Below are 111,431 nucleotides of genomic sequence, written 5' to 3'. Positions count from 1 at the left end.
ACGACTACGCCCCAGGATGGGGCTGGATCGGACGAGCGCTCGATCCGCTCATCACCCGACGCTTCGTCTGGTGGCTGACCGCGAGGAGCTTCGACCGTCTCCGGCTGTGGGCAGAGGCGGGGATCCCGCCCGAGCAGACGAGTGGATGGAGGTCGTTGCGCCGAGGCCGACGTCCCCGTGCCCGCAATTGCCTCTCGCGCCCGCCCCGACATGGCGGACGCACCATCATGCAGGACGCGCCCGAGTCGCTCGAGGCCATCGGATGAGCGCGGGGCGGGGGATCTTCGAGCGTGCGCTGGGAGACGATTTCGCCCGGCTCCACCCCCAGCTGCAGCGACGATTCGGGGTCGGGGTGGATGCGGGATACGGCTGCATCGGACGCGGCGTGATGTCAGAGGTGCGTCGCGGACCGTGGTGGACGTTGCCTTTCCTGCTGGTCGGCACCTTCCGCAACATCCTGTTCCCCGAGCGCGGGAGCGAGGTGCCCTTCCGTATCGACAACCACGCGTATATCGACGACTTCGGGCGCGAGACCGTGACCTTCGTGCGGACCATGGATGTGCGGCCGGGGCGACGCCGCCGGTTCGACGCGACCATGATCTACAGCGACGCCCGCCGGAGGGTCGTCGACTACCTGGGCACCCATCAGCACCTCGCCGTCGACCTCGACCTGGAGGTGACCGACGACGGCGCACTCCTGCTCACCTCGGGCGCACAGCGCTTCTACGAGGGGCGGTTCGCCTTCCGGTTCCCGATGCTGTTCAGCGGTCGCGCCAGACTCCTCGAGCGCTACGACGATGAGCAGAAGCGGTACCTCATCGACCTGGAGATCCACAACGACGTCTTCGGGTTCCTGTTCGGCTACCGAGGCACCTTCACGTGCGAGTTCGTCGAGGGGCCGGCACCGGCGACCGTGAAGCCCTACCGCGAGGAGGTGAGGGAGTGACCGCTCGCGGTGCGGCCTTCCTGGAGGCGCTGGGCGAGGAAGCCGAGCGGCTCCACCCCGAGATCCTCGCGCAGATGCGTGTCCACGCGGATCCGGGTCGACCGGACCTCGACAGCGCCGACGGCGTGTTCACCGTCGCCGGCAGCAGGTTCGGCCGGCTCTCCGTTCTCGCTCGCCCCGTCGTCGGGCCCGGTCTGCTCGTCACCCGGCTCGCGAGGCATGTGCCGTTCCGGATCGAGACCGCATCGGCACGCACATCCTCGGGCCGGGGCGTGCTCGCCACCGTCCGCGAGTTCCGCTTCCCCGGTGCGACGCAGTATGTCAGGGATCGGCTCTTCGCGACGGGGCATCCTGGGCTGGTCCAGAACGCACTGGGCGATCGAGGCCGGGTCGAGATGCTCGAGCATTGTTCGGTGACGTCGGACGGCGCGCTGCGGATGCGCACTCGTGCCGTCCGCCTGCGGTTCGGGCGGTTGCGCATCCCGCTGCGTGGACCTCTTCGCATCGACGTCGATCTCGTCGACGGCTGGGATGAGGTCCACGGTCGTCGCACGATCGACATGCAGGCAGTGAGCCCCCTGGTGGGAACAGTGCTGGAGTATCGCGGCTGGTACCGCTACGCGCCCGGCAACGGCCACGCCGTCACGGATGGCGACGGCGTGGCCGGCTCCGATCAGTAGCGGTAGTCGACGACCACCGGCGCGTGGTCGCTCCAGCGCTGGTCGTAGGCGGCGGCGCGCGCGACGTGATAGGTCTCCACGCGCTCCGCAAGAGCGGGCGTCGCCAAGTGGTAGTCGATGCGCCACCCGGAATCGTTGTCGAACGCCTGCCCACGCATCGACCACCAGGTGTAGGGGCCGTCGACCTCCCCGTGGAATGCCCGGCCGACGTCGATCCAGCCGAGGCCGGTGCCGACGGTGCCGTCGACACCCGAGACCTCCGTACCCGCCTCTCCGAGGAACCGGTCGAAGTAGGCGCGCTCGCGGGGCAGGAAGCCCGCCTTCTTGCGATTGCCGCGCCAGTTCTTGATGTCGAGCTCACGGTGGCCGACGTTGAGGTCACCGGTGACGAGCGCCAGCGCACCTTCGGTGTTGAGCTCGCCGAGACGGGTGCCGAAGGCGTCGAGGAACTTCCACTTCTCATCCTGCTTGGGCGTGTCGGCCTCTCCGGAGTGCACGTACGCGCTCACGACGGTGAGGGGGCGGTCGCCGATCAGGTAGTCGGCCTCGATCCAGCGGCCCTTGGAGTCGAAGTCGTCGGGGCCGAAATCGGTGCGCGAGGCGAGCGCGGGCGTGCGGCTGGCGATGGCGACGCCTGCCCGTCCCTTCGCGGTGGCCTCGTCGTGCACGAACGACCACCCGGGAAGCGCGGCCTCCAGATGCTCGTCCTGCCCGCGGACCTCCTGGAGTGTGAGGATGTCGACGCCCGCCTCGTCCAACCAGGAGCTCATCCCGTTGCGAGCCGCCGCTCGGATTCCGTTGACATTGACCGAGGCGATACGCAGATGAGGCATGGTCCCCAGCCTAACGAGGGTCGCCGACATCCCGTCCGGAGCGGTGGTTCAACTCGGCCAGCAGGCGTCGAGCGAGCGGTGTGCTCATGTCCGCCGGCGGGGGAGGGGAGGCCTCGAGGTCGTGAAGTTCATCCTCCGCATCGCGCAATGCCCGTCCCGCGGCCCACGCCCGATACCAGGGCGCGTCGAGTCGGGCCGCACGGGCGTCACGTACGCGGATGCGGGCGGCGGTCAGGAGGGTCTGGTACTCGGCCACGCGGCGTTCCGCTTCGGTCTGCTCCAGGAGGGGTTGATCGCGATCCTGTGCGGCGACCGCGATCCAGGACGAGGCGACCAGCATGACCACGCCGTTGATGCGGAACCAGAGCAGGAGACCGATGAAGATGGCGAACGTGGCGAGCAGCGGGTTGGAGGGCGTGTAGCTGAGGAGGAAGCCGGCACCGAACTGCAGGATCGTCATCGCTCCACCGCCCAGGAGAGCGCCGGGCCAGATCGTCCCCCAGTGCAGGGAGGTGCCGGTGAGGAAGCGGACCATCGCCGCCAGCGCGCCCGACATCAGCGCGAATGACACGATGACCGCGCCGACGCGGATCAGGATGACGCCGTTGGAACCGGAGTCCCAGCCCAGGAGGCCGAGGAGCCAGCTCAGGACGGCGGCGCTCGCGGAGCTGAGGATCGATCCGGCCACCAGCGAGGCACCGAAGATCACGGCGGCGAGGAGATCGCGCGCCTTCAGGATCACGTAGCTGCGGCGATCGGGCGGCAGGCCGAAGATGTCTCTGGTCGCGCGCCGGGAGAAGGTGACCCAGCCGATCGCCGTCCAGATCACGGTGCCCAGGGCGATCAGACCGGTGATGCTCAGCACACCGGTCGTGCTCGAGGCGATCTCCTGCACCTGCTCCGGTGTGATCACCCCGCCCTCGGGCTGGATGAGGTTCGGTATGTAGCTGTTGATCATCGCGATCAGACCGTTCACCGCGTCTTCACTGCCACCGAGCCAGAGACCGGCGATCGCGAAGGCGAGGTAGATGGCCGCGAAGATCGCGAACAGCGCCTGGTAGCTAACGCCCGCGGCGAGGAGGAACCCGTTGTGCTGGAGGAAGTGCCGCCACACGCGAACGGGGAACAGCCCGAGAGTGCGCTGAGTGAGCGCTGAGGCGCGTTCGACAGCGGCATCGAGACGACCGGACTCGGTCGTGGAGCCATCGGGATCAGCCACGGTCCCACCTTATCCAAGCGTCGTGTTCATCCCCGCCTCCGCCATCTCCACATGCGCCGTCTCAGGCAGAAACGCGAGGACAGGCGGCTCCGGAACGGAACCGCCTGTCCTCGCGTGATCGCCTGATACGGCTCGTGCGGGCGAAGCCCGGTCAGGGGCGGCCGCGCAGGACAGCCTGCTTGACCTCGGCGATGGCCTTGGTGACCTCGATGCCGCGGGGGCACGCCTCGGAGCAGTTGAAGGTCGTGCGGCAGCGCCAGACGCCTTCCTTGTCGTTGAGGATGTCGAGACGCACGGCGGCGTTGTCGTCGCGCGAGTCGAAGATGAAGCGGTGTGCGTTGACGATCGCCGCCGGGCCGAAGTACTGCCCGTCGGTCCAGAACACGGGGCACGACGAGGTGCACGCGGCGCACAGGATGCACTTGGTGGTGTCGTCGAAGATCTCGCGGTCGGCGATGGACTGCGTGCGCTCCTTGCCCTTCTCCGGAACGGAGTTCGCGACGAGGAACGGCTGCACCTCGCGGTACGAGGCGAAGAACGGCTCCATGTCGACGACGAGGTCCTTCTCCAGCGGCAGACCCTTGATGGCCTCGACGTAGATCGGCTTCGAGATGTCGAGGTCCTTGATCAGCGTCTTGCAGGCCAGACGGTTGCGTCCGTTGATGCGCATGGCGTCGGAGCCGCAGATGCCGTGGGCACAGGAGCGGCGGAAGGTCAGCGAGCCGTCGACCTCCCACTTGATCTTGTGCAGGGCGTCCAGCACGCGGTCGGTGGAGTAGAGCTCCACGTCGTAGTCGACCCAGTGCGGCTCGGAGTCGACCTCGGGGTTGAACCGGCGGATGTTGAAGGTGACGATGAAGGACTGGATGCCGGTCTCTTCGGTGGTGTCGGCAGGTGCCTCTGCGATGGCGGTCGACATGCTCAGTACTTCCTCTCCATCGGCGGGTAGTTGAACTCGCCCTGCTCGTTCTTCGTGAAGACGACGGGCTTCCAGTCGAGCTTGATGTGATCGCTCGGCGTGGACGAGTGCGGGTCGCCGGTCAGGTAGGCCATGGTGTGCTTCATGTACTTCTCGTCGTCGCGCGTCGGGAAGTCGTCGCGCATGTGTCCGCCGCGGCTCTCCTGGCGGTTCTGCGCGGCGTAGACCACGACCTCGGCGATGTCGAGCAGGAAGCCCAGCTCGACGGCCTCGAGCAGATCGGTGTTGAACCGCTTGCCCTTGTCGTCGACGTGGACGTTGAGGTAGCGATCGCGCAGTTCCTTGATGACGCCGAGCACGTGCTCGAGCGACTCGTGCGTGCGGAACACCTGCGCGCCCTTGTCCATCTCGTCCTGCAGCGTCTTGCGCAGCACCGCGATGCGTTCGGTGCCCTGGTTGTTGCGCAGACCCTCGATCATGCCGGACACGAAACCGGCCGGGTCCTCCGGCAGCGGCACGAACTCGGCGGTCTTCACATACTCGACGGCCTTGCGACCCGCGCGCTTGCCGAACACATTGATGTCGAGCAGCGAGTTGGTGCCGAGGCGGTTGGCGCCGTGCACCGAGACGCAGGCACATTCGCCGGCGGCGTACAGGCCGGGCACGACGGTGTCGTTGTCGGCGAGTACTTCGGCGTCGTTGTTCGTCGGGATGCCGCCCATCGCGTAGTGCGCGGTCGGCATCACGGGGACCGGCTCGACGACGGGGTCGACGCCCAGGTAGGTGCGGGCGAACTCGGTGATGTCCGGCAGCTTGGTCTCGAGCACCTCGGCACCGAGGTGCGTGCAGTCCAGCAGCACGTAGTCCTTGTGGGGACCGGCGCCGCGGCCCTCCGCGACCTCCTGGACCATGCAGCGCGCGACGATGTCACGTGGGGCGAGGTCCTTGATCGTCGGGGCGTAGCGCTCCATGAAGCGCTCGCCCGAGGCGTTGCGGAGGATGGCGCCTTCTCCTCGCGCTCCCTCGGTGAGGAGGATGCCGAGTCCGGCGAGGCCGGTCGGATGGAACTGGAAGAACTCCAGGTCCTCGAGCGGGAGGCCCTTGCGCCATACGATGCCGACGCCGTCGCCCGTGAGGGTGTGCGCGTTCGAGGTGGTCTTGAAGATCTTGCCGAAGCCGCCGGTCGCGAAGATCACGGCCTTGGCCTGGAAGACGTGCAGCTCGCCCGTGGCGAGGTCGTAGGCGACGACACCGGAGACCTGCGTCTTGCCGTCGGCGTCCTTCACCGTGAGGAGGTCGAGCACGTAGAACTCGTTGAAGAAGTTGATGCCGAGCTTCACGCAGTTCTGGAACAGCGTCTGCAGGATCATGTGGCCGGTGCGGTCGGCGGCGTAGCACGCGCGGCGGACCGGGGTCTTGCCGTGCTCGGCCGTGTGACCGCCGAAACGGCGCTGGTCGATCTTGCCCTCGGGGGTGCGGTTGAAGGGGAGGCCCATGTTCTCGAGGTCGATGACCGCGTCGATGGCCTCCTTCGCGAGGATCTCGGCTGCGTCCTGGTCGACGAGGTAGTCGCCGCCCTTGACGGTGTCGAAGGTGTGCCACTCCCAGGAGTCCTCCTCGACGTTCGCGAGGGCCGCCGCCATGCCGCCCTGCGCCGCACCGGTGTGCGATCGCGTCGGGTAGAGCTTGGAGATCACGGCGGTCTTCGCGCCGGGGCCGGCCTCGATGGCGGCGCGCATGCCCGCCCCACCGGCTCCCACGATCACGATGTCGAACTGGTGGTAGTGCACGCCGTCTCGGACGACGGAATCCTGCGTCTCGGTAGTCACTTCTCGTATGCCTTCTTCTAGTACCCGACGATCGCGGCGCATTCGGACCAGAGGACGCTGTCCTCGGTCACACCCAGGCACGGGTCGAACGTGAAGACCACGAGCGTGCCGAGGATGATGAGCAGGCCGGCGGCCAGCCCGAGCGCCCAGACCAGCGACTTGCGCGCCGTGCTGTTCGTCACGTAGTCGTTGACGATCGTGCGCATGCCGTTGGCGCCGTGGATGAGGGCGAGCCACAGCATGAGCACGTCCCACCACTGCCAGAACGGCGTGGCGAACTTGCCCGCGATGAACGCGAAGTCCAGTGCGTGGATGCCTTCGCCGACCATGAGGTTGACGAACAGGTGGCCGAAGATCAGCACGACGAGCACGACGCCCGAGACGCGCATGAAGATCCAGCCCCACTTCTCGAGGTTGACCCCGCGGCGGCGGCGGGCCGGAGCGGCGGCGACGGTCTGTGCGGACATCAGTGTCCCCCTCCGAATCCGGCGAACGCGAGCATCAGATGGCGGGGCACGAAGCCGGCCATGATGATGCCCCACACCAGCAGGACGCCCCAGAACAGCTGACGCTGGTACTTGGCGCCCTTCGACCAGAAGTCGACGGCGATGATGCGCAGACCGTTCATCGCGTGGAACACGATGCCGGCCACGAGCACGACCTCGCCGAGGGCCATGATGGGGTTCTTGTACGTGCCGATGACGGCGTTGTACGCCTCCGGCGACACCCTGATCAGCGCCGTGTCGAGCACGTGCACCAACAGGAAGAAGAAGATGGCGACTCCGGTGATGCGGTGAAGCACCCACGACCACATGCCTTCGCGACCCCGATAGAGGGTGCCGCGGGGGGTCTTTGACGTGGTTTCCGAAATCGACGGTGTCAAGCGGGCGCTTGTGGACACGGTCGTCCTCCCTGGATCGATGTGAACCGGTCGCGTGCGCTCAGGCACGCCCGATCGGTGTCCATCCTATTCCTGTCAGATCACTGGGAGCGACGAAGGGGAGCCTAAGTGTCTCGATGTCGAGATGTTCCGTGGGGCTACCCTGGGCAGGGTGAGCGCACCAATCAAGGATTTCTACGCAGTGATTCCCGCCGGCGGCATCGGCAGCAGGCTCTGGCCGTTGTCCCGAGCCGACGCTCCGAAGTTCCTGCACGATCTGACCGGCTCGGGGCATTCGCTGCTGCGCGACACCTGGGATCGGCTCATTCCGCTCGCGGGGGAGGATCGGATCGCGGTGGTCACCGGGCGTGCGCACCGTGCCGCCGTCGAGGCCGAATTGCCCGGCATCCCGGATCTGAACGTCTTTCTGGAGTCGGAGCCGCGAGAGTCCGCGGCTGCGATCGGACTCGCCGCGGCGATCCTGCACCGCCGGAATCCCGACGTGGTGATCGGCTCGTTCAGTGCGGACCATGTGATCCGGGGAACGCGCGTGTTCGAGTTCGCCGTCCGCGACGCCGTCGAGGTCGCGCGGGAGGGGTACATCTGCACGATCGGCATCACCCCGACGGAGCCGGCGATCGGGTTCGGATACATCAAGATGGGCCCGGAGCTCGTGGTCGACGGTGCACGGGAGGCCGCTCTGGTGGCGAGCTTCGTCGAGAAGCCCGACCTCGAGACGGCGAAGGAGTACATCGCCGATCGCGGCTACCTCTGGAACGCCGGCATGTTCATCGCCAAGGCCAGCGTGCTGCTGGACGAGCTCGCTGCGAACGAACCGGAGCTGCACGCCGGTCTGCTCGAGCTCGCCGAGGCCTGGGACGATCGCGAACGTCGAGGGCCGGCTGTCGATCGGATCTGGCCGCGCCTGAAGAAGATCGCCATCGACTACGCGGTCGCCGAGCCCGCCGCGCGACGTGGACGCCTCGCCGTCGTCCCCGGTCACTTCGACTGGGACGATGTGGGTGACTTCGCCTCGCTCACCAAGCTCATCACCAACGGCCGCAAGAACGACCTCGCGGTGCTCGGGCCCAAGGCGCGCGTGCTCGCAGACGGCGCGAGCGGGATTCTGGTCAGCCAGACGACACGCGTCATCAGCCTGGTCGGGGTGCAGGACATCGTCGTGGTCGACACCCCTGACGCCCTGCTCGTCACCACGGTGCAGCACGCGCAGCGGGTCAAGGGCGTCGTCGAATCGCTCAAGCTCACGGGACGCGGTGACGTGCTCTGACACGTGCTCCGATGAGCAGGTGCTCACGCTCATCGGCTGTCTTGATTTCAGCTTGGTAACCATTGGCCAGCACGTGCGGCGCCGGTGTGCACAAAAACCGAAACACTAGGTAACTTTGATCGATCCGCGATGGCCGCGGTTTCGTTGAGGGAGGCATCAGTTGACCATCTCCACCACCAAGAAGCTGCTCGGCGTCACCGTCGCCGCTGGCGTCGTCTTCGCACTCGCCGGTTGCGGCCAGGCACCGACCGACAAGCCCGCCGGCTCCGGCGAGCCGGTTGCCTCGGACTTCCTGCCCTGCCTCGTCTCCGACGCCGGCGGCTGGAACGACAAGTCGTTCAACCAGTCCGCCAAGGAGGGCATGGACAGCGCCGCCGAGGAGCTGGACATCAAGCCGCTCGAATTCGAGTCGGCCAATGACAACGACTACGCGCCGAACCTGGAGACCGCCGTCTCCGAGGGCTGCTCGCTGATCGTCTCCGTCGGCTTCAAGCTGTCGGCCGCCACGGTCGAGTCCGCGCTCGCGAACCCCGAGATCGACTACGCGATCATCGACGACTGGGCCGACAACGACTTCGACGGCAACGTCGACGCTCCGAACATCAAGCCGCTGGTCTTCGACACGGCTCAGGCCGCCTACCTCGGTGGCTACGCCGCCGCGGCATGGTCCGCGCAGAGCGGTGTGAACAAGGTCGGCACCTTCGGCGGAATGCAGATCCCGTCGGTCGCCGTGTTCATGGACGGCTACCAGCTCGGCGTCGAGAAGTACAACGAGGACAAGTCGGCCGCTGTCGAGGTCTTCGGTTGGGACGAGGCCACGCAGAAGGGCTCCTTCACCGGTGGCTTCGACGCGAACGACACCGCCAAGCAGACCGCGCAGGGCGTGCTCGACCAGGGCGTCGACGTGATCCTCCCCGTCGGCGGTCCCGTGTACCAGAGCGCCGCGGCCGCGATCGCGGACAGCGGCAAGGACACCCTGATGCTCGGTGTCGACAGCGACCTCGCCGTCGCCGACCCGCAGGTCGCCGACATCACGCTCGTCTCGATCATGAAGGCGATCGACGTGGCTGTGAAGGACGCGACCCTCGCCGCTGCGAAGGGCGAGTTCGACCCGGCTCCCTACGTGGGCACGCTCGAGAACGAGGGCGTGAAGCTCTCCGGCTTCGGCGACTTCGAGTCGCAGCTTCCCGACGGCCTGATGGACGAGCTCAAGACCCTGCAGGAGCAGATCGTCTCGGGTGACATCAAGGTGGAGTCCCCGAACTCCCCGACGGCCAAGTAGATCCGTCGCAGTTCCCGCACGGGGCGAGTGGTGAGCAGTACGCCACTCGCCCCGTGCCGTGGGCGGACGACGAATCCGTCCACGACTCCTCTGGATAATCTTCTGGATACTCTTCTGGATAAGGTGCAGATATGAAGCTCGAACTTCGCGGCATCACCAAGCGCTTCGGCACCCTCGTCGCCAACGATCACATCGATCTCGTTGTCGAACCGGGGGAGATCCATGCGCTGCTCGGTGAGAACGGCGCAGGCAAGTCCACCCTCATGAATGTGCTCTACGGCCTGTACCAGGCCGACGAGGGCGAGATCCTCCTCAACGATGAGGTGCAGCGCTTCCGCGGTCCCGGAGACGCGATGGCTGCGGGGATCGGCATGGTCCACCAGCACTTCATGCTCGTCCCCGTGTTCACGGTGGCGGAGAACGTGATGCTCGGTCACGAGCAGACCAAGGCCCTCGGCAGGCTCGACATCGCGAAGGCGCGAGAGCACGTGCGCTCGGTCGCCGCCCGCTTCGGCTTCGACATCGACCCGGACGCCCTCGTCGGCGACCTCCCCGTGGGCGTGCAGCAGCGTGTCGAGATCATCAAGGCGCTCTCCCGCGATGCCAAGGTGCTGGTGTTCGACGAGCCGACGGCCGTGCTCACCCCACAGGAGACCGACGAGCTGATGGGCATCATGCGTCAGCTGCGTGACGAGGGCACGGCGATCGTCTTCATCACCCACAAGCTTCGTGAGGTCCGCGAGGTCGCGGACAAGATCACCATCGTCCGCCTCGGCCGCGTCGTCGGCGAGGCTTCGCCGACGGCGACCAACGCCGAGCTCGCCTCTCTCATGGTGGGACGAGCCGTCGAGCTCACCGTGCACAAGGAACCGCCCCGCCTGGGCGAGGGCGGTTTCGAGGTCAAGAACCTCCGCGTGCTGACTCCCGCGGGCGCGATCGTCGTCGACGGTGTCGACTTCGCCGTCCGCCCAGGGGAGGTGCTCGCGATCGCCGGCGTCCAGGGCAACGGGCAGACCGAGCTCGTCGAGGCGATCGTCGGTCTCGCCGCCCGCGTCGAGGGCAGCATCGAACTGGATGGCAACGAGCTGGTCGGCAAGAGCGTGCGGGCGATCCTCGATGCCGGTGTCGGCTTCGTGCCGGAGGACCGCACCGAGGACGGCCTGGTCGCCGGGTTCTCGGTCGCGGAGAACCTGATCCTCGATCGTTCGGACGACCCCGCGTTCAGCCGGGCCGGGACCCTGCGCCGCGGGGTGCTCGACGAGTTCGCCCGCGCGCGCATCAAGGAGTACGACATCCGTACCCAGGGGCCGGAGACGCCGGCGGGCACGCTGTCCGGCGGAAACCAGCAGAAGGTCGTGATCGCCAGGGAGATGAGCCGAGAGCTTCGTCTTCTCGTCGCGGCACAGCCCACCCGTGGTGTCGACGTCGGCTCGATCGAGTTCATCCACAAGCGCATCATCGAGACGCGAGACGCCGGTGTGCCGGTGATCGTCGTCTCCACGGAGCTCGACGAGGTCGCAGCTCTCGCCGACCGGATCGCGGTCATGTACCGCGGCACGATCGTCGGCATCGTCCCCGGCGACACGCCTCGGGAGACGCTCGGACTCATGATGGCCGGAGCGGCCGAAGGGGAGGTGGCCGCGTGAGCGGAGCGACACCCGGCGCAGGAGACGTGACCAAGGGGATCCCGCCGCAGGAGCTCGCCACGAGCACCGGCACGGTTCCGCGCGACCCCAGCGATGTCCCCCCGCCTCCGCGCGGAAACGTGATCCTCAAGGAGATCCTCCGGGGGAGTGCCGTCACGACGATCCTCGCGATCGTCCTGGCCCTCATCGTCGGCGGCATCCTGATCGCCCTGACGAACGAAGACGTGCAGGCGGCCTCCGTCTACTTCTTCGCGCAGCCCGGCGACACCTTCGTCGCCGCCTGGAACGCGGTGTACAACGGGTACGAGGCGCTGTTCCGCGGGGCGATCTTCAACGCCCGCGGAGCCGACTTCGCCGCGCAGATCCGTCCCCTGACGAACACGCTCGGCTTCGCGGCACCGCTCATCGCGGCCGGTCTCGGCGTCGCACTCGCGTTCCGCGTCGGTCTGTTCAACATCGGTGCCCGCGGCCAGATGCTCATCGGTGTCGCCGTCGCGGCCCTGCTGACGTTCTCGCTCGACCTGCCGATCTGGCTGCACATCCCGGTCACGCTCATCGCGGGAATCGCGGGCGGTGCACTCTGGGGTGCGATCGCGGGGCTCATCAAGGCGCGCACCGGTGCGCACGAGGTGATCCTCACCATCATGCTCAACTACATCGCCTACTACCTCCTGCTGTGGATGATCCGCACCCCCGGACTCCTCCAGAAGCCGGGGACCAACCAGGCCCTGGGTTCCGCGACTCCGGAGAGCGCGCAGTTCCCGACCCTGCTCGGTCCGCAGTTCCCGCTGCTCGACCTCGGTTTCGTGATCGTGATCGTCGCCACGCTGTTCGTGTGGTGGCTCATCGAGCGCTCGTCCCTCGGCATGCGCATGCGCGCAGTGGGTGAGAACCCGCATGCGGCTCGTGCGGCGGGCATCAGCGTGCAGCGCATCTACGTCTACGCGATGCTCTTCGCCGGCGGTCTGGCCGGCCTCGCCGGCATGAACCAGATCCAGGGCGCCGTCACCACGGGTGTGACGGAGACCATCGACGCCGGCATCGGCTTCGACGCGATCACGGTCGCGCTCCTCGGACGCAGCCGCGCCTGGGGCACGTTCGCGGCCGGCATCCTGTTCGGTGCGCTCAAGGCGGGTTCGTTCTCGATGCAGGCGCAGAACATCCCGGTCGACATCGTGCTCGTCGTGCAGTCGCTCGTGGTGCTCTTCATCGCCGCACCGCCGCTGCTGCGCACGGTGTTCTTCCTCCCGAAGACCGACATCGAGAAGGCGGCGAGGCTCAGAGCCAAGGCCGCGAAGAAGGCGGTGGCGGCATGATGTCCCTCGTGCAGACCCAGGCCGCGGACGGCACAGTGCAGCTCGCGACCGTCAAGGAACGGCACCTCAAGGCGCCGATCGTGCTCGCCGGAGCCGCCGTGCTCCTGGCGCTGCTGTTCCTGCTCGTGCCGCGCGACGGCATCAGCACGTTCCGGCTCTCCGACCAGTCGTCGGCACTCGCCCTGCCCGACGTCGCCCTGCCGACCGCCTCGACCTTCTGGGTCGTCTTCGGCATCCTGGTGGTCCTGACCGTCGGAGCGTTCCTCCGCGCCTGGACCTATCGCAAGCCGTCGCTGTGGCTCGTGGTGGCCTACGGCGTGCTCGCCGTGTTCGCCTTCCTGGTCTGGGCTGCGGCAGGCGGGCTCGTCCCCGTCACCAGCCTGCTGTTCGGCGCGGTGTCGCTCTCGGTGCCGCTGGTGTTCGGCGCGCTGGGTGGTGTCATCGGCGAGCGTGCCGGTGTGGTCAACGTCGCGATCGAGGGCCAGCTGCTGCTGGGCGCCTTCTCCGCCGCGCTGCTCTCCAGCATCACCGGCAACCCGTTCGTCGGCCTTGTCGGCGCGATGATCGGCGGCGTCCTCGTGGCGAGCGTCCTCGCCGCGTTCGCGATCAAGTACCTCGTCGAGCAGGTCATCGTCGGTGTCGTGCTCAACGTGCTCGTCACCGGCCTCACCGGGTTCCTCTACGGCGCCCTGCTGGCCCCGAACGAGGCGACGCTGAACGCCCCGGTGCGGTTCCCGCGCTTCGAGATCCCGCTGCTCAGCGACATCCCCATCATCGGCCCCGTGCTCTTCAACCAGACGTTCATCGGGTACCTGATGTTCATCACCGTCGCGGTGGTGGCATGGGGCCTGTACCGCACGCGCTGGGGTCTGCGGCTGCGTGCCGTCGGCGAGCACCCGCAGGCGGCCGACACGGTGGGCATCAAGGTCAACCCGACGCGATTCTGGAACGTGCTGCTGGCCGGCGCGATCGCGGGCATGGGTGGCGCGTACTTCACACTCGTCTCGGTACCGCAGTTCGGCAAGGACATGACGGCGGGACTCGGCTTCATCGCCCTCGCCGCGGTGATCTTCGGTCGCTGGGATCCGATCCGTGCGACCCTCGCCGCCCTGCTGTTCGGCTTCGCCACCAACCTGCAGAACCTGCTGTCGATCCTGAAGACGCCGATCCCCGGCGAGTTCATGCTGATGCTGCCGTACGTCGTGACGCTGCTCGCGGTCGCCGGGTTCGCCGGCCAGATCAAGGCGCCTGCCGCCGACGGCAAGCCCTACATCAAGTCGTAGCCCTGCCGGGAAGAGAGAAGCATCGCAATGACGGACATCGACTGGGATGAACTGCGCCAGGTCGCGACCGACGCCATGACCAAGGCCTACGCGCCCTACTCGCGCTATCGCGTTGGGGCTGCGGCCCTCGTGGGCGACGGTCGGATCGTGGCCGGCTGCAACGTCGAGAACGCCTCCTACGGTGTGACGCTGTGCGCGGAGTGCGCTCTGGTGGGCGACCTGCACATGTCGGGCGGCGGTCAGCTCGTCGCCTTCGTGTGCGTGAACAACGAGGGGCAGACGATCATGCCGTGCGGGCGCTGCCGCCAGCTGCTGTTCGAGCATGCGATGCCCGGGATGCTGCTGGAGACCGTCTCCGGCATCCGCACGATCGACGAGGTGCTGCCCGATGCGTTCGGGCCGCGCGACCTGGAGGAAGCACGATGACCGCTGGACAGGCTCAGGGAGCCATCGAACCGTTCGATGCGATCGATGTGATCCGCGCCAAGCGCGACGGCGGTGCGGTACCCGAGCCCGCGCTGCGCTGGATGGTCGACGCCTACACGCGGGGCTACGTGTCGGACGCGCAGATGGCATCGTTCGCGATGGCGATCTTCCAGCGCGGCATGGAGCGCGTCGAGATCCGGGTGCTGACGGATGCGATGATCGCGTCGGGGGAGCGGATGAGCTTCGCCTCGCTCGGCAAGCGCACCGTCGACAAGCACTCCACCGGTGGTGTGGGTGACAAGATCACGCTGCCGCTCGCGCCTCTGGTGGCATCCTTCGGTGTGGCGGTGCCGCAGCTGAGCGGTCGCGGTCTCGGACACACCGGCGGCACGCTCGACAAGCTCGAGTCGATCCCCGGCTGGCGCGCGGCTCTCAGCAACGAGGAGATGTTCGCGCAGATGCAGGGCGACGTGGGCGCTGTCATCTGCGCCGCCGGCTCCGGGCTCGCTCCCGCCGACAAGAAGCTCTACGCGCTCCGCGACGTCACCGGCACCGTGGAGGCGATCCCGCTGATCGCCTCCAGCATCATGTCGAAGAAGATCGCGGAGGGGACGGATGCCCTCGTGCTCGACGTGAAGTTCGGATCCGGTGCGTTCATGCAGGACATCGACCGCGCTCGCGAGCTGGCGCGCACGATGGTCGCCCTCGGCACCGACTCCGGCGTCGCGACGACCGCCCTGCTGACCGACATGAACGTCCCGCTCGGCCTCGCGATCGGAAACGCGAACGAGGTGCGGGAGTCGGTGGAGATCCTCGCCGGTGGCGGACCCTCCGACGTGCGGGAGCTGACCATCGCCCTGGCGCGCGAGATGCTGGCCCTCGCCGGACAGCCGGACGCCGACGTGGAGGCCGCGCTCGACGACGGGCGTGCCATGGACACCTGGAAGGCGATGATCCGCGCGCAGGACGGCGATCCGGATGCCGCGCTGCCGACGGCACGGGAGACCCACCAGGTGCTGGCACCGGCCGACGGCATCGTCACGCGCATGGACGCCCTTCCGTTCGGCGTCGCCGCCTGGCGTCTCGGTGCGGGTCGCGCCAGGGCGCAGGATCCCGTGATCTTCGAAGCGGGAATCGATCTGCACGCGAAGCCCGGCGATCGCGTCGTCGCCGGTCAGCCGCTGTTCACCCTCTCCGCCGCAGACGATGCTCGTTTCGGCCGGGCGCTCGACGCGCTCGATGGCTCGTGGGAGATCGGGGACGAGGCGCCGGTCACCGGTCCCATCGTCCGCGAGCGCATCACCTCGTGACGTCGGACCGCTAGCCTGATCTGAGCACATCCGCGACCGAGAGGATCACCATGTCGATCGATGCGAACGGCGACGTCACGCTTCAGGGCGTCTCCCTGCGGAGCCTGCCCAAGGTGTCGCTGCACGACCACCTCGACGGTGCGGTACGGCCCGCCACGATCATCGAGCTCGCGGATGAGATCGGACTGGACGTTCCCGAGTCGAAGCCTGCTGCTCTGGGTTCGTGGTTCGCGAAGCAGAGCGACTCGGGTTCTCTGGTCGAGTACCTCAAGACGTTCGACCTCACCACCGCCGTGATGCAGACCCAGGAGGGACTCACCCGCGTCGCGCGCGAGTTCGTGCAGGATCTCGCCGCCGACGGAGTGATCTACGGCGAGGTGCGCTGGGCACCAGAGCAGCATCTGGCTCGCGGTCTCACGCTCGAGCAGACCGTGGAAGCCGTGCAGCAGGGCATCGAAGAGGGAGAAGACCTCGCCGACCGCTCCGGACGCAGCATCCGGGTCGGGCAGCTCATCACCGCGATGCGCCACACCGACCGCGCCCTCGAGATCGCCGAGCTCGCGGTCGACTTCCGCGGTCGCGGTGCGGTGGGCTTCGACATCGCGGGACCGGAGGACGGATTCCCGCCGTCGAACCACCGCAAGGCGTTCGACTACCTCGCCGAGAACTTCTTCCCCGTCACCGTGCATGCGGGCGAGGCGGCCGGCCTGGCCTCGATCCGCTCGGCGCTGCTGGACGGGCGCGCCCTGCGCCTCGGCCACGGCGTGCGCATCGCGGAGGACCTCCAGGTCATCACGCAGGAGGGCGACGAGGTGCAGGTGCAGTTCGGCGACCTCGCTCGCTGGGTGCGCGACCGTGAGATCCCGCTCGAGCTCTCGCCGTCGTCGAACCTGCAGACCGGGGCGATCGCCGCGTGGGGCGACACGATGGTGGATCACCCGTTCGACCTGCTCTACCAGCTCGGGTTCGCGGTGACCGTGAACGTCGACAACCGCACCATGAGCGCCACGTCTCTCACACGGGAACTCGCCCGGCTGGTCGAGACGTTCGAGTACGACCTCGACGACCTCGAGACGTTCCAGTTCAATGCGGCTGCTGCGGCGTTCCTGCCCGTCGAGGAGCGCGAGGAGCTCGTGGAGATGATCGCCGAAGGCTTCGACGCCTGATCATGGCTTCCGGGGGGAAGAAACGGGCCGCACGAACCGCCGTCATCGTCGGCACCATCGCGGCGGCCGTCGTGGTCGGAGGAGGCATCGCCGCCTTCGCCTGGATGAACCGCACGCCGGAGAACACCGTCCCGAAGGCGCAGTCCACGACGATCGAGCATCCGCTGACTCCCGCGGAGCAGATCGTCGCCGATGCGGACGACCCGCGCGCCTGCGCTGTCACGTTCTCGGGCGAGGGTGCGCCCACCGATCCGATGCTGCAGTTCCAGGACGACCTCTACCAGGGACTGCCGATCCCGCAGCTCGACGGCAGGGTGTTCGCCGGCTGGTACTCGAGCGCTGCGGACGCCGGGGCGCTCACCGTCGCCGCGCGTGTGAACGGCGCAGACCCCGTGGTGTGCGCCGATCAACAGGTCGAGCTCTTCGCGGCCTGGAGGACGCCGGAGGACAACGCGGCGGAGAACGTGCGAGTGCCCATCCTGATGTACCACCAGTTCACGGCGAATCCGGAGGGGGAGAAGGGCTGGTTGCGGGGCAACTACGCCTACATCGGCGACTTCGACGCGCAGATGAACCACATCGCGACGACGGGGTTCTACCTGCCGACGTGGGACGAGCTCAGCGCCTTCATCGACGGTCGGCTCTCGCTTCCCGCCAAGAGCGTGATCATCACCGATGACGACGCCGACCAGTCGTGGTTCGATCTTGCGGTGCCGGTCGTCGACAGGTACAAGCTGCTCAGCACGTCGTTCATGATCACGGCCTACCGGCAGGATCCGGCGCCCTCGATCTACGTGCAGCGTCGCTCGCACACGCACGACATGCACCAGGCCGGAGACAACGGCAAGGGCCGGATGGTCAACTGGACGGCCGATCAGATCGCGGCCGACCTCACCACGTCGGCCGGCGTGCTCGGCGTGGGGCAGGTCGTCGCGTATCCGTTCGGGCACTACAACGACACCACCAAGCAGGGAGTCGCCCAGGCCGGATTCGAGATGGGGCGCACCATCGAACCCGGATACGTGACGATCGGCACCGACAAGCTCGCTCTCCCCGTCGTGCGCATCGACTACGGCATGGGGCTCGACGCGCTGGTCTCGCGCATCGGCTGAGGGCGGAGCACGCGGCAGGATGGTGCCATGCCCTCCTCCTCAGAGTCCGCCTCCGTCGTCATCGTCGGGCCGGCGTCGTGGAACACGATCGTCGTGCTCGACCGGCTGCCGGAGCCGGTACCGCACATGCAGTTCGCCGAGAGCGCCTGGGAGACGGTCGGAGGCACGAGCGCGGGCAAGGCGCTCAGCCTGACCGCGCTGGGCAGGTCTGTCCGGCTCCACGCCACCGCCGGGGTGGACAGGGAGGGCGTACACGTCCGAGAGGCCCTACGTGCCGCGGGGGTGCCGGTGGACTGGCATGACGGTGTCACGGAGCGGCATCTCAATCTGATGACGCGCGCGGGTGAGCGGGTCTCGCTCTACCTGGCCACGCCGGGGGAGACGACGGGTGAACACGACCGGCTCGCGCACGGGGAGATGGCGGCAGCCGACGCCGTCGTGCTCGACCTTGCGGCCGAACCCCTGCGCCTGCTGCCCCTGGCCCGGTCGACCGGTACGCCGATCTGGGTCGACGTGCACGACTACGACGGGTCGGCGGACTACCATCGGCCTTTCCTCGACGCCGCCGACGCGGTGTTCTGCAACGCCGACAGACTCGACGACCCGATCGGGTTCCTCCGATCACTCATCGCGGAGAGAACCCGTCTGGCCGTCTGCACTCTGGGCGCGGACGGTGCCGTCGCGGTCGACGAAGACGGCACCGTCCACCGGGTTCCTGCAGAATCCGTCGATGTCGTCGACACGAACGGGGCGGGAGATGCCTTCCTGGCTGGGGTGCTCGATGCGCGGCTCGATGGAGCCGACGTCCCTACCGCCCTCCGGGCGGGAGCACGGTCAGCGGCGACGGCGCTGCGAACGCGACACCTGCATCCGTTGCTCGACCCCGTGCTCGACCCCGTGCTCGACCTCGGGTTCGACCCTGTGGGGGAGTGAGGCTCAGGGGGCGAGCGGGGCGAGGAAGTCTCCGGCGAGACGCGTGACCTCCGCATGCATGTCGTCGCTCGAGATGGTCGGGGTGCCGTCGCCGTCCTGTGGACCGTAGTCGCCGAAGGAGGCGTGAGATGCGCCCTCGATCTCGACCAGGTCGGCATCGCCGGGCAGCTCGGGCCGGGCATCCGCGATCTTCTGGGGCGTGGACAGCCCGTCCTCGCTCCCCGCGAGGCTCAGAACGGGCAGGTCGCTTCCGGAGAGGTCGTTCGCGCAGTAGGACGCGAACAGCACCAGCGCGTCGGCATCGGACGCGAGCTGACAGGCACGCACCCCGCCCAGTGAGTGGCCGCCGACGCTCCACACGTCGATTCCGGGGGCCGCGGAGGTGAACGCGTCGAGACCGCGCGGGTCGAAGAATGCCAGGTTGAGCCATGGGCGCGTGATCACGACGGTGACCCCGTCCTCGGCCAGGCCCTGCAGGATGGCCGCGTATGCCCACGGGTCGACCTTGGCTCCGGGGATGAACACGAGGCCGAGGTCCGAGTCTCCGTCCGCGGGAGCGAGCACGATGCCCTGGTCGGCGTCGGTCACCGTGATCGCCGGGTTCTCGCGCACGGCCGCGAGCGGTTCCGGCTCCGCGGACATGACGCCGATCTGGCTCCAGGCGAGTACACCGCCGACGGCGAGCACGAGCACGATGGCGATGCTCCACAGCACGCGCCTCAGGATCCGGTGGGACTTCTTCTTCACGGGACAACGCTACTCCGCGCGGTGACCCGGTGATGCACGACGGCGCTCTCGCGACGGCGACCCGCGACGGCCGCTGCGCTCAGGCCGGCACCTCGAGTGCGCCCTTCTCCCGTCGCACGGCCGTGCGGTAGGCGTCCTTGTTCACGTAGTAGGCCATCCGGTCGAGGCCCAGGTAGTGGTAGCCGCCGGTGACATCCGGCCACGGGGTCTCGGTCACGCGTCGGCGGAAGCGTGCGGCGCGCGTCGGCTCCTCCTCGGCGGCGCTCAGATAGGCCGCCAGCAGCTCGGCCTGCTCGTAGCGGCCCTGCCAGCCGATGCCGGAGGCTTCGATCATGCCCATCACGTAGAGACCGTTGAACGACGACGGGAACACGTTCAGGAACAGTCGCGGCGAAGCGCCTCGCCAGTGCAGGTGCTCCCTGTCGACGAACGGATAGTCGAGCGTGTACCCGGTGGCCAGCAGCACGAGGTCGTAGTCGTCGGCGCCGCCGTCGCGGAAGTGCACGGTCGGCCCGTCGAACCGGTCGACGTCGGCGCGGATCCGCAGATCGCCCTGCCCGAGGTGGTTCAGGATCAGGGTGTTCACGATCGGGTGCGACTCGTAGATGCGGTAGTCGGGCTTCGGGAATCCGAAGCGCACGGGGTCGCCCGTGAAGGCGCGCAGCACGCGGCTGTCGAGCGCCTGCTTGATCCTGGCGGGCAGTGGGCGGCCCTGGTTCAGGGTGTCGCTGGGTCTTCCGAACAGGTAGCGCGGCACGAAGTAGTAGCCGCGCCGCACGCTCATGTCGACGGACACCGCATGATGCACGGCGTCCACCGCGATGTCGCAGCCGGAGTTGCCCGCGCCGATCAGCAGCACCCGTCTGGACTTCAGCTGCTCCGGCGACTTGTAAGCGCTCGTGTGCAGCAGTTCGCCCGTGAACTCGCCGGAGAAGGAGGGAACGTTCGGCCGGGCGAGCGTTCCGTTCGCCAGCACGACACCCGTGTACCACCGGGTCTCGACGCCGTCGGGGCCGGTGCTCGTGAGATCCCATCCGCCATCGCGCGGTTCGAGCCGCGTCACGCGCGTGTCGAACCGGAACAGAGCGGTGAGGTCGAAGTGGGCGGCGTAGTCCTCGAAGTACTCCTTGAGAACGCGGTGACCCGGGTAGTCGACCGAGGAGCGCATGGGGAACTCGGTGAACTCCGTCGTGGTCCGCGAGGAGATGAGGTGAGCCGACTCGTACATCGTGCTGCGGGGATTGTCGATGTCCCACAGGCCGCCGACGCCGTGCGAGGCCTCATACCCGTCCACGCCGATCCCGCGCTTCTGCAGCGCTCGTGCGGCGGCGAGGCCCGATGGTCCCGCACCGATCACGGCATATCCGTTCATGTGGCTCCCGCACCTCGCTGTCCTCCCGCACGCCGTCGTGTCGAGAAACGCCCCCGCCCACCGATGGTATCGGCAGACGGGGGCGTCTCTGAGCGAGGGGTCAGACAGCTCCCAGACGCTGTTGCCTGGCCGCGACGGCGTCCCGGATCAGCGGGAACAGCGGGTGCTCCGGGTCGAGGCCTGTCGTGGTGGTGGTGAACGCGGCAGGGTCCTCGGCACGGAGCAGCTGCTGCAGTTCGACAGACTGCTCGTCGGCGGGATCGTCGAACTCGAGCGCTGCGGACACGGCGGCGACCAAGGCGTCGGTGGGCAACCCCCGCTCTGCGGCCATGGCCGCCGGGCCAACGAAGCGCTCATGCCGTGAGATCTTCCGCAGCGGCTGACGTCCGACGCGCTGCACGGTGTCGACGAGCGCGGGGTTGCGGAAGCGCTCCAGGATCGTCGCGCGGTAGTCGGCGAGGTCTGCCGGGTCGAGCCCGTGCTCGGCGACCAGGACGGCCGACGTCTCCTCGAGCGCCGCCGAGACGCTCGAGGAGATGTCCGAGTCGGCGAGGGCGTCCGAGATGCGCTCGATGCCCGCACGCGCCCCGAAGTACGCGGTCGTCGCATGGCCGGTGTTCACCGTGAACAGCTTGCGTTCGATGTACGGCGCCAGGTCGTCGACGAAGTGCGCGCCGGGGATGTTCGGCAGCGCGCCCTCGAAGGGTCCCGACTCGATGGCCCACTCGAAGTAGGGCTCGACCGTCACGTCGACCCCCGATCCCTCCGGCTGCGCCGGGACGATGCGGTCGACGGCCGTGTTGGCGAAGACCGCGCGCGCGAGCAGCGTCTCTGCATCCGCGCCCGCTGCGGCGACGATCTCCCGCCGCAGCAGCTCCGTTGCCCCGATCGCGTTCTCGCACGCCATCACCTGGAGCGGCGCGGAGTCCGGACTGCGCAGGGCGAGTCCGGCGACGATCGACGGAGCCACGAACCGCAGCACCGTCGGGCCCACCGCGGTCGTGACGACATCCGCGGTGGCGACCTCCTCGGCCACCGCGGCCGGATGCGTCCTGCTGTTGACCGCGCGGAACCCGGTCACGACGTGATCGGTCCCTCCGGGGCCGGCCTCGTGCACCGTGTACGAGTCGACCTCGTTGATCGCGTCGACGAGCGCATCGGCGACGTCCGAGAAGACCACCTCGTACCCGCCGTCGCTCAGCAGCAGACCGACGAACCCGCGCCCGATGTTGCCCGCCCCGAAGTGGACCGCCTTCATCCTTCGTTCACCTCCGAGAGGAGGGCGTAGAGCTCCTCGGCGGTCTGTGCCGCCGACAGCCTGGCGACATCGTCCTCCTCGGAGAACAGGATGGCGATGCGGGAGAGGATCTCCAGGTGCTCGTCCCCGACGCCGGCGATGCCGATCACGAAGGTCGCGGGCTCGCCGGACCAGTCGACGCCCCCGTCATAGCGGACGACCGACAATGCGGAGGCGAGGATCGTGTCCTTCGCCTCGTTCGTGCCATGCGGTATGGCGAGGCCGTTGCCCATGAAGGTCGACACCGTCTCCTCACGCTGCCGCATCGCGTCGACGTAGGCCGGGGTGACCGCACCGGCGGCGACGAGGATGTCCGTCGCCTCCTGCAGAGCCTCGTCTCGTGTCGCACCACCGGGGTGGATGCGGACCTGATCCTGGGTGAGGACGCTCATTCTGTTTCCTTTCGCTGCTCGCGCACCATCTCGACGACTTCTTCGTAGCGGGGCGAGTTCATGAAGTTGTCCACGGAGACGTGGACGGAGTTCGGCGACTTCGCCTCGGCGCGCTCGGTGAGCTGCTGCTGGGTGATGACGACGTCAGCCGTTCCGTCGAGGTTCGCGATCGCCTGGTTGGTGACCGTGATGTCCTCGATGCCGGCCTTCTTGAGCTTGTTGCGCAGCACGCTCGCGCCCATGGCGGACGAGCCCATCCCGGCGTCGCAGGCGAACACGATCCGCTCGATCGGTGCGGAGATCACGGTCGCGCTCGTGGCGGTCGCGGCTTCCGGAGCCGCGGATGCCGTCGACGTGCGCAGCGCGTCCATCGCGGCGGACGACTTGCCCTTGTTGGCCTCGGTCTGTGCGATCGCGGCGCCGAAGGTGTCGCCCTCGGCCTCGAGGTCGCGCTTGCGGGAGGCCCGCAGGATCACGCCGGTGATGAGGAAGGTCACGGTCGCTGCGACGATGACCGAGAGGTAGACGACCAGGAGGTTGCCGACTCCCGGGCCGATGGCCGCAGCCGTCACGGCGATGATGCTTCCCGGTGCTGCAGGGAAGGCGAGACCCCCGCCGAGGACCATGTTCGTGGTGACCCCGGCTGCACCACCCGCGATGAGGGCGAGGATCGTGGTCGGCTTGCTGAGGGCGTAGGGGAAGTAGATCTCGTGGATGCCACCGAAGAACTGGATGATCGCCGCGCCGGGAGCGGATGCCTTCGCCGCACCGACCCCGAAGAAGGTGAAGGCGAGGAGCAGACCGAGGCCGGGCCCGGGGTTCGCCTCGATGAGGAACAGGATCGACTTGCCGGTCTCGGTCGCCTGCTCGATGCCGAGCGGGGTGAACACGCCGTGGTTGATGGCGTTGTTCAGGAACAGCACCTTCGCGGGCTCGACGATGATCGATACGAGCGGAAGCAGCTGCAGCGAGACCAGCCAGTCGACGGCCGTGCCGAGCGCGGCGCTGATGCCGAGCATCACGGGGCCGAAGGCGAAGAAGCCGAAGATCGCGAGCAGCATGCCGAGGATACCGGCGGAGAAGTTGTTGACCAGCATCTCGAAGCCGGGCTTGATCTTGCCGTCCCACAGCCGGTCGACCTGCTTCATGACCCAGGCGGCGAGGGGGCCCATGATCATGGCACCGAGGAACATCGGGATGTTCGTGCCGACGATCACGCCGACGGTGGCGATCGAGGCGACGACGCCCCCGCGCTCGCCGTAGACCATGCGGCCGGCGGTGTTCGCGATCAGCAACGGCAGCAGGTACGTCACCATCGGGCCGACCAGTCCGACGTAGGCGAGGATGTTGCCGTCCGCGCCTTCGGCCACGGCGGTCATCGCGCCCTGCCAGCCGATGATGACGGAGTCGCCGCCACCGCCGAGGATCTCGGACACGCCTGCCCAGTGCCAGCCGAACGGGCTCTCCGCGCCGAAGAACCCCTTCGGGATGAACAGCATCGTGATGAAGCCCCAGGCGATGAAGGCGGCGATGTTGGGCATGATCATGCCTGAGAGGAATGTGCCGAAGCGCTGCACTCCTACGCGCAGGCCGCCGGGTCTGGTGGCGGCAGGTGACGTCGTCGTCATGATGTCGTCTCTTTCTTGTGGAGGGGGAGTTCCGCGGCGAGGGCTGCCACGGCGTTTCGGGCGGAGGAGGCATCGTCGGCGGCCAGGGCGGCCTTGGCGAGACTCCGCGCCTCGGACGGGGTGCGCTCGGACAGCGCATGACGGACATCGGCCAGGGCGGCAGGCGCCATCGACAGGCTCGTCGCGCCGAGACCGACCAGCACCACGGCGAGCAGCGGATCGGCGGCGGCTTCGCCGCAGATCCCGACGGGTTTGCCGAGTCGGGCACCTGCATCGCCGACCTCGCGGACGAGGCGGAGGACGGCAGGGTGCCAGGGGTCCTGGAACCCTGCGACCGAGCCGAGCATCCGGTCGGCAGCCATCGTGTACTGCGTGAGGTCGTTGGTGCCGATCGAGGCGAAGTCGGCGTGCGCGAGCACGCGATCGGCGAGCAGAGCGCTCGCCGGGATCTCGACCATCACTCCCGCGGTCTTCAGCCCGTACTCGCGTGCGAGTCCCGTGAAGTAGACGGTCTCCTCGACCGTTGCGACCATGGGAGCCATCACCCAGAGATCGGCCTCGGTCACGGCGGCGGCCTCGGCGAGTGCGGTGAGCTGCTCCCGCAGGATGTCCTCGCTGGCGCGCAGCGCCCGCAGACCCCTGAGCCCGAGCGCCGGGTTCTCCTCGTGTGCATCGTTGAGGAAGGCCAGAGGCTTGTCAGCGCCGGCATCGAGCATCCGCACCACGACCTTCCGGCCGGGGAAGGCCGCGAGCAGCTCGCGGTACGACTCGCGCTGCTGAGCGATGGTGGGCGCCTGGGCGGAGGAGAGGAACAGGAACTCGGTACGGAACAGCCCGACGCCCTCGGCCCCCCGAGCGACCGCGTCGGCCGCATCTGCAGGCTTCCCCAGATTCGCGAGCAGCGCGACAGGCGTGCCGTCGGCGAGAGCGCCGGGAGTGGTTGGGGCCGCGTCGGCCGACCGCCGAGCGGCAGCGCGCTCGGTGGCGCGAGCCTTCTCGTCCTCCGTCGGTTCGCGCGTGACCACGCCGCTGGCCGCATCGACGATCACGGTCTCGCCGGTGGTCAGCATCTCGCCGTCGGCGACGCCCACGATCGCGACGATGCCCTTCTCCCTGGCGAGGATCGCCGTGTGCGAGGTCGGGCCGCCGTCGGTGGTGATCAGTGCCAGGACCTGATCCAGGTCGAGGAGTGCGGTGTCCGCCGGCGCGAGGTCGCGGGCGACCAGCACGAACGGGTGTCCCGGGTTCGGGACACCCGGGGCGTCGACGCCGCGAAGATGCGCGAGCACTCGCTGCGCGATGTCGTCCAGGTCCGCGGCGCGCTCGCCCAGGTAGCCGCCGACCGCCTCGAGCGTGGCGCGGAACCCGGCGAATGCGTCGTGCACGGCCCACTCGGCCGTCGCCCCCGCGTCGATCCGTGTGTCGACCTCGTCCTGGAGCGTCGGGTCCTCGGCGATCATGGCCTGCGCCTCGAGGACCTCCTGCGCGGATCCTCCGGCTGCCTCGCCGCGCTCGTTCAGTTCCTTCGCCACGACCGAGACGGCGTCGCGGACCCTGGCTCGTTCGGCGTCAGCCCCCGCGGTGCTCGGCGTGTTCTCCGGGGCCGGCATCGCCTCGGCCATGCGGACGATCGGCCCCTGGGCGACCCCGAGACCGATGCCCACTCCGCGCAGCTCGCTCATCCGGCGGCGTCCTGGTCGTGGTCGGTGGTGAGGAGCTCGGTGAGGGTGTCGAGCACGTTCTCCGCGCCGTCGCCGTCCGCCGTGAGCGTGACGTAGTCGCCGTGCTCGATCGCGAGGGCGATGACGCCGAGGATGCTCGCCGCGTTGACGGGTTTTCCGGAATCCTTGGCGATCGTCACGGCGATGCCGGAGTCCTTCGCCGCCTGCGCGAACAGCTTGGCTGGACGGGCATGGAGTCCATGGGAGGAGCCGATCCGGACGGTGCGGGTGGCGGTCATGATGTTCCTTTCGGGGTTTCGCCGGCGGCGAGGAGCGAACGGGCGAGGACGAGCGTGCGCGAGCCGTCGAGATCGGAGAAGACGTCGTCCGGGAGGATGGCGACCGGCGCGTTCGAGCTCTCGCGGATGGCGTCGAGGCGGTCGGCCAGGTGCGGGCCGACCAGGATCAGGTCGTGGTCGGAATCCGAGGCGGAGCCCTCGGTCCCGGCGGATGCGTCCCAGGCCAGACCGGCCGTCTCCGCGGCACGGCGGAGCCGTTGTGCGACGAACGTGCTCGATGCTCCCGCACCGCACACCACGAGGATCCTCATCGATGCCCACCTACTTCCTGAGAACAGTCTGGGAACCAGGAAGGGGTGCGCGCCAACAGGATCCTTTCCGCCCCCGCGGAACGGCGCCTTCCGCCCCGAGGCGCCGGCCACCTGACATCATGGAGAGCACGTCGAGACGGTGCAGTCAGCACGCGGGAGGGGAGGATCATGTCGCGCCAGCGTCAGGACCAGCTCCTCGCCGCGCTGCTGCGTCAGGAGGGCTGGGCTACGGCCGCGAGCCTCGCCGACCTCATGGGGGTCACCCCGCGCAGCATCCGTTCCTACGTCGCGGCGCTGAACGCTCGCACGCCCGGAGCCGCCGTGATCGAGTCTGGTCCCGCGGGGTATCGCGCCGGATCCGGTGCACGAGGTGCGATGCGCATGCGTCAGGGCGGGGAATCGGCCCCTCGCGATCGCCTGCACACCCTGGTGCGACTCCTGCTCGATGAGCCGGCCGGCATCGATGTCTTCGACACCGCGGAGGATCTGCACGTCAGCGAGGCGACGCTCGAAGCGGATCTGGTGCGCGTGCGCGGCCTGCTCGACGACACCGACCTGACGCTCGAGCGCGAGCGCGAGATCGTGCGTCTGCGCGGCAATGAGACAGCGCAGCGCCGTCTGCTCAGCAGGCTCGCCCACGACGAGATGGATGATGCCTCCTTCCATCCCGAGACGTTCCGGCGCGCGCTGTCCGGATCGGCGGTGGACGCCGGCGCGGTCGGTCCCTTCAAATCGGCCCTGGTGCGCGAGTTGGGTGAGCTCGGCTACTACGTGAACGAGCTCGCGATCTCCGACGTGCTGCTGCACATCGCGATCGCCGCGGAGCGGGTCGCTGCGGGACACACGCTCGAATCTGCACCGGCGGGCACGCGCGAGGAGATCCCGCGCGTGGGGGCGGTCATCGCCCGCCTGGCCTTCGAGCACTTCTCGGTGGTCCTCGGCGATGGCGACAGCGGCCACCTCGCCTCCCTCGTGCTGACGCGCATCGTCGCGCCGGGGGAGGCGACGACACGCGAGGTCGCCCGCAGCGGCGTCGACCCGATGGTCGAGGCCGCCGTCCGTGCGGAGATCACGCGTGCGGCCGAGGACTTCGAGGTCGACCTCGTCGATGAGACCTTCGTCCTGCGTCTCGCCCTGCACGTGCAGAATCTGCTGCGGCGGGCGGAGGAGAGCGCCCTCACGCGGAACCCGCTCACCCGGTCGTTGAAGGCGACGTACCCGATGATCTTCGAGGTGGCCGTGTCGATCGCGAGCGGCCTGCACGACCGCGTGGGCACGCCGATCCACGACGACGAGATCGCCTACATCGCCATGCACGTGGGCGGCCGTCTCGAACGCAGCCGCAAGGCGGAATCCATACTCACCGCCACGATCGTGTGCCCGGGGTATCACGAGCTGCACGAACTGCTCCGCTCCAGCGTCGACCGTTCCCTCGGGACGGCCATCGAGGTCACCACCGTCGTCACCAATGTCGATCCGGACTGGTCGTCGTTCGATACCGATCTGGTCCTCAGCACCATCGAACCGGGATCCTCCGGCGACCGCTTCGTACGCATCCAGCCGTTCCTGACCGATGCCGACGTCGACCGCATCCAGCAGGCGGCGGCGCGGGTGCGGCGGGGACGGCGTCTCACCCGCCTCCGCGGTGAGCTCGCCCGCTACTTCCTCGCGGACGCCTACGTGTTCCCCCTGCCGGATGAGGGGGAGGAGGCGATCATCCGGCGTCTGGGCGGTCTTCTGGTGCAGGCAGGCCTGATCGGCGAGGACTACATCGAGAACACCATCGTGCGGGAGCGGATGTCGTCGACCGCCTTCACGGATGCGCTCGCCGTGCCGCACGCGCTCCAGATGACCGCCACTCGCACGGCCATCGCCATCGGCGTCGCGGACGGCTCAGCGGCCTGGGGCGGAGGGCGAGTGCAGGTCGTAGCCCTCGCGGCGTTCAGCGAGAGCGACCGTGCGGCTTTCCAGACCGTGTTCGAGCAGCTCGTCGAGGTGTTCAGCGAGCGCGAGAGCGTGCAGCGGATCGTCCGGAAGGGGACGACTTTCGAGGCGTTCCTCGACGAGCTCGTCGCCGTGATCGACGGGTGAGGGTCGCGGTCAGCCGCGGGGAGCGAGAACCTCCGCGAGCTGATCGAGGACGGCCTCGGACGTCGGAGACGGTGCGGTCTCGATCTCGACCGGATCTCCTGTCGCGATCCCGAGGTCCATCACGGCCAGCACGCTGCTCAGGTCGACGGTGGTGCCGTCGGCCGTGCGGAGGGTGACCGGAGACCCGTGCGACTGCGCGAGTCGCACGAGCTCGGCCACCGGACGAGCGTGCACGCCGTTGTGCGCGCTGACGATGATGCGTCGGATCGGCATGCTCAGGAGCGTTCGTCGAGCAGGGTGCGCACCCCGGCTTCGAGTTCGGCGACGGCCTCTCGCGCGCGCTCGGCGGAGTCCGCCTTCGCGTCGATGTAGACCTTCAGCTTCGGCTCGGTGCCGCTGGGACGCACGATCACGCGGGATCCGTCCGTCAGCCGGTAGCGGAGCACGTCACCGGACGGCTGCCCCTGGCCCGCCTGCAGCAGATCCTCGGCCGAGGCGATCGACCGACCGGCGATGTGTGTCGGCGGAAGCGTGCGCAGGGCGAGCATCACGGTACCGATGATCGAGAGGTCTTCGACGCGCACCGACACCTGACCGCTGGCGAAGTGCCCGTAGGTCTCGCCGAGTTCGTCCAGCAGGTCGCTGAGCGTCGCTCCACGGTCGCGCGCCTCTGCCGCGAGGCCGAGGACCGCGACGGCGGCCGACACGCCGTCCTTGTCGCGCACGGTCTCCGGGTTCACGAGGTAACCCAGAGCCTCTTCGAAACCGAAGACGATGCCAGGGGCGCGTGAGATCCATTTGAAGCCCGTGAGCGTCTCGTGGAAGTCGAGTCCGTGGTGGGTCGCGACGGCGCCGAGGCCGGGGGAGGAGACGAGTGAGCAGGCGAGTGATGCCCCTGGCGTGCCCGCCGCAGCACGTGCCGCCCTCGCGCCGAGCAGGAGTCCGACCTCGTTGCCGGTGAGGCGACGCCAGCCGTCCGCTGCCGAGTCGTCGGGGATCGCGACGGCCAGGCGGTCGGCGTCGGGGTCGTTGGCGAGGATGAAGTCCGCCTTGACGCGCCGAGCCCTCGCGAAAGCGAGATCCATGGCACCGGGCTCCTCCGGGTTCGGGAAGGACACGGTGCGGAAGGTGGCGTCGGGCGTGAGCTGCTCGTCGACGACGAGCGGCTGCGGGTATCCGGCGTCCTTGACGATGCGGGACAGCGTCTCCCAGCCCACGCCGTGCATCGCCGTGTACACCCAGCGCATCCCGGTGGTGCCGGCGGGGGCGGGGGCGACGGCGGCGGTCGCTGCGATGTAGGCCTCGACGACGTCCTCGCCTGCGACCTCGTATTCCGTGGAGCGCGGCAGTGCCGTCACCGGTCCGGCGTCCGCCATCCGCTGGATGTGCGCGGCGATCTCCGCATCGGCCGGAGCGACGATCTGCGACCCCTGATCCGCGCCGCCCAGGTACACCTTGTACCCGTTGTCGTTCGGCGGGTTGTGGCTCGCGGTCACCATCACGCCGGCATCGGCTCCCAGGTGGCGCACGGCGAACGCGAGGACGGGGGTGGGGAGCAGACGGGGGAGCAGGACCGCCCGCAGTCCGGCTCCGGCGAACAGCTCGGCGGAGTCGGTCGCGAACACGCGGGAGTTGCGACGCCCGTCGTATCCGATCACCACCGTCGGCGTCTGGCCGTTCGACTTCTGACCGTTCGACTTCTCGCGCAGGTAGGCGGCGAATCCCGCCGCGGCCTGCGCGACCAGCACCCGGTTCATCCGGTTGCTCCCGGCGCCGAGCTCGCCGCGCAGACCGGCGGTGCCGAAGGCGAGACGCGTGCGGAAACGGTCGTCGAGGTCGGCGATCGCGTCCGCATCCCCGGCGGCGGCCCGGGTGATCACACCGGCCAGTTCGTCGCGGGTCTCGTGGTCGGGGTCCTGGCGCAACCAGGCGCGGGCCTGCGCGAGCCGCTCCTCGCTCACAGGGCCTCGACCACCCTGGCCAGAAGCGCGGAGATCACGGGCTCCGCCTCCCGTCCGGCCTCGATCACCTCGGCATGGCTGAGCGGGGTCTGCTGGATTCCCGCGGCGAGGTTGGTGATCAGGGAGAACCCGAGGATCTCCATGCCGGCCTCGCGCGCGGCGATCGCCTCGAGCGCAGTCGACATGCCGACGATGTGGCCGCCGATGTGCTTGGCCATCTGCACCTCTGCCGGGGTCTCATAGTGCGGGCCGCGGAACTGCGTGTAGACGCCTTCGTCGAGTGAGGGGTCGATCGAGCGGGCGACGTCCCGAAGACGTTTCGAGTACAGATCGGTGAGGTCGACGAACGTGGCCCCCTCGAGCGGCGAATCGGCCGTGAGGTTGATGTGATCGCTGATCAGCACGGGCTGGCCAGGGGTCCAGGTCTCGCGGATGCCGCCGGCTCCGTTGGTCAGCACCATGATCTTGGCGCCCGTCGCGGCTGCCGTGCGGACGCTGTGCACGACGCGGCGTACGCCGTGGGCCTCGTAGTAGTGGGTGCGCGCGCCGATGACGAGGACGTTCTTGCCGCCGGGGGTGCGGATGCTGCGCAGTGTGCCGACGTGGCCTTCGAGCGCGGGCTTCGAGAAGCCGGTGACCTCGGTCGCGGGGATCGTGGCGACGGTCTCGCCGATGATGTCGGCCGCCTTGCCCCAGCCGCTGCCGAGGGTGAGGGCGATGTCGTGGTTCTCGACGCCGGTCAGACGGGCGATGTCGGCTGCGGCCTGCGCGGCCACCTCGAACGGGTTCGCGGTCGGGTCGTCGAGGGGGTTGCTGTGCGTTTCGGGCATGGATCCACTCTAGGAAGGTGCAGGCTCGGGTGCCAGGATTGCGCGAGAATGGATTCCATGTCTTCCACCACTTTCGAGCGCACTCAGCGCGTCGCCGTGCTCGGCGGCGGTCCCGGCGGCTACGAGGCGGCCCTCGCGGCCGCCCAGTTGGGTGCCGAGGTCACCCTGGTCGAACGGGTGGGAGTCGGCGGATCAGCCGTGCTCACCGACGTCGTGCCTTCGAAGAGCCTGATCGCCACCGCCGATGCGGCCGTCGCCATCTCCGAGGCCAGCGACCTCGGCGTGAACTTCTATGCCAAGGGCGACCACTCCCGCCCCCTCAAGCCCGAGATCGCGATCAACCTCGCCGCCGTGAACAAGCGCCTCCTCGCGCTCGCCGGCCAGCAGTCCGAGGACATGCGCGCGACGCTCCTCGAGGCCGGTGTGCGCATCCTGTCCGGCCACGGACGCCTCGAAGGGCCCACGGCGATCATCGTCTCGACCGGCCAGGGCGGCACCGACTTCGACCGGGTCGAGGCCGACACCATCGTCGTGGCCGTCGGCGCCTCGCCGCGCGAGCTGGACTCCGCGAAGCCCGACGGCAAGCGCATCCTGACGTGGACGCAGCTGTACGACATGAAGGCGCTCCCCGAGCACCTCATCGTGGTCGGATCCGGTGTCACCGGAGCGGAGTTCGCCTCCGCGTACATGAACCTGGGCGCCAAGGTGACCCTGATCTCGAGCCGTGAGCAGGTGCTCCCCGGCGAGGACAAGGACGCGGCTGCGGTGCTGGAGAAGGTCTTCAAGCGCGGGGGAATGCAGGTGCTCTCCAAGTCGCGCGCCGACAAGGTGGAGGTCACGGACGACGGCGTCACCGTCACGCTGTCCGATGGGCGCACGGTCGAGGGCAGCCACTGCCTCATGGCCGTCGGGTCCATCCCGAACACCGCAGGCATCGGTCTCGAGGAAGCCGGCGTCGAGCTCGACGAATCCGGGCACGTCCGGGTGAACAAGGTCGCTCGTACCTCGGTCCCCAACGTGTACGCCGTCGGCGACTGCACGAACTTCTTCCCGTTGGCCTCCGTCGCGTCGATGCAGGGGCGCACCGCGGTGTTCCACGCCCTCGGCGACATCGTGATCCCGTTGGAGCTGATCAAGATCACCTCCAACATCTTCACCGCGCCAGAGATCGCCACGGTCGGCTACGGCGTCAAAGACGTCGAGGATGGCGTCGCGGACGGCATGGTCTACAAGCTGCCTCTCGCGGCGAACCCGCGCGCGAAGATGATGGGCATCAAGGACGGCTTCGTGAAGCTCATCGCGCGGAAGGGCTCCGGTACGGTGATCGGCGGTGTGATCGTCGCTCCGAAGGCCTCGGAGCTGATCTACCCGATCGCGGTCGCCGTCGAGCGCCGCCTCACGGTCGATCAGGTCTCGCGGGTCTTCGCCGCCTACCCCTCGCTGTCCAGCAGCATCACCGACGCGAGCAGGGCGATGCACCTCGTGAACATCTCCTGACGCCCGTAGGCACAGCAAAGGCGCCCCACTTCGGTGGGGCGCCTTTCGCGTGTCAGCGGGAGGATCAGCTGATGGTGAGCAGCTGGTGTCCCGCGGAGACCGTGGCGCCGGCATCGGCGTTGATGTTGCCGACGACGCCGTCCTTGTGCGCCTGCAGCGGCTGCTCCATCTTCATGGCCTCGAGCACGACGACCAGATCGCCCTTGACGACCTGCTGTCCGTCGGCGACCGCGATCTTCACGACCGTGGCCTGCATGGGGGACTTGACGGCATCCCCCGAGGCTCCGGCGTTGGCCGTTGTGGCATGGCTGCGGCGCGACGGGGGAACCGCGGCGGGGCGCCCAGCGGTGCCTGCGGCGACGGCGACGCGGTCCGGCAGGCTCACCTCGAGGCGCTTGCCGGAGACCTCGACGACGACCGTGTGCCGGGCTTCGGAGGCAGCCGGCGCCTCGAGCTCTCCGTCCCAGGCCGGGATGTCGTTGACGAACTCGGTCTCGATCCAGCGCGTGAAGATGCCGAACTCGCCGCTCTCCGCTGTGAACGCAGGATCGCGCACGACCTTGCGGTGGAACGGGATGACGGTGGGAAGGCCGGCGACCTCGAACTCGTCGAGGGCACGGCGCGAGCGCTCGAGGGCCTCTGCCCTGTCCTTGCCGGTCACGATGATCTTGGCGAGCAGCGAGTCGAAGGCACCGGAGACCGAGTCGCCCGCAGTGACACCGGAATCCAGACGGATGCCGGGGCCTCCGAAGGTCTTGAAGACGTGGATCGGGCCCGGCTGGGGCAGGAATCCGCGACCGGGGTCCTCGCCGTTGATGCGGAACTCGATCGAGTGGCCCTGCGGCTTCGGGTCGTCGTAGTCGATGGTGCCGCCGGCCGCGATACGGAACTGCTCTCGTACCAGGTCGATGCCGGTGACCTCCTCGGAGACCGGGTGCTCGACCTGCAGACGTGTGTTCACCTCGAGGAAGGAGACGGTTCCGTCGGCTCCGATGAGGAACTCGCAGGTACCGGCGCCGACGTAGCCGACCTCCTTGAGGATGGCCTTGGAGGCGGCGTAGAGGAGGTCGTTCTGCTCCTGCGTGAGGAATGGAGCCGGCGCCTCCTCGACGAGCTTCTGATGGCGGCGCTGCAGCGAGCAGTCACGCGTCGAGATCACGACGACGTTGCCTTCGGCATCGGCCAGGCACTGGGTCTCGACGTGACGCGGCTTGTCGAGGTACTTCTCGACGAAGCACTCGCCGCGGCCGAAGGCGGCGACGGCCTCGCGCGTGGCGGACTCGAAGAGCTCGGCCACCTCGTCGAGCTCACGCGCGACCTTGAGGCCGCGTCCGCCGCCGCCGTAGGCGGCCTTGATGGCGATCGGGAGGCCGAACTCCTTCGCGAAGGCGATGACCTCGTCTGCGCCCTCGACCGGTCCCGGCGTTCCGGGGGCGAGGGGCGCGCCGACCTTCTCGGCCACGTGACGCGCGGTCACCTTGTCGCCGAGGGCCTCGATGGCTTCGGGGGAGGGGCCGATCCAGGTCATCCCCGCGTCGATGATGGCGCGGGCGAACTCGGCGTTCTCGGCGAGGAAGCCGTAGCCGGGGTGCACGGCGTCGGCGCCGGCACGGCGGGCGATCGAGAGGATCTTCTCGATCTGGAGGTAGGTCTCGGCGCTCGTCGAGCCGCCGAGCGCGTAGGCCTCGTCTGCGAGGCGGGTGTGCAGGGCATCACGATCCTGGTCGGCGTAGACGGCGACGGAGGCGATCCCGGAGTCACGGGCGGCGCGGATGATGCGGACGGCGATCTCGCCGCGGTTGGCGATGAGCACCTTGGCGATAGCAGGCATGCTTGCCAGCCTAGCGAGAACGACCGCGATCCCTTTGACGACTCCCCACAAGAAAGTCGGGAAAACGTGGATGGGAGTCTACGACCAGAGGTCGGTCCAGCGAACGCCGAGCTCCGCGGCGAGACGGCGGACGGTGGAAAGGGACATGCCGACGACCGTGGACGGGTCGCCCTCCACGCGGGTGATGAAGGCTCCCCCCAGGCTGTCCACGGTGAAGGCCCCCGCCACGAGCAGCGGTTCGCCTGAGGCGACGTACGCGGCGATCTCGGCGTCGGTCACGTCGGAGGCGAACGTCACAGCGGCTTCGGCGACGGCGGTGGCTTCCGTGGGCTCGGCACCGGGGGCGACCCGGAAGACGGAGTGGCCGGAGTGCAGGATGCCCGTGGCTCCGCGCATCTCTCGCCAGCGCCTGGTCGCTTCCTCCGGAGTGTACGGCTTGCCGTAGACGCGCCCGTCCAGCGCGAACATCGAGTCACCGCCGATGACCAGGCCGTCGAACCCGCCGTGCTCGACGAGGCTGTGTGCCACGGCGGAGGCCTTCGCGCGGGCGAGCAGCAGCACCAACTCCTCGGGCGCCAGGGGCTCGCCCCTTTCCGCCTCCGCAGCGGCGGCGACGGCGTCCTCGTCGACGTCCGGTGACACCGTGAGCGGCTCGATGCCCGCCTGACGCAGCAGCATGAGTCGGGCGGGAGAGGTCGAGGCGAGGCAGACGCGCATGTCCACCACCGTATCCTCGAAGGATGACTTCCTCCCCAGCCGACGTGCTCGAACTCGACATCACCGGCATCGCTCACGGGGGCACGTTCATCGCGCGGCACGAGGGACGAGTGGTGTTCGTGTCCGACGCGATCCCCGGTGAGCGCGTCCGTGCCCGACTGATCGCTCCGCAGGAGGGGGCCGATGCCGACACCCGCAGTTTCTGGCGGGCCGAGACGATCGAGGTGTTGGAAGCGTCGGAGCACCGCCGTCCCCACATCTGGGCGGAGGCCGACGTGTCGCGCGATCCCGCTGATCGTCCAGGAGGAGCTGATCTCGGGCACATCGATCTCGATCACCAGCGTGAGCTCAAGAGGCGCGTGCTGACCGAGGCCCTCGACCGCTTCGCGGGGAAGGGTCTCGTCGCGCCCGAGATCGAGGCCGTGGAGTCCGGAGACGGTCGAGGATGGCGCACGAGGGTGACGCTGCACGTCGACGACGCGGGAGTGGTGGGGCCGTATGCCTCACGCAGTCACCGTGTCGTGCCGGTGACGTCGTACCCGCTGGCGCGGCCGGCGATCGCCGCGGCAGCGCTCGCGCTGCAGGGGGAGGCTCCCGGTCGCATCGAGCTCGTGGAGCCCGCCGACGGCACCGTGCGCGTGATCCGTCGTGAGGAGACCGAGCGCGCCCCGCGCGTGCAGAGGGGCTTCCGCAAGCGCCCGGCGCCCGAGGTGATCCAGGAGATGGTCAACGACCGCCGCTTCGACGTCGACTCCACGGGCTTCTGGCAGGTGCATCCGCGCGCCGCCTCGGTGCTCGATGCCGCGGTCTACGGCATCCTCGACGGTCACGTCGACGAGGAGAAGACCCATTTCGACCTGTACGGCGGGGTCGGGCTGTTCGCGGCGACCCTGGCCGACCTCGGGGGCACGGACATCGTGACGGTCGAGTCGAGTGCACGTGCCACTCAGCATGCTGCGGCGAACCTCGCCCCTCTCGAGATCGACGCGGTGACAGCCCGAGTCGATCGGTTCCTCGCCACGCGCAAGGGCGGCGGTCGGGCCGGGGCCGTCGTGCTCGATCCGCCGCGGGCCGGAGCGGGGCGTCAGGTGGTCGAGGCGATCCACGGGCTCGCCCCCGACGCCATCGCCTACGTCGCCTGCGACCCGGTGGCGCTCGCACGCGATCTCGGCACGTTCCGCACGCTCGGGTGGAATGTCGACCGTCTCCGCGGCTTCGATCTGTTCCCGCACTCCCACCACTTCGAGGTCGTGGCACTGCTCACACGATGAGCGATCCACGGCCTTCCGAGGGGACTCAGTAGGCTGAGGGGATGAGCACGGTCGCACTCATCGACGATCACGAGTCCGTTCGCCTCGGTCTCGAGGCCGCGTGCGAGCGGGATTCGCAGACCGTGGTCTTCTCCGGGAGCACCGTGGTGTCGTACATCGACTGGCGGAAGGCGACGGGGGCCGCGCCGGCCGATGTGGTCGTGCTCGACCTCACGCTGGGAGACGGCACGACCGTTACTGAGAACGTGACCGCCCTCGTGAACGACGGCGCCAGCGTGGTGATCCACAGTGTGGCGGATCGTCCTGCAGCCGTGCGGGAAGCCCTCTCCGCCGGTGCGGCGGGAGTGGTGAGCAAGTCGTCAGCACTCGACGACGTGCTGGACGCGATCCGCACGGTCGCACAGGGCGAGGCCCTCAACAACGTGGAGTGGGCGAGCGCTGTCGACGGAGACCGCGCGTTCGCCGACGCGCAGCTCGCCACCCGCGAACGGGAGGTCCTCCGCCTGTACGCGACGGGTCTGCCGTTGAAGGCCGTGGCCGAGAAGCTGGGCGTCGCGTACTCGACCGCCAAGGAGAACATCACCCGCATCCGCGTGAAGTACGTCGAGGTCGGGCGCCCGGCGCCCACGAAGGTCGACCTGCTCCGGCGAGCGATGGAAGACGGGATCGTCACAGCCGACGAGGCACTCGGTGGCCGCTGAGCCGCTGAGCATCCGCGACGCCTGGAGCAAGATTCCGTCTCCGGGCAGCACGGAGACAGCATACGAGCGCTTCACCGGCAAGCGCATGGAGCGGATCCTCGCCATCGTGGTCGCGATCGGCTCGGCTGTGCTCGGCGCCCAGGCGCTGGTCTCCGCGATGGCATCCCTGTCGGACGCGGACCCCGCGCATGTGGTCGCGTTGTGTGTGGTGTTCGTGCCCCTGCTCGCGATGCTGGTGGCGTGCCTGATCGGACGCGGGGTGCGCACCGTCTCCGGCATCTTCGCCGTGGTGTACGTGCTGGTGCTCGCCGCGTGGCCGACGATCGTCGACCCCTCCGACAAGGGGGCCGGAGAGCAGCCGTGGATCTTCTTCCTCGTCAACGTCGGTGTCGTCGCGGCCATGCTCGCCTTCCCCCTGGCGCTGCAGTTCGTCTGGGCGGCGGGAGTGCCGTTCGTGTACGGCTATGTCCGTCTCGTCCAGGGCGAGTTCTCGCGCGATTTCTGGGTGACGACCGCCTTCGACGTCTCGTTCACCCTCATCCTCGGCGTGGTGATCGTCTCACTCGGCTGGATGTTCCGCTCGGTCGCCGCCGGGGTGGACGAGGCCAGGGGGCAGGCGGTCGCGTCGTACTCCACTGCTGCGGCAGCGGCGGCGGCCGAGGAGGAGAGGGCGGCGATGTCCGCCCTGATGCACGACAGTGTGCTGGCCGCTCTGATCGCCGCGGAGCGTGCCGAGGGCGAACGCGCCAGGGAGCTGGCCGTGGCGATGGCGCGAGAGGCTCTCACGCGCCTCGCGAACACCGAGGCCGCCGTCGCACAGGAGGGGAGCGACGAACCGGTCGGAACGGTGCAGATCGTTGTCGAGCTGCGTCGGGCGCTGTCCGAGCTCGGCGCCGATGCGATCGTGGAGGAGCGCGGAGGCATCGGACTCATCCCCGGACGTGCTGCCCGCGCGCTGGTGCTCGCGGCAAGACAGGCAATCGGCAACGCGGTCTCGCATGCCGGCGGGCGCGGACTCCACATCATCGTCGAAGGGCACGGGGACGAGGGCATCGGCGTGACCATCTCCGACACTGGACCCGGATTCGACGTCGAGTCGATCGGCGTCGACCGACTCGGGATCCGTGCGTCGATCTTCGCGCGCATGGCGGGGGTGGCCGGCACCGCCGACATCCTCTCCGACGGGCACGGGACCACTGTCGTCCTGGGGTGGGAGCGCTCGTGAACCGCACCGTCCGGAGTGTCGCCACCTCCCTCGCCGTCGGCTTCGCCCTGTACTTCGTCGCCAGGGGGATCTGGTGGATCGAGCAGCCGACCGCACCGCTGGTGATGGTGCTCGCGATCGGGTTGTACCTCGTGGTCGTGAACGTCGCGATCCTCGGACACGGCGCCGTCGTCAGGATGCCGATGTGGTCGGCGATCCTGGCGCTGGTGGCGAGTGCGCTCATCCCCATCCTCGTCACCTCGTCGCTCGACCCGGCGGATCGGACGGCTCCCTTCGCCACGTGGTACATCGGGGCGCTCGGACTGCTCGGCGTCGTCTGCGTCGTCCGGAGGCGCGCTCTGATCGGTGTTCTCGTTCTCGGGGTGCTCGTCGTCACCGCGTCGGCCTATCTGGGATTCGTCGTCGCCCTCAACCTCGGACTCGTCGGCTCCATCATGTGGGTGGTGGTCGCTGGGCTCCTGGTGATGTTCTGGGACCGCGCCGTGCGTGACACGGAGCGCCTCGCCGAGATCCAGCAGGCCGTGTCCGCGTGGCATGCGACGCAGCGGGTGCGTCAGCGGGAGCGGCGCCTGCGCACGCAGTTCGCGCTGGCCGTCGCCGGTCCCGTCCTCAGCAGAGTGGTGGCCGCGCGGGGTGTGCTGGACGAGCAGGAGCGGATGGACGCCCGCCTCGCCGAGGGCAGGCTGCGCGACGAGTTGCGCGGAGCCGATCTCCTCAACGACGCCGTGCGCAACGCGATCGAGGCGGCACGACGCAGGGGGGTGGTCGTCACGGTCTTCGATGAGGGCGGTTTCGACGGGATCGACGAGACACGGCGAGAACTGATCAGGGACGAGCTGGCCGTCGTGCTCAGTCGCGCGCAGACCGCTCGTCTGATCATCCGCTCGGCGCGTGATCCCCGTGTCGCCGTCACGGTGGTCGGCCGCGCCGGCTCACGGGCGTCCGGCGACGATGACGCCGTCGACCTCTGGCACGAGATTCCGCGCTGACAGGCGGGCACAGGGCTGACGGGCGGGGTCAGGGCTGGCAGGCGGGGACAGCGGACGAGCGCATGCGTCCTCGGCTCCGGCCTGGGGAGATGACCGGAGTCGAGGATGGTGAGAGTGGGAGAGGGGCGGCGAATCCGCCTGCCCCTCTCCGTGCGGACAGTTACCCGAAAACCGTCCGCTGGTGGCCGATCAGCGTCTGTCTACCCTGGGACAGAGAGACCAGCCGAACGCGAAGCGTCCCCCTCAGTCTGATGGTTCGCGCGAGCATTGTCTGTAGGTATTTTGGGGGACACGATTTCACCCCCGATAGGCCATCATTGGACGATGGCAACGCGTCGTGGCACCAACCTTCCGCGCATGGGCGACTTCAATCAGTCCGTGATCCTGGAGGCCATCCGGCAGTCCGGCGAAGGGCTCAGCAGGATCGAGCTGTCGACGGCGACGCGCCTCTCGGCGCAGACGGTCACGAACATCACCCGCAGACTCCTCGATGACGGCTTCATCAGGGAAGCGGGTCGAACGATCAACGGACCAGGCAAGCCGCGGGTCACCCTGCGGCTCGTCGCGGACAGCCGCTTCGCCGTGGGGGTCCATCTGGATCCCGCGCTGATGACTTTCGTGCTGTTGGATCTGGCCGGCGCGGTCGTCCGTCGTCTGAGCGTGCGAACCCCTGCCGAGGATCCCCACCGCATCGTCGAGGCCATGGCGTCGACGATCGATGCGTTGATCGTCGGTTCGGGCGTCGACCGCTCCCGGATCGCCGGGGTGGGGGTCGCGGCTCCCGGCCCGCTCGACGCGGAGCTGGGGACGGTGATCGACCCGCCTAAGCTCGCAGGCTGGCACCGTGTGCCGTTGCGGGCAGTGCTCGCGGAGGCGACGGGGTTGCCCGTGGTCGTGGAGAAGGACACGACCTCGGCTGCGGTGGGCGAGCTCTGGACGAGGCGGGAATCGGCGGACGACTCCTTCGTCTTCGTCTATCTGGGGATCGGTATCGGCGCGGCCATCGCACGTGATGGAGAGGCGGTCCGGGGGAGCACACGCAACATCGGCGAGATCGGCCACATCATCGTCGACCCCGACGGACCGTCCTGCGCGTGCGGGGCCCGCGGATGCGTCGAGGTGGTGTGCACCCCGCAGGCGATCATCGAGCAGGCGGAGAGGGCAGGGGTATTCGACGACGAGCATCAGACGAGCGACGCCGCGGCAGTCGACCAGCGATTCGGGCAGCTGTGCGAGCGAGCGGCTGCCGGGGACGAAGCCGCGGGGGAGGTGCTTCGGCGCTCCGCCGCGCACATCACGGTGCTGACGGCGGTGCTCACGAACATGCTCGACGTCGACCGCGTCGTCTTCGGTGGGCCGTTCTGGTCGCGGCTCGCTGATGTGTACCTGGCAGAGATCCCCGACCTGCTCGATCGGGCCAGCGCCACCAGGGCGATACGCACCCTCCCCGTCGACGGCACGGTGGTGGGCGACGATGTCGGTGCGGTGGGAGCGGCGTGCGTCGTCCTCGACTCGGTCCTGAGCCCGCGTGCCTCCGACCTCCTGCTCGACAGCTGAGTGCTCGACAGCTGAGTGCTCGGGGGTCACCTTTGCGAGCATAAGTCGAATCGATATAGTATTTGAGTTTCGTCCTTCGGACAGATCAGCGGAGTCCGCCTTCTGCTGTGCGCACGGCACCGTCGCACGCCGCGGAGCACGCAGGTCTTCACGAGGGGGGATCCGTCCGGCTCTCGAAGAGGGGCGGACGAGGCGGCGACGGGGACGCGGCCGCGCAGGGCGCTGGGGGTCCTGCGACGATCGTCGACGTGGTTCGTGAAGCGGAGGGTTCGCGGACCACGCCGACGGCGTTCTTTCCGTGTTCCGAGCGGCGTCAGCCGGAGAAACGGCCCCACGGTATGTCGCGACGGAGCGGGCGACGCAACGGACGCTGCGTCCTGGCCCAGGCGGAGACGGCGGGCTCGTCGGCCACGGCTGCGGCCTCCTCGGTCGCGTACGCCTCGCTGATCACCGCGATGAGAGCGGCGAGCTCCTCCTCGGTGGCCGCGCCCCGGGTGATGTCGAGCAGCGGCGCGTCCGAGGAGGGGCCGCCCTGCGGGTTGTGCTCGGTCACAGGGGGATGTTCCCGTGCTTCTTCGGGGGCAGCTCCGCGCGCTTTCCGCGCAGGGCGCGCAGGGCCTTCGCGATCGAGACGCGGGTGTTGGCCGGTTCGATGATGCCGTCGAGCTCCCCGCGCTCAGCTGCCAGGAAAGGAGACGCCACGTTGTAGGTGTACTCGTTCGCGAGCCGGGTACGCACGGCGGCGACGTCCTCGCCGGCCTCCTCCGCCTTCTTGATCTCACCGCGGTACAGGATGTTGACCGCCCCCTGACCGCCCATGACCGCGATCTCGGCGGTCGGCCACGCGAGGTTCACATCCGCGCCGAGCTGCTTCGAGCCCATCACGATGTACGCACCCCCGTAGGCCTTGCGCAGGATGACGGTGACGAGGGGCACGGTGGCCTCCGCGTAGGCGTAGAGCAGCTTCGCACCGCGGCGGATGACGCCGGTCCACTCCTGGTCCGTGCCGGGAAGGTAGCCGGGCACGTCGACCAGCGTGACGATCGGGATCGAGAAGGCATCGCAGAATCGCACGAAGCGACTGGCCTTCTCGCCTGCCTCGATGTTCAGGGTGCCGGCCATCTGCGACGGCTGGTTGGCGATGATGCCGACCGAGCGACCTTCGACACGACCGAAGCCGATCACGATGTTGGGCGCGAACAGCGGCTGCACCTCGAGGAAATCGCCCTCGTCGACGACGTGCTCGATCACCGTGTGGATGTCGTAGGGCTGGTTGGTCGAGTCGGGGACGATCGTGTTGAGCACGCGATCGGCGTCTGTCGTCTCGAACTCGAACGCGCTCTCGTACGACGGGAGTTCCGCCATGTTGTTGTCCGGGAGGAAGCTCAGGAGCGTGCGCGCGTAATCGATGGCGTCGTCCTCGTCTTCCGCGAGGTAGTGCGCGACACCGGATCGGGTGTTGTGGGTGTAGGCGCCGCCCAACTCCTCCATCCCCACGTCTTCGCCGGTCACGGTCTTGATCACATCGGGACCCGTGACGAACATCTGGCTGGTCTTGTCGACCATGATGACGAAGTCGGTCAGAGCGGGGGAGTACACCGCACCACCCGCGGCCGGGCCCATGATGATGGAGATCTGCGGGATGACACCGGAAGCGCGGGTGTTCAGGCGGAAGATCTCACCGTACTTGCCGAGCGCGACGACGCCCTCCTGGATGCGCGCGCCGCCGGAGTCGAGGATGCCGATGCAGGGCATCCCTCCGGCGAGGGCGAACTCCATGATCTTCACGATCTTCTCGCCGGCGACCTCGCCGAGCGAGCCGCCGAAGGTGGAGAAGTCCTGCGAGTACACCGCGACGGTGCGCCCGTTGATGGTGCCGACGCCGGTGACGACGGAGTCGCCGTAGGGGCGGGAGCGATCCATGCCGAAGGCCGTGGTGCGGTGGCGTACATACTCGTCGAACTCGACGAAGCTTCCCGGATCCACGAGCAGCTCGACGCGCTCGCGGGCGGTCATCTTGCCCTTCGCGTGCTGCTTCTCCTTCGCCTTCGCTTCCGCGTCGACGACGGCTTCCGTGTAGCGAGCGCGCAGGTCCGCGATCTTGCCGGCGGTGGTAAAGAGGTCGGGCTTGTCCGTCACGGATTCCACCCTATCGTCGGCTCGCCCCCCGCTGTTGGATGCTCGCCACAACGGCTCAGCGGATCCTTTGGCGACCTGCGCTCAGCGCTCTTCGCGCTCGTCGCCGGGGTTCGAGGGCAGGGAGTGGTCGCCGGTGCCGGCCTCGAGCTCTTCGGACGGGCTCTCTCGTCGGCGACCTGCACGTCCGCCGACACGGTGCCCGACCCACTCCGCGCCTCGTGCCACGGTGCCGGCGGCACCCACCACCGCGTTCCCGGCGTAGCGGGCGCCCCGGAGCATCCGCAGCTCGAGCTTCTCGGCCCCGGGGACAGGCTCCAGCTCGAGCGGCAGGTCGATCGGCGCAGAGCCGAAGGCCTTGTGCGAAGTGGTCAGCACGCGGCGGCCGAGGATGTTGTTCCCCGCGCCTCCGATCGCGGCGCCGATGCCGAACGGGAGAGCCTTGCCGATGACCGACGCGCCTCCCTTCGCCGCGAACTGCTTCACGAACATGCTCTTGAGCTGGTCGACGAGGGGGCCGACTGCGGCACGGGGGAGGGATTTCGTGACGAGCTCACCCCAGTACGAGGACCTGCTGCCGCCGCGCCCAGCGACCTGGCCGGCGAGCTGTCCGACGAGGTCGACGCCCTCCTTGCCGAGCATCAGCGTCATCACCAGGGCGCGGGCGCGATCCGGGTTCGCCACGGCGATCCCGTGCACCTCGGCGACCGACTGGGCGAACAGGGCGGTGGACTCCACGAAACCTACAGTCTCGACCCCGGAGAGGGCGAGGGTGACACCGGTGCCGATGCCCGGCACGACGGCGGTCGCTCCCACCGCCGCACCTCCGGTCGTCACGGCCGCGAGGTAGCGCCGCTCGAGGATGCGGATGAGTTCCGCGGGTGAAGCCTGGGGATTGCGCAGCCGGATGCTGCGGATGTGCGCGAGGACGAGTGGGCGCTGGATCGCCAGCACGCGATCGAGACCACGCACCATCATCGGGTGCTCCGCCGAGCCGGCGGGGGGAACGCCCTTGTCCCACGGAGCGTCGTCCGGGAGCGAATGGATCTTGTGCACCTTGGGGGCCATGCAGAGATCCTATGGAGACAGCCCGCGAAAACGCCGAAAGCCCGGTCCCGCGAGGGGAACCGGGCTTTCGTGTCGTTCGATCAGACGAAGAGGTTCGCGCGCTCCAGGTCTTCGGCGAAGTCGACCTCGACCGCGTACAGGTCGGAGACGTCCATCGGCTCGAGCAGCAGGCCGTCCTCGGCGATCGCGAGTTCGAGGCCGCGCTCGAAGTAGTCCTGGTCCTCCACCCGCTGCAGCTGGCGCATGAAGGCCTTCTTCTGCGCGGAGGAGATGTAGTTGATGCCCACAGCCTCGCCCAGTCCGCCCTTGACGGTCTTGGACAGTTCGTTGATGAAGCCCTCGGCGGTGACCGTGTACTTCACCTCTTCGTCGCTGACCTTGGAGGTGTTCACCGTGACGAAGGACTGGTCGCGCTCGATGTATTCGAGAGCCCGGCCGAGGATCATCGGGTCGAAGACGACATCGCCGTTCATCCACAGCACACCGCCGCGACCGGTGGCACCGAGGGCGCGCAGCAGGCTCTTGGAGGTGTTGGTCTCGTCGTAGCGCTCGTTGTGGACGTAGTTCACGTGCGGGAAGGCATCGATGATGGTCTCGGCGCGGTAGCCCACCACGGTCGTGATTCGGGCGTCGGAGCCGAATGCGGCCCGGATGTTGTCGTGCTGCTGGCCCATGATCGTGCGGCCGTCGCTCAGTTCGGTGAGCGGCTTCGGCAGCGCGCGGCCGAGGCGCGAGCCCATTCCGGCGGCGAGGATGACGGTCTGAAGAGTCACGAGTGCTCCTAAAGGAAGTTGTGTTCACGGTCGATTAACCGACCAGACACTTCGTCGTGCCGCGTTCATGGTATCGATTCCGCCTGGGAACCTCAGGGCCAGGAGGGCCCCGTTGTCATTTCGTGATCGACTACACACGTGATGCACAGGCTTGCGACCATCCTGCAATCGCTGTGAAGTCACAGGATCCGAGGGCAGTTTATTGCGCGGCGGCCTTGGCGCACAGCCGCCCGTTGATACCGTAGGACGGTGACTGCCTCCCCTGACGACCGCACCGCCCAGGTGGACCTGACCGAGACCGCGCAAGAGAAGACGTCGGCGAAGCGCCCGCCGGTGAAGAAATCGAGTTCCGACGAGGCATCGGCGGCCGGGACGACGGCGAAGCGACCTGCAGTGAAGAAGCCGGCCGTGAAGAAGCCCGCCGTGAAGAAGCCCGCCGCGAAGCGTCCGGCCACGAGCGGAACCACGACTGCCGCGAAGACATCGACCGCGAAGACATCGACCGCGAAGGCTGCGGCGGAGAAAGCCGCACCGACTGCCGACATCGTCGTGGAGCCTTTGGTCAAGGCGTTGCCCGACCAGAACGGAACGCCCGCCGCTGCCGCGCGCAGCGGCGCAGCCAGTCGCAGCACCGCAGCGAAGACCACCGCAGCGAAGAACACGGCACCGAAGTCGACGACGAAGACGGCTGCCAAGACGACGACGGCCAAGGCGACGGCGGCGAAGACCACGGCGGCGAAGACCACGGCCGCGAAGACAGCTGCCGCGAAGACAGCTGCCGCGAAGGCGACGGCTGCGAAGTCGACGGCTGCGAAGTCCACGGCCGCGAAAGCTTCGGCGGCGAAAACGGTCGCGGCGAAAGCGGCCGCCTCCAAGGCTGCAGCGACGAAGTCCACTGCTCGCGCGGCCGCAGCCAAGTCCACGGCCGCGAAGACAACGGCGGCGAAGGCCGCGGCAGCGAAGAATGCTGCAGCGAAGAAGGCCGCCGATGAGGCGGAGAAGGCGGCGGCGGACGCGGCGAAGAACGCCCCGGAGTCTCCGAGCCCCGAAGCGGCTCCGCTGGACCCGATGCGTGCCACCGAGACAGCCGCAGTATCGGTGCTGCCGGTCGAAGTCACCTCGGCGCCGGAGCCCGTGGCTGAGCCTGCTCCGGAGCATGATGCGATCGCCGAACCCGAACCCGAACCCGAGCCGGTTGCCGAGCCCGTCGTTGCACCCGCCCTTGCGGCGGAGGTCGCCGGCGCCGAACCGGTCGAGGCCGAGCCGATCGTCGAGGAGCCGATCGAGTCGGGAACGTCCCCGTCGGTCGAGGTCGTCGAGGCTGAAGGGGGTTCGGACGACGCGGCTTCCGAGGTCGTGGATCCCGTGGACGGACTCTCCGGGGGCGAAGCGATCACCATCCGCGGCCTCGTCAAGCAGTTCGGAGACAACCGCGCCGTCGACGGCATTGACCTGACCGTGCCGGCTGGATCCTTCTACGGGGTGGTCGGCCCCAACGGGGCGGGAAAGACCACGACTCTCTCGATCGTCGCCGGGCTCCTGCGCGCAGACGAGGGCAGCGTCGTGATCTGTGGCATCGACCAGGCGAAGCAGCCGCTGGCCGCGAAGAAGCTGATGGGCGTGCTGCCGGACAGGTTGCGCACGTTCGACCGCCTCACCGGTCGTCAGCTGCTGTACTACTACGGGCTGCTGCGCGGCCTTGCGGCTGATGTGATCGAGAAGCGCGCGGCAGATCTCGCTCGGGCGTTCGACCTCGGCGATGCGCTCAGCCGCGTCGTCTCGGACTACTCGGCGGGCATGACGAAGAAGATCATGCTGGCAGGGGCGATGATCCATTCCCCGCGCGTGCTCGTGCTCGATGAGCCGTTCGAATCGGTCGATCCCGTCTCCTCGGCGGTGATCCTCGACATCCTCCGTGCGTATGTGTCGCACGGTGGCACGGTGATCCTCTCCAGTCACGGCATGGATCTGGTGGAGCGCGTCTGCTCCCGCGTGGCCATCATCGTCGGAGGGGAAGTGCTGGCCGAGGGGACCGTCGACGACGTGCGCGCAGGGCAGACGCTCGAGGCGCGCTTCGTCGAGCTCGCCGGCTCCAGCGGAGAGGTGGAGGGGCTCGAGTGGCTGCACACGTTCTCCGACTGAGGCTCGCGCTTCTGATCGGAACTCTGCGCGGCGACCGTCGGGTCCGTTCGATCATCTCGTTCGTCGCTGTCATCGCGATCACGTCCGTGGTGTGCATCGCGGTCTTCAGCCTGTCGTCCGCTCCGGTGCCGGTCGCCCGTGCGGTCACCGTCCTCGGTGGCGCTGCCCTTCTCGTCGGTTTCCTCGTCGGACCGCTCCTCGTCGGGGCAGTCGACCAACTCGATCCTCGCCGCTTCGCGGTCTTCGGCGTCGATGAGCGGCAGATGCCGTGGGTACTCACGCTGGCCGCGTTCGTGAGCGTGCCCAGCCTCGCGCTCCTCGCCGTCTACATCAGCGTCTGCATCGTCGCGATCGATGCCGGGACGCCATGGCCTCTCGCGATCCTGATGACGGTCGTCGGCGTCGTCACGACGATGCTGGTCTCGCGGATCGGAATGGCGCTCAACGCCCTGCTCCTTCCCGAGCGTCGATCACGAGAGCTCACCGCGCTGTTCGCGCTCGCCCTGATCGTGATCGCGTTCCCCGTGGCTGTGTTCTTCGGATCCCTTCGCTGGGACGGCCTGGTGCCCCCCTCGCTGGCGACCCTTTCCAGCGTCTTCGGCTTCAGTCCGTTCGCGGCAGCGCCGGCATTCCTCTTCGACTCCGCGGCAGGGGCGACTGCTTCGGCGTGGGTCACCGGGATCATCGCGGTCCTCACCGTCGTGCTCCTCGGGATCGCGTGGGCATGGCTCGTCCGGCGACTCCTCACGACGACCGAGCGCCCGGTCGCCTCGCGGGAGCGCACCGGGCTCGGCTGGTTCGGGCTGCTGCCGTCGAACGCCTTCGGGGCGATCGCCTCGCGAAGCCTCGTGTACTGGCTCCGCGACCGTCGCTACATCATGAACATCATCGTGGTCCCGGTCGCCGGTGTGCTCACGGTGCTGCCGCTCATCGTCGCCGGTGTCCCGGTGGAGATCGCCGCGCTGGTCCCCGTTCCGGTGATGGCACTGTTCTTCGGGTGGTTGCCGCACAACGACGTCGCCTACGATTCGACGGCCCTGTGGACGCACGTGGCGAGTGGCGTCCGGGGGCTGCCCGATCGTCTCGGTCGCCTCGTGCCCGTGCTGCTCGTCGCCATTCCGGTGCTCGCGATCGCTGTGCCGCTGAGCCTCCTCCTGGTGGGGAACTGGAGTCTCCTGCTGCCCATGGGCGGTGTGGCCGCCAGCCTCCTCTTCAGTGCACTCGGCATCTCGAGCATCGTCTCCGTCGTTGCGCCCTACGCGGTCTCACGGCCCGGAGACAGCCCGTTCCAGCAGCCGCAACGGCCGACATCCCGCGGGATCTACGGACCGGCCGCGACGTTCCTCGGGGCGATCGTGCTGAGCGCGCCCACCATCTGGCTGTTCGCTGCCACGATCCTCGAGGGGTCGGCGTATGCACCGGCCACCTTCTGGGTCGGGCTCCTCGTCGGCCTCGGGGTGCTGGTGCTGGGCGCCGTCATCGGCGGCCGCATCTTCGAGCGCAGCGGAGAGCGTCTCATGGAGTTCGTCGAGACGGCATGACGACCACCCGCGAGGCTTTCGACGCGGCTAGACTCTCGGGATGAGTACTCCGCTGGACAGCCCCGATCAGGGCGGCGTGGCAACGCTTGATCGCGAACTGGAAGAGCTCCTCCGCGAGGAGAACCTCGAACCGGGCGACCATGAGCGCTTCTCGCATTATGTGAAGAAGGACAAGATCCTCGAATCCGCGATCACCGGCAAGCCGGTGCGCGCGCTGTGCGGCAAGAAGTGGACCCCGGGGCGCGACCCGGAGAAGTTCCCGATCTGCCCCACGTGCAAGGAGATCTACGAGTCGATGATCGGCTGACCTCAGTCGGCTTCGACGTATACGGTGGGGATCGCAGGGTCGGATTTGCTCAGCGCGAGAGCCCGCACCGGCAGTTCTTCGCGCACCCGAAGGTGATGAGCGCGAGCGGCCGCGGTACCCGCGACCCCCTCGTACGACGTATCGATGTCGCCGGCCTCGACGAAGGTGACCTGCAGCGGTCGGCCGTCGGGGTGGTCGGCTGCCGTGTCGAGCTGCTCGAAGCCGTCCGAGACGACGACCGTCTCCGCCGTGGCGACTCCGTCCGCAAGGGTGCGGAACGCCGACTTGCGTCCGCCGTGTGACGCCTTGTCCGCCGATGCCTTGGCGACGCCGACCCACGACCCGGCGGCATCCTGGCGCGCCACGAGCTTGTAGACCATGCTCGCTGTCGGGTATCCGGAGCCGGTCACGACCGATGTGCCCACCCCGTACGCATCGACCGGCGAAGCGGCGAGAGCGGCGATCGCGTACTCGTCGAGATCGCTGGTCACCGTGATGCGCGTCGATGTGGCACCGAGCTCGTCCAGCTGCGCCCGGACATCGGCGGCGACGATCGGGAGGTCGCCCGAGTCGATCCGCACACCACCGAGTTCCGTTCCGGCGACGCGGATGGCGGTCTCGACGCCGGTGCGGATGTCATACGTGTCGACGAGCAGGGTCGTGCCGGAGCCCAGACTCTCGACCTGGGACCGGAACGCCTCCTCCTCGGTGTCGTGCAGCAGCGTCCAGGAGTGCGCGGCCGTGCCCATGGTGGGGATGCCCCAGCTTCGTCCCGCCTCGAGATTGCTCGTGGCGCCGAAGCCCGCGATGTACGCAGCGCGCGCCGCCGCGACCGCGGAACGCTCGGCGGCCCGACGGGAGCCCATCTCGGCCAGTGGACGCTCGCCGGCGGCGATGCTCATGCGCGACGCGGCAGTGGCGACGGCGGAGTCGTGGTTGAGCACGCTCAGCGCGAGCGTCTCGAGCACGACCGCATCCGCGAACGTTCCCTCCACGGTGAGGATGGGGGAGCCGGGGAAGTACAGCTCGCCTTCGCGATAGCCCCGGATCGAGCCCGTGAACCGGTAATCCTCGAGGTGCTTCAGCGACGCCGGGTCGACGACCGCCTCGTCGCGCAGGAAGCGCAGCTCGTCCTCGCCGAAGCGGAAGTCGCGGAGGAGGCCGAGAAGCCGGCCAGTGCCGGCGACCACACCGAAACGGCGGCCACCGGAGAGGCGTCGGGAGAACAGCTCGAACACGCTGGGGCGGAAAGCAGTGCCGTCCCGAAGGGAGGCGGCGAGCATCGTCAGCTCATAGCGGTCGGTGAGCAGCGCCGTCGACGTGGTCATGCGCTCAGTTTAGTGAGCGCCCCGATGCGCGCGGCGGGCCACGCGCAGGTAGGCTGGGGAGTCATGAACGACGCGCCGATCGGGATCTTCGACTCCGGTGTCGGCGGGCTCACGGTGGCGCGGGCCATCCGCGCCCAGCTGCCCCGAGAGTCGTTCGTCTACATCGGCGACACCGCGCACTCGCCGTACGGGCCGAAGCCCATAGCCGATGTGCGCCGCTACTCGCTCGAAGTGCTCGACACGCTCGTCGACCAGGGCGTGAAGATGCTGGTGATCGCGTGCAACACCGCCTCCGCGGCCATGCTGCGCGATGCTCGGGAGCGCTACGACATCCCCGTGGTCGAAGTGATCGGTCCCGCGGTGCGCCGTGCCGTGTCGACGACCCGCAACGGTCGCGTCGGCGTGATCGGCACGGTCGGCACGATCGGCTCGCGCGCCTACCAGGACATGCTCGAGGTGAACGAGCGGCTGCAGGTCTTCACCGCCGCATGCCCGCGCTTCGTCGAGTTCGTCGAAGCCGGTATCACCGGCACGCCCGAGGTGCTCGCGGTGGCCGAGGAGTACCTCGCCCCCCTCCGCGATGCAGACGTCGACACTCTCGTGCTGGGCTGCACGCACTATCCCTTCCTCCGTGGTGCCATCAGCTACGTCATGGGTGAGGGCGTCACGCTCGTCTCCAGCGACGATGAGACCGCCGGCGACGTCTATCGCCAGCTCGTCCGCGGTGACCTGCTCGCCTCACCGGATGCGACCGCAAGCTACGTGTACGAGGCCACGGGGGCCGCGACCGACGACTTCACCGCGCTGGCCAACCGACTGATGGGGCACGAGGTGCGCGATGTGCAGCTCGTGCAGACCGGCGTCATCACCCTCCCCGACACCGCCTTCGACTAATCCCGATCGTCTCGCTCCGACGCGATCAGCCATCCCGACCTGAGAGAAGCACATGTCCGAAATCGTCCGCGTCGACGGCCGCTCCACCGATCAGCTGCGCGAGATCACCATCGAGCGCGGCTGGAGTGCTCACGCCGAGGGATCGGCATTGATCAGCTTCGGCGGCACCAAGGTGCTGTGCACCGCGTCCTTCACCAACGGCGTGCCGCGGTGGCTGACCGGCAAGGGCAAGGGATGGGTCACCGCCGAGTACTCCATGCTGCCGCGCGCCACGAACAGCAGGAACGACCGCGAGAGCGTCAAGGGTCGCATCGGCGGACGCACACACGAGATCTCCCGGCTGATCGGCCGCGCGCTCCGTGCGGTCGTCGACACGAAGGCCCTCGGCGAGAACACCATCGTCATCGACTGCGATGTGCTCCAGGCGGATGGCGGCACCCGTACGGCAGCCATCACCGGTGCCTACGTGGCGCTCGCGGACGCGATCGAATGGGGCCGGGAGAAGAAGTTCATCGGCAAGAACTCCACCCCGCTGCTCGATTCGGTCGCCGCGGTGTCCGTGGGCATCATCGACGGCGAGCCCATGCTCGATCTGGCATATGTCGAGGATGTGCGCGCGGAGACCGACATGAACGTCGTGGTCACCGGCCGTGGACTCTTCGTGGAGGTGCAGGGGACTGCGGAGGGAGCGCCGTTCGACAAGCGCGAACTCGACGCGCTCCTCGAGTTGGGGCTGGGCGGATGCGCCGATCTGAAGGACGCGCAGCTGGCCGCACTGGCGGGGGAGTGACGATGCAGGTCGTGCTCGCGACGCACAATCCGCACAAGGTCGCGGAGTTCCAGCAGATTGTGGAGCGGACACGTCCTGATCTCGAGATCATCGGTTACGACGGCCCTGAACCCGTCGAAGACGGCGTGACATTCGCCGAGAATGCGCTGATCAAGGCGCGGGCGGCCGCAGCGCACACGGGGCTTGCGGCCCTCGCCGACGACTCCGGCATCTGCGTCGACGTCCTCGGCGGCTCTCCGGGGGTCTTCTCCGCGTACTGGGCCGGGCAGAAGAAGGATGCGACCGCGAACCTCGAACTGCTGCTGGACCAGCTGCGCGACATCGCCGACCCGCACCGCGCCGCGCACTTCACCTCCACCATCGCCCTCGTGCTGCCGGACGGCCGCGAGCAGGTCGTGGAGGGGCGGTGGCCGGGTCGCCTGGCGCACGCGGCGTCGGGAACGGGCGGCTTCGGCTACGACCCGATCTTCGTGCCGGATGGCCAGCCTGCAGGGGAGGAGCGCTCGGTGGGCGACTTCTCCTCCGCGGAGAAGCAGGAGCAGTCGCATCGTGCACGCGCCTTCGCCGAGCTCGTTCCGCTCCTCGCAGCACTCTGACGCGTCGGCCGCGGAAAAGTGCTGCTGAAGCTGAGAATCGTTACCCTTCCCGACTAGCCGCAAGACGCCTTCCCAGGCTGTTTCCCGGTCTAGCCTGGTGGCATGCACGATCACGCACCCGCGCCCGGCGGCATCCGTTCGGCCAGCAGCAGACGCCTGCTCGCGATCTCTCTTTCCCTCACGGCGACGGTGATGGTCGTGCAGGTCGTGGGCGCGCTGCTCTCCGGGTCGCTCGCGCTGCTCGCAGACGCCGCGCACATGTTCACGGATGCATCCGGCCTCGTCATCGCCTTGATCGCCGCGACAGTGGCAGCGCGCCCGGCGGATGACCGTCGCACCTTCGGGTATCAGCGTGCCGAGGTCTTCGGTGCGCTGATCAACGCGATCATCCTCATCGCCCTGGCGACGTGGGTCGCGATCGAGGGCGTAGGGCGTCTGATGAATCCGGGGGAGGTCGAGGTCGCCGGCGGACTCATGCTGGTCGTCGCGGTCGTCGGTCTCCTGGCGAACGCCGTCTCGATGTGGCTGCTGAGCCGCGCGCAGCGCACCAGCATCAACGTGCGAGGGGCCTACCTGGAGGTGATGGGCGATCTGATCGGGTCGGCTGCCGTGATCGTGGCCGCTGTCGTCATCCTCCTCACCGGCTGGATGCCCGCGGATGCGATCGCGTCCCTCTTCATCGCGGCGATGATCATCCCCCGGGCCATAGCGCTGCTTCGGGAGGTGTTCTCCGTGCTCGCAGAGTCGGCCCCGAAGGGCACGGCGGTGAGCGAGATCCGTACGCACCTGCTCGGATACGACGGCGTCGTCGGTGTGCACGATGTGCACGTGTGGCAGCTGACTCGCGGAGCGCCCGTGTTCACCGCCCACGTCAGCGTGGAGCCGGCGCTCTTCGCCGACGGACGCTCGTCGCAACTGCTGACCGAGATGCAGGCGTGTCTCGCCGACCACTTCGACGTCGAGCATTCGACCTTCCAGATCGAGCCCGCCGAGCAGTCCGACTGCGAACCGCACCACGCCTGATCCGGCGCCGTGATCTCGGGTCAGATTTCAGGAATCGACGGGACCTCGACGGGGCTCTCGACAGTGATCTCCAGAGGACTCTTGTCCGGGCGGAGGCCTCGCCAACGGGCATGGCGGAGCACTCCGTCGGGCGTCCAGTTCGCGAACTCGACCTCGCCGACGACTTCGGGGCGCACCCAGAGCGCGTCGGAGGCATCAGGGGCGGGGACGCCGTCGAGGGGGGCATCGTCCACGCGAAGAGGGGTGAGCCGTGCGAGGAGGTCGCGCAGGATCCGATCGGTGAATCCGGTGCCCACACGGCCGACGTAGCGGAGCCGTCGCCGGCCCGATGAGGTGTCCGGAACGGCGAGAAGCAGCGATCCGAGCGTGCTCTCCCTGTCGCCTTTGCCCGGTCGGATACCCACGATCACGGCTTCCTGCATCCGGGTGTGCTTGAGCTTCAACCACGAGGGTGAGCGCTGCCCCGGACGGTAGCGCGATCGCGGGTCCTTGACGACGACGCCCTCGAGACCGAACTCCCGGCTCGCGATGAGTGCCGCGTCGACGTCGTCGAACACGGGAGGGACCTGCACGGGAGCGTCGAGGCCGGCGATCACATCCTCGAGAAGTGTCCGTCTCTCCCGGAGCGGCAGGCCCGTGAGGTCGTGCCCATCGAGGCGGAGCAGGTCGAACAGCATGTAGACGATGGGAGTGCGGATCACCTCGCGCTCGATCTCGCGGGGGCGGGTGAGGTGCATCCGGTTCTGGAGGAGCGAGAAGCTCGGTCGGCTGTTGGCGTCGAACGCCACGATCTCCCCATCGACCACCGCGTCCTTCACCGGGAGGAAGGGGGCGCCGTCGGCGGTGAGCTCGGGGTAGCGGGCGGTGATGTCGGTGCCTCGACGCGCGTGCAGGAGCATCCGTCCGTCCACCCACGTGCCCACCGCGCGGATGCCGTCCCACTTGACCTCGACCCAGGAGGGATCGCTCAGCGCGCGCGCGGTTCCGGGGGTGCCGTTCTCGGCGAGCATCGGCGCCACCGATGCCACGGATGCCACCGATGCCACGGATGCCACCGATGCCACGGATGCCACGGATGCCGCGGGTGGCGGGGCGGCGGGTGCGGCTGAGCTCCGGGGATATCGGTGGGAGCTCCGCGTCTTCGCGGGTTGCGGCAGCGGAGCCGTCATGGACGGGCGGAGCGTGGCGAGCGGATCGACTCCCGCGGCGGCGCGCTCGAGCACCTCGTCGAGGTCGAGCTGGGCGAGATGCGGATCGGCGAGCTCGTCCCAGGTGCGAGGAGCGGCGACCCACGGCCGCGCACGGCCGCGGAGCGAGTAGGGGGAGATGGTGGTCTTCTTGCCGTTGTTCTGACTCCAGTCGAGGAAGACCTTGCCACCCCTGACCGCCTTCGCCATGACGCTGGTCGCAAGATCGGGGTGGTCGTTCTCGATCATGCGGGCGAGTTCTTTCACGACAGCGGAGACCTCGTCGCTCGTCTGCTCGCCGGGGAGTGAGGCATAGAGGTGGATGCCCTTGCTGCCACTGGTGACCGGCAGTGGATCGAGACCCATGTCCGACAGGATTCCACGGGCGATGCGGGCGACCTCGGCGCACTGCGGCAGTCCGACTCCCTCACCGGGGTCGAGGTCGAGGACGAGCCGATCAGGGTTTCCGGGAAGGCCTTCGGAGGAGAACCGCCACTGCGGCACATGCAGCTCGATCGCGGCGACCTGCGCGAGCCAGACGAGGGTGGGGACGTCTTCGACGAGCGGATACTCCTTGGGCCCGTCCGAGTGCTGGATCGCCTGCCGCGGGACCCACGACGGTGCCCCCGGTTCGAGCTGCTTCGTGAAGAACGCGTCAGCCGGCGCCTGCGCTGTTCCGACACCTTCCACCCATCGCTTGCGGGTGACGGGGCGGCCGTCGAGGAGGGGGAGCAGCAGAGGTGCGATGGCCGTGTAGTACGCGATGACCTCGCCCTTGGTGGTGCCGGTCTCGGGGTAGACGACCTTGTCGAGGTTCGTCACGCGCAGGCGGCGGCCGTCGACCTGGACGATCTGCGCATCTCCCACCATGGAGCCAGCGTAGTCAAGGGCTGGTCGTGACGGCTGTGGCTGGTGTCTACTGGTGTGATGAGGACGATCTGGAAGGGCGCACTGACGTTCGGGCTCGTGAACGTCCCGGTCAAGGTGTACTCCGCGACCGAGGACCACGACGTGCCGCTGCATCAGGTGCATGAGAAAGACGGCGGTCGCATCCGCTACCAGCGCACCTGCGAGGTCTGCGGAGAGACCGTCGCCTACGCCGACATCGACCGCGCGTACGTCGAGGAGGGCCAGACCGTCGTCCTCACGAAGGACGACCTCGCCGCGCTCCCCGCCGAGAAGAGCAGGGAGATCGACGTCGTGGAGTTCGTGCCTTCCGATCAGGTCGATCTGCTCACGCTCGACAAGCCGTACTACCTCGAACCCGATTCCAAGTCACCGAAGGCGTACGTCCTCCTGCGCAAGACGCTCGAGCAGACCGACCGCACGGCGATCGTGCGGTTCACCCTGCGGCAGAAGACGAGGCTCGCCGCGCTGCGCGTGCGGGGGAAGGTGCTCGTGCTGCAGACGCTGCTCTGGGCCGACGAGGTGCGCGAAGCCGCGTTCCCCGCGCTGGACGAGGATGTGCGGATCTCGAAGAAGGAGTTGGAGCTCTCGGCGTCGCTCGTGGACAGCTACTCGGCGGACTTCGATCCCGAGGAGTTCGTCGACGAGTACCAGAAGGAGCTCCGCACGCTGATCGACGCGAAGATCGAGGCAGGCGAGACGTTCGACGTCGCGGAGACCTTCGGCGAAGCCGAGAAGGCGGCCGAGGGCGGCGAGGTCATCGATCTCATGGAGGCTCTGCGTGCGAGTGTCGCCCGCTCGAAGGAGGAGCGCGCCAAGAACGCGGGCTGACCGACCGCGGTCAGTGCTTGCCGTCGCCGTCCAGGTCGGGAGCGCGGTCGAACACGTCGGCGTCGAGCACGAGCTCCTGCGCCTCCTCAGCGTCGGTGACGACGTCTTCCCCTGCCGCGGCAGCCTTCCTCGCCTTGTGGCGCTCCGACAGGTAGTGCCACAGCGTCACCAGCGCCGTGCCGCCGACGGCCGCGAGCAGGATGAGGTCGATGTAGTTCTCCACGAACGTCGCGACCGGCGGGATGAACCCGATGAGGTAGCCGAACATGGTGAGCCCGAAGCCCCACAGGATCGCACCGATCAGGTTGTAGAGCGTGTACTTGCGCCACGGCATGTGACCGACACCGGCGGCGACCGGGGCGAACGTGCGCACGATCGGCACGAAGCGCGCGAGGATCACGGTGATGCCTCCGAAGCGCTCGAAGAACGCGTTCGTGCGCTCGACGTTCTTCTTGCTGAAGAGTCCCGACTCCTTGCGCTCGAACACGGCCGGTCCGCCCTTGTGCCCGATCACATAGCCGACCTCGCCGCCGACGAAGGCCGCGAGGCCGATGAGCAGGGCGACCCACCAGACGTTGATGCCGAAGACACCGTGCTCGGAACCCGCGATCGGGTGCGAGAGAAGGCCCGCGATCACGAGCAGCGTGTCGCCGGGAAGCAGGAAACCGACGAGCAGACCGGTCTCCGCGAAGACGATGAAGCACACCACGAGGAGCGCCCACGGCCCGGCGGTCCCGATGATCGTGGCGGGGTCCAGCCAGGGGATGAGAGCGGTCGGTGCGTGCAGCATGGTTTCGAGCACTGGGAGAGTCCCGTCGGTCGCGATTGGTCGGCGGTGTAACAGAGCGATGTCATGGCGACCTGAGAAGGCTGCCGTCGTCTCTCGTGCGGAAGGTGGGACTTGAACCCACACGCCCTGGGGCACAGGAACCTAAATCCTGCGTGTCTGCCAATTCCACCACTCCCGCGCGGTGGGATAAGTCTACTGATCGCCGAAACCGGGTATCTGGGGATCCGCCCGCAGTCCGCGCCGGGCCGGGACTCTGCGGAGGGGATGGGACTCCACGTCGGCTTGTGGATAACTTCGGAGGCCGCGCGTCGAATGTTGCGAGGATGCCTGAGTGATTCGTCCGTCCGCCCTCGTCGCCGAGCGTGTGCGTTCGCGTCTGCGCGCCGAGGGCATCGACCCGTCGATCGATCCGGACGGGGCCTGGCGCATCGCCCACGCCGAGGTCCGCCGACACGACGATCTCGCCCTCGCCCGCGGCGAGGCGTTGATCGACGATGAGGCCGCATGCGTGCGGGAGGTCCTGGCGACCTTGAGCGGATTCGGCGCGCTGCAGCCGCTGCTCGACGATCCACAGGTCGAGGAGATCTGGCTGAACGGCGCAGGGCACGTGCACGTCGCGCGCGAGGGCACGGCCGAGCGGACCGACGTCGTGCTCGATGAGGTGTCGGTGCGCGACCTCGTCGAGAGGATGCTCCAGTCAACGGGGCGGCGCGTCGACATCAGCCAGCCGTTCGTCGACGCTTCGCTGCCGGACGGGTCCCGTCTGCACGTGGCCATCGCCGATGTAGTGCGCGGTTCGTGGGCTGTCAACATCCGCAAGTTCCTCCCGAAGTACCGATCCCTCGCATCGCTGACGGATCAGGGCATGATGCCTCGCGGTGTCGCGGATCAGCTGCGCGTGGCGATGGACGCCGGCCGCAGCGTGATCGTCTCCGGAGCGACGCACGCAGGCAAGACGACGATGCTCGCCGCGCTGCTGGCTTCCTGCGCCGACACCCAGCGCATCGTGACAGTCGAGGAGACGTTCGAGCTGGCCGTTCACGGACCCGATCTCGTCTCACTCCAGGGACGCCAGGCGAGCCTGGAGGGTACGGGGGAGATCACGTTGCGGCGACTGGTGAAGGAGGCGCTGCGTATGCGACCGGACCGTCTCGTCGTCGGCGAGGTCCGGGACGCGGAAGCCCTGGACCTCGTGCTCGCCCTCAACACGGGGGTTCCCGGCGCCTGCACCGTGCATGCGAACTCCGCGGCGGAGGCGATCGAGAAGCTGACGATCCTCCCGCTCCTGGCCGGGCGCAACATCGACCGCGCGTTCATCGCGCCCGCGCTCGCCGCGTCGATCGACCTGGTCGTGCACTGCGTTCGAGACCGGGCAGGTCGGCGATACGTCCAAGAGGTCATCGCACCGACCGGCGACGTCGACGAAGGCAGAGTCCGGACCGAGCAGGTGTACCGGGTGGCAGACCGCAGGGATGTCGTCGTGGAGCGCATCGCCGCTCGCCGGGTCGGAGCCTCATCGTGACGGTCTTCGTCGGTGCCCTCCTCGCGGCGGGGGTGCTGCTGTGCGTCTCCCCGTGGATGTGGCCGCCTTCCGACGATGCCGTGATGACGATGAGGCAGGGGCGACTCGCCCGTCTGATCGAGGAAGCGGGCATGGAGGGGCTGTCGCAACGTGGACTCCTCGCCATCGTCGTCGCAACCGGACTGATGACGGCATCGGGTGCATGGCTGCTGACGGGGATCCCCGTGCTCTCCGTGCTGGCCGGTCTTGCAGGCGCGACTGCGCCGATCGTGTTCCTGCGAGGGCGACGGATGCGCCTGCGACGGTTGCGTCGCCAGCTCTGGCCGGACGTGTGCGATCTGCTGATCGCGTCGATCCGCGTTGGCTTGTCGCTTCCCGACGCGGTGGCCGGTCTGGCGGAGTCCGCGCCGAAGATGCTGCGGCCGGCGTTCATCGTGTTCGCGCGGGACCTGCGGGCGAGCGGCAGGTTCGAGACCAGCCTCGATCGACTCAAGACGACGCTGTCCGACCCCATCGGCGACCGCATCGCCGAGACGCTGCGGATGGCGCGTCAGGTGGGCGGCACCGAGCTCATCAGCGTATTGCGGGCACTCTCCAGCTCGGTGCGGGCGGACGCGGCTCTCCGTGGGGAGGTCGAGGCGCGGCAATCCTGGATCCGCGGTGCCGCCGTCCTCGGTGCCGTCGCCCCGTGGGTGATCCTCGGCCTGCTCGTGCTCCGACCGGAAGGGGCGGCGGCGTACGGCACTCCCGAAGGCGTGCTCGTGATCTGTCTGGGCGCGGCCGTCTCTGTGGTCGCCTTCCACATCATGGTCCGCATCGGTCGACTCCCCGAGCCTCGGCGGTGGTTCGGATGAGCGGGATGACGGCTCTCGCGAGCGCCGTCCTGATCGGGTGCGGCTTCGCCGCCGGGGTGCTGAGCGCGCTTTCCGCGCTTCCACGGTGGAGGGCGGCATCGCTGGCCGTAAGGATCGGTCCGTACGTGCGCGACGTCGTCGCCGATGATCGTCTGCCACGAGGTGTCCTCCCGGCCGCGGGCGCGCTGCCCGCGAGTTCGCGGACGCTGTGGGAACGCGCACGAAATGCGTTCGAGAGTCTGCTCGGCGGGGGAGAGCCCCTCCGCCGGCGTCTGGCACAAGCCGGCGTGCGGACCGACCCTGCGGCGTTCCGCGGCAGGCAGCTCGGGTGGGGCCTCGCCGGGATAGGGGTGGGGGCGATCGGGGTGACCGTGCTCGCACTCACGGGCCGCCTCTCCGTGCCGACAGGCGTGATGCCTCTGCTGTGCGGGGCGGCGGCGGCCGCCGCCTACGACCTGCAGCTCTCCGCGCGGGCCAAGGCGCGACGGGTGCGGCTCACGGATGAACTGCCGACGACACTCGAGTTCCTGGCCCTCTGTCTTTCCGCGGGAGAGGGGTCCCTCGATTCGCTGCGCCGGGTGTCCGAGGTGGGCTCCGGTGAACTGACCGTCGAACTGCGTCACGTGGTGCTCGCCGTGGGCACCGGGTCGCCGCTGGCCGACGCGCTGAACGAGATGGCGCGACGTCTGCAGCTTCCCGGCCTGTCACGTGTCGTGGATCAGGTGATCGCCGCACTCGAGCACGGTGCACCGCTCGCCGCAGTGCTGCATGCCCAGGCGTCGGATGCACGGGAAGACGCGAAGCGTGTGCTGATCGAGCAGGCGGGGCGCAAGGAGATCCTGATGCTACTCCCGCTCGTCTTCCTGATACTTCCGCTCTCCGTGCTCTTCGCCGTCTATCCCGGGCTCTTCATCCTCCGTCTCGGCATCGGCTGACCCCTCAACGAAAGGATCCACCATGACGACACCCACCTGTGACCCCGGGCGACTCCCATCGACGGGAACCACTGCTCGGCTCCGCGCATTCTTCGCGGATGAAACCGGGGACGTCCCCGGCTGGGTCCTCGTCACGTTGATGACCGCCGGGTTGGTGGTGCTCATCTGGGCCGTCGCGGGCCCCGCGCTCACGTCGCTGTTCGAGCAGGCGATCCAGCGGGTGTCGGGACTCTGAGATGGACGACCGGCGTGTGTGCGCGGATGATCGCGGGTCGGCTCCGGTGGAGTTCGTGCTCGTGGGCACCCTCCTGACCGCGCTCACGCTCGCGGTGCTGCAGCTCGCATTCGCGGTGTACGTGCGCAACGTGGTCCACGATGCCGCCGTCGAGGGGGCCTACCACGCTGCACTCGCCGACACGACGCCGCGAGAGGGCGTGGATGTCACCCGGGAGGTCATCTCGCGCGCGGTCGGGTCGGAGTACGCCGATGACGTCCGCATCGGAGTCTCCGGTATCGCACCGCACGAGACGGTCGACGTCCGAGTCCGTACGACGTTCCCCCTGCTGGGGTTGATCGGCATTCCCCTCGCGATGGAGGTGGAGGCGCATGCACCTGCCGAGACGTTCGGGGAGGAATGACGAGGGATCGGCTGCCCTCGAGTTCATCGCAGCCGGGGTGATCCTGCTGGTCCCGCTCATCTACCTCGTGATCGCGCTCGGCACCATCCAGGAGCAGACCTTCGGAGCGGAGGCGGCAGCGCGGCACATCGCCCGTGTGATCGCCCGTGCTCCGGACGCGACGACGGCCGCGGAACGGAGCGACGCTGTGCTCGCCGGCATCGTCGAGGAGTACGGTCTGGACGAGGACACGGTCGACCTGACGCTCTCCTGCACACCGCAGTCTCTCGAGTGCCCGGCGGCTGGCGCGACGATCGTCGTCTCCGTCTCCACGCGGGTACGGCTGCCCCTGATGCCGGAGGTGATCGGCCTCGACAGGTCAACCGCCGTCGCCGTTCAGGCCGAGGCCGTGCAGAAGATGTCCAGACAGTGGGGTACCGAACGGTGACGCCGGGCCGTCGCACCCTCGGCGCCGGGATCGAGCACGACGAGGGGAGTGTGCTGCTCCTCACACTCGGGTATGTGCTGCTCGCGCTGGCCGTGCTCTTCGTGTGTGTTTGTGCCACCGACCTTTACATCGCCCAGAAGCGGTTGGATGCGCTCGCCGATTCCGCAGCGCTCGCCGGGGCTGACGGGTTCACGCTGGTGGTTCGCGACGGCGGCGCGCGAGCCGAGCTGACCGACGCCGGTGTCGAAGAACAGGCCGCGTCGCTCGTGGTAGCGGTGCCGGGCGATGCTTCGCTCACCGCTGCCGGAACGCCCGACGGCGTCACGGCGCGCGTCACCGTCGCCGCACAATGGCATCCGCCGTTGGTATCCGTGTTCGTGCCTGACGGAGTCCCGCTCGAGTCGACGGCCACCAGCCGCACGGCGCTGCGGTGAGAACCCCGCTCAGCGGGGGCTCTGCAGCTGCGTGAGCAGTCCGGTGAGACGGGGCACGAGCTGGGGTGGCACCTCCGCTGGCAGGGCATCGACGGGCCACCAGCGTAGGTCCTCCGACTCCTCGCTCACGGTGAGCGCCGACTCTCGGTCGACCACGACGGCGATCCCGATGTCGAGGTGCGAGGCGCATGCGCCGAAGCGCGAAGACAGGCCGTGGTGGTCGAGGTCATAGGCGAGCGGCGGGTTCACCGGGTCCACCACGATGCCGGTCTCCTCACGCAGCTCCCGCAGCGCGCCGGCCATGACCGATGCGTCGCCGTCCTCGACGTGGCCTCCCGGTTGCACCCAGAACTGCCCCTTGCGGTGGAACACCAGCAGCGTGTGCTGGAACGTGGCATCGAACACCACACATGATGCCGTGAGGTGGTCAGGGCCTGCCTCACGGTGCACAGGCCCGCCGTCGGCATCGAAGAACGAGGCGAAGTCCGCCTGCGCTGCGCGGTCTCGTGCGGATCGGGGGACGAAGGTCGAGACGAGGCGATGAGCATCCGCCTCGAGGTTCGGGATCATTCCGGGTCTCCTTCCGGTGGCTCTTCGCTGGACTCGGGTCGTGCTCGGGGGACGAACTGCGGGATCCAGCGCAGGAAGCCGAGAGCACCCACCAGGCCGATGACGCCCATGGCGGCCGCGGCGAACGGGAGCGAAGCCACGGCCGTGATCCCCGAGACGAGCAGCGGGGCGATCGCGCCGCCGGCATCGGTGAGCGTGCGCCACGAACCGAGGAAGGCGGCGGGATCCCGCTTCGGCGCGACATCCGCCCCCAGAGTCAGCAGGATGCCGCTGGACAGTCCGTTGCCGACGCCCAGGACAGCGGCGAACATGCCGAACCACAGCACAGCCGCATCCCCGTCGTGCGTGAACGACAGCGCCAGGAAACCCGCTCCCATGAGCACCATCGCCGGCATCGCCGCCCACAGCCGGCCGAAGCGGTCCATCACCTGGCCGCTCGCATAGAAGAGCGCGAAGTCGATGGCCCCGGAGACGCCGACGACGAGGGAGATGGTCGAGGCGTCCAACCCCAGGGACAGCCCCCACAGGGGGAGCACGACCTGGCGGGCCGACCGGACGGCGGAGAGCGAAGCGGCGGCGAGGCCGAGGCGTCCGAGCACCGCACGCTGGCGCCACATCGTCTGGAAGATGCCGAGGCGCTCGACCGTGGGGATCGAACCGCTCACGGCCTCGCCGGAGTCCTCCGCATAGCGCTCGCGCGTGGCCGTCGTGACCGGCGGGACCATCTTCTCCGGATCGGGCCCGAAGAGGACCAGCGCGACCATCACCACGAGGCAGCCGAGGAAGAACCAGATCGCTGCGCTCTCGCTGCCGAAGAGCTGAAGCAGTCCTGCCGCGATGAACGGACCGACGAAGATGCCGAGGCGGAAGCTCCCGCCGAGCAGCGAGAGCGACCGCGCGCGGAAGGCGACAGGAACCCGCGTGGTCATGAACGCATGCCGGGCGAGGCCGAAGGCCGCCGCGCAGATGCCCAGCAGGAACACCGAAGCCGCCAGCACACCGAGCGACGGCGCGAACACCATTCCGATGCCGGCGACGATCGAGATCACCCCGGCGATCACCATGGTGTAGCGCTCGCCGATCCTGCCGACCGCCCATCCGGCGGGGAGGTTCCCGCACAGCTGGCCGATGACGAGGCAGGAGGCGACGAGGGCGGCGAACGCCACGTCCGCTCCCATGGAGACGGCGAGCACCGGGATGAGCGGGATCACCGCACCCTCGCCGAGCGAGAACAGGATCGTCGGCAGATACACCATCGGTCCGAACTGCCGAAGGACCGTCGATGCGCTGCTCACGACTTCACGCTACTCCCGTTGCCCGGAGCTCCCGGACGATGGCGTCCCCGTGCGGGCAGGCGGCACGTTAGGCTGAGGTGTCATGCTCGAACTAGATCTCTCCGCCGAAATCCAGGCGCTCAGGCACACCTTCGGCGACATCAGCGAGGTCGTCGATGTCTCCCGTCTCCGCGACGACATCGCGCGTCTCAGCGAGGAGGCCGGCGCTCCCGACCTCTGGGACGACACCGAGAACGCGCAGAAGGTGACCAGCGCCCTCAGCCACCGCCAGTCGGAGCTCGCCCGCATCACCGGCATCGCCCAGCGTCTCGACGACCTGGAAGTGCTGGTCGGTCTCGCGAACGAGATGGGCGACGAGGACTCAGCGCAGGAGGCCCGCACGGAGCTCGCTGCGCTGACCGATCTGATCAACCAGCTCGAGGTGCAGACGCTCCTCGACGGCGAATACGACGAGCGCTCCGCGATCATCACGATCCGCTCCGGGGCCGGCGGCGATGACGCCACGGACTTCGCCGAGATGCTGATGCGCATGTACCTGCGCTGGGCCGAGCGGCACAAGTACCCCGTCAAGGTCATGGACACGTCTTACGCGGAGGGCGCCGGCATCAAGTCCGCGACCTTCGAGATCGACGCTCCCTACGCCTTCGGCACCATCTCGGTCGAGGCCGGAACGCATCGTCTCGCCCGCATCAGTCCGTTCGGCTCCGCCGACAAGCGGCAGACGTCGTTCGCCGCCGTCGAGGTCATCCCGCTGATGGAAGAGGCCACAGAGGTCGACATCCCGGAGAGCGACATCCGCGTCGACGTGTTCCGCTCCTCCGGCCCGGGTGGGCAGTCGGTCAACACGACCGACTCCGCCGTGCGCCTCACGCACCTCCCGACCGGCATCGTCGTGTCGATGCAGAACGAGAAGTCGCAGATCCAGAACCGTGCCGCCGCCATGCGCGTGCTGCAGACGCGACTCCTGCTGCTGCAGAAGGAGCAGGAGGCTGCGAAGAAGAAGGAACTCGCGGGCAACATCACCGCGAGCTGGGGCGATCAGATGCGCTCGTACTTCCTCTACGGCCAGCAGCTGGTCAAGGACCTCCGCACCGGCCAGGAATCCGGCAATCCGGCTGCGGTCTTCGACGGCGACCTCGACGACTTCATCTCGGCGGGTATCCGCTGGCGCAAGCGCAAGACCGAGGACTGAGTCCACGAAGAAGGCCCCGGAGCGATCCGGGGCCTTCTTCGTATCGTTGTGGTCAGCGACCGGAATCCCGCAGGGTGCCAGTTACATCGTCATAGCTGAAGAGGATGCACTGCACGGTGCGGTCCCCCTCCCGGATCCACGTGCCCTTCGTCGGCTGGTAGTTGTAGAAGTCGAGCTCCGAGGCCTCGTACGAGGTGCCGACGTACGCCTGGAACGCCTCGTAGCAGCCGTTCCACGAGGTCTCGGTGAGGGCGTCGTCGCCCGGGAACTCACCGTCTTCCACGTCGTAGATGAAGAAGACCTCGTCGGTGTGCGGCTGCTCGCAGGGCACGACGGGCAGCTCGAAGACGAGCTCGTCCTCGTCGTACACGACCAGGGGCAGACAGTCACCGACCTCGAGATCGGCGAAGGTCGTCATCTCGGCGCCCTCGATCGCGGACGGGTCCGGACGTTCCGTGGACGTGCCTCCATCCGTCGGCCGTTCGCTCGGGATCGCGGACGAAGCACCGTCCGACGATGTCGCGGCGAGCAGCAGCAGCGACACGGCAGCCGCGAGCACGGCACCGATCACAGCGAGGGCGAGACCGGTGATGCCCGGCCACTTCCGCCCGCGCAGGAACAGGGAGACGAGCGACATCACGAACCCGACGGCGAGGAGCGCCCACCCGGCGATCGCGATCACGGGGATGCACGCGCAGACGACGCCGATGACCACGGCTGCCAGGCCGATGATGCCCACGACAGGGACGCCGGGGCGGGCTTGCGGGGTGGAAGGCGTGGGCCACGAGGCTGCCGGATACCCGCCGTATGGAGCGGAGATCGCACCGTTCGAGGGCACCGTCCCGGCGGGGGAGGCAGGCATCTGGTGCGCGAGCGTGTACGGCGGGGCGAAGGGCGCGGGTTCGAGGTCGGCCACGGTCCCGAGGGGCTGACCCGTGGCGGCGGTCGTCGGGACCCCGGGGTCCGTCGCCGCTGCGGGCGCCGTCGGGTCAGCAGCGACGTGCGCGTCCTCGGCAGTCGAGGTCGTGACCTCCGATTCCGTGACGGCAGCGGGGTGCCCGGTGACGACATGCTCCGTCCAGCTCAGCCCATCCCACCACCGTCGGTTCCCGGAGCCGTCGTCGTACCAGCCGGCAGGTGTTGTCATCAGGCGTTCCCGTGCGTCTTTCTCGGTCGGCGATTGCGTGGTGAGGTCGTCCTCGCGACGCCGGCCGTTCTGCGAGGGGCGGCCGTCAAAGATGACGGTAGCGCCGGGGACGCCCCTGTGTCGAATACCGGTTCGATCACACGAAGAAGGCCTCGAGAGCATTGCCCTCGAGGCCTTCTCGAATTGAGCTGACGTCGCTCAGGGAACGAGGCAGGCCGTGATCGCCTCGGTATCGCTGAGCACCTCGGCGACACCGTACAGAGCGTCCGTGTCGGTGAGGTTGCCGTCGCTGTCCGCGATCGTGCGCAACGTCGCGTTGTCGAGATCCGAGGCCACGAGCAGATCGGCGAGGCAGGACACCTGGGGCTCCGTGTACCCCTCAGCGCCCGACGAGGCGAGGATGGCGGTCAGTCCCTGCGCCACTTCCGGCGAGGTCGGACGCACACCGGCGTCGGGCCCCTCGCTCTCCGGCGGTGCCGATGCCTCGATCGAGGGGGAGGAGGTGGGCAGCTTGTCGATCTCCTCGCTCACGCCCTGTGCGAAGGCGAAGAGGTAGACGAACGACATGATGATCCCGATGATGGTGCCGACGACCGCGAGGACGAGGCCCGCGATGCCCGGCCACTTCTTGCCCTTCAGGAAGAGCGAGATCAGCGAGACGACGAAGGCGGCCGCGAGCAGCACGAAGCCGATGAATCCGACGACCGGGATGAAGACCAGGATCGTGCCGAGCGCAGCGACACCGAGACCGACGAGCCCCAGGACCGAGAGCTTCTTCGGCTCCTCGGAGACCGGCTGCCCGTAGGGGGCGGCGGCGGGGTAGCCCGTCGTGGTGCCGGGGTAGGCGGGCGCGACGCCGGGGTAGGCGTCCGTGGACTGTCCGGGGGCGGCTGCCGGGTATGCGGGAGGGGCCGCCGGCGCGGAGTAGGCGCCGAGGTCGTCGCCGAGCGGGGTCGTCGCGGCGGTCGCACCCGCAGCATCGACATCGCCCTGGTCCGCGGGGGCCGACGAGCCGTGCTCCTCGGGAATGATCACCGTCTCCTCGGACGGACGGATCACCGTGTCTTCGATCACCGTGTCTCCGATCACCGTCTCCTCGATGACCGTGTCCTCGATCGGCGTGGTCTCGGAGACGTTCGGCTCCTCAGAGGCCGACCCCGCATCCGTCGCCTCAGGGGCGAAGTGTTCCGTCCACTGCTGGCCGTCCCACCAGCGCTGCCGTCCGGATCCGTCGTCGTACCAACCTGCAGGTGTCGTCATGGCTCCCCCTCGAAAGAATTCGGCGACCGCTTCGTGCGGTCGGCATCTTCATGTATAGCAGTGGCAGGTGACGCGGCGGTGGCGTGTGCATGGGGAGCAATCCCCATCCGGGTGGAGGGCGGACGTGCCTCTGCGGGGTGTCGCTCGCCGTCAGGGAAGAGCCCGCGCTTAGGCTCGTAGCGCCATGATTCGGTTCGAGAACGTCACGAAACGCTACCGCGGGACGTCGAAGCCCGCCCTCTCCGGTGTCGACTTCGAAGTGCAACGCGGGGAGTTCGTCTTCCTCGTCGGGGCCTCGGGTTCCGGCAAGTCGTCCTGCCTGCGCCTCATCCTGCGCGAGGACGTCCCCACCTCGGGACGGGTCGCGGTGCTCGGGAGGGACCTGCGAGCCCTCGCGAACCGCAAGGTGCCGTACTTCCGCCGCCATATCGGGTCGGTGTTCCAGGACTTCCGGCTCCTCCCGTCGAAGACCGTCCATCAGAACGTCGCGTTCACGCTCCAGGTGACCGGTGCCTCCCGCGGCTTCATCCAACAGGCGGTGCCTGAGGCGCTCGCTCTGGTGGGCCTCGACGGCAAGCAGAAGCGGATGCCCCACGAACTGTCGGGCGGTGAGCAGCAGCGCGTCGCCATCGCGCGCGCTCTCGTCAATCGGCCCCAGGTTCTGCTCGCCGATGAGCCGACCGGAAACCTCGACCCTGCGACCTCGGTCGACATCATGCAGCTGCTCGCCCGCATCAACGCGGGGGGCACCACGGTACTGATGGCCACCCACGAGGCCGGTTTCGTCGATCAGATGCAGCGCCGCGTGATCGAGCTGCGCGACGGCGAGATGGTCCGCGATGAGGTGCATGGCGGATACGGCGACACGTCCAACATCCCGCGCCTCGTGCCAGAGGAAGTGCGTGGTGCGGCAGCCGCTGCCGCACTGACCGCCGTCCAGGAGGTGCAGCGCCAGACCGCCGATCTCTCGGTGGTGCGTGCCGCACTCGCAGAAGAGCTCGCCAGTCAGCGTCAGGCTGCGGCAGTAGTCGATCGCGACGGGGAGACGGTGGTTCCGCCCGCCCCGCGCACGGTCGAAGCGCCGGAGCCGCAGCCCGCGGTGCAGGAGGGCGCAGCTGCGAACGTCGTCGAGCCCCCCGCCGTGGTCGAGCCTCCCGCTGCCGTCGAACCTCCCGCGGTGGTCGAGCCGCCTTCGGCCGTCGAACCCGCTCCGGCGGCACGCCCGCGAACGCATCCGATCGTCCTGCCGACGGTCGACGTCGCCGAACTCGGTGTCGCGGATCGCCTCGGTCTCTCCGACGAGGACGACGAGGAAGTGGGCCCGACCTCATGAGAATCGGACTCATCCTGACCGAAGCCCTCGTCGGACTCCGGCGGAACATCTCGATGGTGATCTCCGTCGTGCTGGTCACCTTCGTGTCCCTGACCTTCGTGGGCGCCGCGATCCTCATGCAGGGGCAGATCGGCGTCATGCGCGGCTACTGGGCCGAGCGCGCCCAGGTGGCTGTGTACATGTGCTCGGCCGTGTCGGAATCCGAGACGTGTCTCGACGGTGCGGCGAGCGAGGAGCAGGTCGCAGCCGTGCGTGCGCAGCTCGAGGGCGACGCGCTCAAACCGCTCATCAGCTCGATGACCTTCGACACCAAGGAAGAGACCTACGCCAAACTCGTCGACCAGCTCGGCGCGGACCAGGCGAGCGTGCTCACTCCCGACCAGGCCTTCGAAGTGTTCTTCGTGACCATGAAGGATCCCGGCCAGTCCCAGGTGCTCGCCGAAGCCTTCAGCGGACAGGCTGGGGTCGAGCAGGTGAAGGATCAGCTGCAGTACCTGGAGCCCCTGTTCTCCGCTTTGACCGTCGCGACCTACATCGCGGTCGGGATCGCCGTGCTCATGCTCATCGCCGCGACTCTCCTGATCGGCACGACGATCCGCCTGTCCGCGTATGCGAGGCGCAAGGAGATCGGCATCATGCGCCTCGTCGGAGCGTCCAACCGCTTCATCCAGACCCCGTTCGTGCTGGAGGGCGTGTTCGCGGCCTTCCTGGGGTCGGCCCTGGCCAGCGCCGCGGTCGTCGCCGGCGTGCACTTCGGCGTCAACGGCTATCTGCGGGGAAGGGTGCCGTTCATCACGACGTGGGTCACGATGCAGGACGCGGCACTGGTCGTCCCGGTGCTGATCGGCATCGGAGTGATCCTCGCCGCCCTGTCCGCGGGCTTCGCGATCCGACGCTGGCTGCGCACCTGATAGCGTGAAAGGCTGCGCGGTCGGATCGATCGATCGGGCTCATCACGGCAACAGGAGAGCATCATGCCCAGGGAACGCGGAGAGAAGGTCGTCGCGACCAATCGTCGCGCACGTCACGACTACGCCATCGAGAAGTCGTACGAGGCGGGGATGGTGCTCACCGGCACCGAGGTCAAGTCGCTGCGTCAGGGACGAGCCAACCTCAGCGACGGCTACGCGTTCGTCAAGGGGAACGAGGTCTTCCTCGACTCGGTGCACATCCCGGAGTACTCGCAGGGGCATTGGACGAACCATTCGGCCAAGCGCATCCGCAAGCTGCTGCTGCACCGTGAGGAGATCGCGAAGATCGCCCACGCCGTCTCGGCAGGGGGATACACCCTCATCCCGCTGAAGCTGTACTTCTCCGACGGTCGTGCCAAGGTCGAGATCGCCCTCGCCAAAGGTAAGCGCGAGTACGACAAGCGACAGACCCTGCGTGAGCGTCAGGACACCCGCGAAGCCGACCGCGCCATGCGTCTGCGCAACCGCGTGGGGGAGTGACCCTCGCGGGGGAAGTCGTCCTCACAGACGCGGCTCGAAGCCGAACACACGGCCGAGGAACGTCAGCTCGCGCTCGAGGGCGTCGACGATCGTGTCGGCGCTGCGGAATCCGTGCCCCTCGGCGGGGTACAGCACATACTCGTGGTCGACTCCGCGTGCCGCGAGCGCGTCTCGGATCGCCTCGGACTGCGAGGGCGGAACCACGCGATCCTCGCCGCCCTGCAGCAGCAGCACGGGCGCGTCGATCCGGTCGGCGTGCGTGAGCGGTGAACGCTCCACGTACAGGTGCTCGTGCTCGGGGAGGGGACCGACCAGACCGTCGATGTACGACGCCTCGAAATCGTGGGTCTCCGCGACGAGCATGCGCAGATCGGCGACCCCGTAGCGGCTGATCCCGGCAGCGAAGGCTCCGCCCCGCACCAGCGCCGACAGCACGGTCCAGCCGCCGGCCGACCCGCCGCGGATCGCGATCCGGTCGGGGTCGGCCAGGCCCGCGTCCGCCAGACCGCGGGCCGCGGCGATCACGTCGTCGACATCGACGATGCCCCACTGGCCGTCGAGACGTTCACGGTATGAGCGGCCGTACCCCGTGGATCCTCCGTAGTTCACGTCGAGCACGCCGATGCCGCGGCTCGTGTAGAACGCGATCGCCTCGGACGCCGCCCCGGTGACGTGCGCCGTCGGCCCCCCGTGCACGAGGACGATGTAGGGCGGGAGCTCGCGATCGGGAGCCGTCGCGTGCGGGTTCGCCGGCGGGTACGCGAACGCGTGCACCTCTCCGTGCGGGCCCTGGATCTCGATCGGCATCGCAGCGGGCATCCACTGCGGATCGACCGGTTCGCCGCCGCGCACCGCCACGGTGGCACCCGATACGACGTCGACGCACCACAGCCCGGCGTTCGCACGCGAACCGTTGCCGGAGAGGAGCACGCGGGTGCCGTCGACATCGTCGACGCTCACATGGCCGTCTCCGGGGAACGAGATGACGTCGACGCGGTCGTCGGCAGCATCATCGGTATCGATCACCACGACCTCGTCGCGCCCGTTCGTCCGGACGGCGACGACACGGCCGTCGTCGAGCAGCTGATACCAGCGGTTGCCGAGGACCCAGAGTCCATAGCCCGTGTCGGCGTCCGAGGGTGAGACCTGCCGTGCGGTGCCGACCGGGACCACACCGTCCAGGGAGATGCGCTGCAGGGCCCAGCGCCCACCCGGATCATCGGCGAAGATCAGCTCCGAGTCGCTCAGCCACTCCGGCTGCAGCGCCGCCCGTGAGGGGATCGTGCGCGGAGTATCCTCACCGACCTCGGCGACCTGCACGTGCGCGTCCTCCCACGGCATGCGGCCCCTGTCCCACGCGACCCACGCGGCGCGGGTGCCGTCGGGGGAGAGCGCGGGATGGGCGAAGAAGCCATCGCCCTGCACGATCACCGTGATCGCGGACGCATCCTCGGCTGCGGAGCCGTCGAGCGGGATCTCGACGATCGCTCGGAGATGCGGCGTGCGGGAGAGGTCTTCGCGCACGGCCAGCAGTCGACCGGACTGCACACGCAGGCCGCCGTGGGAGGGCCCGGGAGGGGTGAGAGCAACGGGCTCGCCTCCCACGCTCAGACGATGAACCCGCTGGTCGTTCGCGTCGACGAAGTAGAGCGTGCCGTGCTCGTCCGCCGTCCACGCACCCCCGCCGTACTCGTGCACACGTGAGCGTGCGCTCCAGGGGGAGGGGAGGATCTCGGCTCCGGAGGAGCTCCGCACCGTCACGCGGCCCTTCTGGGCCGGCACCGACTCGCCCCACCAGATCTCCGAGCCGACGAAACGGGCGCCGTCGATGCGCGGTGAAGACGCGGCGACCGAGGCGGCGGAGAACGGGGATGACCAGGAACCGTAAGGGGACGACGACATGTCTCGAGCCTATGCGGCGTCGCACCGCGTGTGCGGCCACGCCGTGGGCCCGACCACTGTCCGCGCTGACCGGATCGAGGGTCAGACGGCGCGGAGCACCGCCACGACCTTGCCGAGGACGACGGACTCGTCGCCGAGGATGGGTTCGAATGCCGAGTTGCGGGGGAGGAGCCAGGTGTGGCCGTCCCGGCGGCGCAGCACCTTGACCGTCGCCTCGCCATCGAGCATCGCCGCGACGATCTCGCCGTTCTCCGCGCTGTTCTGGGAGCGGACCACGACCCAGTCGCCGTCGCAGATGGCGGCGTCGATCATCGACTCGCCGGAGACCTTGAGCATGAACAGGTCGCCCTTGCCCACCAACTGACGGGGGAGCGGGAAGATCTCCTCGACCTGCTGATCCGCGGTGATCGGCACGCCGGCGGCGATCCGTCCCACCAGGGGGACGAGCGCGGCGTCGCCTACGGGAGTCGCGACGTCGGCCGGGTTCTCGGTGCTGGCGCCCGGCAGATCGATGAGCACCTCCATCGCCCTGGTCTTCCCCGGGTCGCGGCGCAGGTAGCCACTCAGCTCGAGCTGTCCGAGTTGATGGGTGACGCTGGAGAGGGACTTGAGACCGACGGCGTCTCCGATCTCGCGCATGCTCGGCGGATAGCCGTGGTTCGCGATCGAGTTCTGGATGACCTCGAGGATCGCCATCTGCTTCGGGCTGAGGCTCTTCCGGCGGCGCGTGCGCGGTGCCTCCGACTCGGCGGCAGAGTTCTCGCTCATGGTGCTCCTTCAGTGCGTGATCCGACGTCCCTCTTCGAATGTCGGAGGCCCGTGGTGGGGTGTCCTTATCGAAACCGTATCCGAGAATCGGGCCGATCTGGAAGATCTGTTCGAGCGTGTCGGCCTCTTTCCCCGGTGTGGTTTCGAAGAATACTTGACAGATGTTCGAACTCGAAGATATCTTCGGTACGTAGCTTCGCATTCCCGGCTCCCGGCCGAGTCGTGAATGCGAACGCTACGCCAACTTCCCCGGCAGCCTCACCGCTCCGGGACAGGCTAAGGAGCACCACATGAGCAGCATCGGCTTCAGCACCGCAGCAGTCATCCCGGCATCGCCCCGTCCTTCGACGAGACTCCGGCTGACGACGCGTGGTCGCGCTGTACTGCTCGCCCTGGCGTCGGTGCCCCTCGCCGCCGGCATCGCGTTCGCGGCGCTCAGCGGCGGCAGCGCGGTCGCGTCGGGTGCCGACACCGCACCCGCCGGCGTCGAGACCGTCACCGTCATGCCCGGTGACACGCTCTGGTCCATCGCCACCGGCGTCGCGCCCGACGCCGACCCGCGCGATGTGATCGGCGACATCAGCCGGATGAACCTGTTGCGCGGCGGGGAGCTGCAGATCGGGCAGACTCTGGCGATCCCGGCTCAGTACGCGCGCTGATCCGGCGGAGGGCTCAGACGAGGAGTTCCTGGGGCGGCGACTTTGCGTCATCAACCTCAAGCGCCGCCTAGCATGGGAAGGGTGACCCTCTCCCTCAACGATCTCCCGCTACGTGACGATCTCCGCGGATTGAAGCCATACGGTGCTCCACAGGCGCCGCTTCCCATCGCGCTCAACGTGAATGAGAACACGCATCCGATCCCCGATGCGGTGGCGAGCGACATCCTCGATGACATCGCCGTCGCGATCCGTGATGTCAACCGCTACCCGGATCGTGAGTTCACCACGCTTCGCGAGTCTTTCGCGGAGTACCTGGGCCACGGTCTCGTCCCCGAGCAGATCTGGGCGGGCAACGGGTCCAATGAGGTGCTCCAGCACATCCTGCAGGCCTTCGGAGGCCCTGGTCGCACGGCTTTCGGGTTCGCGCCGACCTATTCGATGTACCCGCTCATCGCGCAGGGCACCGGTGCGCGGTGGATCGCCGGTACGCGTCAGCCCGACTACACCATCACTCCGGAGGAGGCGGCCGAGCAGGTGCGGGCCGCCGAGCCGGACGTGGTCATCCTCTGCTCTCCCAACAACCCCACCGGCACGCCGCTCGGACTCGACGTCATCGAAGCGGTGTATGAGGCTGCCAGGGGCATAGTGATCGTCGACGAGGCCTACCAGGAGTTCGCGCCGCATGACGCGGTCTCCGCACTGACGCTGCTCGAGGGGCGGCCGCGTCTGGCCGTCTCGCGCACGATGAGCAAGGCCTTCGCGTTCGCCGGAGCCCGTGTCGGGTATCTCGCGGCCGACCCGGCGTTCATCGACGCGCTGCGGTTGGTGCGTCTGCCGTACCACCTGAGCGCACTCACCCAGGCGGCGGCCATCGCGGCGCTGCGCAATGCCGACGTCATGCTCGGCATGGTCGAGGAGATCGTCGAGCAGCGCGACCGCATCACGGCGACTCTCGAGGCGCTGGGTTACCAGCCGCACGAATCCTGGTCGAACTTCGTGCTGTTCGGTGGAGTCTCCGACCCGAAGGCCACCTGGCAGCAGCTGTACGACCAGGGGGTGCTGGTACGCGATGTCGGCATCCCAGGACACCTGAGGGTGAGCGCGGGCACCGAGGCCGAGACCACCGCGTTCCTTGATGCTCTTGCCTCGATAGGATCGGCTTCATGAGCACTTCCGCACCGACCCCGCGCACCGCGAGCCGTGTGCGCCGCACGTCGGAGTCCACCGTCGAGCTCGAGCTGAACCTCGACGGGACCGGCGTGAGCCACATCGACACCTCGGTGCCCTTCTTCGACCACATGCTCACGGCGTTCGCGAAGCACTCGCTGACCGACCTCACCGTGCGCGCCTCGGGTGACACCCACATCGACGCACACCACACCGTGGAAGACGTCTCGATCGTGCTCGGACAGGCGATCCTCGAAGCCCTCGGCGACAAGTCCGGCATCTCCCGGTACGGAGACGCCCTCGTCCCCCTCGACGAGGCGCTCGCGCAGGCCGTGGTCGACATCTCGGGCCGCCCGTACCTCGTGCACACGGGGGAGCCCGAGGGGTTCGAGCACCACCTGATCGGCGGACACTTCACAGGGTCGCTCGTCCGCCACTCCTTCGAAGCCATCACGTTCAATGCCGCTCTCACGGTGCACGTGCGTGTGCTCGGCGGCCGCGACCCGCACCACATCGCGGAAGCGGAGTACAAGGCGTTCGCGCGTGCGTTCCGTCAGGCGAAGGCGCTGGATCCGCTCGTCGACGGCATTCCGTCCACCAAGGGCGCGCTGTGACGTCGGCTCCTCGCGTCGCGGTGTTCGACTACGAGTCGGGCAACGTCCACTCGGCCGTCAAGGCTCTCGTGGCTGCCGGTGCCGACGCCGTGCTGACGCGCGACCGTACCACCGCCCTCGAGGCGGACGGCCTGGTCGTTCCCGGCGTCGGCGCGTTCCAGGCGGTTCGCGATGCCCTGCGTGCGCACGGAGGCGACGAGATCATCGACCGCCGTCTGGCCGGTGGCCGTCCCGTCCTCGGCATCTGCGTCGGGATGCAGGTGCTGTTCGAGCACGGCGTCGAGCGTGGGCGTGATACCGCAGGGCTCGGAGAGTGGCCCGGAGCCGTCACCGAGCTCAACGCGCCGGTGCTTCCGCACATGGGCTGGAACACCGTCGCGCCCGGTTCCGACAGCGTGCTCTTCCGCGGCATCGAGCAGGAGCGCTTCTACTTCGTGCACTCCTACGCCGCCCAGTCCTGGCAGCTCGAGGTCATTCCGCCGTTCCCGGAACCCGTCCTGACCTGGACGACCTACGGCGATCCCTTCCTCGCCGCCGTGGAGAACGGCCCGCTGTCGGCGACGCAGTTCCACCCGGAGAAGTCCGGCGAAGCAGGTATCCAGCTGCTGCGCAACTGGGTCGAGAGTCTCTGACGACGCCCGCCGGCGTCACCCGTTTTGTTCCCCGCCGCCCGGCGGACTACCCTCGGTTCTCGTGCCCGCACCGGGCCGAAGAGCTTCCCGATCCAAGGACCCCATGAACGACTTCGCGCAGTCCCCCTCGCTCACGCTCCTTCCCGCGGTCGATGTCGCCGGGGGCAAGGCCGTCCGACTGACTCAGGGCGAGGCCGGAACCGAGACCAGCTATGGCGACCCGTTGGACGCCGCAGGGGAGTGGGTGTCGCAGGGCGCCTCCTGGATCCACCTGGTCGACCTCGACGCGGCCTTCGGTCGGGGCAGCAACGCGCCGATCCTGCGCAAGGTCATCAAGCAGTTCAAGGGCGTGAACATCGAGCTTTCGGGTGGTATCCGCGACGACGCGACGCTGGAGGCGGCTCTGGAGAGCGGCGCGACGCGGATCAACCTGGGCACGGCGGCGCTGGAGAATCCGGAGTGGGCTGCCGACGTGATCGGCCGTTACGGCGAGGCGATCGCCGTCGGTCTCGATGTGCGCGGAACGACGCTCGCCGCCCGCGGATGGACCAAGGAGGGCGGGGACCTCTGGGAGGTGCTCGACCGCCTCGAAGACGCCGGCTGCAGCCGCTACGTGGTCACCGACGTCACGAAGGACGGAACCCTCCGCGGTCCGAACCTCGACCTTCTCCGTGAGGTCACCTCTCGCACCCCGAAGCCGGTGGTCGCGTCAGGCGGCATCTCGAGCCTGGACGACATCGCCGCGCTCCGCGACCTCGTGCCGTTGGGCGTCGAGGGCGCGATCGTCGGCAAGGCACTCTACGCCGGCGCCTTCACGCTGGCTGAGGCACTGGATGTCGCAGGAGACTGACGCGCACGCGTGCGGCCCCGAGCCGCACAACCACGGCGATTCAGCAGGCGTCCCGTGGGAGGGGCGCAGCTTCGAGTCGAATCCGCACGCCGCGGACGACGGTTCCGCCGACCCCGCGCTGCTGGCGGCGCTGCTGCGCTTCCGCGCCGGCCAGGGCAGCCAGTCCGAGGTCGTCGACGCCTTCCGTGCCGCCCGTGTGCTGGTGCCCCTCATCGCGGAGAAGGGGGAGGAGGGGATCGCCCCCAACGGCCTCACCGTTGACAAGACGCAGGAGCTCTCCATCGTCACGGTCGCGGCTCCGGATGGTCGGCGCGTGCAGCCGGTGTTCTCGTCGGTCCAGGCGATGCAGGCGTGGGACCCGACGGCGCGACCCATCCCCGTCGAGGCTATCCGCGCGGCGCTGGCCGCCTCGTCGGAGGACACCGACCTGATCGTGCTCGACCCGACGTCCGACACCGAGTTCGTCATCCGGCGTCCTGCCGTGTGGGCGATCGCTCAGGAGCAGCGCTGGGAGCCGAGCTTCCTGTCGACCGAGGTGTTCACGGCGCTGCAGGAGAGCGTGGCCCACGAACTGGCCGTCATCGACGTGGCTGTGGCTTCCGGGGACCCCGACGCCCGTCTGCGCGGGCCCGAGCTCATCGTGGTCCTCGAGCTGGTCGACGGACTCGAACGCGAGGTGCTCGACGCCGTGCTCTCGCGTCTCGCGTCTCGCTGGGCATCGGACGACCGGATCGCCGTGCTCGTCGACTCCCTCACCGTGAAGCTCCGCCGCAGCGCCTGAATCGCTTCGCTACGCTCGGGGACATGCCCCGGACTCTGTTGCGAGCCCTCGCCGCCGTCGTGCTGCTCGGAGGCGCCGTCGCCGGCACTTCCGGCTGCGTGGTCAACGCGTGCCCGGCGATCGCCTACATCAGCACGGTCGTCGTCGACGTGAGCGCCTTCCCGGCGGCGACCGACCTCCAGTTCTGCGCGGACGGGCAGTGCTCACCGGGGCCGGGGGAGGATGCGAGCTCGTCCGCGAACTTGTTCTCGGCGTCTCCGTCGGCCGACGGCACGTGGAGCATGTCCTTCGACATGTCCACGCCCGACCTGGTCGACATCCGGTTGTTCGATGCGCAGGGTGCCGTCATCCACGAGTCGGAACAGGAGATCTCCTGGACTCGCACCGAAGGGCAATGCCCCGGCCCGGCCTCGGCCGACCCTCTGGTCGTCGAGCCCGCGGCAGCTAGTTGACCGGGCCGGTCCACTTCTCGCCCGGTCCCTTGCCGATCGGATCGGGGATCGTGGACGCCTCGCGGAAGGCGAGCTGGAGTGAGCGGAGACCGTCGCGCAGGGACCGCGCGTGCATGTCGCTGATCTCCGGAGCGCCGGCGGTGATGAGCCCGGCGAGGGAGTTGATGAGCTTGCGCGCCTCGTCGAGGTCGAGCTGCGCTGCGGCGTCCGGATCGTCGGCGAGCCCGAGCTTGACGGCTGCCGCGCTCATGAGGTGCACGGCGGCGGTGGTGATCACCTCGACTGCGGGTACATCGGCGATGTCGCGGGTGGCCGACGATGCGGCCTCCTCCTGACGTGCCCAACGCTCTTCGCGCTCGCGTGCCGCCTCGTCCGGTGCCTGGTTCGTCACTTCGCCTTGCTTTCTGTTAGACTTTGGCGGGCTCCGGAGCGTCATGCTCCGGAACGAAAGAGGATTCACTTCCCACCCGCGCTTGCCGTTCAAGGCTACCGGGTCTTGCACTCCACCGGCTCCGTTCGAAAGAAGGAGCCGGCAGACAGGGTGCGGAGCCGGCGTCTGAATGCCGGTGGGTGGGGACGATTCCGATTTCGCCCGTGATGCAGACAGCGTCGCGGTGGCCGAATCACATCGTCTAAGGAGTTCCGCATCAGCGATCCCCGTACCAATGAGCGCATCCGCGTCCCCGAGGTCCGCCTCGTCGGCCCCGCGGGTGAGCAGATCGGCGTCGTCCGCATCGAAGCCGCACTGCGCCTCGCGCAGGAAGCCGATCTCGACCTCGTCGAGGTCGCCCCGAACTCGAAGCCGCCCGTCGTCAAGATCATGGACTACGGCAAGTTCAAGTACGAGGCCGCCCAGAAGGAAAAGGAAGCTCGCCGCAACCAGGCGAACACGATCCTCAAGGAAGTGCGCTTCCGTCTGAAGATCGAGGCTCACGACTACACGACCAAGCTCAAGCGTGCCGAGGGCTTCCTCAAGGCCGGCGACAAGGTCAAGGCCATGATCCTGTTCCGCGGTCGCGAGCAGTCGCGTCCCGAGCAGGGTGTGCGTCTGCTGCGCAAGTTCGCCGAGGACGTCGCCGAGTTCGGCACCGTCGAGTCGAACCCGACCATCGACGGTCGCAACATGGTGATGGTCGTGGCTCCGCTCAAGAGCAAGTCCGAGGCGAAGCAGGAGCAGAACGCCGTGCGCGATGCTCAGCGCGCGGACAAGAAGCAGGCTGCGCGCGAGGCGAAGAACGAGGCCGCCGCCACCACTGCGGAGTAGTACCCGCCCCAGAACTCCCGCACCGCGGGTTGACACCGTCGCCTGAGAAGGCGCCATACGAAGGAAGAGAAGATGCCGAAGCAGAAGACCCACTCGGGTGCTAAGAAGCGCTTCAAGATCACCGGCAGCGGAAAGCTGAAGAAGCAGCAGGCCGGGATGCGCCACAACCTCGAGCACAAGTCGAGCCGTCGCACGCGTCGTCTGAACCAGGACCAGGTCCTGTCGAAGGCTGACACCAAGGTCGCGAAGAAGCTTCTCGGTCGCTGACGCGCGCCGAACGCACGAATAGGAACACAGGAAAATGGCAAGAGTCAAGCGGGCAGTAAACGCCCACAAGAAGCGCCGGGTCATCCTCGAGCGCGCCTCCGGTTACCGCGGACAGCGTTCGCGCCTCTACCGCAAGGCCAAAGAGCAGGTCATCCACTCGCTGGTCTACTCGTACCGTGACCGTCGCAAGCGCAAGGGCGACTTCCGTCGTCTGTGGATCCAGCGCATCAACGCTGCGGCCCGCCAGAACGGCATGACGTACAACCGCTTCATCCAGGGCCTCGGCCTCGCGGGTGTCACGGTCGACCGTCGCATGCTCGCCGACCTCGCGGTCAACGACGCTGCCACGTTCACGACGCTGGTCGAGACGGCGAAGAAGGCTCTTCCCTCCGACGTCAACGCGCCGAAGTCGGCTGCGTAAGCACCTCTTCACACAGGGCGCTCTCCTTCGGGAGGGCGCCCTGTGGTGTTTCCCGGCGTGGCGAGGACTGCCGCGCGGCTGACCGCGAGGTCGACGAGAGCGGCCATGGCGACGGCACCCGCGTAGACGAGGATGTCGCGTCCATCGAATCCGGAGCCGAGGACGAGGCGGATCGGGGGGAGTGCCGATCCCCACTCGCGAGGGATACCGGTGAGCTGGAACAGTTCGACGCCGGCGCAGAACACGAAGGAGACGAGGGCCGGCGCGAGGGGGCGGCACCGCGCGGCGATCAGGGCGACGAGCAGATAGATGAGCACGGCGTACAGCGCATCGCCGATGACGTCGCCCACGACCCCGCCCCCACTGCGATGGATGACGAGCCCGATCGCGACCATCGCGACGGCGAGCACTGCGAGGACGATCCGCCGACGGGAGCTCCTCACCGCGGCATCGATCGTCATGCAGGCACCCTACCCGGATGGTGCGGGAGAGGGCCGTGCGTTCCCTAGACTGTGATCGTGCTGGAGAACCCCCGTTCGCCCCGAGTCCGTGCTGTCGCGAAGCTGACCAAACGCAGCGCGAGGACTGAGACAGGCCTGTTCCTTCTGGAGGGCCCGCAGTCGGTGCGCGAGGCGCTCACCTACCGTCCCGAGGCGATCGTCGAGCTCTTCGCGACGCCGAACGGCTGGGAGCGGCACCCCGACATCCGCGCGAAGGCCGCAGAGGCGGACATCGAGGTCGAGTACGTCACCGAGTACGTGCTCAACGCCATGGCCGACACCGTCACACCGCAAGGCCTCGTCGCCGTCGTGCAGCAGACGCCGACGTCGGTGCGCGACATCTTCGACGCCTCGCCGCGACTGGTGGCGATCTGCGAGGAGGTGCGGGATCCAGGGAACCTCGGCACGATCATCCGGGCAGCGGATGCCGCGGGTGCGGATGCCGTCGTCCTGACCGGTCGCACCGTCGATCCGTACAACCCGAAGGTGGTGCGCGCGACCACAGGGTCCCTGTTCCACCTTCCCGTCTCGGTCGGGGGCGACCTCGCCGAAGTCGTGAAGCGTGCTCACGCCGCAGGTCTGCGCATCCTCGCGGCGGACGTGAAGGGCGATGACCTGTTGGAAGCGCGCGCGGAGGGCGTGCTGGCCGAGCCGACGGGATGGCTCTTCGGCAACGAGGCGCGCGGACTCGAAGACGAGGCGCTGGATCTCGCGGACCGCGTGCTCAAGCTTCCGATCTTCGGCCGAGCCGAGTCGCTCAATCTGGCGACGGCCGCCAGCGTCTGCCTGTATGAAAGCGCATTCGCTCAGCGGGCGACGTCCGTCGACTGAGGTGACGGACGCCGGGGGAAGCGGGAAGCGGAGTCGATGAGGATTCTGATCGTCGAAGACGACGACCGGGTCGCAGGCGCACTGGAGGCGTTTCTCGCCCGGTCCGGGTACGCGACCGTCCGCGCGGCGGATGGAGCGTCTGCGCTGGGTCTTCTCGGAGCGGACACCGAGGTGGTGCTGCTCGATCTCGGTCTGCCCGACGTCGACGGGGTCGACCTGTGTCGCCGGATCAGGGGCCGCTCCGAGGTCCCGATCGTGATCGTGACCGCCCGCAGCCAGGTCGCGGAGCGCATCAAAGGGCTCCGCGCCGGAGCCGATGACTTCGTGGTGAAGCCCTACGATGTGCACGAGCTCCTGGCGCGGATCGAGGCGGTCACACGGCGATCCAGGCCGATGAGGCCCGAGGCGGATGCGCGCGTCCTGCTCCACGGAGGCGGCGTGCAGGTCGATCTGATCGCTCGCCAGGTGCTGGTCGACGGCGCGGCCATCGACCTCACGCGCAAGGAGTTCGACATCATCGCCGTCCTGGCCCGCTACCCGGGAGTGGCGGTGCCGAAGGACCGGCTGATCCGCGAGGTGTGGAACACCGACTGGCGAGGATTCGGCCATTCTCTGGAGGTGCACGTCGGGGCGATCAGGAAGAAGACCGGGGTCCGCGGGGTCATCGAGACGGTCCGCGGGGTCGGCTATCGGCTGGCAGGGTCCTGAGTCGTGCGTCGTCGCCTCATCCTCGTGTTCCTGATACCGCTCGTCGCGATCCTGGCCGGACTCGGCGGTGCCGCGGGGTGGAGCGCCGCCCAGAGCGTGCAGCAGGCCTTCTATGCGCAGCAGATCGGCGACCTCGGCTACTTCGTCACGAGCGCGCGCCAGGCTCTGCGTTCCGGCAGTGCTGCCGTGATCGAGGCGGAGGTGGAGCGGTTCCGCGAGGTCTACGGGATCGAGGTGACCGTGTTCGATCTCGGGGGCGGCGTGTGGGCCGCAGCGGATCAGGACCCGGCGGTGCTTCGCGAAGACGATGCCGAGCGCGTCAAGCTGGCGCTCTCCGGTCGACGAGCCGAGCAGCCGACGGTGGTGTTCCCGTGGAGCGTCTCGGATTCCGCATTGGCCGAGCCGGTGTTCGATGACGGTGACGTGATAGGCGCCGTGCTCGTCGCCGGAGATGTGGCGGCTCCGCGCGCCGCGATCCTGCACCAGCTCCTGCTCATCTCGGCGATCGCGGGCGTGCTCATCGCGCTCGGCGTGCTCCTGGTTTTCCGGCTCGCGCGTTGGGTGCTCTCGCCGGTGCGCCGACTCGACGAGGCCATGGTCGCGATCGAGCGCGGCGAGATGGACGCGCGCGTTGCTGCGGACGACGGTCCGCCGGAGCTCCGCCGCATGGCGCAGGTGTTCAACGGCATGGCCGACGAGATCGAACGGGTGATGACGAGGCAGCAGGAGTTCGCGCTCAACGCCTCACACGAACTGCGCAACCCCCTCAATGCTCTGCTCCTGAGAGTGGAGCATCTGGCGACGGGACTCGGCGACGAGTGGCAGGGAGACGTCGAGGAGACGAGGGAGGAGGGGCGCCGGATGACCCGCATCCTCGAGACACTTCTCGGCCTCGCGCGCGGCGGCCGTGGCGACTCGACCATCTCCGCTGTGGATCTGGCGACTCTGGCCGCTCGTCGCCGGGAAGCATGGCGCGATGTCGCGGCTCAGCGCGGAGTCGGGCTGCGCTCCACCGGTGTGTCATCGGTGATGAGCGTGACCGACCGCACGATCGTGGAGAGCGCGCTGGATGCCGTGATCGACAATGCCGTGAAGTTCTCGCCCGAGGGGGCGCACATCGAGATCGGGGCAAGACGGGAAGGAAGCGTCTGTCGGATCACGGTCCGCGATCACGGTCCGGGCCTCACCGACGAGCAGGCAGCTGCGGCGACCGACCGGTTCTGGCGCAACGCCGACACCGGGGACACACCGGGGTCAGGACTCGGGCTGGCGATCGCGAGCGATCTGCTGGAGACGATCGGGGGAGAGCTGGCGGTCTCTTCGGCACAGGGTGGCGGACTCGAGGTCGCGCTCGTCCTGCACGACGGGTCCACGCCATGAGGTCGGCCGCCAGGGGACTTCTCGCGGGAGGACTCGCGTTCGTGCTGCTGACCGGGTTGACCGCGTGCGTCCCTCGCTCCGACGAGTGGAGCGACGTCGAGTACGCGATCGCCAGCGGGGGTTCGACCGGTGTGTACTACGACTACGGCAGCCACCTGGCGGAAGAGCTGTCGGACCGGCTGGACCTCCGGATGGTCGCGCAGGAGACCGCGGGATCGGTCGACAACCTGCTGCGGGTGAGTTCGGGCGAGGCCCTGCTCGGATTCGCGCAGGGGGATGCCGCCGCCGACGCGGTGTCGGGCACCGGCGCCTTCGAGCGGCCGTTGGAGGTGGAGGCTCTCGCCCGCCTGTACGACGAGTACGTTCAGGTCGTGGTGCGGGGGGATTCGGACATCGACGACATCGGCGATCTTGCAGGCCGCACCATCTCGCTCGGCGCCGAGAACTCCGGCGTCAACGTGATCGCCGGCCGAGTGCTCGACGCGGCAGGCGTCGCGTTCGATTCCGTCCGCGACCCCCAGCTCGACCTCAGCGCGTCGATCGGTGCGATGGAGCGTGGTGAGATCGACGGCTTCTTCTGGGTGGGGGGCCTGCCCACTCCCGGCGTGGCCGAACTGTCCTCGCGGGCTCCGGTGCGTCTGCTCCCGATCGAGCCCGAGTGGGTCAATGCCGTGAACGAACGGTACTCGCATGCCTATCGGCAGGCCGATGTCCCTGCGGGGACATACGGCCTACCGGACTCCGCGCCGACGATGGCCGTTCCCAACTATCTCGTCACCGCCGCGTCCACGCCGGATGCCGTCGTGCACGATGTCCTGGCCGGGCTCTTCGACGCGCGACTGCGCATCGCGGGGGAGGTGCCGACCGCGGCGCTGCTGGATCGGCGCTCGGCGATCTTCACCGGTCCGGTCCCTCTCCACGATGGTGCGATCGACTACTACCGCGACCTGCGCGGTTGACTGCTCAAGAAATCCTCAAGAAGTCTGACAGCGGGCCGGCGCTCTGCCATTGTGAGGTCGATCGCGCACGATCGTCGCCTGCTGCACAACTGTCGTTGGGGCATCGCAGCAGGACGATTCCGCGGCCCGTGGGGGCGGGCCGCGGGGTACCCATGCACAGCAGCATTGGTGCCGCGATCAGGTGATTACGAACGTGTAAATCTCACCGAGGTGCCTGGAGACCCGCGCCCGACGTGGCTAGTTTGGAGAAATGATGACCTCTGATACCCCGCTCGTCGTGGTCGAGAACGTCCAGAAGCACTACGGCGACTTCCAGGCGCTCACCGACATCGATCTGACCGTGAACTCGGGGGAGGTCGTCGTCGTGATCGGCCCGTCCGGCTCTGGGAAGTCGACACTGTGCCGCACGATCAACCGCTTGGAGACGATCACCAGCGGGAGCATCCGCATCGACGGCAAGGAGCTCCCGGCCGAGGGCAAGGGCCTGGCTCATCTGCGCGCCGACGTCGGCATGGTCTTCCAGTCGTTCAACCTCTTCGCCCACCTCACGATCCTCGAGAACGTGACTCTCGGACCGATCAAGGTGCGCGGCATCAAGAAGGCCGACGCCGAGAAGGAGGCGATGATGCTTCTCGAGCGCGTCGGCGTGGCCCAGCAGGCCTCGAAGCTCCCTGCCCAGCTCTCCGGTGGTCAGCAGCAGCGCGTGGCCATCGCCCGCGCTCTCGCGATGCAGCCCAAGGTGATGCTGTTCGACGAGCCCACCAGTGCGCTCGACCCCGAGATGATCAACGAGGTGCTCGACGTCATGGTCGAACTCGCCCAGGACGGGATGACGATGATCGTCGTCACGCACGAGATGGGCTTCGCGCGCAAGGCCGCCGACCGCGTCGTGTTCATGGCGGACGGACGGATCGTGGAGGAGGCGACTCCCGAGGAGTTCTTCACGCACCCGAAGAGCGATCGCGCCAAGGACTTCCTCTCGAAGCTCCTCACGCACTGACGCGCCCGCACACTCACACACAGACCCTGCACACACAGCACACGAAGGAGACGCACATGCGACGCACACGGACACTGGCAGGCATCGGAATCGCGGCAGCCGCGCTGCTGACGCTCACCGCCTGCAACAGCGGAACCCCGTCCAGCACGGGGGCCCCGGAAGGCGGCGACGAAGGTGACTCCTCCAGCAGCACGCCCTGGACCGTCCTGACCGACGTCAGCATCGACGGCAGCCCGACGTTCGACCGGATCGAGTCGTCCGGAAAGATCAAGGTCGGCGTCAAGGAGGACCAGCCCGGTCTCGGCTACCTCGACCCCGTGACCGGTGACCGCACCGGATTCGACGTCGACATCGCCCGCTGGATGGCGGCATCTCTCGGTGTCGACCCGGAGAAGATCGAGTTCCAGGCGATCGCCTCCGCGAACCGCGAGCAGGCCATCGTGAACGGCGACATCGACTACTACGTCGGCACCTACTCGATCACCGACAAGCGCAAGGAGCAGATCTCCTTCGCCGGTCCGTACTTCGTCACCGGTCAGGGCCTCCTCGTGGCAGCTGACAGCGATATCAAGAGCGTCGACGACCTCGACTCCTCGACGACCGTCTGCTCGGCGACCGGCTCGACGCCGATCCAGAACATCAAGACGAACTACCCCGACGTGCCCACCAAGGAGTACGACACGTACTCCAAGTGCGTCGAGGACCTGAAGAACGGCCAGGTGGACGCGGTCACCACCGATGAGGCGATCCTCATCGGCTACGCGGCTCAGGACCCGGACAACCTCAAGGTCGTCGGTGAGCCCTTCAGCGAGGAGCGCTACGGCATCGGCGTCGCCAAGGGCGACGACGCCCTCGTGGAGTACTTCAACACGCAGCTGACCGACGGTGGCGAGATCTGGCTGCAGATCTTCGACAACAACCTCGGTGCCTCCGGCGTCAAGGCGACGCAGCCCGAGGTCGACCCGGTCGGTTGATCTCCGCGGGGCGGTCGGCATGGTCGGCCGTCCCGCTCATGCAGGACACTTTCGAGAACCCGAATCGACAGGAGCAGCAGTGGGAGTCATCTCCGACCACCTCGACCTCTGGGGAGAGGCACTGTGGGGAACCATCGTGCTGTTCCTCGGCGGCGGCATCATCGCGCTGGTCCTCGGACTCATCGTCGGGGCCGCACGTGTCTCGCCGGTCCCGATCGCCCGCGCCGTCGGTGGCGTGTACGTGAACTGGATCCGCAACACACCGCTGACCCTGGTCATGTTCTTCTTCGCCTTCTGCCTTCCGATCCTGCTGGGGGAGCGGGTGAACTCCCTGCTGCTGGCCGTGATCGCGCTCGGCATCTACACCGCGACCTATGTGGCGGAGGCGCTGCGAGCCGGCATCAACACCGTGCCGGTCGGCCAGGCGGAAGCCGCACGGGCGATCGGCCTGAACTTCGGCCAGGTCATGCGCTACGTGGTGCTGCCGCAGGCGACGCGCTCCGTCGTCCCGCCCATGATGAGCGTGCTCATCGCCCTCATGAAGAACACCACGGTGGCCGCAGGGTTCTCGGTCGTCAACCTCGGCACCATCCGCGCGGCGCTCAGCGAACGCGGTGAGAACGCGCTCGTCGTGCTCCTGTGGGTCATGGTCCTGTTCGTGGTGCTGGTGCTGCTGCTCGCCTGGGTGCAGCGCGTTCTCGAGAACAAGTGGAGGATCGCGCGATGAGTTCCGTCCTTTTCGACGTCCCCGGCCCCCGTGCCGTCGCCCGCAACAGGCTCATCGGAGTCGCCACGGTGCTCGTGGTCCTCGCGGTGCTCGGCTGGGTGGTGTGGAGGCTGTTCGCCACCGGGCAGTTCTCCGCAGAGAAGTGGAACATCTTCACGTTCTCCGCGGTCTGGGTCCGCTTCGGCGAAGGCCTGCTGGCCACGCTGGCCGCGTTCGCGGTCGCCGGCGTCGGATCCATCGTCCTCGGTTTCCTTCTCGGCATCGGCCGCCTCTCGGAGCACGCCTGGGTACGTGAGCCGGTCCGGTGGATCATCGAGGTGCTGCGAGCGGTGCCCGTGCTCATCCTGATGATGCTGCTGTACTACGGCCTTCCGGTGATCGGCGTGAAGATGCCGCCGTACTGGGCCGTCGTGATCGCCCTGATCGTCTACAACGGCTCCGTGCTCGCCGAGGTGCTCCGTGCCGGGATCGAGTCGCTGCCCCGCGGACAGAAGGAGGCCGGTTACGCGATCGGACTGCGGAAGACCGGGGTGATGTACTTCATCCTGATCCCGCAGGCCGTGCGAGCCATGATGCCGGTGATCATCGCGCAGCTCGTCGTGGCGCTCAAGGACACCGCGCTCGGCTTCATCATCACGTACCAGGAGCTCCTCTACGTCATCAACCAGATCGGCAACCAGGCGCCCTACGGCTCCCCGCTGATCCCCGCGGCGATCGTCGGCGGATCGATGTACGTGGCCGTGTGTCTCCTGCTCTCCTACATCGCCTACCGCCTGCAGAAGCGTGCCAAGCGCTCGCCGAAGGCAGGGCTTGCGGTGCCGGATCCCCGCCAGCACGGAGGCGAGACCAACACCTCGCTCATCGTGCTGCAGGGAGATGGGTCCGAGAAGGCGCGCTGATCCGCGAAAGGGACCCGCACGCCCCCGGTAGACTCGATTCTCGTGTCAGAGTCTCCTGAAATCACCCCGGAAGCGGTCGAGTCCGCTGTTGCCGATGCCCTCGCGGCGATCGCCGCAGCCGCCGACACCGCCGAGCTGAAAGCAGCCCGCGCCGCACACGTCGCCGACGGATCGCCGCTCGCGGTACTGAACGCCTCGATGCGCCAGGTCGCTCCCGAGAACAAGGCCGCATTCGGAAAGCTCGTGGGCCAGGGGAGAGGGCAGGTGACCCAGGCGCTGGCCGCGAAGGAGGCCGAGCTCGCCGAGGCCGAGGTCGCCGCGCGCCTCGAGTCCGAGCGGGTGGACATCACCGCCGTGCCCTCGCGCACGCGCGTCGGCGCCCGACACCCGCTCACGCTCCTGCAGGACCAGGTGTGCGACATCTTCGTCGGCATGGGCTGGGAGATCGCGGAGGGACCGGAGCTCGAGCACGAGTGGTTCAACTTCGACGCACTGAACTTCGATGTGGACCACCCCGCACGCCAGGAGCAGGACACGTTCTACGTGGACCCGCCCTCGCGTCACCTCGTGATGCGCACGCACACGAGCCCGGTGCAGGTGCGCTCGATGCTCGACCGCGAGGTGCCCATCTACGTGCTGTGCCCCGGCCGGGTGTATCGCACCGACGAGTTCGACGCCACGCACCTGCCGGTGTTCACGCAGTTCGAGGGACTCGTGATCGACAAGGGCATCACGATGGCGCACCTCAAGGGCACGCTCGACCACTTCGCGAAGCTGCTCTTCGGCCCCGAGGCCAAGACGCGCTTCCGCACCAACTACTTCCCCTTCACCGAGCCGTCCGCCGAACTCGATCTGTGGCACCCCACCTTCAAGGGCGGTGCGCGCTGGATCGAGTGGGGCGGCTGCGGCATGGTCAACCCGAACGTGCTGCGCGCGGCAGGGATCGACCCGGAGGAATACAGCGGCTTCGCGTTCGGCATGGGCATCGAGCGGGGCCTGATGTTCCGCAGCGACGTCCAGGACATGCGCGACATGGCCGAGGGCGATGTCCGATTCAGCGAGCAGTACGGGATGGTGGTGTGATGCGCGTCCCGCTTTCGTGGTTGCGTGAGTACGTCGATCTGGCAGCGGACGCCACGCCCGAGGATGTCCTCGCGGCCCTGGTGACCGTCGGCTTCGAAGAGGAGGACGTGCACCGCTTCGACATCACGGGCCCCGTGGTGGTCGGCCAGGTCGTCTCGCTCGAGCCGGAGCCCCAGTCCAACGGCAAGACCATCAACTGGTGCCAGGTCGACGTCGGCGAGGCGAACGGCGGCATCCGTGGCATCGTCTGCGGCGCGCACAACTTCGTCGTCGGGGACAAGGTCGTCGTGACCCTGCCCGGTGCGGTGCTGCCCGGTCCGTTCCCGATCGCCGCCCGCAAGACCTACGGTCATGTGTCGGACGGCATGATCGCCTCTGCGCGCGAGCTGGGACTCGGTGACGAGCACAACGGCATCGTCGTGCTGTCCGACCTCGGCATCGATGCGCCCGTCGGCACCGACGCGATCGCCCTGCTCGGCCTCGACGACGTCGCGGTGGAGATCAACGTCACGCCCGACCGCGGTTACGCCTTCTCCCTGCGCGGGGTGGCTCGTGAGTACGCGCACGCGACCGGAGCGACCTTCCGCGACCCGGCGGAGCGTGACTTCGCCGAACTCCAGCCGGGCACCGGACACACGACCGTGGTCGACGACGTCGCACCTGTGCGTGGGAACGTCGGCGCCAGCGAGTTCGTGACCCGCGTCGTCCGCGACGTCGATCCCTCACGTCCGACTCCTCCGTGGATGGTGGCGCGGCTCAGCCTCGCCGGCATGCGGTCGCTGGGCGTGCTCATCGACATCACAAACTACGTGATGCTCGAGCTCGGACAGCCGCTGCATGGCTACGACCTCGACAAGCTCACCGGGGGGATCACGGTTCGCCGCGCACACGAGGGCGAGAGGATGACCACCCTCGACGGCGTCGAGCGCGCGCTGCACACCGAAGACCTGCTCATCACAGACGAGTCGGGTCCGATCGGCCTGGCCGGCGTCATGGGCGGCGGCACGACGGAGATGAGCGACTCCACCCGGAACGTGATGATCGAGGCGGCGAGCTTCGACCCGACCACGATCGCCCGTTCGGCTCGTCGTCACAAGCTGCCCAGCGAGGCGTCCAAGCGTTTCGAGCGCGGCGTCGACCCGCTGATCCCCTTCGTCGCGGCCCGGCGCGCGGCCGACCTCATGGTCGAGTTCGCCGGGGGCACGCTCACGGAGGAGGGCGGCGCGCTGTTCGCCGAGGTCTTCGTCGCGGAGATCGAGCTGCCCGCCGGCTTCGTGCAGGGGCTCATCGGCGTCGACTACACCGATGAAGAGATCACCGGTGCGCTGACGACGATCGGCGCGGAGGTCAGCCCTTCGACCGGCTCAGGGACCCAGGGCGGGTGGACGGTCATCCCGCCGACCTGGCGCCCCGACCTCACCGACAAGTGGACGCTCGCCGAGGAAGTCGCCCGCATCCACGGGCTCGACCGCATCCCCTCGGTGCTGCCGACGCCTCCCTCCGGGCGCGGCCTCACCGCGCACCAGCAGGGCCGCCGCCGCGTGGCCGATGCTCTGGCTGCTGCGGGGCTGGTCGAGACGCCGTCGTTCCCGTTCACCACGGAGGCGCAGAACGATCTGCACGGCTCCGCGTCGGGCGAGCACCTGCCGAGCATCCGTCTGGCGAATCCGCTCGACGGGCAGGCGCCGTACCTGCGCCGGTCGCTGATCCCCGGTCTGCTGCAGACCGCGCACCGCAACATCTCCCGCGGGCTCACCGACCTCGCGATCTTCGAGACCGGGGTGGTCTTCCTGCCCGAGCCGGGTGTGCAGTACGGCACCGATGAGGTGCCGCCGCTGGGGGAGCGTCCGTCCGACGAGACGCTCGCGGAGCTGAACGCCTCGATCCCGCCACAGCACCGGTTCGTCTCCGGACTCCTCACCGGCCATGTCGCACCGCGCCAGCCCGGTCGCCCCGCCGAGGCCGCCGGCCTCGTGGAGGCTCTGGACGCGGTCCGTGTGATCGTGGCAGCCGCCGGGGTCGACATCGACGTGCTCCAGGCCGAACGCGCCGCCCTCCACCCGGGGCGCACCGGGTCGCTCCTGGTGGCAGGCGAAGAGGTCGGATACGTCGGCGAGCTGCACCCCGCTGTCGCCGAGGGGGCCGATCTTCCCGGGCGCGCGACCGTGTTCGAGCTCGACCTCGACCGCATCCTGTCGCTTGCCGGCGGACGGGTCGTCGCGGCTTCGCTGTCGACGTTCCCCGCCGCTACGCAGGACGTGTCGCTCCTGGTTCCGGCCGGGGTCCCCGCCGCGGATGTGCAGGCCGCCCTCGCCGAAGGTGCGGGCACGCTGCTGGAGTCGGTGCGCCTCGTCGACGACTACCGCGGAGAGGGCGTTCCGGAGGGTTCCAAGAGCCTGACCTTCGCGCTGAGGTTCCGGGCGGATGACCGCACCCTCACCGCGGCGGAGGCCACGGAGGCCAAGCTCGCCGGAGTCGAGGTCGCTGCGCAGCGCTTCGGAGCGACGCTGCGCGACTGAGGATCGATCCGCGGTGTGAGGCGGACCGTGTCGTCGCTCGGACGATCCGGGCCGTCGCCGGAGTACCGTGGCGGGATGAGAATCCTCCCCCAGGGCACTCCGGCCGCCGTCCCCGACGGGGCGCGACCGCTCGGCGAGGGGCCGTTCCTCGAGCCCGGCGCGCAGATCGACTGGCATTATCGGAAACCGGGGTGGCAGCCGGGAGAGCCGTCCAGGATCTCGCCGATGCGCGTGGTCCGTGATGATGAGCGCGGTCTCGTGGCCTGGCTCGCTCCGGGGACCCTCCAGGAGGCGCCGGGATCCAGCGACGGTCAGCGCGTGCGGGAAGTGCCTCTCGCCCGGCGCTGGCTCGAGCCGCGGACGCGCATCGTGGAGCGCTGGCGGGGCAACGGGGTGCTGTGCATCGCCCCTGCGGGGATGCCGTGGTCGATCTGGCTGTTCTGGAGCGACACCACCGGGCCGGACTGGGCGTTCTCCGGGTGGTACGTGAATCTCGAGAACGCGCATCTGCGGACAGACCGGGACACCTTCTCGTCCGACCATATCCTCGACGTCGAGATCGATCCGGCGGGCGGCATCCACCTCAAGGACGAGGATGAGCTCGTCGCCGCGATCGCCCAGGGACGGCTCAGCTCCGAGCAGGCCGCGCAGATCGAGCGGCACGCGGACGCGGCCATCGCGTCGTTCGAGGCCGACGACTGGCCGTTCGACTCCGCGTGGACCCGCTGGCGGCCCGACCCCGCCTGGACGGTTCCGGTGCTGGCAGGCCTTGACCGGTTGGGTGCAGGCACACCATGACGGATGTTCTGATCCTGGGCGGCACCGGGTGGCTCTCCGGGCGCATCGCCGGTCACTGGCGCGACCACGGAGCCACGGTCACCTGCCTCGCTCGAGGCACACGGCCCGCGCCGGAGGGAACGGTCCTGGTGCGTGGCGATCGCGAGGAGGCTTCGACCTACGCCGACCTCGCACGACGGGAGTGGGACCACGTCGTCGACATCTCCTCCCAGGCGGCGCATGTCGATCGGGCAGTCGAGATGCTGGGCGATCGAGCGGCACGATGGACGTACGTGTCATCCGTGTCGGTGTACTCCGATGACGAGACGGTCGGTGCGGACGAATCGGCTCCACGACACCCGGCGGCGGTTCTCGGCGACGAGTACGAGTACGCGGCGCAGAAGGTCGCCGCCGAGGACTCCGTCGCCCGATTGGGGGAGCGGGCACTCGTGGTGCGTCCCGGCCTGATCGTGGGCGACGGAGACCCGAGCGACCGCTTCGGCTACTGGAGTGCCGCGTTCGCTCGTGCCGACGCTGACGCCGTGCTGCTGCCCCCGCTGGACGGGCGGAGCGCTCAGTTGATCGACGTCGACGATCTGGCGGAGTACATCGTCACCGCGCGAGGCAGCGGACCGTCAACGCCGTCGGCGACGAGAGGCCTCTCGCGGATGTGCTGCGGATGGTCCGCGCTGCATCCGGGCACACCGGGGCGACCGTCGTCGCGGACGAGGAGTGGCTCATCGCGCGTGACGTGGACCACTGGGCCGGCCCGCACTCCCTGCCGCTGTGGCTCCCGCCCGAGATGACGGGATTCATGACCCGCTCGAACGCGGCATTCCATGAGACCGGTGGGATGCTCCGTCCGCTCGTCGACACGATCGAGCGCGTGCTCGCCGACGAACGGGAGCGCGGACTCGACCGCGAACGACGTGCCGGGCTCACGCGGGCGCAGGAGCGGGCGCTGCTGGCCGATCGATAGACTGCGGACAGTGACACGGGGTGCCGCGATCCGCGGCTGAGAACAGACCCGTCGAACCTGATCTAGTTCGTACTAGCGAAGGGATGTCGCGATGAGCGATCTTCTGCGTCCTGATTCCACACACGATCTCGCCGAAAAGGCTGCGGTGCTGCTGGGGGTGTTGCGTGAGGCGCCACCGCTGACGCACTGCATCACCAATGCCGTGGTCACCGGCTTCACCGCCAACGTGCTGCTGGCGCTCGGGGCTGCTCCCGCCATGGTCGACATCGTCGGGGAGGTCGGCATGTTCGCCGGTGTCGCCTCGGGGATGCTGGTCAACCTGGGGACGCCCACCCCGGAGCAGCGCGCGGCGACTCTGGAAGCCGTCACCGGTGCGAGGGCAGCCGGTACGCCCTGGGTGCTCGACCCCGTCGCGGTCGGTGCGCTCCCGGTGCGCACCGCACTCGCGCGTCAACTCGTCGAGCAGCGTCCGACCGCGATCCGCGGCAACGCCTCGGAGGTGCTGGCTCTCGCGGGGCTCAGCGCCGGTGGGCGAGGTGTGGATTCCACCGACAGCACCGAGTCCGCGGCCGAGGCCGCATCGGCGCTGGCTCGGACGACACGCGGTGTGGTGGCCGTGTCCGGCCCGATCGATCTGCTCACCGACGGCGAACGCGTGCTGCGGTTGTCCAACGGGCACGAGCTGCTCACGATGGTCACGGGCGGCGGTTGTGCTCTGGGCGCGGTGATGGCGGCCTTCCTCGGCGCTGCGCGGGCGACAGGGCACGACGCGCTCACGGCGGTCGCGTCGGCGAGCCTCGTGTACACGATCGCGGCGGAGCAGGCAGCGGAGCGGTCCACCGGGCCGGGGAGCTTCGCCGTCGCGCTGCTGGATGCCCTCGCCGCGGTGGATTCCGCTGACATCAGGGTCCGTGCCCGCGCCGAAGGCGGTGCCCTGTGAACGCCGACCTCTCGCTCTACCTCGTCACGGATGCGGAGCTGTGCGGAGACCGGGGCGTCGTCGAGACCGTCCGGCACGCGGTGGAAGGCGGGGTGCGCATCGTGCAGCTGCGCGACAAGGACGCGACCGACGAGGAGACGGTCGAACAGCTGGTCGCGCTGTCGCAGGCGATCGACGGTCGGGCGCTGCTCGTGGTGAACGATCGGCTGGGCGCGGCCGTGGCTGCTCGTGAGCGTGGAGCCAGGGTCGATGGCGTGCACCTCGGTCAGGGCGACGCCTCGGTGCTGCGCGCCCGTGAGGCACTCGGACCCGATGCGTTGATCGGCCTCACCGCCAACACTGCCGCGCACCTCGACGTGCTGCGGGCCCTCCCGGCCGGGACGGTCGACTACCTCGGGGTCGGCGTCATCCGTCCCACCCTCACGAAGCCGGATCACCCCGTGCCGCTGGGCGTGGAGGGATTTCGCGACTTCGCCAGGCGCAGCGCACTCCCGTGCGTGGCGATCGGCGGTGTCCACATCGACGACACCGAGGCCCTTCGCGATGCCGGTGCGGCGGGGGTGGCCGTGGTCTCGGCGCTGTGTGCCGCCGACGATCCGGCCGCCGTAGCGACGCGGTTCCTGCGGCGCTGGCGCTCCGGGGGTGTACCGCGAGTGCTCAGCATCGCCGGGAGCGACCCGTCCGGAGGTGCGGGCATCCAGGCGGACCTCAAGTCCATCGCCGCGAACGGCGGGTACGGGATGGCTGTGCTCACGGCGCTGACCGCGCAGAACACGCAGGGCGTGCGCGCTGTGCACGTGCCGCCGGTCGACTTCCTCCGCGCGCAGCTCGATGCCGTGTCGGACGACATCGTGATCGACGCCGTGAAGATCGGGATGCTCGCCGACGCCGAGGTCATCCGCGCAGTGGGGGCGTGGCTCGACCGCGTGCGCCCGCCTGTCGTGGTGCTCGATCCCGTCATGGTCGCGACCTCCGGCGACCGGCTGCTGGATCCGGAGGCGGAGCGAGCACTGCACGGACTCCTCGCGCGGGCGACTCTGGTCACTCCGAATCTCGCCGAACTCGCGGTGCTCGCCGGTCGGGAGATCGCCGACTGGGAGGATGCCATCTCCGCGGCGCACGAGCTGTCCGCCCGGATCGATGCGGCCGTCCTGGTCAAGGGCGGCCATCTCGTCGGGGATGAGGCCCCCGATGCGTTGGTCGACGCGGCGCGCGGTCTGCGCAGAGACTTTCCAGGACGACGGATCACGACCGGAAACACCCATGGCACCGGCTGCTCGCTGTCGTCCGCGCTCGCGACCCTGCTCGCGCGGGGGCGCGACGCAGAAGCGGCCGTCGGCGCCGCGCGCATCTGGCTTCGCGAAGCCCTGCGGGCGGGGGACGCGTTGCGCGTCGGCGGTGGGCACGGGCCGATCAACCACTTCTCCGGACTCTGGGAACGGGCGGGAACAGAGGCCCGTCCGATCGCGGACGACATCGCGGCGGACTGGTGGCACGACATCAGGGAGATCCGCACCGCGATCGACGAGCTGCCCTTCATCCGCGCGCTCGCCGACGGGACGCTGGAGCGCGGACCGTTCCTGTCCTATCTCGCCCAGGACGCGCTGTACCTGCGCGAGTACGCCCGTGTGCTCGCGGAAGCGTCCCGGCTCGCGCCGACATCCGATGAGCAGGCGTTCTGGGCGGAGTCGGCCCGCGGTTCGATCGTGGGCGAGATCGAGCTGCACGCGTCGTGGTTGACTCCGACGCAGGGGGTGAGCGCGGACACGTTCTCCGCCGAGCCGGGGGCGGCCACCACCGCCTACCTCGATCACCTGCGCTCTGTCGCGTTCGGTGGGGACTACGCGGAGATCGTCGCGGCCGTCCTCCCGTGCTTCTGGCTCTACACCGACCTCGGCCGACGCCTGCACGCCGGGGCCTTCGGTCAGTACGCGCAGGATCCCCAGCACCCCTACGCCTCGTGGCTGGCGACCTACGCCGATCCCGCGTTCGAAGAGGCGACCGAGACGGCGATCGCCTACGCCTCCGAAGCGGCGGCAACGGCTGATGCCGCGACCCGCGCCAGGATGCGCCACGTCTTCGAGGTCTCGAGTGCCCACGAACTCGCCTTCTTCGCCGCACCGCTGGAGCCCTCACCCCGCAGATGACGAACCGGATTTGCGGTGGCAGCCGAGGCCGCGCTACTGTCGCGACATGCCTTCGGCCGCCACCGCTTCTCCGACGCTCGCTCCGAGCGTCATCGCTGTGCGCCGACGCCGCGGCCGCCGACTGTAGGCGACCCCGCCCTTCTGCCCGTGCGCGCACGGCGGTCGAGTGCCGGTGTCGCCGCCTCCGGCCCCGTCCACGGTCCCGATTTCCTCGAGGGCCTGACCGTTAAGGTAGAAGCATGACGTATTCCGTCGCCGTCTCCGGCGCATCCGGCTACGCAGGCGGCGAGATTCTGCGCCTCCTGGCCGCCCATCCCGACATGGAGATCCGCACCGTCACGGCGCATTCGAACGCCGGGCAGCCTCTCGTCGATCACCAGCCGCACCTGCGCTCACTCGCACACCTCACGCTGCAGGACACGACACCGGAGATCCTCGCCGGCCACGACATCGTGTTCCTCGCCTTGCCGCACGGGCAGTCGGGGCAGTACACCGATGCGCTGGGCGATGTCCCGCTCGTGATCGATGCCGGCGCCGACCACCGACTCACGTCCGCCTCGGCGTGGGATGCGTTCTACGGCGGCGACTTCCACGAGCCGTGGACCTACGGTGTGCCCGAGCTCCTCATCGACGGGGTCAAGCAGCGTGAGCACCTCCGTGGAGCCACGCGCATCGCGGCGCCGGGATGCAATGCCTCCACCGTGAGTCTCAGCCTCGCGCCCGGTGTGGCCTCCGGGGTGATCGACCCCTCCGACATCGTCTCCGTGCTCGCCGTCGGACCGTCCGGCGCGGGGAAGAGCCTCAAGACGAACCTGCTCGGCAGCGAGATCCTGGGCACCGCCAACCCCTATGCGGTCGGCGGCACCCACAGACACATCCCCGAGATCCGTCAGGCGCTCGCCGCGGCGTCCGGGGTGGAGTCCGACGGCATCCGGATCTCGTTCACGCCGGTGCTGGTGCCCATGTCGCGCGGGATCCTCGCCACGTCCACCGCACCCATCGTCGACGGTGCGACGGATGCGCAGATCCGTGACGCCTGGCAGAGCGCCTATGGCGACGAGACCTTCGTGCAGCTGCTGCCCGAGGGACGCTTCCCCCGCACGGCCGACGTGCTCGGAGCCAACACCGCGCTGATCGGCCTCGCGATCGACCGGGCCGCGAACCGGGTCACGGTCGTCACCGCGGTCGACAACCTCGTCAAGGGCACCGCCGGCGCTGCCGTCCAATCCATGAACATCGCGCTGGGTCTTCCCGAAGCCCGCGCCCTCTCAGTGAACGGAGTAGCGCCGTGAGCGTCACCGCCCCCGCAGGATTCGAAGCGGCCGGTGTCGCCGCCGGGCTGAAGTCGACCGGGAAGCCCGATGTCGCCGTCGTCGTCAACCGCGGACCTCGCAAGGTGGGTGCCGCGGTCTTCACCAGCAACCGCGCCAAGGCGAACCCGATCATCTGGTCGCAGCAGGCAGTGGCCGACCGGGTCGTCGAGGCCGTGGTGCTCAACTCCGGCGGTGCGAACTGCTTCACCGGCGCGTTCGGGTTCCAGACCACCCACCAGACGGCGGAGAAGGCGGCCGAACTGCTCGGCGTCAGCGCCGGGGATGTGCTGATCTGCTCCACCGGTCTTATCGGCACCGGGGACGAGACGTTCCGCTCGCGTGTGCTGGCCGGCACCGAGCAGGCGATCGCCGAGCTCAGCGCCGACGGCGGGGAGAGCGCGGCACAGGCCATCATGACCACCGACACCGTTGCGAAGACCGCCGTGATCAGCCGTGATGGCTGGACGATCGGCGGTATGGCGAAGGGCGCCGGCATGCTCGCGCCGGGACTCGCCACGATGCTCGTGGTGATCACCACCGATGCCGTCCTCGAGCCGCTTCAGGCCGATGAGGCGCTGCGCCGTGCGACAGGGCAGACGTTCGACCGTCTCGATTCCGACGGCTGCATGTCGACGAACGACCAAGTCACGCTCCTCGCCAACGGGGCATCCGAGGTCGTGCCGGACCTCGACGACTTCACCGCCGCGCTCATCGAGCTCTCCCAGGAGCTCGCGGTCAAGCTGCAGGGTGATGCCGAGGGCGCGAGCCACGACATCACGATCGAGGTGCAGCATGCGGTGACCGAGCAGGACGCCGTCGAGGTCGGCCGGTCGGTCGCGCGCAACAACCTCTTCAAGGCAGCGATCTTCGGCAACGATCCGAACTGGGGGCGGGTGCTCGCGGCGATCGGAACGACGAATGCGCAGTTCGACCCCTACGACGTCGACGTCTGGATGAACGGCGTGCGCGTCTGCAGCCAGGGTGGTCCGGACCGCCCCCGCGAAGAGGTCGACCTCACCCCGCGCGCCACGCACCTCGTTATCGACCTCAAGGTCGGGGAGTCGACGGCCACGGTGCTCACGAACGACCTGACCCACGACTACGTGCACGAGAACAGCGCCTACGCCTCATGACCGACATCCAGGACACCACGCCGGACGTCGCCGCGCAGAAGGCCACGACGCTCATCGAGTCGCTGCCGTGGCTGAAGAAGTTCCGCGACCAGATCGTCGTCATCAAGTACGGCGGCAACGCCATGGTGTCGGAGGAGCTGCAGGACGCCTTCGCCCAGGACATCGCCTACCTCCGCTACGTCGGGGTGCTTCCGGTCGTGGTGCATGGTGGAGGGCCGCAGATCTCCAACATGCTGCAGCGGCTCGAGATCCCGAGCGAGTTCAAGGGCGGCTACCGCGTCACCAACACCGAGGCGATCAGCGTCGTGCGCATGGTGCTCACCGGTCAGGTCAACCCGCAGCTCGTGTCGAAGATCAACTCGCACGGCCCGATCGCGACCGGCCTCAGCGGGGAGGACGCCGGACTCTTCGGAGGGCGCCGTCGTGGTGTCGTGATCGACGGCGAAGAAGTCGACCTCGGTCGGGTCGGCGACGTCGTCGAGGTCGATCCGACGCCCGTGCTCGACCACCTCGCCGCAGGGCGCATCCCGGTGGTGTCGAGCATCGCGCCCGATCTCGATCACCCCGGGCAGTCGCTCAACGTCAACGCGGATGCCGCGGCAGCCGCTCTCGCGGTCTCGTTGCACGCGCGAAAGCTCGTCATCCTGACCGACGTGCCGGGGCTGTATGCCGACTGGCCCAACCGCGACTCGCTCGTCTCCCATCTGACGTCGGATGCGCTCATCCAGATGCTTCCGACGCTCGAGTCGGGGATGATCCCGAAGATGCGGGCCTGTCTCGATGCGGTCGAGGGCGGCGTCGACGCGGCGGCGATCATCGATGGGCGGGTGCCGCACTCGGTGCTCGTCGAACTCTTCACCAGCAAGGGAATCGGGACCGAAGTGGTCCTGGGAAAGAACGAGGTGACGGCATGACCGTCTGGCAGGACGATGCGGCACGCGATCTCGTGCTCAACGCGGGGGAGCGGCTCGCGCTGCTGGTCCGCGGTGAGGGCTCGTACCTGTGGGATGCCGACGGCCGACGCCACCTCGACTTCCTCGCGGGCATCGCGGTGACCTCGCTCGGGCACGCGCATCCGGCCTTCGTCGAGGCGGTCTCGACGCAGGCGGCCACGCTCGCGCACGTGTCGAACTACTTCGCCACCCCGCCTCAGCTCGCGCTCGCGGCACGCCTGAAGCGTCTGGCCGGTGCCGGCATCGACGGTCGCGTGTTCTTCTCGAACTCGGGTGCCGAGGCCAACGAGGCCGCGTTCAAGCTCGCGCGTCTGCACGGCGGCTCCGAGCGGCCGCGCATCCTCGCTCTCGAGAACGGCTTCCACGGTCGTACGATGGGCTCGCTCGCGCTCACCGCCAAGGTCTCGATGCGCGCGCCGTTCGAGCCGATGCCCGCCGGGGTCGAGCACATCCCCGCCACGATCGAGGCTCTCGAGGCCGCGATGGATGACCGCGTCGCCGCGATCATCGTCGAGCCCATCCAGGGCGAGGCCGGAGTGGTCGAGCTGCCGGAGGGCTATCTCGCCGCTGCGCGCTCGCTGACCCTCGCTCACGGCGCCCTGCTGATCGTCGACGAGATCCAGACCGGTGCCGGTCGTACCGGTGAATGGTTCGGGTTCAGCCACGAGGGCATCACCCCCGATGCGATCACCCTCGCCAAGGGCATCGGCGGCGGCTTCCCGATCGGCGCGCTGGTCACCTTCGGCAGCGCCAGTGCGCTCTTCACCCCGGGATCCCACGGTTCCACCTTCGGCGGCAACCCGCTCGCGACCGCGGTCGCAGACGCGGTCCTGGCCGAGATCGAGAGTGGCGGCCTGGTCGAGAACGCCGCCCGTCGTGGTGCCGAGCTGCGCGAGATCCTGCTCGGCATCGACTCGCCGCTGATCGACGGTGTGCGCGGACGTGGTCTGCTCATCGGCGTGGCGCTGACTGCGCCCGTCGCCGGTGAGGTCGTCGCGGCCGCCCAGGCGCGCGGTCTCATCGTCAACGCCGCCAACCCCGAGACGGTTCGCATCGCACCGGCTCTCACGATCGGCGACGCCGAGCTCGCCGAGTTCCGCGAGCTGTTCACGGCTTCGCTCGCCGACGTCCAGGCCTCTGCTGCCGGAAAGGTATCCGCATGACCCGCCACCTGCTGCGTGACGACGATCTGACCCCCGCCGAGCAGGCCGAGATCCTCGATCTCGCGATCGAGCTGAAGAAGGACCGGTGGGCCGACAAGAGCCTGGCCGGCCCCCAGACCGTCGCGGTCATCTTCGACAAGTCCTCCACGCGCACCCGCGTCTCGTTCGCGGTGGGGATCGCCGACCTCGGCGGTTCGCCGCTGATCATCTCGACAGCGAGCAGCCAGCTCGGCGGCAAGGAGACCCCGTCCGACACCGCTCGCGTCCTGGAGCGCCAGGTCGCGGCCATCGTGTGGCGCACGTATGCGCAGTCGGGTCTCGAGGAGATGGCGGAAGGTACGCGTGTGCCGGTCATCAATGCGCTGTCGGATGACTTCCACCCGTGTCAGCTGCTCGCCGACCTGCTCACGATCCGCGAGCACAAGGGCGACCTGAAGGGGCTCACGCTGACGTTCTTCGGCGACGGGCAGAGCAACATGGCGCACTCCTACGCGCTCGCCGGTGTGACTGCGGGCATGCACGTGCGCATCGCGTCGCCCGAGGACTACGCTCCTCGTGCGGATGTCATCGAGGCCGCCGATCGACGCGCCGCCGAGACCGGCGGGTCGATCACCCTCTTCACCGACCCGGTCGAGGCCTCTGCCGGTGCCGACGTCGTCGTGACCGACACCTGGGTGTCGATGGGCAAGGAGGAGGAGAAGCTCGCACGCATCCGCGACCTCGGCGGCTACAAGGTCACTCCGGAGACGATGACCCTGGCCGATCCTGAGGCGATCTTCATCCACTGCCTCCCTGCCGACCGCGGCTACGAGGTCGATTCCAGCGTGATCGACGGTCCGCAGAGCGTGGTCTGGGACGAGGCCGAGAACCGCCTGCACGCGCAGAAGGCGCTGCTGGTCTGGCTCCTCGGCAAGAAGGACGCATGATGAGCGACGCGACGCACGAAGGCACCAACGAAGGCGCGCTCTGGGGCGCCCGCTTCGCCACAGGGCCCTCGCCTGAACTGGTGGAGCTGAGCCGTTCCACCCACTTCGACTGGATCCTCGCTCCGTACGACATCGCGGGCTCCCACGCGCACGCCACCGCGCTCGAAGCGGCCGGGTACCTGGAACCGGACGAGGCGCGGCGGATGCACGAGGGGCTGGACGCGGTCGCGCGCAAGGTCGCCGACGGCACTCTGCGCCCCGTGCCGACCGATGAGGACGTCCACGGCGCGCTGGAGCAGGCGCTGATCGTCGAGCTCGGGCCGGAGCTCGGCGGGCGGCTGCGTGCCGGTCGCAGCCGCAACGACCAGATCGCCACGCTCGTGCGCATGTACCTGATCGACCATGCGCGAGTGATCGCCCGCGACATCCTCCGGGTGATCGATGCCCTGGTCGCTCAGGCCGAGGCTCATCCGACGGCGATCCTTCCCGGCCGCACGCATCTGCAGCACGCACAGCCGGTGCTGCTCGCCCACCACCTGCAGGCGCACGGGTGGCCGCTGGTGCGTGAGCTCGAACGTCTCGTGGACTGGCGTCGTCGCGCCGGCGTCTCGCCGTACGGCGGCGGAGCGCTGGCCGGTTCCACCCTCGGGCTCGATCCCGCACTCGTGGCGACCGAGCTGGGCCTCGACCGCCCCGCGGAGAACTCGCTCGACGGCACGGCGGCTCGCGATGTCGTGGCGGAGTTCGCCTTCATCACGGCGATGACCGGCGTCGACATCTCGCGCCTGTCCGAGGAGATCATCCTCTGGAACACCCGCGAGTTCGGCTTCGTCACCCTCGACGACGGCTACTCGACGGGCTCGAGCATCATGCCGCAGAAGAAGAACCCCGACATCGCCGAGCTCGCTCGGGGCAAGTCGGGGCGTCTGATCGGAAACCTCTCCGGCCTGCTCGCCACCCTCAAGGGCCTCCCGCTCGCGTACAACCGCGACCTGCAGGAGGACAAGGAGCCGGTCTTCGACTCGGTGCAGACCCTCGAGGTGGTGCTTCCCGCGTTCGCAGGGATGATCGCGACGCTGCGTTTCGACACCGAACGGATGGCGGCGCTCGCGCCTCAGGGGTTCTCCCTTGCGACCGATGTCGCCGAGTGGCTCGTGAAGCGCCGCGTGCCGTTCCGGGATGCGCACGAGATCTCCGGTGCGCTCGTGCGGGCGTGCGAGGAGCGGGGGATCGGGCTGGAGGATGCTTCCGATGAGCTGCTGCTCTCGGTGTCGCCGCATCTCGTGCCCGAGGTGCGCGAGGTCCTCACGATCGAGGGCTCCGTCGGGTCGCGGACCGGGATCGGCGGCACCGCACCGGAACGGGTCGCCGAGCAGCGCGCGGAACTCGTCGCGCGCGCACAGGCGGCAGCCCACGCCCTCGGTATCTGACCGGAGGCTTCTGACCGGAGGCGCAGGCGGCCGCCGTCGCTGCCTGCTCAGTGCAGGTCGGCGTCGGCCTCCGACCGTTCCCAGCGCGTGAAGCGCACGGTGAGGCCGGCGCGGGTCGGTGCCGCGAGGAACGGACCGGCTGCCGCGGCTGCCTGTCCGTCGAATGGGGCGACCCTGACGAGTCGCCAGGGGCCGTCGTCGGCGCGGGCGCGAACGATCAGGGAATCCGCCCAGCGGCTGACGCGCACGGTGATCTCGCTCTCGAGCCACTCGTCGACGTGGCCGACGGACCAGTCGGAGACACCGGCTGTGACCACGGCGCCGAGTCCCAGATGGCCGTCGGCGTACTCGAGACCCGTCTTCACCCAGTGCTCCTCGTCGATGCGCACGAAGACGCCTGCCTGGTCGAACTGGCCGTCCCACGGTGCGCGGAAGGAGACCTCCATGGCCTCGCCGACCCCGAGCGGGGCGAGCAGGGCGTGCTCGGTGTCGTGCACGAAGCCGTAAGCGGTGTGCCGCCAGGCATCGCTGCTCTCCACCGCGGTGACATCGAGCGGAGTCGTTCCGGCGGGTAGCGCGGCGGGGGAGGTCGGAGCGTTGGTCCAGGTTCCGTCGGACCAGGGGATCATGTGCGATTCAGGCATGATCTCAAGATATAACCAATTGACGCATAAGTCGAGGATTATTCGTGATATGGTTATGCCATGGTCATCGCGGTACTCGCAGACATCGTGGGTTCTCGTCGTCTCGACGATCGCACAGCCGCGCAACGCGTGCTCGACGACACCATAGCCGACGTCGAAGCAGACCTCCCGTTGGCGGCGCAGCCGCTCACGCCCACCGTCGGCGACGAGCAGCAGGGTGTCTATCTCGATCTGGCCGACGCCATGGTGTCGCTCCTGATGATCCAGCTGCGGCTGCCGGACGGTGTCGCCTTCCGCTTCGGCATCGGGGTGGGGGAGGTGCGCCCTGTCGAGTCCGTGCACGGTGAACTCGCCGACGGACCGGGCTGGTACGCGGCCAGAGCGGCGATCGAGACCGTGCACGCGCGAGAGAGTCGCGCCGTGCCGCGCACGCGGTCGTGGATTGTCGGATCATCCGGGCAGGATGAGGTCATGGAGAGCACGATCGCGGCATCGAACGCCTACCTCCTCGTCCGCGATGAGCTGGTGGGGGCGATGAGCGAGCGGGAACGACGGCTCGCCTACGGTCGTCTGCTCGGTCGATCCCAGCAGGAACTCGCTGCGGAAGAGGGCATCACCCAGCCCAGCGTCTCCAAGTCGCTGCGCAGTGCGGGAACGGCTGCGCTCATCGAGGGCGTAGCCGCGCTTCGAGGGGCGCGCGCATGATCGTCGCGGGGTTCCTCCTCCTGGCGGTCGGCGCCGCCGATCTGGTGCGTCAGTTCGCGCCCCGCCGCTGGGTCGGCTATCTCGTGATCGCCGTCATCCTGCTCCTGCTCGGCAGCGTCGGCGATGCCCTTCTTCCCATGGTGCTCGCCCTCGTCGTCGGCGCGCTCTGGGTGTGGTGCATGCCGACGGAGCGTCCGGCGCCCCTGGGGTTCTGGCCGGCCGTCCTGCTCGCGGTTCTGAGCGTCGGAGCCGTCGTCTGGCTCGGCGCCCGTTCCGACTCCGGTCTCATCGGTGCGATCTGGCACCTCCGGTCGCCGTTCGGGGAGGTTCCGTTCGATCTCGCCATGCTCGCGCTCGGTGCCGGGGTCTTCCTCCTCGAGTCGTCGAACCTCGTGGTGCGTGCGGCACTCGATGGCGAGCACACGTGGCTTCCCCGTGACCCGGCGATGCCGACCGCGGAGGCAGCACCTGTCGTGGCCGGAACCGTGGAAACAGGAACCACCGAAGCAGACACCGTCCAGGCAGACACCGTCGAGGAGGAGGGCGCCGAGACGGCACCCGCACCCCGCGATCCGCGCAGCGGCTTCAAAGGCGGTCGACTGATCGGACCGCTGGAGCGCATCCTCGTCCTCATCCTCACCCTCGCCGCGGCGTATCCGATCCTCGCCGCGATGCTCGCGGCGAAGGGCATCGTCCGATTCCCCGAGATCTCCCGCGATGGCGAGACCGGCGCCCGCGCCGAGTACTTCCTCGTAGGCAGTCTGGTGAGCTGGGTGATCGCGCTGGGTGCCGCTTTCCTGGTGTGGTGGGCGGCGCACAGCTGAGCGACCTCAACTCAGCGATCGATACCAGTCCAGCTTCTCCGCGAGGCGTCGCTGCTGCGCGAGGACCTCGGCGAGCTGCTGTTCGACCGTCGCCGCATGCTCTTCGAGGAGTGCGATCCGTTCGGGGATCGTCTCCTCGCTCCGACAGAGCTGTCCGTAGCGGCGCAGTCGTTCGACCGGCATGCCCGTCTCGCGAAGGCACTTGAGGAAGTCGAGCAGCCCGAGGTCGGCGTCGGTGTAGGCGCGATGCCCGCCGGCGGTGCGGGTGACCGTGGGCAGGATGCCTTCCCGTTCGTAGTACCTGAGCGTGTCGATGCTGAAGCCGGAACGCGCTGCGGTCTCCGCCGGGGTGTACGTCGTCATCTCCTGAGCATAGGTCTTGACCTGGAGTGCGCTCCAGGTTGCACAGTGAGGTCATGACCACTCGGAACGCACCCGCATCCCCGCTCGTCCTCGGCGCGATGTCCTTCGGCACGCTCGTCGACGAGGACACCTCCTTCGCCCTGCTCGACCGTTTCGTCGAGCGAGGCGGCACCTGGATCGACACGGCAGACTGCTACAGCTTCTGGGCGAGCGAGAGCGGACACGGGGGAGCGTCGGAGGAAGTCATCGGACGCTGGCTCGCGGCACGACCAGGCGCCCGGCAGCAGGTGCGCATCTCCACCAAGGTGGGAGCGGAGCCGCTGTGGCCCGGCTCCTGGCCCGAACACCGGACCGGGCTCTCGCCACGCGCGATCGGTGCCGCCGTCGAGGGGATTCTCGATCGCCTCGGCGTCGACAGGATCGACCTGCTCTGGTTGCACCAGGAGGACCGCGCCGTCGCGATCGAGGACACCGTCGACGCCCTGGCCGCGCTCACGTCCGCCGGCACGGTGACCCGTGTCGGCGCCTCCAACCATCCTGCCTGGCGCATCGAACGCGCCCGCGCTCACGCCAAGTCGATCGGCAGCGTCCCCATCGATGCCTTCCAGCTGAACAGCACCTACCTGCGCACCCGACCGGGCACCCTCCCACCCGGTGTGGCGCATCCCTTCGGCGTGCTCAGCGATGAGCAGCGGGACTTCGCCCGAGACAACGGCATCGAGGTGTGGGCGTACACGCCGTTGCTCTCGGGGGCGTATGACAACCAGGCCAAACCGGTACCCGAGGTGTACGACCACCCGGGGACCACGCGGCGGCTCGCGGTGCTGGAGGAGATCGCCGCCGCTCGCGGAGTCGGCAGAGGGCAAATCGTGCTGGCCTGGCAGCTCGCACGGGGGATCCGCCCCATCGTCGGGGGAAGCAGAGTAGAGCAGTTGGACGCCGCCATGGATGCGGCATCGATTTCGCTGACGGCGCAGGAGTTCGACCGTCTTGACACGCCTGTCTGAGCGGAATTCGAGGCTGTACCGCGCTGATAGCCTGGAGCGCGTGTCAACTCCCGATCTGACGACCGCACCCCAGGCGATCGATCCCGCGTTCGAGAACGTGTGGGACGAACTCGTGTGGCGTGGCCTGGTCCATGTGTCCACCGACCAGGAGGCGCTGCGCGCCCTGCTCGCGGGAGACCCGATCACGTACTACTGCGGTTTCGATCCGACGGCGGCGAGTCTGCACCTCGGAAACCTCGTGCAGCTGCTCACGCTGCGTCGCATCCAGCTCGCCGGTCACAAGCCGCTCGGTCTCGTCGGCGGCTCGACCGGTCTGATCGGCGACCCTCGTCCAACGGCCGAGCGCACGCTGAACACGCGGGAGACGGTCGAGGACTGGGTCGGACGCCTGCGTGCCCAGGTCGAGCGCTACCTCAGCTTCGAGGGTGAGAACGCCGCCCGCATCGTGAACAACCTCGACTGGACGGCGCCGCTGAGCGCGATCGACTTCCTGCGCGAGATCGGCAAGTACTTCCGTGTGGGCACGATGCTCAAGAAGGATGCGGTCGCGGCGCGACTCAACTCCGATGAGGGCATCAGCTACACCGAGTTCAGCTACCAGATCCTGCAGGGCATGGACTTCCTCGAGCTGTACCGGCAGTACGACTGCGTGCTGCAGACCGGCGGCTCGGATCAGTGGGGCAACCTCACCAGCGGCACCGAGCTCATCCGCCGTGCCGAGGGGGCGTCGGTGCATGCCATCGGCACACCCCTCATCACGAACAGCGACGGCACGAAGTTCGGCAAGAGCGAGGGCAACGCCATCTGGCTCGACGCCGACATGTGCAGCCCGTACCGGATGTACCAGTTCTGGCTGAGCACCGCGGACTCCGACGTGATCGAACGTCTGAAGGTCTTCACATTCCTCACCAGGTCGGAGATCGAGGAGTACGCCGAGCTCGTGGCCGCGGAGCCGTTCCGCCGAGCCGCTCAGAAGAGGCTGGCGCTCGAAGTTGTGGCGACCGTGCACGGTGTGGAGGCGACAGCTGCCGTGATCGCAGCTTCCGAGGCTCTCTTCGGCCAGGGAGACCTGACCACGCTCGATGCCGAGACGCTCCGCACTGCTCTGGAGGAGCTGCCGAATGCGACCGTCGGCGCCGGCACCCCGGTGGTCGAGGCCCTGGTGTCGACGGGGCTCGTGTCGAGCCTGTCCGAGGCGAGGCGCGCGATCACGCAGGGCGGCGTCACGCTCGACGGCGAACGCGTCGACGACGAGACGGCGACGGTCCAGGGCTCGCTTCCCGGCGGGGTCTCCGTGCTCCGCCGTGGCAAGAAGACCCTCGCCGGCCTCTTCGTCGGCTGAGCCCGAGCTCGATGCCGTTCACGCCCAGCCACGCCCTGGTAGCGCTGCCGTTCATCCGCACGCCGCTCGTGCCGGCTGCGATCGCGATCGGCGCGATGACCCCGGACCTGCCGTTGTTCGTGCGTGGCGTAGGACTGAACTACTCGTTCACGCACACGTTCGGCAATGTCGTGTGGACAGGGCTTCTCGCGTTCGTGCTGTTCCTGATCTGGCGGGTCGTGCTCCGTCCGGCTGTTCCCGAACTCGCTCCGCTCTGGCTGGCTCGGCGGTTGCCTGAGGAATGGAATGACAGGGGTCTCACGGCGGCAGGAGCTGCAGTCGGTGTGGGGCGCACGCGCGCGTATCCGTTCCTGCTCGCGGCGTCGTTCGTGATCGGTGTTCTCTCGCACATCGTGTGGGACCTCTTCACGCATGAGGGACGGTGGGGCGTGCACCTGATCCCCGGCCTCGACGACATGTGGGGACCGCTGCCAGGGTTCAAGTGGCTCCAACACGGTTCGAGCCTGATCGGCCTCGGGGTCATCGGCATCTGGGCTCTGCTCCGGCTCCGTCGGCAGACACCGCGTCAGGGCGTCACGCAGTCATCGCCGCCGTGGGTGCGCGTGGCGTGGTGGATCTCGCTCCCCGGGTTCCTCGTCATCGCGTGGGTCGGGGGTCTCGTCGTCTTCGGCCCCCTCGACGCGGAGTTCACCGTTCAGCACCTCGCGTATCGGGTGCTCCCTCCGGCCTGTGCCCTCTGGGGTGCGCTCACCGTGGCGCTCTGCATCGCGCTGTCGGTGCGAGGACGCCGTCACCAGACGGGCTGATCGGACCCCCAGGCGTGCGGGGCCGCGAACTCGAGTCCCGTCAGCGCGGGTCGAGCGGTCACCACTGCGCTCCCGTCGACACCGAACCGGGCGGCATGCGGCCGCACGTCGAACTCGACCTCGGCTCCGGCCATCCCGCGACGCGGCATCCCGAGCAGTTCCGCCGCGATGCGACGAAGCGATGTGCGGACCACGCACGAACGCTCCTCTCGGCGGTTCCCCCGGAGCAGAGAGGTCACAGCGGCAGCGAGCAGATAGCCCGCGCTGTGGTCGAGAGCCTGCGCGGGAAGTGCGCCGGGACGATCACCGTCGACCGATTCGATGAGCGCGATGCCGGATTCCGCCTGCACGAGGCTGTCGAAACCGGCTCGCTCCGGTTCCTCCGTGCCCCAGGCGCTCAGTTGCGCGACCACCAGGCCCGGGTATCGGCGCACGAGCAGGTCGGGGTCCAACCCCAGCCGGTCGAGTGACGCCGGACGGTATCCGAGCACGACGGCATCGGCCCGCGCGAGCAGATCATGGAAGCGAGCGCTCCGCGCGTCCAGCACGGCCGACCGTTTGCCATGGCCCGTATCGAGGTGCTGCCACTCCGGCTCTGGCAGCGTCGGCGGATCGATGCGCAGCACATCGGCACCGAGCAGGGCGAGTGTCCTCGTGCACACCGGGCCGGCGATGACCCTTGTCAGGTCGAGGACGCGCATGCCCTGAAGTGGTCGACGGCCCGCACGCACGGAAAGACCAACGGCGGGTTGGTCGAGCGCATCGGACATCCCGTCCGGTCGGCTGATCTCCAGGAGCGGACGCTCTCTGGCGGCACGATCGAGGGCGGGATCCTCCGCAGCGACGACGACAGCGAGCCCGCCGGCAGCCGTGATCTCGCGGACGGCATCGTGAGAGTCCCGTTCGGCGAGGGTACCCCCGACGAGATCGCCGCCCGCACCATCTCGCAGACCGAGTCCCGCACGCAGCGCCGCCGCGTGATGGGGATAGTTCCCGTGGGTGCGGATCCATCCGTCTGCTGTCCGCCAGAACCCTGAGTACTCGGACCAGACCGGGGGAGCGACGTCATCGATCGTCAAAACACGGTCACTGCGGAACGCGACCGCGATCCGATCCGGATCGAGCGAAGCCGGGACCCCGCCGGCAGCAAGCATGGCTGCGCTCACGCTCGCCCAGGCGAGGTCAGCGGTGGCCAGTCGCGAGGGAAGTGGGACCGCACGGAGCGGTCGGACAGCGTCGTCGGCGTCACCGAGGCCGAGCTCCCGCCCGATGCGCGCGAGCAGCTGAGCTGCCGCCCGCCCCTCATGTGCGCCGCCGTCGGCGTCCATCGAGAACAGGCCTGGGGTGGGGAGGCGATCAGCTGAATCCGGCATGGCGTGATCGTACTGCGGGTGCGCATCGCCACCGAAACTGCCCCTGACCCGCAGGAAATCACTCGACGAGTCAAGGCGACACGCCCGGGTGGGGTGGCCCGATTTGCCAGATCCCCGGGACCCGCGTAACTTATTACTTGTTCGCCCCACAGGGAAGCGGAGGAGCCAAGAGCTTCACCCCCCTCAAGCGGAGAACCACTCCCGATCCACTCTCACTTGAGAGAACAGGCGCTTGCGTCTAGGATAGGGACTCCACCTCTTCTGCGGCTGTCATCAGCTGCGCTGCGGATCTCTGATTCGCACAGCGCGCCGATTTGACAAGCGGGACAAGGTGGGTAAGATAGAGAAGTTGCCCTTCGGGCCTGGCTGTGATGGCTGGGTCGTGGGAGCATCCGATCCTTGAGAACTCAACAGCGTGCACTTGTCAAATGCCA

At 68.6% G+C, this 111,431-nt stretch carries 113 protein-coding genes, 1 tRNA gene and 1 riboswitch (1 of these 115 running past the window's edge); of the genes, 75 read left to right on the top strand and 39 right to left on the bottom strand.

Annotation, left to right across the window (positions count from 1 at the left end; all coding sequences use genetic code 11):
• The 3 genes in view from ILP86_RS17420 to ILP86_RS17410 are tightly spaced (each overlapping or abutting the next) and all read left to right on the top strand, a layout consistent with a single transcriptional unit that may run on beyond the window.
• Positions 1–266, top strand: the final stretch of a protein-coding gene (locus tag ILP86_RS17420) for an SRPBCC family protein (RefSeq protein WP_141370146.1). The gene continues 379 nt to the left of window position 1, outside the view; the window shows 266 of its 645 coding nt (coding positions 380–645); its start codon lies beyond the left edge, outside the window; it ends in the stop codon at positions 264–266.
• Positions 263–946, top strand: coding sequence for a DUF4166 domain-containing protein (locus ILP86_RS17415; protein WP_058631789.1), 684 nt, complete (start codon positions 263–265; stop codon positions 944–946). Before ILP86_RS17420 ends, ILP86_RS17415 begins: the two co-directional genes overlap by 4 nt.
• Complete coding sequence (locus ILP86_RS17410) at positions 943–1,626, top strand: DUF4166 domain-containing protein (protein WP_193762543.1); 684 nt, start codon at positions 943–945, stop codon at positions 1,624–1,626. The genes ILP86_RS17415 and ILP86_RS17410 overlap by 4 nt, the downstream gene beginning before the upstream one ends.
• On the opposite strand, the gene ILP86_RS17405 is transcribed toward ILP86_RS17410, so the two are convergent.
• The 6 genes from ILP86_RS17405 to sdhC all read right to left on the bottom strand — a co-directional run bounded on the left by ILP86_RS17405 (position 1,620) and on the right by sdhC (position 7,327).
• A complete protein-coding gene (locus ILP86_RS17405) occupies positions 1,620–2,459 on the bottom strand; it encodes an exodeoxyribonuclease III (protein ID WP_179516118.1) in 840 nt (279 codons plus the stop codon). The two genes, ILP86_RS17410 and ILP86_RS17405, sit on opposite strands and share 7 nt — an antisense overlap.
• 10 nt (positions 2,460–2,469) lie before the next feature.
• The gene (locus ILP86_RS17400) at positions 2,470–3,678 is read right to left on the bottom strand and encodes a YihY/virulence factor BrkB family protein (RefSeq protein ID WP_193762542.1); all 1,209 of its coding nucleotides are present in this window, start codon (positions 3,676–3,678) and stop codon (positions 2,470–2,472) included.
• A 151-nt stretch (positions 3,679–3,829) separates the two neighbouring features.
• The gene (locus ILP86_RS17395; protein ID WP_058631793.1) at positions 3,830–4,597 is read right to left on the bottom strand and encodes a succinate dehydrogenase iron-sulfur subunit; all 768 of its coding nucleotides are present in this window, start codon (positions 4,595–4,597) and stop codon (positions 3,830–3,832) included.
• 2 nt (positions 4,598–4,599) lie between these two features.
• Positions 4,600–6,426, bottom strand: a complete 1,827-nt coding sequence (sdhA, locus tag ILP86_RS17390) for a succinate dehydrogenase flavoprotein subunit (protein ID WP_046748937.1) — start codon at positions 6,424–6,426, stop codon at positions 4,600–4,602.
• Positions 6,427–6,443: 17 nt separating this feature from the next.
• Complete coding sequence (locus tag ILP86_RS17385; RefSeq protein ID WP_058631794.1) at positions 6,444–6,893, bottom strand: succinate dehydrogenase hydrophobic membrane anchor subunit; 450 nt, start codon at positions 6,891–6,893, stop codon at positions 6,444–6,446.
• On the bottom strand, positions 6,893–7,327 hold the full coding sequence (gene sdhC / locus ILP86_RS17380) for a succinate dehydrogenase, cytochrome b556 subunit (RefSeq protein WP_072591539.1): 435 nt from the start codon (positions 7,325–7,327) through the stop codon (positions 6,893–6,895). Before sdhC ends, ILP86_RS17385 begins: the two co-directional genes overlap by 1 nt.
• A 151-nt stretch (positions 7,328–7,478) precedes the next feature.
• On the opposite strand from sdhC, the gene ILP86_RS17375 reads away from it, so the two are divergent.
• The 10 genes from ILP86_RS17375 (at position 7,479) to ILP86_RS17330 (ending at position 19,068) form a co-directional block, all read left to right on the top strand.
• Positions 7,479–8,594 carry a mannose-1-phosphate guanylyltransferase gene (locus ILP86_RS17375; protein ID WP_113681701.1) on the top strand — a complete coding sequence of 372 codons (1,116 nt, stop codon included), beginning with the start codon at positions 7,479–7,481 and terminating at the stop codon, positions 8,592–8,594.
• Positions 8,595–8,754: 160 nt separating this feature from the next.
• Positions 8,755–9,876, top strand: coding sequence for a BMP family protein (locus ILP86_RS17370; RefSeq protein ID WP_058631796.1), 1,122 nt, complete (start codon positions 8,755–8,757; stop codon positions 9,874–9,876).
• 131 nt (positions 9,877–10,007) lie between these two features.
• The gene (locus ILP86_RS17365; protein WP_046748941.1) at positions 10,008–11,522 is read left to right on the top strand and encodes an ABC transporter ATP-binding protein; all 1,515 of its coding nucleotides are present in this window, start codon (positions 10,008–10,010) and stop codon (positions 11,520–11,522) included.
• Complete coding sequence (locus ILP86_RS17360) at positions 11,519–12,838, top strand: ABC transporter permease (RefSeq protein ID WP_046748942.1); 1,320 nt, start codon at positions 11,519–11,521, stop codon at positions 12,836–12,838. The genes ILP86_RS17365 and ILP86_RS17360 overlap by 4 nt, the downstream gene beginning before the upstream one ends.
• Positions 12,838–14,121, top strand: coding sequence for an ABC transporter permease (locus ILP86_RS17355; protein ID WP_374706399.1), 1,284 nt, complete (start codon positions 12,838–12,840; stop codon positions 14,119–14,121). The genes ILP86_RS17360 and ILP86_RS17355 overlap by 1 nt, the downstream gene beginning before the upstream one ends.
• Positions 14,122–14,148: 27 nt before the next feature.
• Positions 14,149–14,547 carry a cytidine deaminase gene (locus tag ILP86_RS17350; RefSeq protein ID WP_017828470.1) on the top strand — a complete coding sequence of 133 codons (399 nt, stop codon included), beginning with the start codon at positions 14,149–14,151 and terminating at the stop codon, positions 14,545–14,547.
• Positions 14,544–15,857 (top strand): thymidine phosphorylase, encoded by a 1,314-nt coding sequence (locus ILP86_RS17345; protein WP_193762540.1) that lies wholly within the window; start codon positions 14,544–14,546, stop codon positions 15,855–15,857. The genes ILP86_RS17350 and ILP86_RS17345 overlap by 4 nt, the downstream gene beginning before the upstream one ends.
• A gap of 50 nt (positions 15,858–15,907) precedes the next feature.
• Positions 15,908–17,023, top strand: coding sequence for an adenosine deaminase (locus ILP86_RS17340; protein WP_046748945.1), 1,116 nt, complete (start codon positions 15,908–15,910; stop codon positions 17,021–17,023).
• Positions 17,024–17,025: 2 nt separating this feature from the next.
• On the top strand, positions 17,026–18,135 hold the full coding sequence (locus tag ILP86_RS17335) for a polysaccharide deacetylase family protein (protein ID WP_193762539.1): 1,110 nt from the start codon (positions 17,026–17,028) through the stop codon (positions 18,133–18,135).
• A gap of 27 nt (positions 18,136–18,162) precedes the next feature.
• Complete coding sequence (locus ILP86_RS17330) at positions 18,163–19,068, top strand: carbohydrate kinase family protein (protein ID WP_113681704.1); 906 nt, start codon at positions 18,163–18,165, stop codon at positions 19,066–19,068.
• 3 nt (positions 19,069–19,071) lie between these two features.
• Here ILP86_RS17330 and ILP86_RS17325 read toward each other — a convergent pair whose 3' ends face one another.
• The 8 genes from ILP86_RS17325 to ILP86_RS17290 form a co-directional block, all read right to left on the bottom strand.
• Positions 19,072–19,815: an alpha/beta hydrolase gene (locus tag ILP86_RS17325; protein ID WP_046748948.1), complete on the bottom strand. Its 744-nt coding sequence runs from the start codon at positions 19,813–19,815 to the stop codon at positions 19,072–19,074.
• Between the two features lie 79 nt (positions 19,816–19,894).
• A complete protein-coding gene (locus ILP86_RS17320; protein WP_113681705.1) occupies positions 19,895–21,187 on the bottom strand; it encodes an NAD(P)/FAD-dependent oxidoreductase in 1,293 nt (430 codons plus the stop codon).
• Positions 21,188–21,287: 100 nt separating this feature from the next.
• The gene (locus ILP86_RS17315) at positions 21,288–22,445 is read right to left on the bottom strand and encodes a mannitol-1-phosphate 5-dehydrogenase (protein WP_193762538.1); all 1,158 of its coding nucleotides are present in this window, start codon (positions 22,443–22,445) and stop codon (positions 21,288–21,290) included.
• Complete coding sequence (locus ILP86_RS17310) at positions 22,442–22,876, bottom strand: PTS sugar transporter subunit IIA (RefSeq protein ID WP_046748951.1); 435 nt, start codon at positions 22,874–22,876, stop codon at positions 22,442–22,444. The genes ILP86_RS17315 and ILP86_RS17310 overlap by 4 nt, the downstream gene beginning before the upstream one ends.
• Complete coding sequence (locus tag ILP86_RS17305; RefSeq protein ID WP_113681706.1) at positions 22,873–24,504, bottom strand: PTS mannitol transporter subunit IICB; 1,632 nt, start codon at positions 24,502–24,504, stop codon at positions 22,873–22,875. The genes ILP86_RS17310 and ILP86_RS17305 overlap by 4 nt, the downstream gene beginning before the upstream one ends.
• Positions 24,501–26,186, bottom strand: a complete 1,686-nt coding sequence (gene ptsP / locus ILP86_RS17300) for a phosphoenolpyruvate--protein phosphotransferase (protein ID WP_179516116.1) — start codon at positions 26,184–26,186, stop codon at positions 24,501–24,503. The genes ILP86_RS17305 and ptsP overlap by 4 nt, the downstream gene beginning before the upstream one ends.
• Positions 26,183–26,464, bottom strand: coding sequence for an HPr family phosphocarrier protein (locus tag ILP86_RS17295; RefSeq protein WP_046748954.1), 282 nt, complete (start codon positions 26,462–26,464; stop codon positions 26,183–26,185). The genes ptsP and ILP86_RS17295 overlap by 4 nt, the downstream gene beginning before the upstream one ends.
• Positions 26,461–26,775 carry a PTS sugar transporter subunit IIB gene (locus ILP86_RS17290; protein WP_193762537.1) on the bottom strand — a complete coding sequence of 105 codons (315 nt, stop codon included), beginning with the start codon at positions 26,773–26,775 and terminating at the stop codon, positions 26,461–26,463. Before ILP86_RS17290 ends, ILP86_RS17295 begins: the two co-directional genes overlap by 4 nt.
• Positions 26,776–26,943: 168 nt before the next feature.
• Between ILP86_RS17290 and ILP86_RS17285 the strand changes: the two genes are divergently transcribed.
• A complete protein-coding gene (locus ILP86_RS17285) occupies positions 26,944–28,866 on the top strand; it encodes a PRD domain-containing protein (protein ID WP_113681214.1) in 1,923 nt (640 codons plus the stop codon).
• A gap of 9 nt (positions 28,867–28,875) precedes the next feature.
• On the opposite strand, the gene ILP86_RS17280 is transcribed toward ILP86_RS17285, so the two are convergent.
• The 3 genes from ILP86_RS17280 to ILP86_RS17270 are packed head-to-tail and all read right to left on the bottom strand — an operon-like array spanning position 28,876 to position 31,657.
• Positions 28,876–29,139, bottom strand: a complete 264-nt coding sequence (locus ILP86_RS17280) for an HPr family phosphocarrier protein (RefSeq protein ID WP_046748957.1) — start codon at positions 29,137–29,139, stop codon at positions 28,876–28,878.
• 2 nt (positions 29,140–29,141) lie between these two features.
• The gene (locus ILP86_RS17275) at positions 29,142–30,827 is read right to left on the bottom strand and encodes a phospho-sugar mutase (protein WP_193762536.1); all 1,686 of its coding nucleotides are present in this window, start codon (positions 30,825–30,827) and stop codon (positions 29,142–29,144) included.
• On the bottom strand, positions 30,824–31,657 hold the full coding sequence (locus ILP86_RS17270) for a purine-nucleoside phosphorylase (RefSeq protein ID WP_046748959.1): 834 nt from the start codon (positions 31,655–31,657) through the stop codon (positions 30,824–30,826). The genes ILP86_RS17275 and ILP86_RS17270 overlap by 4 nt, the downstream gene beginning before the upstream one ends.
• Positions 31,658–31,705: 48 nt before the next feature.
• Between ILP86_RS17270 and ILP86_RS17265 the strand changes: the two genes are divergently transcribed.
• Entirely contained in the window at positions 31,706–33,154 is a 1,449-nt protein-coding gene (locus ILP86_RS17265) for an NAD(P)H-quinone dehydrogenase (protein WP_046748960.1), read from the top strand.
• 64 nt (positions 33,155–33,218) lie between these two features.
• Here the strand turns inward: ILP86_RS17265 and ILP86_RS17260 are convergent, their stop codons facing one another.
• Both ILP86_RS17260 and ILP86_RS17255 read right to left on the bottom strand, forming a co-directional pair.
• Complete coding sequence (locus ILP86_RS17260) at positions 33,219–34,985, bottom strand: biotin carboxylase N-terminal domain-containing protein (RefSeq protein ID WP_046748961.1); 1,767 nt, start codon at positions 34,983–34,985, stop codon at positions 33,219–33,221.
• Positions 34,986–35,063: 78 nt separating this feature from the next.
• Entirely contained in the window at positions 35,064–35,702 is a 639-nt protein-coding gene (locus ILP86_RS17255) for a nucleoside triphosphate pyrophosphatase (protein WP_193762595.1), read from the bottom strand.
• Between the two features lie 23 nt (positions 35,703–35,725).
• Between ILP86_RS17255 and ILP86_RS17250 the strand changes: the two genes are divergently transcribed.
• From ILP86_RS17250 to ILP86_RS17230, 5 genes are all read left to right on the top strand, one after another.
• Positions 35,726–36,973 carry a class I SAM-dependent RNA methyltransferase gene (locus ILP86_RS17250; RefSeq protein WP_141370134.1) on the top strand — a complete coding sequence of 416 codons (1,248 nt, stop codon included), beginning with the start codon at positions 35,726–35,728 and terminating at the stop codon, positions 36,971–36,973.
• Between the two features lie 41 nt (positions 36,974–37,014).
• Positions 37,015–37,674: a response regulator transcription factor gene (locus ILP86_RS17245; RefSeq protein WP_046748963.1), complete on the top strand. Its 660-nt coding sequence runs from the start codon at positions 37,015–37,017 to the stop codon at positions 37,672–37,674.
• Positions 37,664–38,899, top strand: a complete 1,236-nt coding sequence (locus tag ILP86_RS17240) for an ATP-binding protein (RefSeq protein ID WP_193762535.1) — start codon at positions 37,664–37,666, stop codon at positions 38,897–38,899. The genes ILP86_RS17245 and ILP86_RS17240 overlap by 11 nt, the downstream gene beginning before the upstream one ends.
• Entirely contained in the window at positions 38,896–39,888 is a 993-nt protein-coding gene (locus ILP86_RS17235) for a hypothetical protein (protein WP_230977937.1), read from the top strand. The genes ILP86_RS17240 and ILP86_RS17235 overlap by 4 nt, the downstream gene beginning before the upstream one ends.
• A gap of 357 nt (positions 39,889–40,245) precedes the next feature.
• Entirely contained in the window at positions 40,246–41,445 is a 1,200-nt protein-coding gene (locus tag ILP86_RS17230; RefSeq protein ID WP_061018229.1) for an ROK family transcriptional regulator, read from the top strand.
• 313 nt (positions 41,446–41,758) lie between these two features.
• On the opposite strand, the gene ILP86_RS17225 is transcribed toward ILP86_RS17230, so the two are convergent.
• The 5 genes from ILP86_RS17225 to ILP86_RS17205 all read right to left on the bottom strand — a co-directional run bounded on the left by ILP86_RS17225 (position 41,759) and on the right by ILP86_RS17205 (position 46,501).
• Positions 41,759–41,998, bottom strand: a complete 240-nt coding sequence (locus ILP86_RS17225) for an acyl-CoA carboxylase subunit epsilon (RefSeq protein ID WP_061018231.1) — start codon at positions 41,996–41,998, stop codon at positions 41,759–41,761.
• Entirely contained in the window at positions 41,995–43,584 is a 1,590-nt protein-coding gene (locus tag ILP86_RS17220; protein ID WP_374168968.1) for an acyl-CoA carboxylase subunit beta, read from the bottom strand. Before ILP86_RS17220 ends, ILP86_RS17225 begins: the two co-directional genes overlap by 4 nt.
• A gap of 81 nt (positions 43,585–43,665) precedes the next feature.
• Complete coding sequence (locus ILP86_RS17215; RefSeq protein ID WP_113681218.1) at positions 43,666–44,649, bottom strand: hypothetical protein; 984 nt, start codon at positions 44,647–44,649, stop codon at positions 43,666–43,668.
• 80 nt (positions 44,650–44,729) lie between these two features.
• Positions 44,730–45,422: an NTP transferase domain-containing protein gene (locus ILP86_RS17210; protein ID WP_046748968.1), complete on the bottom strand. Its 693-nt coding sequence runs from the start codon at positions 45,420–45,422 to the stop codon at positions 44,730–44,732.
• A 179-nt stretch (positions 45,423–45,601) separates the two neighbouring features.
• On the bottom strand, positions 45,602–46,501 hold the full coding sequence (locus tag ILP86_RS17205; protein ID WP_193762534.1) for a hypothetical protein: 900 nt from the start codon (positions 46,499–46,501) through the stop codon (positions 45,602–45,604).
• On the opposite strand from ILP86_RS17205, the gene ILP86_RS17200 reads away from it, so the two are divergent.
• The 3 genes from ILP86_RS17200 to ILP86_RS17190 are packed head-to-tail and all read left to right on the top strand — an operon-like array spanning position 46,491 to position 49,412.
• Positions 46,491–47,564 (top strand): ABC transporter ATP-binding protein, encoded by a 1,074-nt coding sequence (locus ILP86_RS17200; protein ID WP_193762533.1) that lies wholly within the window; start codon positions 46,491–46,493, stop codon positions 47,562–47,564. The genes ILP86_RS17205 and ILP86_RS17200 overlap by 11 nt on opposite strands.
• Positions 47,540–49,105 (top strand): hypothetical protein, encoded by a 1,566-nt coding sequence (locus tag ILP86_RS17195; protein WP_193762532.1) that lies wholly within the window; start codon positions 47,540–47,542, stop codon positions 49,103–49,105. Before ILP86_RS17200 ends, ILP86_RS17195 begins: the two co-directional genes overlap by 25 nt.
• 40 nt (positions 49,106–49,145) lie before the next feature.
• Entirely contained in the window at positions 49,146–49,412 is a 267-nt protein-coding gene (locus tag ILP86_RS17190) for a DUF3039 domain-containing protein (RefSeq protein WP_026049764.1), read from the top strand.
• A 2-nt stretch (positions 49,413–49,414) separates the two neighbouring features.
• On the opposite strand, the gene ILP86_RS17185 is transcribed toward ILP86_RS17190, so the two are convergent.
• Positions 49,415–50,740, bottom strand: a complete 1,326-nt coding sequence (locus ILP86_RS17185; RefSeq protein WP_061018238.1) for a nicotinate phosphoribosyltransferase — start codon at positions 50,738–50,740, stop codon at positions 49,415–49,417.
• A 63-nt stretch (positions 50,741–50,803) separates the two neighbouring features.
• Between ILP86_RS17185 and murI the strand changes: the two genes are divergently transcribed.
• From murI to ILP86_RS17165, 4 genes are all read left to right on the top strand, one after another.
• Positions 50,804–51,634 carry a glutamate racemase gene (gene murI, locus ILP86_RS17180; RefSeq protein ID WP_061018239.1) on the top strand — a complete coding sequence of 277 codons (831 nt, stop codon included), beginning with the start codon at positions 50,804–50,806 and terminating at the stop codon, positions 51,632–51,634.
• Between the two features lie 52 nt (positions 51,635–51,686).
• Entirely contained in the window at positions 51,687–52,424 is a 738-nt protein-coding gene (gene rph / locus ILP86_RS17175) for a ribonuclease PH (RefSeq protein ID WP_046748972.1), read from the top strand.
• Between the two features lie 2 nt (positions 52,425–52,426).
• On the top strand, positions 52,427–53,020 hold the full coding sequence (gene rdgB, locus ILP86_RS17170; RefSeq protein ID WP_046748973.1) for an RdgB/HAM1 family non-canonical purine NTP pyrophosphatase: 594 nt from the start codon (positions 52,427–52,429) through the stop codon (positions 53,018–53,020).
• A gap of 102 nt (positions 53,021–53,122) precedes the next feature.
• Positions 53,123–54,043, top strand: coding sequence for a cation diffusion facilitator family transporter (locus tag ILP86_RS17165; RefSeq protein WP_046748974.1), 921 nt, complete (start codon positions 53,123–53,125; stop codon positions 54,041–54,043).
• Positions 54,044–54,063: 20 nt separating this feature from the next.
• Here the strand turns inward: ILP86_RS17165 and ligD are convergent, their stop codons facing one another.
• On the bottom strand, positions 54,064–56,100 hold the full coding sequence (gene ligD / locus ILP86_RS17160; protein ID WP_193762531.1) for a non-homologous end-joining DNA ligase: 2,037 nt from the start codon (positions 56,098–56,100) through the stop codon (positions 54,064–54,066).
• A 57-nt stretch (positions 56,101–56,157) separates the two neighbouring features.
• Between ligD and ILP86_RS17155 the strand changes: the two genes are divergently transcribed.
• Positions 56,158–56,967, top strand: coding sequence for a Ku protein (locus tag ILP86_RS17155; RefSeq protein WP_046748976.1), 810 nt, complete (start codon positions 56,158–56,160; stop codon positions 56,965–56,967).
• Between the two features lie 10 nt (positions 56,968–56,977).
• On the opposite strand, the gene ILP86_RS17150 is transcribed toward ILP86_RS17155, so the two are convergent.
• Complete coding sequence (locus ILP86_RS17150) at positions 56,978–57,757, bottom strand: DedA family protein (RefSeq protein WP_193762594.1); 780 nt, start codon at positions 57,755–57,757, stop codon at positions 56,978–56,980.
• A 96-nt stretch (positions 57,758–57,853) separates the two neighbouring features.
• A tRNA-Leu gene (locus tag ILP86_RS17145) sits at positions 57,854–57,935 on the bottom strand.
• Between the two features lie 153 nt (positions 57,936–58,088).
• Here ILP86_RS17145 and ILP86_RS17140 point away from each other — a divergent pair.
• The 7 genes from ILP86_RS17140 to ILP86_RS17110 are packed head-to-tail and all read left to right on the top strand — an operon-like array spanning position 58,089 to position 62,567.
• Positions 58,089–59,279 (top strand): CpaF family protein, encoded by a 1,191-nt coding sequence (locus ILP86_RS17140; RefSeq protein ID WP_046748978.1) that lies wholly within the window; start codon positions 58,089–58,091, stop codon positions 59,277–59,279.
• Complete coding sequence (locus ILP86_RS17135) at positions 59,276–60,133, top strand: type II secretion system F family protein (RefSeq protein ID WP_058631823.1); 858 nt, start codon at positions 59,276–59,278, stop codon at positions 60,131–60,133. The genes ILP86_RS17140 and ILP86_RS17135 overlap by 4 nt, the downstream gene beginning before the upstream one ends.
• Before the next feature lie 5 nt (positions 60,134–60,138).
• A complete protein-coding gene (locus ILP86_RS17130) occupies positions 60,139–61,068 on the top strand; it encodes a type II secretion system F family protein (protein ID WP_227751367.1) in 930 nt (309 codons plus the stop codon).
• Between the two features lie 22 nt (positions 61,069–61,090).
• Entirely contained in the window at positions 61,091–61,303 is a 213-nt protein-coding gene (locus ILP86_RS17125; RefSeq protein WP_193762529.1) for a hypothetical protein, read from the top strand.
• A gap of 1 nt (position 61,304) precedes the next feature.
• Complete coding sequence (locus tag ILP86_RS17120) at positions 61,305–61,706, top strand: TadE/TadG family type IV pilus assembly protein (RefSeq protein WP_193762528.1); 402 nt, start codon at positions 61,305–61,307, stop codon at positions 61,704–61,706.
• Positions 61,675–62,133, top strand: a complete 459-nt coding sequence (locus ILP86_RS17115; RefSeq protein WP_113682009.1) for a TadE family protein — start codon at positions 61,675–61,677, stop codon at positions 62,131–62,133. The genes ILP86_RS17120 and ILP86_RS17115 overlap by 32 nt, the downstream gene beginning before the upstream one ends.
• A gap of 50 nt (positions 62,134–62,183) precedes the next feature.
• On the top strand, positions 62,184–62,567 hold the full coding sequence (locus ILP86_RS17110; protein ID WP_179516254.1) for a hypothetical protein: 384 nt from the start codon (positions 62,184–62,186) through the stop codon (positions 62,565–62,567).
• A gap of 9 nt (positions 62,568–62,576) precedes the next feature.
• On the opposite strand, the gene ILP86_RS17105 is transcribed toward ILP86_RS17110, so the two are convergent.
• Positions 62,577–63,137 (bottom strand): NUDIX hydrolase, encoded by a 561-nt coding sequence (locus ILP86_RS17105; protein WP_061018252.1) that lies wholly within the window; start codon positions 63,135–63,137, stop codon positions 62,577–62,579.
• Positions 63,134–64,393, bottom strand: coding sequence for an MFS transporter (locus ILP86_RS17100; RefSeq protein WP_061018259.1), 1,260 nt, complete (start codon positions 64,391–64,393; stop codon positions 63,134–63,136). Before ILP86_RS17100 ends, ILP86_RS17105 begins: the two co-directional genes overlap by 4 nt.
• A gap of 121 nt (positions 64,394–64,514) precedes the next feature.
• On the opposite strand from ILP86_RS17100, the gene prfB reads away from it, so the two are divergent.
• Positions 64,515–65,624, top strand: a complete 1,110-nt coding sequence (gene prfB / locus ILP86_RS17095; RefSeq protein WP_046749003.1) for a peptide chain release factor 2 — start codon at positions 64,515–64,517, stop codon at positions 65,622–65,624.
• A gap of 52 nt (positions 65,625–65,676) precedes the next feature.
• Here the strand turns inward: prfB and ILP86_RS17090 are convergent, their stop codons facing one another.
• A complete protein-coding gene (locus tag ILP86_RS17090) occupies positions 65,677–66,771 on the bottom strand; it encodes a DUF2510 domain-containing protein (RefSeq protein ID WP_193762527.1) in 1,095 nt (364 codons plus the stop codon).
• A gap of 198 nt (positions 66,772–66,969) precedes the next feature.
• A complete protein-coding gene (locus tag ILP86_RS17085) occupies positions 66,970–68,031 on the bottom strand; it encodes a DUF2510 domain-containing protein (RefSeq protein ID WP_193762526.1) in 1,062 nt (353 codons plus the stop codon).
• Between the two features lie 184 nt (positions 68,032–68,215).
• Here ILP86_RS17085 and ftsE point away from each other — a divergent pair, with 184 nt between their 5' ends.
• The 3 genes from ftsE (at position 68,216) to smpB (ending at position 70,815) form a co-directional block, all read left to right on the top strand.
• Entirely contained in the window at positions 68,216–69,364 is a 1,149-nt protein-coding gene (ftsE, locus tag ILP86_RS17080; protein WP_193762525.1) for a cell division ATP-binding protein FtsE, read from the top strand.
• Positions 69,361–70,275, top strand: a complete 915-nt coding sequence (gene ftsX / locus ILP86_RS17075) for a permease-like cell division protein FtsX (RefSeq protein ID WP_046749007.1) — start codon at positions 69,361–69,363, stop codon at positions 70,273–70,275. The genes ftsE and ftsX overlap by 4 nt, the downstream gene beginning before the upstream one ends.
• A 63-nt stretch (positions 70,276–70,338) precedes the next feature.
• Complete coding sequence (gene smpB, locus ILP86_RS17070) at positions 70,339–70,815, top strand: SsrA-binding protein SmpB (protein ID WP_046749008.1); 477 nt, start codon at positions 70,339–70,341, stop codon at positions 70,813–70,815.
• A 21-nt stretch (positions 70,816–70,836) separates the two neighbouring features.
• Here smpB and ILP86_RS17065 read toward each other — a convergent pair whose 3' ends face one another.
• A complete protein-coding gene (locus tag ILP86_RS17065) occupies positions 70,837–72,717 on the bottom strand; it encodes a prolyl oligopeptidase family serine peptidase (protein ID WP_193762524.1) in 1,881 nt (626 codons plus the stop codon).
• 81 nt (positions 72,718–72,798) lie between these two features.
• A complete protein-coding gene (lexA, locus tag ILP86_RS17060) occupies positions 72,799–73,485 on the bottom strand; it encodes a transcriptional repressor LexA (protein ID WP_046749010.1) in 687 nt (228 codons plus the stop codon).
• A gap of 290 nt (positions 73,486–73,775) precedes the next feature.
• On the opposite strand from lexA, the gene ILP86_RS17055 reads away from it, so the two are divergent.
• The 7 genes from ILP86_RS17055 (at position 73,776) to ILP86_RS17025 (ending at position 78,640) form a co-directional block, all read left to right on the top strand.
• Complete coding sequence (locus ILP86_RS17055; RefSeq protein WP_193762523.1) at positions 73,776–74,144, top strand: LysM peptidoglycan-binding domain-containing protein; 369 nt, start codon at positions 73,776–73,778, stop codon at positions 74,142–74,144.
• Positions 74,145–74,225: 81 nt separating this feature from the next.
• Complete coding sequence (locus ILP86_RS17050) at positions 74,226–75,311, top strand: histidinol-phosphate transaminase (RefSeq protein WP_058632208.1); 1,086 nt, start codon at positions 74,226–74,228, stop codon at positions 75,309–75,311.
• Positions 75,308–75,925, top strand: a complete 618-nt coding sequence (gene hisB / locus ILP86_RS17045; RefSeq protein ID WP_113681491.1) for an imidazoleglycerol-phosphate dehydratase HisB — start codon at positions 75,308–75,310, stop codon at positions 75,923–75,925. The genes ILP86_RS17050 and hisB overlap by 4 nt, the downstream gene beginning before the upstream one ends.
• On the top strand, positions 75,922–76,557 hold the full coding sequence (hisH, locus tag ILP86_RS17040) for an imidazole glycerol phosphate synthase subunit HisH (RefSeq protein ID WP_193762522.1): 636 nt from the start codon (positions 75,922–75,924) through the stop codon (positions 76,555–76,557). The genes hisB and hisH overlap by 4 nt, the downstream gene beginning before the upstream one ends.
• Positions 76,558–76,660: 103 nt before the next feature.
• Positions 76,661–77,407, top strand: a complete 747-nt coding sequence (gene priA / locus ILP86_RS17035; protein ID WP_046749015.1) for a bifunctional 1-(5-phosphoribosyl)-5-((5-phosphoribosylamino)methylideneamino)imidazole-4-carboxamide isomerase/phosphoribosylanthranilate isomerase PriA — start codon at positions 76,661–76,663, stop codon at positions 77,405–77,407.
• Positions 77,391–78,188: an SseB family protein gene (locus ILP86_RS17030; RefSeq protein ID WP_113681492.1), complete on the top strand. Its 798-nt coding sequence runs from the start codon at positions 77,391–77,393 to the stop codon at positions 78,186–78,188. The genes priA and ILP86_RS17030 overlap by 17 nt, the downstream gene beginning before the upstream one ends.
• Before the next feature lie 23 nt (positions 78,189–78,211).
• Entirely contained in the window at positions 78,212–78,640 is a 429-nt protein-coding gene (locus ILP86_RS17025) for a hypothetical protein (RefSeq protein ID WP_058632210.1), read from the top strand.
• On the opposite strand, the gene ILP86_RS17020 is transcribed toward ILP86_RS17025, so the two are convergent.
• On the bottom strand, positions 78,633–79,031 hold the full coding sequence (locus ILP86_RS17020) for a DUF1844 domain-containing protein (RefSeq protein ID WP_046749018.1): 399 nt from the start codon (positions 79,029–79,031) through the stop codon (positions 78,633–78,635). The two genes, ILP86_RS17025 and ILP86_RS17020, sit on opposite strands and share 8 nt — an antisense overlap.
• A gap of 231 nt (positions 79,032–79,262) precedes the next feature.
• Here ILP86_RS17020 and infC point away from each other — a divergent pair, with 231 nt between their 5' ends.
• The 3 genes from infC to rplT all read left to right on the top strand — a co-directional run bounded on the left by infC (position 79,263) and on the right by rplT (position 80,592).
• Positions 79,263–79,904: a translation initiation factor IF-3 gene (infC, locus tag ILP86_RS17015; RefSeq protein ID WP_082108707.1), complete on the top strand. Its 642-nt coding sequence runs from the start codon at positions 79,263–79,265 to the stop codon at positions 79,902–79,904.
• A 72-nt stretch (positions 79,905–79,976) separates the two neighbouring features.
• Positions 79,977–80,171 carry a 50S ribosomal protein L35 gene (gene rpmI, locus ILP86_RS17010; protein WP_017828564.1) on the top strand — a complete coding sequence of 65 codons (195 nt, stop codon included), beginning with the start codon at positions 79,977–79,979 and terminating at the stop codon, positions 80,169–80,171.
• Positions 80,172–80,205: 34 nt separating this feature from the next.
• Positions 80,206–80,592, top strand: coding sequence for a 50S ribosomal protein L20 (rplT, locus tag ILP86_RS17005; RefSeq protein WP_017202428.1), 387 nt, complete (start codon positions 80,206–80,208; stop codon positions 80,590–80,592).
• A gap of 8 nt (positions 80,593–80,600) precedes the next feature.
• On the opposite strand, the gene ILP86_RS17000 is transcribed toward rplT, so the two are convergent.
• Positions 80,601–81,053, bottom strand: a complete 453-nt coding sequence (locus ILP86_RS17000) for a DUF2809 domain-containing protein (protein ID WP_193762521.1) — start codon at positions 81,051–81,053, stop codon at positions 80,601–80,603.
• 57 nt (positions 81,054–81,110) lie between these two features.
• Between ILP86_RS17000 and ILP86_RS16995 the strand changes: the two genes are divergently transcribed.
• The 21 genes from ILP86_RS16995 (at position 81,111) to argH (ending at position 103,933) form a co-directional block, all read left to right on the top strand.
• Positions 81,111–81,923, top strand: a complete 813-nt coding sequence (locus tag ILP86_RS16995; protein WP_045263330.1) for an RNA methyltransferase — start codon at positions 81,111–81,113, stop codon at positions 81,921–81,923.
• A gap of 36 nt (positions 81,924–81,959) precedes the next feature.
• A complete protein-coding gene (locus ILP86_RS16990; protein ID WP_046749021.1) occupies positions 81,960–82,631 on the top strand; it encodes a response regulator transcription factor in 672 nt (223 codons plus the stop codon).
• A 3-nt stretch (positions 82,632–82,634) separates the two neighbouring features.
• Positions 82,635–84,011 carry a HAMP domain-containing sensor histidine kinase gene (locus tag ILP86_RS16985; protein ID WP_141370103.1) on the top strand — a complete coding sequence of 459 codons (1,377 nt, stop codon included), beginning with the start codon at positions 82,635–82,637 and terminating at the stop codon, positions 84,009–84,011.
• A complete protein-coding gene (locus tag ILP86_RS16980; protein WP_193762520.1) occupies positions 84,008–84,970 on the top strand; it encodes a TAXI family TRAP transporter solute-binding subunit in 963 nt (320 codons plus the stop codon). The genes ILP86_RS16985 and ILP86_RS16980 overlap by 4 nt, the downstream gene beginning before the upstream one ends.
• Before the next feature lie 250 nt (positions 84,971–85,220).
• Positions 85,221–85,970, top strand: coding sequence for an amino acid ABC transporter ATP-binding protein (locus tag ILP86_RS16975; protein WP_082108708.1), 750 nt, complete (start codon positions 85,221–85,223; stop codon positions 85,968–85,970).
• Positions 85,971–86,026: 56 nt separating this feature from the next.
• Complete coding sequence (locus ILP86_RS16970; protein ID WP_193762519.1) at positions 86,027–86,944, top strand: glutamate ABC transporter substrate-binding protein; 918 nt, start codon at positions 86,027–86,029, stop codon at positions 86,942–86,944.
• Between the two features lie 79 nt (positions 86,945–87,023).
• Positions 87,024–87,671 carry an amino acid ABC transporter permease gene (locus tag ILP86_RS16965; protein WP_046749025.1) on the top strand — a complete coding sequence of 216 codons (648 nt, stop codon included), beginning with the start codon at positions 87,024–87,026 and terminating at the stop codon, positions 87,669–87,671.
• Positions 87,668–88,570 carry an amino acid ABC transporter permease gene (locus tag ILP86_RS16960; RefSeq protein ID WP_193762518.1) on the top strand — a complete coding sequence of 301 codons (903 nt, stop codon included), beginning with the start codon at positions 87,668–87,670 and terminating at the stop codon, positions 88,568–88,570. Before ILP86_RS16965 ends, ILP86_RS16960 begins: the two co-directional genes overlap by 4 nt.
• 42 nt (positions 88,571–88,612) lie before the next feature.
• The gene (gene pheS / locus ILP86_RS16955) at positions 88,613–89,653 is read left to right on the top strand and encodes a phenylalanine--tRNA ligase subunit alpha (protein ID WP_046749026.1); all 1,041 of its coding nucleotides are present in this window, start codon (positions 88,613–88,615) and stop codon (positions 89,651–89,653) included.
• The gene (gene pheT, locus ILP86_RS16950; protein WP_193762517.1) at positions 89,653–92,172 is read left to right on the top strand and encodes a phenylalanine--tRNA ligase subunit beta; all 2,520 of its coding nucleotides are present in this window, start codon (positions 89,653–89,655) and stop codon (positions 92,170–92,172) included. Before pheS ends, pheT begins: the two co-directional genes overlap by 1 nt.
• Before the next feature lie 75 nt (positions 92,173–92,247).
• Positions 92,248–92,970, top strand: coding sequence for a DUF402 domain-containing protein (locus ILP86_RS16945; RefSeq protein WP_052748799.1), 723 nt, complete (start codon positions 92,248–92,250; stop codon positions 92,968–92,970).
• A complete protein-coding gene (locus ILP86_RS16940) occupies positions 92,967–93,755 on the top strand; it encodes an NAD-dependent epimerase/dehydratase family protein (protein ID WP_308431970.1) in 789 nt (262 codons plus the stop codon). Before ILP86_RS16945 ends, ILP86_RS16940 begins: the two co-directional genes overlap by 4 nt.
• Positions 93,756–93,763: 8 nt before the next feature.
• On the top strand, positions 93,764–93,928 hold the full coding sequence (locus ILP86_RS19950) for a hypothetical protein (RefSeq protein WP_308431969.1): 165 nt from the start codon (positions 93,764–93,766) through the stop codon (positions 93,926–93,928).
• 6 nt (positions 93,929–93,934) lie between these two features.
• Positions 93,935–94,029: riboswitch (TPP riboswitch) on the top strand.
• Positions 94,020–94,868, top strand: coding sequence for a hydroxyethylthiazole kinase (gene thiM / locus ILP86_RS16935; RefSeq protein ID WP_193762516.1), 849 nt, complete (start codon positions 94,020–94,022; stop codon positions 94,866–94,868). It overlaps the preceding riboswitch by 10 nt.
• Complete coding sequence (locus tag ILP86_RS16930) at positions 94,865–97,015, top strand: bifunctional hydroxymethylpyrimidine kinase/phosphomethylpyrimidine kinase (RefSeq protein WP_193762515.1); 2,151 nt, start codon at positions 94,865–94,867, stop codon at positions 97,013–97,015. The genes thiM and ILP86_RS16930 overlap by 4 nt, the downstream gene beginning before the upstream one ends.
• Before the next feature lie 239 nt (positions 97,016–97,254).
• Positions 97,255–98,307: an N-acetyl-gamma-glutamyl-phosphate reductase gene (argC, locus tag ILP86_RS16925; protein ID WP_058632221.1), complete on the top strand. Its 1,053-nt coding sequence runs from the start codon at positions 97,255–97,257 to the stop codon at positions 98,305–98,307.
• Positions 98,304–99,461 carry a bifunctional glutamate N-acetyltransferase/amino-acid acetyltransferase ArgJ gene (argJ, locus tag ILP86_RS16920; RefSeq protein WP_113681465.1) on the top strand — a complete coding sequence of 386 codons (1,158 nt, stop codon included), beginning with the start codon at positions 98,304–98,306 and terminating at the stop codon, positions 99,459–99,461. The genes argC and argJ overlap by 4 nt, the downstream gene beginning before the upstream one ends.
• Positions 99,458–100,375, top strand: coding sequence for an acetylglutamate kinase (gene argB, locus ILP86_RS16915; RefSeq protein ID WP_045263191.1), 918 nt, complete (start codon positions 99,458–99,460; stop codon positions 100,373–100,375). Before argJ ends, argB begins: the two co-directional genes overlap by 4 nt.
• Positions 100,372–101,577, top strand: coding sequence for an acetylornithine transaminase (locus ILP86_RS16910; RefSeq protein WP_058632222.1), 1,206 nt, complete (start codon positions 100,372–100,374; stop codon positions 101,575–101,577). The genes argB and ILP86_RS16910 overlap by 4 nt, the downstream gene beginning before the upstream one ends.
• A complete protein-coding gene (gene argF, locus ILP86_RS16905; protein ID WP_058632223.1) occupies positions 101,574–102,503 on the top strand; it encodes an ornithine carbamoyltransferase in 930 nt (309 codons plus the stop codon). Before ILP86_RS16910 ends, argF begins: the two co-directional genes overlap by 4 nt.
• The gene (gene argH, locus ILP86_RS16900) at positions 102,503–103,933 is read left to right on the top strand and encodes an argininosuccinate lyase (RefSeq protein ID WP_046749036.1); all 1,431 of its coding nucleotides are present in this window, start codon (positions 102,503–102,505) and stop codon (positions 103,931–103,933) included. Before argF ends, argH begins: the two co-directional genes overlap by 1 nt.
• 47 nt (positions 103,934–103,980) lie before the next feature.
• Here argH and ILP86_RS16895 read toward each other — a convergent pair whose 3' ends face one another.
• Positions 103,981–104,577: a DUF1349 domain-containing protein gene (locus tag ILP86_RS16895; RefSeq protein ID WP_179516105.1), complete on the bottom strand. Its 597-nt coding sequence runs from the start codon at positions 104,575–104,577 to the stop codon at positions 103,981–103,983.
• A 60-nt stretch (positions 104,578–104,637) separates the two neighbouring features.
• On the opposite strand from ILP86_RS16895, the gene ILP86_RS16890 reads away from it, so the two are divergent.
• Together ILP86_RS16890 and ILP86_RS16885 are read left to right on the top strand one after the other, a co-directional pair.
• A complete protein-coding gene (locus tag ILP86_RS16890; RefSeq protein ID WP_046749038.1) occupies positions 104,638–105,282 on the top strand; it encodes a SatD family protein in 645 nt (214 codons plus the stop codon).
• Positions 105,279–106,106 carry a hypothetical protein gene (locus ILP86_RS16885; protein ID WP_179516104.1) on the top strand — a complete coding sequence of 276 codons (828 nt, stop codon included), beginning with the start codon at positions 105,279–105,281 and terminating at the stop codon, positions 106,104–106,106. Before ILP86_RS16890 ends, ILP86_RS16885 begins: the two co-directional genes overlap by 4 nt.
• 6 nt (positions 106,107–106,112) lie before the next feature.
• Here the strand turns inward: ILP86_RS16885 and ILP86_RS16880 are convergent, their stop codons facing one another.
• The gene (locus ILP86_RS16880; protein ID WP_058632227.1) at positions 106,113–106,469 is read right to left on the bottom strand and encodes a MerR family transcriptional regulator; all 357 of its coding nucleotides are present in this window, start codon (positions 106,467–106,469) and stop codon (positions 106,113–106,115) included.
• Between the two features lie 53 nt (positions 106,470–106,522).
• Between ILP86_RS16880 and ILP86_RS16875 the strand changes: the two genes are divergently transcribed.
• The 3 genes from ILP86_RS16875 to ILP86_RS16865 are packed head-to-tail and all read left to right on the top strand — an operon-like array spanning position 106,523 to position 109,624.
• Entirely contained in the window at positions 106,523–107,476 is a 954-nt protein-coding gene (locus ILP86_RS16875; protein ID WP_061016145.1) for an aldo/keto reductase, read from the top strand.
• A 40-nt stretch (positions 107,477–107,516) separates the two neighbouring features.
• Entirely contained in the window at positions 107,517–108,818 is a 1,302-nt protein-coding gene (gene tyrS, locus ILP86_RS16870; protein WP_174799785.1) for a tyrosine--tRNA ligase, read from the top strand.
• Between the two features lie 11 nt (positions 108,819–108,829).
• Complete coding sequence (locus ILP86_RS16865; RefSeq protein ID WP_058632229.1) at positions 108,830–109,624, top strand: DUF4184 family protein; 795 nt, start codon at positions 108,830–108,832, stop codon at positions 109,622–109,624.
• Here ILP86_RS16865 and ILP86_RS16860 read toward each other — a convergent pair.
• The gene (locus ILP86_RS16860; RefSeq protein WP_227751366.1) at positions 109,609–110,997 is read right to left on the bottom strand and encodes a CoA transferase; all 1,389 of its coding nucleotides are present in this window, start codon (positions 110,995–110,997) and stop codon (positions 109,609–109,611) included. The two genes, ILP86_RS16865 and ILP86_RS16860, sit on opposite strands and share 16 nt — an antisense overlap.
• Between the last annotated feature and the right edge of the window lie 434 nt (positions 110,998–111,431).

Source organism: Microbacterium sp. R1 (assembly GCF_015159725.1).
In the GTDB taxonomy this organism is placed as follows: domain Bacteria; phylum Actinomycetota; class Actinomycetes; order Actinomycetales; family Microbacteriaceae; genus Microbacterium; species Microbacterium oxydans.
Note: the sequence above shows the minus strand (reverse complement) of the source record. Positions and strands in the feature narration are given on the sequence as shown.

Bases quoted from the DNA above. Each gene is read 5' to 3' on its own strand.
- ILP86_RS17415 (WP_058631789.1), top strand. From the start codon at position 263: ATGAGCGCGGGGCGGGGGATCTTCGAGCGTGCGCTGGGAGACGATTTC.
- ILP86_RS17405 (WP_179516118.1), bottom strand. From the start codon at position 2,459: ATGCCTCATCTGCGTATCGCCTCGGTCAATGTCAACGGAATCCGAGCG.
- ILP86_RS17395 (WP_058631793.1), bottom strand. From the start codon at position 4,597: ATGTCGACCGCCATCGCAGAGGCACCTGCCGACACCACCGAAGAGACC.
- ILP86_RS17385 (WP_058631794.1), bottom strand. From the start codon at position 6,893: ATGTCCGCACAGACCGTCGCCGCCGCTCCGGCCCGCCGCCGCCGCGGG.
- ILP86_RS17365 (WP_046748941.1), top strand. From the start codon at position 10,008: ATGAAGCTCGAACTTCGCGGCATCACCAAGCGCTTCGGCACCCTCGTC.
- ILP86_RS17355 (WP_374706399.1), top strand. From the start codon at position 12,838: ATGTCCCTCGTGCAGACCCAGGCCGCGGACGGCACAGTGCAGCTCGCG.
- ILP86_RS17350 (WP_017828470.1), top strand. From the start codon at position 14,149: ATGACGGACATCGACTGGGATGAACTGCGCCAGGTCGCGACCGACGCC.
- ILP86_RS17345 (WP_193762540.1), top strand. From the start codon at position 14,544: ATGACCGCTGGACAGGCTCAGGGAGCCATCGAACCGTTCGATGCGATC.
- ILP86_RS17340 (WP_046748945.1), top strand. From the start codon at position 15,908: ATGTCGATCGATGCGAACGGCGACGTCACGCTTCAGGGCGTCTCCCTG.
- ILP86_RS17335 (WP_193762539.1), top strand. From the start codon at position 17,026: ATGGCTTCCGGGGGGAAGAAACGGGCCGCACGAACCGCCGTCATCGTC.
- ILP86_RS17330 (WP_113681704.1), top strand. From the start codon at position 18,163: ATGCCCTCCTCCTCAGAGTCCGCCTCCGTCGTCATCGTCGGGCCGGCG.
- ILP86_RS17320 (WP_113681705.1), bottom strand. From the start codon at position 21,187: ATGAACGGATATGCCGTGATCGGTGCGGGACCATCGGGCCTCGCCGCC.
- ILP86_RS17315 (WP_193762538.1), bottom strand. From the start codon at position 22,445: ATGAAGGCGGTCCACTTCGGGGCGGGCAACATCGGGCGCGGGTTCGTC.
- ILP86_RS17310 (WP_046748951.1), bottom strand. From the start codon at position 22,876: ATGAGCGTCCTCACCCAGGATCAGGTCCGCATCCACCCCGGTGGTGCG.
- ILP86_RS17305 (WP_113681706.1), bottom strand. From the start codon at position 24,504: ATGACGACGACGTCACCTGCCGCCACCAGACCCGGCGGCCTGCGCGTA.
- ptsP (WP_179516116.1), bottom strand. From the start codon at position 26,186: ATGAGCGAGCTGCGCGGAGTGGGCATCGGTCTCGGGGTCGCCCAGGGG.
- ILP86_RS17295 (WP_046748954.1), bottom strand. From the start codon at position 26,464: ATGACCGCCACCCGCACCGTCCGGATCGGCTCCTCCCATGGACTCCAT.
- ILP86_RS17290 (WP_193762537.1), bottom strand. From the start codon at position 26,775: ATGAGGATCCTCGTGGTGTGCGGTGCGGGAGCATCGAGCACGTTCGTC.
- ILP86_RS17285 (WP_113681214.1), top strand. From the start codon at position 26,944: ATGTCGCGCCAGCGTCAGGACCAGCTCCTCGCCGCGCTGCTGCGTCAG.
- ILP86_RS17280 (WP_046748957.1), bottom strand. From the start codon at position 29,139: ATGCCGATCCGACGCATCATCGTCAGCGCGCACAACGGCGTGCACGCT.
- ILP86_RS17270 (WP_046748959.1), bottom strand. From the start codon at position 31,657: ATGCCCGAAACGCACAGCAACCCCCTCGACGACCCGACCGCGAACCCG.
- ILP86_RS17265 (WP_046748960.1), top strand. From the start codon at position 31,706: ATGGATTCCATGTCTTCCACCACTTTCGAGCGCACTCAGCGCGTCGCC.
- ILP86_RS17260 (WP_046748961.1), bottom strand. From the start codon at position 34,985: ATGCCTGCTATCGCCAAGGTGCTCATCGCCAACCGCGGCGAGATCGCC.
- ILP86_RS17255 (WP_193762595.1), bottom strand. From the start codon at position 35,702: ATGCGCGTCTGCCTCGCCTCGACCTCTCCCGCCCGACTCATGCTGCTG.
- ILP86_RS17250 (WP_141370134.1), top strand. From the start codon at position 35,726: ATGACTTCCTCCCCAGCCGACGTGCTCGAACTCGACATCACCGGCATC.
- ILP86_RS17245 (WP_046748963.1), top strand. From the start codon at position 37,015: ATGAGCACGGTCGCACTCATCGACGATCACGAGTCCGTTCGCCTCGGT.
- ILP86_RS17230 (WP_061018229.1), top strand. From the start codon at position 40,246: ATGGGCGACTTCAATCAGTCCGTGATCCTGGAGGCCATCCGGCAGTCC.
- ILP86_RS17215 (WP_113681218.1), bottom strand. From the start codon at position 44,649: ATGGCCCCCAAGGTGCACAAGATCCATTCGCTCCCGGACGACGCTCCG.
- ILP86_RS17200 (WP_193762533.1), top strand. From the start codon at position 46,491: ATGCGTGCCACCGAGACAGCCGCAGTATCGGTGCTGCCGGTCGAAGTC.
- ILP86_RS17190 (WP_026049764.1), top strand. From the start codon at position 49,146: ATGAGTACTCCGCTGGACAGCCCCGATCAGGGCGGCGTGGCAACGCTT.
- ILP86_RS17185 (WP_061018238.1), bottom strand. From the start codon at position 50,740: ATGACCACGTCGACGGCGCTGCTCACCGACCGCTATGAGCTGACGATG.
- murI (WP_061018239.1), top strand. From the start codon at position 50,804: ATGAACGACGCGCCGATCGGGATCTTCGACTCCGGTGTCGGCGGGCTC.
- rph (WP_046748972.1), top strand. From the start codon at position 51,687: ATGTCCGAAATCGTCCGCGTCGACGGCCGCTCCACCGATCAGCTGCGC.
- rdgB (WP_046748973.1), top strand. From the start codon at position 52,427: ATGCAGGTCGTGCTCGCGACGCACAATCCGCACAAGGTCGCGGAGTTC.
- ILP86_RS17165 (WP_046748974.1), top strand. From the start codon at position 53,123: ATGCACGATCACGCACCCGCGCCCGGCGGCATCCGTTCGGCCAGCAGC.
- ligD (WP_193762531.1), bottom strand. From the start codon at position 56,100: ATGGTGGGAGATGCGCAGATCGTCCAGGTCGACGGCCGCCGCCTGCGC.
- ILP86_RS17155 (WP_046748976.1), top strand. From the start codon at position 56,158: ATGAGGACGATCTGGAAGGGCGCACTGACGTTCGGGCTCGTGAACGTC.
- ILP86_RS17150 (WP_193762594.1), bottom strand. From the start codon at position 57,757: ATGCTGCACGCACCGACCGCTCTCATCCCCTGGCTGGACCCCGCCACG.
- ILP86_RS17130 (WP_227751367.1), top strand. From the start codon at position 60,139: ATGACGGCTCTCGCGAGCGCCGTCCTGATCGGGTGCGGCTTCGCCGCC.
- ILP86_RS17125 (WP_193762529.1), top strand. From the start codon at position 61,091: ATGACGACACCCACCTGTGACCCCGGGCGACTCCCATCGACGGGAACC.
- ILP86_RS17120 (WP_193762528.1), top strand. From the start codon at position 61,305: ATGGACGACCGGCGTGTGTGCGCGGATGATCGCGGGTCGGCTCCGGTG.
- ILP86_RS17115 (WP_113682009.1), top strand. From the start codon at position 61,675: ATGCACCTGCCGAGACGTTCGGGGAGGAATGACGAGGGATCGGCTGCC.
- ILP86_RS17105 (WP_061018252.1), bottom strand. From the start codon at position 63,137: ATGATCCCGAACCTCGAGGCGGATGCTCATCGCCTCGTCTCGACCTTC.
- ILP86_RS17100 (WP_061018259.1), bottom strand. From the start codon at position 64,393: ATGGTGTATCTGCCGACGATCCTGTTCTCGCTCGGCGAGGGTGCGGTG.
- prfB (WP_046749003.1), top strand. From the start codon at position 64,515: ATGCTCGAACTAGATCTCTCCGCCGAAATCCAGGCGCTCAGGCACACC.
- ILP86_RS17090 (WP_193762527.1), bottom strand. From the start codon at position 66,771: ATGACAACACCTGCCGGCTGGTACGACGACGGCTCCGGGAACCGACGG.
- ILP86_RS17085 (WP_193762526.1), bottom strand. From the start codon at position 68,031: ATGACGACACCTGCAGGTTGGTACGACGACGGATCCGGACGGCAGCGC.
- ftsE (WP_193762525.1), top strand. From the start codon at position 68,216: ATGATTCGGTTCGAGAACGTCACGAAACGCTACCGCGGGACGTCGAAG.
- ftsX (WP_046749007.1), top strand. From the start codon at position 69,361: ATGAGAATCGGACTCATCCTGACCGAAGCCCTCGTCGGACTCCGGCGG.
- smpB (WP_046749008.1), top strand. From the start codon at position 70,339: ATGCCCAGGGAACGCGGAGAGAAGGTCGTCGCGACCAATCGTCGCGCA.
- ILP86_RS17065 (WP_193762524.1), bottom strand. From the start codon at position 72,717: ATGTCGTCGTCCCCTTACGGTTCCTGGTCATCCCCGTTCTCCGCCGCC.
- lexA (WP_046749010.1), bottom strand. From the start codon at position 73,485: ATGAGCGAGAACTCTGCCGCCGAGTCGGAGGCACCGCGCACGCGCCGC.
- ILP86_RS17055 (WP_193762523.1), top strand. From the start codon at position 73,776: ATGAGCAGCATCGGCTTCAGCACCGCAGCAGTCATCCCGGCATCGCCC.
- hisB (WP_113681491.1), top strand. From the start codon at position 75,308: ATGAGCACTTCCGCACCGACCCCGCGCACCGCGAGCCGTGTGCGCCGC.
- priA (WP_046749015.1), top strand. From the start codon at position 76,661: ATGAACGACTTCGCGCAGTCCCCCTCGCTCACGCTCCTTCCCGCGGTC.
- ILP86_RS17030 (WP_113681492.1), top strand. From the start codon at position 77,391: ATGTCGCAGGAGACTGACGCGCACGCGTGCGGCCCCGAGCCGCACAAC.
- ILP86_RS17025 (WP_058632210.1), top strand. From the start codon at position 78,212: ATGCCCCGGACTCTGTTGCGAGCCCTCGCCGCCGTCGTGCTGCTCGGA.
- rpmI (WP_017828564.1), top strand. From the start codon at position 79,977: ATGCCGAAGCAGAAGACCCACTCGGGTGCTAAGAAGCGCTTCAAGATC.
- rplT (WP_017202428.1), top strand. From the start codon at position 80,206: ATGGCAAGAGTCAAGCGGGCAGTAAACGCCCACAAGAAGCGCCGGGTC.
- ILP86_RS17000 (WP_193762521.1), bottom strand. From the start codon at position 81,053: ATGACGATCGATGCCGCGGTGAGGAGCTCCCGTCGGCGGATCGTCCTC.
- ILP86_RS16990 (WP_046749021.1), top strand. From the start codon at position 81,960: ATGAGGATTCTGATCGTCGAAGACGACGACCGGGTCGCAGGCGCACTG.
- ILP86_RS16980 (WP_193762520.1), top strand. From the start codon at position 84,008: ATGAGGTCGGCCGCCAGGGGACTTCTCGCGGGAGGACTCGCGTTCGTG.
- ILP86_RS16975 (WP_082108708.1), top strand. From the start codon at position 85,221: ATGATGACCTCTGATACCCCGCTCGTCGTGGTCGAGAACGTCCAGAAG.
- ILP86_RS16970 (WP_193762519.1), top strand. From the start codon at position 86,027: ATGCGACGCACACGGACACTGGCAGGCATCGGAATCGCGGCAGCCGCG.
- ILP86_RS16960 (WP_193762518.1), top strand. From the start codon at position 87,668: ATGAGTTCCGTCCTTTTCGACGTCCCCGGCCCCCGTGCCGTCGCCCGC.
- pheT (WP_193762517.1), top strand. From the start codon at position 89,653: ATGCGCGTCCCGCTTTCGTGGTTGCGTGAGTACGTCGATCTGGCAGCG.
- ILP86_RS16945 (WP_052748799.1), top strand. From the start codon at position 92,248: ATGAGAATCCTCCCCCAGGGCACTCCGGCCGCCGTCCCCGACGGGGCG.
- ILP86_RS16940 (WP_308431970.1), top strand. From the start codon at position 92,967: ATGACGGATGTTCTGATCCTGGGCGGCACCGGGTGGCTCTCCGGGCGC.
- ILP86_RS19950 (WP_308431969.1), top strand. From the start codon at position 93,764: ATGACCCGCTCGAACGCGGCATTCCATGAGACCGGTGGGATGCTCCGT.
- thiM (WP_193762516.1), top strand. From the start codon at position 94,020: ATGAGCGATCTTCTGCGTCCTGATTCCACACACGATCTCGCCGAAAAG.
- argC (WP_058632221.1), top strand. From the start codon at position 97,255: ATGACGTATTCCGTCGCCGTCTCCGGCGCATCCGGCTACGCAGGCGGC.
- argB (WP_045263191.1), top strand. From the start codon at position 99,458: ATGACCGACATCCAGGACACCACGCCGGACGTCGCCGCGCAGAAGGCC.
- ILP86_RS16910 (WP_058632222.1), top strand. From the start codon at position 100,372: ATGACCGTCTGGCAGGACGATGCGGCACGCGATCTCGTGCTCAACGCG.
- argF (WP_058632223.1), top strand. From the start codon at position 101,574: ATGACCCGCCACCTGCTGCGTGACGACGATCTGACCCCCGCCGAGCAG.
- argH (WP_046749036.1), top strand. From the start codon at position 102,503: ATGAGCGACGCGACGCACGAAGGCACCAACGAAGGCGCGCTCTGGGGC.
- ILP86_RS16895 (WP_179516105.1), bottom strand. From the start codon at position 104,577: ATGCCTGAATCGCACATGATCCCCTGGTCCGACGGAACCTGGACCAAC.
- ILP86_RS16890 (WP_046749038.1), top strand. From the start codon at position 104,638: ATGGTCATCGCGGTACTCGCAGACATCGTGGGTTCTCGTCGTCTCGAC.
- ILP86_RS16885 (WP_179516104.1), top strand. From the start codon at position 105,279: ATGATCGTCGCGGGGTTCCTCCTCCTGGCGGTCGGCGCCGCCGATCTG.
- ILP86_RS16880 (WP_058632227.1), bottom strand. From the start codon at position 106,469: ATGACGACGTACACCCCGGCGGAGACCGCAGCGCGTTCCGGCTTCAGC.
- ILP86_RS16875 (WP_061016145.1), top strand. From the start codon at position 106,523: ATGACCACTCGGAACGCACCCGCATCCCCGCTCGTCCTCGGCGCGATG.
- ILP86_RS16865 (WP_058632229.1), top strand. From the start codon at position 108,830: ATGCCGTTCACGCCCAGCCACGCCCTGGTAGCGCTGCCGTTCATCCGC.
- ILP86_RS16860 (WP_227751366.1), bottom strand. From the start codon at position 110,997: ATGCCGGATTCAGCTGATCGCCTCCCCACCCCAGGCCTGTTCTCGATG.